Source organism: Clostridioides sp. ES-S-0190-01 (assembly GCF_020658275.1).
Taxonomy (GTDB): domain Bacteria; phylum Bacillota; class Clostridia; order Peptostreptococcales; family Peptostreptococcaceae; genus Clostridioides.
The window spans coordinates 173014-288356 of sequence record NZ_JACVWA010000027.1 but is presented as its reverse complement, the minus strand read 5'-3'; the positions used below and the strand labels follow the sequence as shown (position 1 = coordinate 288356).

At 28.2% G+C, this 115343-nt stretch carries 100 protein-coding genes and 2 other annotated features (1 of these 102 running past the window's edge); of the genes, 15 read left to right on the top strand and 85 right to left on the bottom strand.

Going from position 1 to position 115343, the window contains the following annotated elements; translation table 11 throughout:
• Positions 1 to 83: 83 nt before the first annotated feature.
• Complete coding sequence (locus IC214_RS11330; protein ID WP_227866669.1) at positions 84 to 1187, top strand: pyridoxal phosphate-dependent aminotransferase; 1104 nt, start codon at positions 84 to 86, stop codon at positions 1185 to 1187.
• A 62-nt stretch (positions 1188 to 1249) separates the two neighbouring features.
• Here the strand turns inward: IC214_RS11330 and IC214_RS11325 are convergent, their stop codons facing one another.
• Together IC214_RS11325 and IC214_RS11320 are read right to left on the bottom strand one after the other, a co-directional pair.
• Positions 1250 to 3889, bottom strand: coding sequence for a cation-translocating P-type ATPase (locus IC214_RS11325; protein WP_227432531.1), 2640 nt, complete (start codon positions 3887 to 3889; stop codon positions 1250 to 1252).
• Positions 3890 to 4214: 325 nt separating this feature from the next.
• On the bottom strand, positions 4215 to 4862 hold the full coding sequence (locus IC214_RS11320; protein ID WP_227432530.1) for a D-alanyl-D-alanine carboxypeptidase family protein: 648 nt from the start codon (positions 4860 to 4862) through the stop codon (positions 4215 to 4217).
• A gap of 278 nt (positions 4863 to 5140) precedes the next feature.
• Here IC214_RS11320 and IC214_RS11315 point away from each other — a divergent pair, with 278 nt between their 5' ends.
• Both IC214_RS11315 and IC214_RS11310 read left to right on the top strand, forming a co-directional pair.
• Complete coding sequence (locus tag IC214_RS11315) at positions 5141 to 6031, top strand: TetR/AcrR family transcriptional regulator (RefSeq protein ID WP_227862656.1); 891 nt, start codon at positions 5141 to 5143, stop codon at positions 6029 to 6031.
• A 3-nt stretch (positions 6032 to 6034) separates the two neighbouring features.
• Entirely contained in the window at positions 6035 to 7444 is a 1410-nt protein-coding gene (locus tag IC214_RS11310) for an MDR family MFS transporter (protein WP_227866668.1), read from the top strand.
• Between the two features lie 73 nt (positions 7445 to 7517).
• Here the strand turns inward: IC214_RS11310 and IC214_RS11305 are convergent, their stop codons facing one another.
• A complete protein-coding gene (locus IC214_RS11305; protein ID WP_227432527.1) occupies positions 7518 to 7898 on the bottom strand; it encodes a RidA family protein in 381 nt (126 codons plus the stop codon).
• A gap of 93 nt (positions 7899 to 7991) precedes the next feature.
• On the bottom strand, positions 7992 to 9209 hold the full coding sequence (ilvA, locus tag IC214_RS11300) for a threonine ammonia-lyase (RefSeq protein WP_227432526.1): 1218 nt from the start codon (positions 9207 to 9209) through the stop codon (positions 7992 to 7994).
• A gap of 653 nt (positions 9210 to 9862) precedes the next feature.
• Here ilvA and aspD point away from each other — a divergent pair.
• Positions 9863 to 11491 (top strand): aspartate 4-decarboxylase, encoded by a 1629-nt coding sequence (gene aspD / locus IC214_RS11295; protein WP_227432525.1) that lies wholly within the window; start codon positions 9863 to 9865, stop codon positions 11489 to 11491.
• 120 nt (positions 11492 to 11611) lie between these two features.
• The gene (locus IC214_RS11290) at positions 11612 to 12607 is read left to right on the top strand and encodes an asparaginase (protein WP_227432524.1); all 996 of its coding nucleotides are present in this window, start codon (positions 11612 to 11614) and stop codon (positions 12605 to 12607) included.
• 142 nt (positions 12608 to 12749) lie between these two features.
• Here IC214_RS11290 and leuS read toward each other — a convergent pair whose 3' ends face one another.
• The 4 genes from leuS to nadD all read right to left on the bottom strand — a co-directional run bounded on the left by leuS (position 12750) and on the right by nadD (position 17255).
• Positions 12750 to 15170, bottom strand: a complete 2421-nt coding sequence (leuS, locus tag IC214_RS11285) for a leucine--tRNA ligase (RefSeq protein ID WP_227432523.1) — start codon at positions 15168 to 15170, stop codon at positions 12750 to 12752.
• Positions 15171 to 15525: 355 nt separating this feature from the next.
• Positions 15526 to 15876, bottom strand: a complete 351-nt coding sequence (rsfS, locus tag IC214_RS11280; protein WP_227432522.1) for a ribosome silencing factor — start codon at positions 15874 to 15876, stop codon at positions 15526 to 15528.
• A 116-nt stretch (positions 15877 to 15992) separates the two neighbouring features.
• Positions 15993 to 16565, bottom strand: coding sequence for a bis(5'-nucleosyl)-tetraphosphatase (symmetrical) YqeK (gene yqeK / locus IC214_RS11275; protein ID WP_227432521.1), 573 nt, complete (start codon positions 16563 to 16565; stop codon positions 15993 to 15995).
• Positions 16566 to 17255 carry a nicotinate-nucleotide adenylyltransferase gene (nadD, locus tag IC214_RS11270; protein ID WP_227432520.1) on the bottom strand — a complete coding sequence of 230 codons (690 nt, stop codon included), beginning with the start codon at positions 17253 to 17255 and terminating at the stop codon, positions 16566 to 16568.
• Positions 17256 to 17530: 275 nt separating this feature from the next.
• Here nadD and recX point away from each other — a divergent pair, with 275 nt between their 5' ends.
• Both recX and IC214_RS11260 read left to right on the top strand, forming a co-directional pair.
• A complete protein-coding gene (gene recX, locus IC214_RS11265) occupies positions 17531 to 18169 on the top strand; it encodes a recombination regulator RecX (RefSeq protein WP_227866667.1) in 639 nt (212 codons plus the stop codon).
• A 162-nt stretch (positions 18170 to 18331) separates the two neighbouring features.
• Complete coding sequence (locus IC214_RS11260; protein WP_227482865.1) at positions 18332 to 20335, top strand: alpha-amylase family glycosyl hydrolase; 2004 nt, start codon at positions 18332 to 18334, stop codon at positions 20333 to 20335.
• 103 nt (positions 20336 to 20438) lie between these two features.
• Here the strand turns inward: IC214_RS11260 and IC214_RS11255 are convergent, their stop codons facing one another.
• The 10 genes from IC214_RS11255 to IC214_RS11210 form a co-directional block, all read right to left on the bottom strand.
• Positions 20439 to 20750 carry an antibiotic biosynthesis monooxygenase gene (locus tag IC214_RS11255; protein WP_227824191.1) on the bottom strand — a complete coding sequence of 104 codons (312 nt, stop codon included), beginning with the start codon at positions 20748 to 20750 and terminating at the stop codon, positions 20439 to 20441.
• 78 nt (positions 20751 to 20828) lie between these two features.
• Positions 20829 to 21647 (bottom strand): helix-turn-helix domain-containing protein, encoded by an 819-nt coding sequence (locus tag IC214_RS11250; RefSeq protein ID WP_227866666.1) that lies wholly within the window; start codon positions 21645 to 21647, stop codon positions 20829 to 20831.
• Positions 21648 to 21746: 99 nt separating this feature from the next.
• Entirely contained in the window at positions 21747 to 22271 is a 525-nt protein-coding gene (locus tag IC214_RS11245; RefSeq protein WP_227432515.1) for an ECF transporter S component, read from the bottom strand.
• Between the two features lie 25 nt (positions 22272 to 22296).
• Positions 22297 to 23439 (bottom strand): pyridoxal-phosphate-dependent aminotransferase family protein, encoded by a 1143-nt coding sequence (locus IC214_RS11240; protein ID WP_227432514.1) that lies wholly within the window; start codon positions 23437 to 23439, stop codon positions 22297 to 22299.
• 321 nt (positions 23440 to 23760) lie between these two features.
• Positions 23761 to 26145, bottom strand: coding sequence for an FtsX-like permease family protein (locus IC214_RS11235; RefSeq protein ID WP_227866698.1), 2385 nt, complete (start codon positions 26143 to 26145; stop codon positions 23761 to 23763).
• Positions 26138 to 26821: an ABC transporter ATP-binding protein gene (locus tag IC214_RS11230; RefSeq protein WP_227432512.1), complete on the bottom strand. Its 684-nt coding sequence runs from the start codon at positions 26819 to 26821 to the stop codon at positions 26138 to 26140. Before IC214_RS11230 ends, IC214_RS11235 begins: the two co-directional genes overlap by 8 nt.
• Positions 26822 to 26936: 115 nt before the next feature.
• Positions 26937 to 28247, bottom strand: coding sequence for a sensor histidine kinase (locus IC214_RS11225; RefSeq protein ID WP_227482867.1), 1311 nt, complete (start codon positions 28245 to 28247; stop codon positions 26937 to 26939).
• Positions 28241 to 28948 carry a response regulator transcription factor gene (locus tag IC214_RS11220; RefSeq protein WP_227432510.1) on the bottom strand — a complete coding sequence of 236 codons (708 nt, stop codon included), beginning with the start codon at positions 28946 to 28948 and terminating at the stop codon, positions 28241 to 28243. Before IC214_RS11220 ends, IC214_RS11225 begins: the two co-directional genes overlap by 7 nt.
• A gap of 338 nt (positions 28949 to 29286) precedes the next feature.
• Positions 29287 to 31194, bottom strand: a complete 1908-nt coding sequence (locus IC214_RS11215) for a bifunctional metallophosphatase/5'-nucleotidase (RefSeq protein WP_227866665.1) — start codon at positions 31192 to 31194, stop codon at positions 29287 to 29289.
• A 207-nt stretch (positions 31195 to 31401) separates the two neighbouring features.
• Positions 31402 to 32286, bottom strand: coding sequence for a DUF4846 domain-containing protein (locus IC214_RS11210; protein WP_227824195.1), 885 nt, complete (start codon positions 32284 to 32286; stop codon positions 31402 to 31404).
• Between the two features lie 206 nt (positions 32287 to 32492).
• Here IC214_RS11210 and IC214_RS11205 point away from each other — a divergent pair, with 206 nt between their 5' ends.
• Positions 32493 to 33410, top strand: a complete 918-nt coding sequence (locus tag IC214_RS11205) for a ribonuclease Z (protein ID WP_227432507.1) — start codon at positions 32493 to 32495, stop codon at positions 33408 to 33410.
• Positions 33411 to 33569: 159 nt separating this feature from the next.
• On the opposite strand, the gene IC214_RS11200 is transcribed toward IC214_RS11205, so the two are convergent.
• Positions 33570 to 34904 (bottom strand): CoA-disulfide reductase, encoded by a 1335-nt coding sequence (locus IC214_RS11200; protein ID WP_227866664.1) that lies wholly within the window; start codon positions 34902 to 34904, stop codon positions 33570 to 33572.
• Between the two features lie 338 nt (positions 34905 to 35242).
• On the opposite strand from IC214_RS11200, the gene IC214_RS11195 reads away from it, so the two are divergent.
• Positions 35243 to 36631 carry a cation:dicarboxylate symporter family transporter gene (locus IC214_RS11195; protein ID WP_227866663.1) on the top strand — a complete coding sequence of 463 codons (1389 nt, stop codon included), beginning with the start codon at positions 35243 to 35245 and terminating at the stop codon, positions 36629 to 36631.
• 58 nt (positions 36632 to 36689) lie between these two features.
• Here the strand turns inward: IC214_RS11195 and IC214_RS11190 are convergent, their stop codons facing one another.
• The 15 genes from IC214_RS11190 to IC214_RS11120 form a co-directional block, all read right to left on the bottom strand.
• A complete protein-coding gene (locus tag IC214_RS11190) occupies positions 36690 to 37898 on the bottom strand; it encodes an alginate O-acetyltransferase AlgX-related protein (protein ID WP_227432504.1) in 1209 nt (402 codons plus the stop codon).
• Positions 37899 to 37913: 15 nt separating this feature from the next.
• The gene (locus IC214_RS11185) at positions 37914 to 39332 is read right to left on the bottom strand and encodes an MBOAT family O-acyltransferase (protein WP_227432503.1); all 1419 of its coding nucleotides are present in this window, start codon (positions 39330 to 39332) and stop codon (positions 37914 to 37916) included.
• Positions 39333 to 39348: 16 nt separating this feature from the next.
• Complete coding sequence (locus IC214_RS11180) at positions 39349 to 40425, bottom strand: hypothetical protein (protein ID WP_227830768.1); 1077 nt, start codon at positions 40423 to 40425, stop codon at positions 39349 to 39351.
• 10 nt (positions 40426 to 40435) lie between these two features.
• A complete protein-coding gene (locus tag IC214_RS11175; protein ID WP_227866662.1) occupies positions 40436 to 42739 on the bottom strand; it encodes a glycosyltransferase in 2304 nt (767 codons plus the stop codon).
• 4 nt (positions 42740 to 42743) lie between these two features.
• A complete protein-coding gene (locus IC214_RS11170; protein WP_227866661.1) occupies positions 42744 to 43715 on the bottom strand; it encodes a glycoside hydrolase family 5 protein in 972 nt (323 codons plus the stop codon).
• Positions 43716 to 43976: 261 nt separating this feature from the next.
• Entirely contained in the window at positions 43977 to 45725 is a 1749-nt protein-coding gene (locus IC214_RS11165) for a DUF4091 domain-containing protein (protein WP_227432499.1), read from the bottom strand.
• 54 nt (positions 45726 to 45779) lie between these two features.
• A complete protein-coding gene (locus tag IC214_RS11160) occupies positions 45780 to 46589 on the bottom strand; it encodes a carbohydrate ABC transporter permease (protein WP_227851501.1) in 810 nt (269 codons plus the stop codon).
• A 15-nt stretch (positions 46590 to 46604) separates the two neighbouring features.
• Positions 46605 to 47522, bottom strand: a complete 918-nt coding sequence (locus IC214_RS11155) for a carbohydrate ABC transporter permease (protein WP_227432497.1) — start codon at positions 47520 to 47522, stop codon at positions 46605 to 46607.
• 98 nt (positions 47523 to 47620) lie between these two features.
• A complete protein-coding gene (locus tag IC214_RS11150; protein ID WP_227845603.1) occupies positions 47621 to 48937 on the bottom strand; it encodes an ABC transporter substrate-binding protein in 1317 nt (438 codons plus the stop codon).
• A 264-nt stretch (positions 48938 to 49201) separates the two neighbouring features.
• Positions 49202 to 49726, bottom strand: coding sequence for a hypothetical protein (locus IC214_RS11145; RefSeq protein ID WP_227432496.1), 525 nt, complete (start codon positions 49724 to 49726; stop codon positions 49202 to 49204).
• A 3-nt stretch (positions 49727 to 49729) separates the two neighbouring features.
• On the bottom strand, positions 49730 to 50227 hold the full coding sequence (gene coaD / locus IC214_RS11140; protein WP_227432495.1) for a pantetheine-phosphate adenylyltransferase: 498 nt from the start codon (positions 50225 to 50227) through the stop codon (positions 49730 to 49732).
• A gap of 1 nt (position 50228) precedes the next feature.
• Positions 50229 to 50783 carry a 16S rRNA (guanine(966)-N(2))-methyltransferase RsmD gene (gene rsmD / locus IC214_RS11135; protein ID WP_227432494.1) on the bottom strand — a complete coding sequence of 185 codons (555 nt, stop codon included), beginning with the start codon at positions 50781 to 50783 and terminating at the stop codon, positions 50229 to 50231.
• A gap of 58 nt (positions 50784 to 50841) precedes the next feature.
• Positions 50842 to 52899, bottom strand: a complete 2058-nt coding sequence (gene recG, locus IC214_RS11130; RefSeq protein WP_227432493.1) for an ATP-dependent DNA helicase RecG — start codon at positions 52897 to 52899, stop codon at positions 50842 to 50844.
• A gap of 80 nt (positions 52900 to 52979) precedes the next feature.
• Positions 52980 to 54623, bottom strand: coding sequence for a DAK2 domain-containing protein (locus tag IC214_RS11125; RefSeq protein WP_227432492.1), 1644 nt, complete (start codon positions 54621 to 54623; stop codon positions 52980 to 52982).
• Between the two features lie 18 nt (positions 54624 to 54641).
• The gene (locus IC214_RS11120) at positions 54642 to 54992 is read right to left on the bottom strand and encodes an Asp23/Gls24 family envelope stress response protein (protein WP_227432491.1); all 351 of its coding nucleotides are present in this window, start codon (positions 54990 to 54992) and stop codon (positions 54642 to 54644) included.
• A gap of 359 nt (positions 54993 to 55351) precedes the next feature.
• Between IC214_RS11120 and rpmB the strand changes: the two genes are divergently transcribed.
• Positions 55352 to 55540 (top strand): 50S ribosomal protein L28, encoded by a 189-nt coding sequence (gene rpmB / locus IC214_RS11115; protein WP_003416297.1) that lies wholly within the window; start codon positions 55352 to 55354, stop codon positions 55538 to 55540.
• Positions 55541 to 55700: 160 nt separating this feature from the next.
• Here rpmB and IC214_RS11110 read toward each other — a convergent pair whose 3' ends face one another.
• Positions 55701 to 55853 (bottom strand): hypothetical protein, encoded by a 153-nt coding sequence (locus IC214_RS11110; RefSeq protein WP_009893656.1) that lies wholly within the window; start codon positions 55851 to 55853, stop codon positions 55701 to 55703.
• A 97-nt stretch (positions 55854 to 55950) separates the two neighbouring features.
• A complete protein-coding gene (locus IC214_RS11105) occupies positions 55951 to 56427 on the bottom strand; it encodes an Rpn family recombination-promoting nuclease/putative transposase (RefSeq protein WP_227432490.1) in 477 nt (158 codons plus the stop codon).
• Positions 56428 to 56645: 218 nt separating this feature from the next.
• Between IC214_RS11105 and IC214_RS11100 the strand changes: the two genes are divergently transcribed.
• Complete coding sequence (locus tag IC214_RS11100) at positions 56646 to 57401, top strand: MerR family transcriptional regulator (protein ID WP_227866660.1); 756 nt, start codon at positions 56646 to 56648, stop codon at positions 57399 to 57401.
• Positions 57402 to 57503: 102 nt separating this feature from the next.
• On the opposite strand, the gene IC214_RS11095 is transcribed toward IC214_RS11100, so the two are convergent.
• From IC214_RS11095 to ltaE, 23 genes are all read right to left on the bottom strand, one after another.
• Positions 57504 to 59846: a sensor histidine kinase gene (locus tag IC214_RS11095; protein ID WP_227855380.1), complete on the bottom strand. Its 2343-nt coding sequence runs from the start codon at positions 59844 to 59846 to the stop codon at positions 57504 to 57506.
• Positions 59818 to 60534 carry a response regulator transcription factor gene (locus IC214_RS11090; protein ID WP_227432488.1) on the bottom strand — a complete coding sequence of 239 codons (717 nt, stop codon included), beginning with the start codon at positions 60532 to 60534 and terminating at the stop codon, positions 59818 to 59820. Before IC214_RS11090 ends, IC214_RS11095 begins: the two co-directional genes overlap by 29 nt.
• Before the next feature lie 401 nt (positions 60535 to 60935).
• Positions 60936 to 61592: a nitroreductase family protein gene (locus IC214_RS11085; RefSeq protein ID WP_227866659.1), complete on the bottom strand. Its 657-nt coding sequence runs from the start codon at positions 61590 to 61592 to the stop codon at positions 60936 to 60938.
• Between the two features lie 56 nt (positions 61593 to 61648).
• Entirely contained in the window at positions 61649 to 62278 is a 630-nt protein-coding gene (locus tag IC214_RS11080; RefSeq protein WP_227824203.1) for an HAD family hydrolase, read from the bottom strand.
• A 130-nt stretch (positions 62279 to 62408) separates the two neighbouring features.
• Positions 62409 to 63050, bottom strand: a complete 642-nt coding sequence (locus IC214_RS11075; RefSeq protein ID WP_227432485.1) for a thiamine diphosphokinase — start codon at positions 63048 to 63050, stop codon at positions 62409 to 62411.
• Positions 63051 to 63058: 8 nt separating this feature from the next.
• Positions 63059 to 63730, bottom strand: a complete 672-nt coding sequence (rpe, locus tag IC214_RS11070) for a ribulose-phosphate 3-epimerase (RefSeq protein ID WP_227432484.1) — start codon at positions 63728 to 63730, stop codon at positions 63059 to 63061.
• A 4-nt stretch (positions 63731 to 63734) separates the two neighbouring features.
• The gene (gene rsgA / locus IC214_RS11065) at positions 63735 to 64619 is read right to left on the bottom strand and encodes a ribosome small subunit-dependent GTPase A (protein WP_227432483.1); all 885 of its coding nucleotides are present in this window, start codon (positions 64617 to 64619) and stop codon (positions 63735 to 63737) included.
• 96 nt (positions 64620 to 64715) lie between these two features.
• Complete coding sequence (gene ymfI, locus IC214_RS11060; protein WP_227866658.1) at positions 64716 to 65459, bottom strand: elongation factor P 5-aminopentanone reductase; 744 nt, start codon at positions 65457 to 65459, stop codon at positions 64716 to 64718.
• A 107-nt stretch (positions 65460 to 65566) separates the two neighbouring features.
• Positions 65567 to 67573 (bottom strand): Stk1 family PASTA domain-containing Ser/Thr kinase, encoded by a 2007-nt coding sequence (gene pknB, locus IC214_RS11055; protein WP_227432481.1) that lies wholly within the window; start codon positions 67571 to 67573, stop codon positions 65567 to 65569.
• 16 nt (positions 67574 to 67589) lie between these two features.
• A complete protein-coding gene (locus IC214_RS11050) occupies positions 67590 to 68342 on the bottom strand; it encodes a Stp1/IreP family PP2C-type Ser/Thr phosphatase (protein ID WP_227432480.1) in 753 nt (250 codons plus the stop codon).
• Positions 68343 to 68361: 19 nt separating this feature from the next.
• Positions 68362 to 69393 (bottom strand): 23S rRNA (adenine(2503)-C(2))-methyltransferase RlmN, encoded by a 1032-nt coding sequence (rlmN, locus tag IC214_RS11045; protein ID WP_227866657.1) that lies wholly within the window; start codon positions 69391 to 69393, stop codon positions 68362 to 68364.
• A gap of 8 nt (positions 69394 to 69401) precedes the next feature.
• Entirely contained in the window at positions 69402 to 70727 is a 1326-nt protein-coding gene (gene rsmB, locus IC214_RS11040; protein ID WP_227432478.1) for a 16S rRNA (cytosine(967)-C(5))-methyltransferase RsmB, read from the bottom strand.
• Between the two features lie 61 nt (positions 70728 to 70788).
• The gene (locus IC214_RS11035) at positions 70789 to 71490 is read right to left on the bottom strand and encodes a zinc metallopeptidase (protein ID WP_227432477.1); all 702 of its coding nucleotides are present in this window, start codon (positions 71488 to 71490) and stop codon (positions 70789 to 70791) included.
• 69 nt (positions 71491 to 71559) lie between these two features.
• Positions 71560 to 72312 (bottom strand): DUF116 domain-containing protein, encoded by a 753-nt coding sequence (locus tag IC214_RS11030; protein ID WP_227432476.1) that lies wholly within the window; start codon positions 72310 to 72312, stop codon positions 71560 to 71562.
• A 9-nt stretch (positions 72313 to 72321) separates the two neighbouring features.
• The gene (gene fmt / locus IC214_RS11025; RefSeq protein ID WP_227432475.1) at positions 72322 to 73251 is read right to left on the bottom strand and encodes a methionyl-tRNA formyltransferase; all 930 of its coding nucleotides are present in this window, start codon (positions 73249 to 73251) and stop codon (positions 72322 to 72324) included.
• Positions 73252 to 73265: 14 nt separating this feature from the next.
• Complete coding sequence (gene def / locus IC214_RS11020; protein ID WP_227432474.1) at positions 73266 to 73706, bottom strand: peptide deformylase; 441 nt, start codon at positions 73704 to 73706, stop codon at positions 73266 to 73268.
• A 17-nt stretch (positions 73707 to 73723) separates the two neighbouring features.
• Positions 73724 to 76213, bottom strand: a complete 2490-nt coding sequence (gene priA / locus IC214_RS11015; protein WP_227845598.1) for a primosomal protein N' — start codon at positions 76211 to 76213, stop codon at positions 73724 to 73726.
• 280 nt (positions 76214 to 76493) lie between these two features.
• Positions 76494 to 77693, bottom strand: a complete 1200-nt coding sequence (gene coaBC, locus IC214_RS11010) for a bifunctional phosphopantothenoylcysteine decarboxylase/phosphopantothenate--cysteine ligase CoaBC (RefSeq protein WP_227824206.1) — start codon at positions 77691 to 77693, stop codon at positions 76494 to 76496.
• A 4-nt stretch (positions 77694 to 77697) separates the two neighbouring features.
• On the bottom strand, positions 77698 to 77964 hold the full coding sequence (gene rpoZ, locus IC214_RS11005; RefSeq protein ID WP_227432471.1) for a DNA-directed RNA polymerase subunit omega: 267 nt from the start codon (positions 77962 to 77964) through the stop codon (positions 77698 to 77700).
• A 2-nt stretch (positions 77965 to 77966) separates the two neighbouring features.
• Positions 77967 to 78584 carry a guanylate kinase gene (gmk, locus tag IC214_RS11000; protein WP_227432470.1) on the bottom strand — a complete coding sequence of 206 codons (618 nt, stop codon included), beginning with the start codon at positions 78582 to 78584 and terminating at the stop codon, positions 77967 to 77969.
• A 29-nt stretch (positions 78585 to 78613) separates the two neighbouring features.
• Positions 78614 to 79495, bottom strand: coding sequence for a YicC/YloC family endoribonuclease (locus IC214_RS10995; protein ID WP_227482880.1), 882 nt, complete (start codon positions 79493 to 79495; stop codon positions 78614 to 78616).
• A gap of 3 nt (positions 79496 to 79498) precedes the next feature.
• A complete protein-coding gene (gene dapF / locus IC214_RS10990; RefSeq protein WP_227482881.1) occupies positions 79499 to 80329 on the bottom strand; it encodes a diaminopimelate epimerase in 831 nt (276 codons plus the stop codon).
• Between the two features lie 287 nt (positions 80330 to 80616).
• Positions 80617 to 81651, bottom strand: coding sequence for a low-specificity L-threonine aldolase (ltaE, locus tag IC214_RS10985; RefSeq protein WP_227432467.1), 1035 nt, complete (start codon positions 81649 to 81651; stop codon positions 80617 to 80619).
• Between the two features lie 310 nt (positions 81652 to 81961).
• Between ltaE and IC214_RS10980 the strand changes: the two genes are divergently transcribed.
• A complete protein-coding gene (locus tag IC214_RS10980; protein ID WP_227432466.1) occupies positions 81962 to 83737 on the top strand; it encodes an NFACT family protein in 1776 nt (591 codons plus the stop codon).
• Positions 83738 to 83926: 189 nt separating this feature from the next.
• On the opposite strand, the gene cplR is transcribed toward IC214_RS10980, so the two are convergent.
• The 13 genes from cplR to IC214_RS10915 form a co-directional block, all read right to left on the bottom strand.
• Positions 83927 to 85585 carry an ABC-F type ribosomal protection protein CplR gene (gene cplR, locus IC214_RS10975; RefSeq protein WP_227482883.1) on the bottom strand — a complete coding sequence of 553 codons (1659 nt, stop codon included), beginning with the start codon at positions 85583 to 85585 and terminating at the stop codon, positions 83927 to 83929.
• A gap of 292 nt (positions 85586 to 85877) precedes the next feature.
• Positions 85878 to 87086: a uracil-xanthine permease family protein gene (locus IC214_RS10970; protein ID WP_227432465.1), complete on the bottom strand. Its 1209-nt coding sequence runs from the start codon at positions 87084 to 87086 to the stop codon at positions 85878 to 85880.
• Positions 87087 to 87370: 284 nt separating this feature from the next.
• On the bottom strand, positions 87371 to 87904 hold the full coding sequence (gene pyrR, locus IC214_RS10965) for a bifunctional pyr operon transcriptional regulator/uracil phosphoribosyltransferase PyrR (RefSeq protein WP_227432464.1): 534 nt from the start codon (positions 87902 to 87904) through the stop codon (positions 87371 to 87373).
• Between the two features lie 362 nt (positions 87905 to 88266).
• Entirely contained in the window at positions 88267 to 89214 is a 948-nt protein-coding gene (locus IC214_RS10960) for an RluA family pseudouridine synthase (protein WP_413926660.1), read from the bottom strand.
• Entirely contained in the window at positions 89183 to 89629 is a 447-nt protein-coding gene (lspA, locus tag IC214_RS10955; RefSeq protein WP_227866655.1) for a signal peptidase II, read from the bottom strand. Before lspA ends, IC214_RS10960 begins: the two co-directional genes overlap by 32 nt.
• A gap of 302 nt (positions 89630 to 89931) precedes the next feature.
• Entirely contained in the window at positions 89932 to 90711 is a 780-nt protein-coding gene (locus IC214_RS10950) for a polysaccharide deacetylase family protein (protein ID WP_227432461.1), read from the bottom strand.
• 50 nt (positions 90712 to 90761) lie between these two features.
• Positions 90762 to 91244, bottom strand: coding sequence for a TraR/DksA C4-type zinc finger protein (locus IC214_RS10945; RefSeq protein WP_227432460.1), 483 nt, complete (start codon positions 91242 to 91244; stop codon positions 90762 to 90764).
• 181 nt (positions 91245 to 91425) lie between these two features.
• Positions 91426 to 92847 (bottom strand): carbon starvation protein A, encoded by a 1422-nt coding sequence (locus IC214_RS10940; protein ID WP_227866654.1) that lies wholly within the window; start codon positions 92845 to 92847, stop codon positions 91426 to 91428.
• A gap of 145 nt (positions 92848 to 92992) precedes the next feature.
• Positions 92993 to 93763: a LytR/AlgR family response regulator transcription factor gene (locus IC214_RS10935; protein ID WP_227866653.1), complete on the bottom strand. Its 771-nt coding sequence runs from the start codon at positions 93761 to 93763 to the stop codon at positions 92993 to 92995.
• A gap of 4 nt (positions 93764 to 93767) precedes the next feature.
• Positions 93768 to 94970, bottom strand: coding sequence for a sensor histidine kinase (locus tag IC214_RS10930; RefSeq protein WP_227432457.1), 1203 nt, complete (start codon positions 94968 to 94970; stop codon positions 93768 to 93770).
• A 531-nt stretch (positions 94971 to 95501) separates the two neighbouring features.
• On the bottom strand, positions 95502 to 96503 hold the full coding sequence (gene trpS / locus IC214_RS10925; RefSeq protein WP_227482885.1) for a tryptophan--tRNA ligase: 1002 nt from the start codon (positions 96501 to 96503) through the stop codon (positions 95502 to 95504).
• Positions 96504 to 96526: 23 nt separating this feature from the next.
• Positions 96527 to 97225 (bottom strand): 5'-methylthioadenosine/adenosylhomocysteine nucleosidase, encoded by a 699-nt coding sequence (locus IC214_RS10920; protein ID WP_227432455.1) that lies wholly within the window; start codon positions 97223 to 97225, stop codon positions 96527 to 96529.
• Positions 97226 to 97267: 42 nt separating this feature from the next.
• Positions 97268 to 97508, bottom strand: a binding site (T-box leader).
• Positions 97509 to 97601: 93 nt separating this feature from the next.
• Positions 97602 to 99005, bottom strand: a complete 1404-nt coding sequence (locus IC214_RS10915) for an APC family permease (protein WP_227432454.1) — start codon at positions 99003 to 99005, stop codon at positions 97602 to 97604.
• Between the two features lie 494 nt (positions 99006 to 99499).
• Between IC214_RS10915 and IC214_RS10910 the strand changes: the two genes are divergently transcribed.
• Positions 99500 to 100576 carry a M24 family metallopeptidase gene (locus tag IC214_RS10910; protein WP_227432453.1) on the top strand — a complete coding sequence of 359 codons (1077 nt, stop codon included), beginning with the start codon at positions 99500 to 99502 and terminating at the stop codon, positions 100574 to 100576.
• An 88-nt stretch (positions 100577 to 100664) separates the two neighbouring features.
• Here the strand turns inward: IC214_RS10910 and IC214_RS10905 are convergent, their stop codons facing one another.
• A complete protein-coding gene (locus IC214_RS10905) occupies positions 100665 to 101507 on the bottom strand; it encodes a DegV family protein (RefSeq protein ID WP_227482886.1) in 843 nt (280 codons plus the stop codon).
• 184 nt (positions 101508 to 101691) lie between these two features.
• Here IC214_RS10905 and IC214_RS10900 point away from each other — a divergent pair, with 184 nt between their 5' ends.
• Positions 101692 to 102264: a TetR/AcrR family transcriptional regulator gene (locus IC214_RS10900; RefSeq protein ID WP_227482887.1), complete on the top strand. Its 573-nt coding sequence runs from the start codon at positions 101692 to 101694 to the stop codon at positions 102262 to 102264.
• A gap of 143 nt (positions 102265 to 102407) precedes the next feature.
• On the opposite strand, the gene IC214_RS10895 is transcribed toward IC214_RS10900, so the two are convergent.
• The 9 genes from IC214_RS10895 to IC214_RS10855 form a co-directional block, all read right to left on the bottom strand.
• A complete protein-coding gene (locus IC214_RS10895; RefSeq protein WP_227432450.1) occupies positions 102408 to 102680 on the bottom strand; it encodes a hypothetical protein in 273 nt (90 codons plus the stop codon).
• Positions 102681 to 102791: 111 nt separating this feature from the next.
• Positions 102792 to 103664, bottom strand: coding sequence for a YitT family protein (locus IC214_RS10890; protein ID WP_227866652.1), 873 nt, complete (start codon positions 103662 to 103664; stop codon positions 102792 to 102794).
• Positions 103665 to 103990: 326 nt separating this feature from the next.
• Positions 103991 to 107098 (bottom strand): isoleucine--tRNA ligase, encoded by a 3108-nt coding sequence (gene ileS, locus IC214_RS10885; RefSeq protein ID WP_227432448.1) that lies wholly within the window; start codon positions 107096 to 107098, stop codon positions 103991 to 103993.
• 89 nt (positions 107099 to 107187) lie between these two features.
• Positions 107188 to 107420, bottom strand: a binding site (T-box leader).
• Between the two features lie 173 nt (positions 107421 to 107593).
• Complete coding sequence (locus tag IC214_RS10880) at positions 107594 to 108121, bottom strand: DivIVA domain-containing protein (RefSeq protein ID WP_227432447.1); 528 nt, start codon at positions 108119 to 108121, stop codon at positions 107594 to 107596.
• Positions 108122 to 108155: 34 nt separating this feature from the next.
• The gene (locus IC214_RS10875) at positions 108156 to 108941 is read right to left on the bottom strand and encodes a YlmH/Sll1252 family protein (protein ID WP_227866651.1); all 786 of its coding nucleotides are present in this window, start codon (positions 108939 to 108941) and stop codon (positions 108156 to 108158) included.
• 9 nt (positions 108942 to 108950) lie between these two features.
• Complete coding sequence (locus IC214_RS10870) at positions 108951 to 109208, bottom strand: YggT family protein (RefSeq protein WP_054274603.1); 258 nt, start codon at positions 109206 to 109208, stop codon at positions 108951 to 108953.
• Between the two features lie 18 nt (positions 109209 to 109226).
• Positions 109227 to 109685: a cell division protein SepF gene (locus IC214_RS10865; protein ID WP_227432445.1), complete on the bottom strand. Its 459-nt coding sequence runs from the start codon at positions 109683 to 109685 to the stop codon at positions 109227 to 109229.
• A gap of 39 nt (positions 109686 to 109724) precedes the next feature.
• Entirely contained in the window at positions 109725 to 110429 is a 705-nt protein-coding gene (locus IC214_RS10860; RefSeq protein WP_227432444.1) for a YggS family pyridoxal phosphate-dependent enzyme, read from the bottom strand.
• Positions 110430 to 110438: 9 nt separating this feature from the next.
• On the bottom strand, positions 110439 to 111074 hold the full coding sequence (locus IC214_RS10855) for an HlyD family efflux transporter periplasmic adaptor subunit (RefSeq protein ID WP_227482890.1): 636 nt from the start codon (positions 111072 to 111074) through the stop codon (positions 110439 to 110441).
• A gap of 359 nt (positions 111075 to 111433) precedes the next feature.
• Here IC214_RS10855 and IC214_RS10850 point away from each other — a divergent pair, with 359 nt between their 5' ends.
• Entirely contained in the window at positions 111434 to 112474 is a 1041-nt protein-coding gene (locus tag IC214_RS10850) for a PTS sugar transporter subunit IIC (protein WP_227432442.1), read from the top strand.
• A gap of 464 nt (positions 112475 to 112938) precedes the next feature.
• Here the strand turns inward: IC214_RS10850 and IC214_RS10845 are convergent, their stop codons facing one another.
• From IC214_RS10845 to IC214_RS10835, 3 genes are all read right to left on the bottom strand, one after another.
• Positions 112939 to 114294: a PFL family protein gene (locus tag IC214_RS10845; RefSeq protein ID WP_227432441.1), complete on the bottom strand. Its 1356-nt coding sequence runs from the start codon at positions 114292 to 114294 to the stop codon at positions 112939 to 112941.
• Positions 114295 to 114319: 25 nt separating this feature from the next.
• Positions 114320 to 114589: an ACT domain-containing protein gene (locus IC214_RS10840; RefSeq protein ID WP_227432440.1), complete on the bottom strand. Its 270-nt coding sequence runs from the start codon at positions 114587 to 114589 to the stop codon at positions 114320 to 114322.
• Positions 114590 to 114880: 291 nt separating this feature from the next.
• Positions 114881 to 115343: the 3' portion of an Ig-like domain-containing protein gene (locus IC214_RS10835; RefSeq protein ID WP_227432439.1), read on the bottom strand. Its footprint extends 1514 nt past the window's final position; 463 of the gene's 1977 nt are visible here — the last part of the coding sequence; its start codon lies beyond the right edge, outside the window; its stop codon occupies positions 114881 to 114883.

Below are 115343 nucleotides of genomic sequence, written 5' to 3'. Positions count from 1 at the left end.
TTTACTATTATGTATTTTCACAATATTTTAAATCTAGCAACTTTTTTAACATTTATTATTGACTAAATAAGGAGTGATAAGCTATGAAATTAAAAATTAACAAAGCTATTGAAATGCAGTTGAAAAAAAGTTATGCCATAGAATCTGGTCATTGCGAAGATGTATTTGAGATAGATTGTGGCGAAGGTATAAATACAGTATCTTTCTCAAATAAAGCTGTAGAAGCTTTTAATGCTTTAGAATTTGATATGATAAGAGGATACCCTCATTCAATTAGTCTAAAAAACAATATAGTTGATTATTGGAAAGACTTTACAGCACTAACTACTGATAGAATTTGTCTAGCTGATGGTTCTATACATGTTATTTATCTTTTAAATAGATTATTTATTGAAAAAGGAGATAAGGTTTTAGGATATTCACCTCAATTTTCAGAATATGAAACAGATATAAAAATGCATGGTGTTACTTATGACTATGTTCTTTTAAAGAAAGAAAATAATTTCAAGTTTAATGAAAAGGAATTTATTGAAAAAATAAATTCAGAATATAAATTAATTTACATAGATAACCCAAATAATCCTACTGGACAAATTATACCTCTATCATCAATTGAAAATATAGTAAAAGAGGCAGCAAAATATGATATAGCTGTTATGATAGATGAGGCTTATGGTGAATATATGCCAAAAGAAAATTCAGCTGTAAAACTTTTAAATGATTATGATAATGTAATTGTTCTAAAAACATTCTCAAAAGGTTTTGGTTTGGCTGGACTAAGAGCAGGATATGCAGTCCTTCCTGAACAACTTGTTAATCCTATTAAAAAGATTTCTACTCCTTACGAAGTATCTGAAATCTCTCGTAGTATTGCAGCTAATTTATTAGATGATGTTCAATTTATAGAAGAATTAAAAGAAAAAACAAAAGCTATAAAAAATCAACTATTGATTCCATGGAAAAACCTTAACATAGCTGAGACTAGTGATACTGTATCTATAATGACAGTTGAACATAAAAATAAAGATATAAATTTACAACAAGAATTTGCAAAATTAAAAATAAGAGTTATATCTGGTAGCGATTTTACTGGACTTGATAAAAACTTTATAAGATTTAGAATGCCTGAAGAAAAAGAACTTCCTGAGGTTATAAAAGCATTCCAAATAATCGATAATCTAGAATAAATCTAACTATATAAGGGACATATTGATAAAATCAATATGTCCCTTTAGTTTAGTATTTTTAATTATTCTACAATATTTCTATTCATTAATTTATTAAGTTCCATCAATATTGATGAAAGTAATGCTAAACCTAAACAAATTCCTAATTCATATAAACCAAATACTGTTGGTATAGAGAATATCCCTCTCAAAACTGGCATTAATGTTAAAGAGTAAAGTCCAAAACATATTAAAACTGCTCCTATAACATATTTATTACTAAAAAAGCCTAGTTTTACTATTGTCTGATTATTAGAACGTGCAGGCAATGTTTGCATTATTCTCGCTAATATTAAAGTTGAAAACGCCATCGCTACACCAAGTTCTGGTGACACTTGTAATCCTATATATTGTGCAATTATTGTAACTATACCAATTATACAACCTCTTATAGCCACTGCTTTTAATGTTCCTCCTGCTAATATACTTTCATCTGGATGTCTAGGAGGTTTATTCATTATATTTTTTTCTGATTTTTCAAATCCTAATGCTATTGCTGGCAAAGAGTCGTTTACTAGGTTTATAAATAAAAGTTGTAAAGCTGTAAATGGGTTCGACCATCCTGCAAATACTGCAAACAAGATAGCCACTATAGCACCCAAGTTTCCTGCAAATAAATAAGTTATTGCTTTTATTATATTGCTATATACTGTTCTACCAACTTCAACAGCATTTACTATACTTGCAAAGTTATCATCAACTAAGACCATAGCAGAAGCATCTTTTGCTACATCAGTACCACTTCCCATACCTATACCTATATCTGCTTGTTTTAAAGCTGGTGCATCATTGACACCATCACCAGTCATAGCAGTTATGTTATTCTTATGTTGCCATGCTTTTACTATACGAATTTTGTTTTCTGGTGAAACTCTGGCATATACACTTATATCTTCTAATTTTTTATTTAATTCTTCTTCACTTAATGCATCCAACTCTTTTCCAGTAAGTGCTAAATCTCCATCTTCCATTATACCTATTTCTTTTGCAATTGCTGCTGCGGTTGTTTTGTGATCTCCAGTTATCATAACTGTTTTTATGCCAGCGCTCTTTGCTTCTTTTACTGCGTCCATTACTTCTTCTCTTGGTGGGTCTATCATTGCCATTATCCCAACCAATATCATATCATGTTCGTCATCAATTGAAGGTGTAAAACCTTCTTCTGGAACATCTTTTATTGCAAATGCTAATACTCTAAGTGCTCTATTTGAAAACTCTTCATTTTTATTCTTGTATTCTTCTATTATCTCATCTGTTATGTCTACTTTTGAGCCATTTTTTAAAGCATATTTACATCTGCTAAATACAATATCTGGAGCACCTTTTGTAAACATTATATAATCTCCATATATACTATTTACTGTAGACATAAGCTTTCTATCTGAATCAAATGGTATTTCATTTATTCTAATATATTTACTTCTTAATCTATCATAATCTAAATCATTTTTGCTTGAATAATTTATTAGTGCAACTTCTGTTGGGTCACCTACTTCTTTTCCATCACTAGTTATATGAGAATCATTACATAATGTAGAAACCATAGTCAACAATTTAGCATGATAAGAATAATTTATATTTTCTTTATTAAGCTCATCATTGTTAGTTCCATACATATAACAGTCCACAACTGTCATTTTATTTTGTGTAAGAGTACCTGTTTTATCAGTACATATGACACTTGTTGAACCTAAAGTCTCGACAGCTGGTAATTTTCTTATTATAGCTTGTTTCTTTGCCATACTGTTTGTTCCAACAGCCAGCACTATAGTAACTATTGATGATAAAGCTTCTGGTATTGCTGCTACTGCTACTGCTACAGAAAACATGAATGAATCGAGAATAATTTGTGTCATTTCTCCATTTCCAGCCATCATATAATTTCTTGCTACCTGAATTATAAATATTAAGAGTGCAAGTACTACAATACCTACACCAAGCTTTTTACTAAAAGCTTCTATTTTTTGTTGTAATGGTGTCAACTTATTTTCCGCAGTTTCTAAAAGACCAGCTATTTTACCCATTTCAGTATTCATACCTGTTCCAGTTACTACAAATGAACCTCTACCATAAACGACTACAGCACCACTAAATACCATGTTTTTTTGGTCACCTAAACTTACATCTTCGCTTATTTTTTCTGTATGTTTTAGAACTGGTTCTGATTCACCAGTTAACATCCCTTCTACAACCTTTAATGATTGTGCTTCTATAAGTCTTCCATCTGCTGGTATGTAATCACCAGCTTCTAAAAATACAATATCTCCAACTACTAAATTTTTTGCTGGAATTGTCATTTTCTTATTATCTCTTATTACCTTTGCATTTGGTGCAGATAAATTTTTCAAACTTTCTAATGAACTTTCTGCTTTTTTTGTTTGTACAACTCCTAAAACAGAGTTGATAATAATAACTGCAAAAATTATTATTGACTCTACAGTTTCACCTAAAAATATTTGTACTAAAGCAGCTATCAATAGAATTATTACCAGTGGGTCTTTAAAACTTTCTAAGAAAAGCTTATACGTAGGAACCTTATCTGCTTCCTTTAATTCATTAGTTCCATTTTTTTCTAATAGCTCTTCTGCTCTTTCCTTGCTCAAACCATTTAAGCTTGAGTCTAAATTTTTAATTATTTCTTGATAAGTACTTTTGTAAGACATTTGTTGCCCTCCTCTTTAATAAATTTATTTTATGTTTGGGGACTCTTATGTATACTTGAAATTTTAAATTTTTTAAATAAAAAATTCCTTGAATAAAAAAAGACCCCAAAACAAACATACTTAATGCTTATTTTGAAGGTCTTGCTATCAAGGAATTCCTTGTTAATTAACCGAGTATCTCTACTGTCCTGACGATTAATTACCACTTTCGTGTAAGCTACTCCCCTTCGAGTAGTTATCTTTAATTGTATTTACATTATAACACCTTACATAATTAATAGTCTAGATTATTTTTTATTTTAACCTAAATTTAACAAATTATGGCTTAATCTATATGTAAATATTCTTCTAGTGTTAGATTGTTCATTGCAAAGTTTTTACTGTGTTCAGTTCCAACATATCTATAGTGCCATGATTCATACATGTATCCTGTTATGCTTTCTTTTCCCTCTGGATATCTAAGTATAAATCCATACTTATATGCATTTTCGTACAGCCACTTAGCTTCTTTTGTATTATTAAATTTTTTATTTGCCCAACAAGATTGGTCGTCTCCTCCAATATCAAATGCAAGTCCAGTTTGATGTTCACTTTCTCCTGGCTTAGCTGAAAATCTGTTTGCTTCCTTCTCACCATGTTTCTCTGCATATGTGTTGAATAAATTTTCTTGATATTTATAACTTCTATATGTACTGAAGGCTTTTAGATTTAATCCTGCTTTTTGAGCCTCTTTATTCATTTTATAAAAAGCATCTTTTGCTTCATTACTTTCTTGTGGAGAATAGTCTTCAGGTAAGCTATACTTTTTGTTTGCTACTACAATATTATTTATTGATAAAACGTTCACACCTTTTCTATACTTACTTATTTCATATGCCATGATTTTATTTTCTCCACTAGATATATTAATAAACATTTTTGCGAAAACTAGAAAAAATGCAAAAACTATAATCAAGCCTCTTTTCTTTTTCATATACTGCACCCCCATAATTTAGATTTAATATCTAAAAAATTTAAAGACATTTTACTTCATAGTATAATCATATCATTAATTTATTGCAAATTCTTTAAACAATTCTTAAGAAACTCTTAAATTCTTCTTTATGTTACTAAAACTAACAATATTTTTTCAATTTTTTTATATCACAGGTCCAGATATTGATTTTTTTTCCAAATGATGTATAATGTATTTATGGAAACTTTAAAGTACTACTTAGTACTTATCGTTTTTACATGAAAGGAGATAGCCAATTGACTGACAAACAAAAACTTATTATAACTATTGCTCAAAGAATCTTTGACCAAAAAGGTTTTCAAAATACTTCAATACTAGATATTGTAAAAGAATGTAAAATGTCTAAAGCTACTTTTTACAAACATTTTGAAACTAAAGAAAGTTTTATCTGTGAAATAATTAATTATTATGACGAAAAATTTTTAGAAATTATACATTCTATTAATGAAAACAATGATATTCATCCATCTGAAAAATTAAAAAGAAAAATAATAGCTGTATGGGGAAATATTTTTTCTAGAACTACTATAAATACTTATGTTAGGGAAAATTTTTCTGAAGTGCAACGTAAAACGACAAGTAAGTTACAAAAAAAATCTCGAGCTAATTTATTAAATGAATATAAGCTGAGTTTATTTGATAATTATGGCGACAAAATAGAAAACATTCTATTTGATTTAGTTTTCTTACTAGATGCTCTAATTCACCAGTTTACATATATTATTCATATACAAAAAAGAGAAATAAATGTATACTTTATTGCTGAATTTACTATACAAATGCTTGATTTAGTTGTAGAAAATGCGGATAACCTAAATCCTTTAATTGAAAAATCAATGTTTTTATATGAACAAGAAGATGAAGCTTATTCTTCTCTTTATAGTAAATCATTATTTTTTAAAACAATAGAGGATATAGAAGAGCTAATCAAAACAAACACTTCTCTTGTTGAAAACCCTAAGTTACTAGAAGCATCAAAAAAATTATATGAAGAAGGAAAAAATCAACTATATGATTCTTTAATTATGGATGCAATGATTACATATCTAGAAAAAGAAGACATTTTGAGACCAAAAGTACTTTTATTGAATAGTATTAAAAATCAATTAAAAAAGGAGACGTTATAAACTATGGAAATACAAAGTAATAGCAAAAACAATAAAAAAGGAAATTTGATAATAGCAATCGTAATGACTGGTGCTTTTATAAGCTCTCTTAGTCAAACATTACTGGCAACTGCACTTCCCAATATAATGTCAGATTTTAAAATTACTGCTGATGTTGGTCAGTGGTTAACTACGATTTATCTACTTATTGCAGGTATCATTATTCCTACAACAGCTTACTTGATAAATAGATTTAGTACTCGAAAATTATTTATTACATCAATGACTATCTTTTCTTTAGGATGTGTTATTGCACTTTTCTCTCGTGATTTTTCAACTATGTTGATTGCTCGTGTGTTACAAGCAGTAGGTTCTGGCTCTTTAATGCCACTTTTACAAGTTATTATATTATATTTATGTCCTATAGAAAAACGTGGTACAGCTATGAGTCTAGTTGGTATTACAGTGGGATTTGCTCCAGCAATAGGACCAACTTTATCTGGATGGTTAGTAGATTCATTTGGTTGGCATAGTTTATTTTTGCTTCTTTCACCTATAGCTATATTAGATGTTATACTTTCATTTATATTATTAAAAAATGTTGGAGAAGCTCAGAAACTAAAACTGGATATACCTTCAATAATACTATCTTCTTTAGGTTTTGGTGGTTTATTGATTGGGTTTACTAATCAAGGTAATTATGGCTGGACTAATAGTGCAACATATCTACCAATAATATTAGGAATTGTATCATTAATTTTGTTTACATGGCGTCAATTAAAATCTAAAGAACCATTCTTAGAACTAAGAGTTTTTAAAAATAAACCATTTCTTATTTCTACATTATTAATTATGATTGTATATGCTTCAATGATGTCTGCTACATTAATGATACCTCTATATATTCAATCTGTAAGGGGATTCTCTGCACTTGCTTCAGGTTCTTTAATGATGCCTGGTGCTATACTAATGGTTGCATTAAATCCAGTTGCAGGACGTCACCTAGATAAATATGGTCCTCACGCTCTATCAATATTAGGAACTGGATGCTTATTTTTAGGAACTTTATCTTTTGCGTTTTTAGGCAAAGATACATCTTTAATTCATATATCATTAATGTATTGTATTCGTATGATTGGTATTTCAATGGTTCTAATGCCATTAACTACATGGGGAATTAAAACACTAGATAGAGAACTTATATCTCATGCTACAGCAATTAATAGTACACTTCGTCAAATATCTGGTGCTATAGGCTCTGCTGTACTTATTACTATAATGACAACTGCTACTAAAAAAGCTCACATGAGTTCAGCTATCCTGTCTAATACCCATGGAATAGATGTAGCATTTTCAATAGCAGCTACACTTGCATTTATTGGATTAATTGTATCAATATGTTTTATAAAAGAGCGACAAACTGTTAGAAGTTAAAATAAAAAAAGAGATGTTTTAAGATTAAAATCTTAAAACATCTCTTTTTTTCAGTTTGAAAAATATTGTAATCTTATAATACAGCTATTACTTCTATTTCAACTTTAACGTCTTTTGGTAATCTAGCAACTTCTACACAAGCTCTTGCTGGTTTATTTTCTCCAAAATACTCAGCATAAACTTCGTTTATAGCCCCAAATTCATTCATATCTTTTATAAATACTGTAGTTTTAACTACATTTGAAAAATCAGCTCCACTTTCAGCTAATATTGCTTTAAGATTTTTTAGAGATTGAGCAGTTTGAGCTTGTACATCTCCTTCAACTACTTCCATAGTTTCTGGCACAAGTGGAACTTGTCCAGATACAAATAATAAGTTTCCAGCTTTTATAGCTTGAGAATATGGTCCTAACGCTGCTGGTGCATCATTAGTATGTAATACTTCATGTTTCATATTAAAATCCTCCTAATTGGTTAATCTACTATACATAAAATGTATCTTCATACACTATTATACTATTTTTCTTGTATATTATATACACTTTTATTATAATTCTATAATTTTAAAACCTTTTTCTTCTATTGCGTTCTTTATTTTTGCTATATGGTCATAATCTATTGTTTCTAATATAAATTCCGCACTTTGTTTTCCTAGAGCTTCACCTGCTGATAATTTACCTTGATTAGCACTTAAAATATTTCCACCATTCTCACTTATTATTCTAGTTAATTCAGCAAAGTTTCCTGGCTTATCTTCCATAATTGTACTAAATGAATATCTTCTTCCTTCTTTAGCTAGAGCAACACCTATTATTCTATATAATGTATTTATATCTATATTACCACCAGATATTATACACACTACGTTTTCATCTTTTGCTGGTGCATATTTACCACTTAATATTGCAGCTGTACACACAGCCCCTGCACCTTCTGAAACTATCTTTTGACTTTCCATCATAAATAATATTGATTCAGCTATTTCTATTTCTTCAACTACTACTATTTCATCAACTAATTCATTTATTATTTCAAAAGTTAAGTCTCCAGGAGTTTTAACAGCTATACCATCAGCTATTGTACTATCATTAAATGCTGTTGTTACTTTTCCGTTTTTAATTGACTCTTTCATTGAAGGTATATTTGCAGTTTGAACACCAACTATTTTTACATTAGGATTTAATGCCTTTGCTGCAACAGCAACACCAGATATTATTCCTCCACCACCAACTGGGCATAGTATAGTATCAACCTTATTATTTAATTGTTCGAAAATTTCAAGAGATATAGTTCCTTGCCCTGCTATAACATATTTATCATTGAATGGATGTAAGAAAGTTGCTCCTGTTTCTTTTTGTATTTCAACAGCTTTTGCATATGCATCATCATAAACTGCACCATTTAAAACTACTTCTGCTCCATAACCTTTAGTTGCACTAACTTTTGCCAATGGTGCCGTTGCTGGCATTACTATTGTAGATTTTATACCAGTCATTTTTGCGCCTAATGCGACACCTTGTGCATGATTTCCTGCACTTGAAGCTATTACTCCACTTGCTTTTTCTTCATCGGTTAAACTTGCTATTTTATTACAAGCTCCTCTTAATTTAAAAGACCCTGTTTTTTGAAGGTTTTCACATTTATAGAAAACATTCGCTCCTGTTTTTTCGCTAAGTTTAACGCTTTCAAGTAAATCAGTTTTTTTAACTATGTCTTTAATGGTCTCTCTAGCTTCTTTCACATCTGTTAAGGTAACATTTATCATTTTATTCCACTCCCGTAAATCCAATTTTTATTTATTACTTTCTATATAATTCTATATCTTTTTTTTTTAAAAATCAACATGTAAACGATTTTTATAATTTTTTAATTAATCACAAAAAAACTAAAAATACAACAATTGAATACAATAAACATATCTATTCAATTAAGTTAGATTACGCTAAATGATAATACTAAAATAATTTTTACATTTTTATTAAAATAACAGTTTATTCTTTATTATTTTTATTAAAATTTATATTTATATTATTTTACTTAATTAAAAATTGTTTTTTTATTCTCTTTAATAACATTAATATTACCACATCTAACCTAAAATATTTTTATAAACAACATTAAATAAAAAAAGTTTTATTTTATACATTTTCATAATAATAAAACTGTACCTTTTACAACAAATATAACAAAAAAAATAAAATACAAGTTAAATTAGAGTTTTATTTTATATAGTAATCATTTTTTATTAAAAGGTATTTTATCTTTTAACATACATTTTATAAAGCTAAATAGAGTTATTATTTTAATTTTATACTTTACTTTTTCTATAAACCTATTATAATTAAAGTATAATCATTTTAGGAACTTGTTTATTTTATTATAAAAATGTGAAACTTATTACATAAGGAGGAATTAAACATGAAAAATAATACTTATAAAGAAATCAAAAACATATATGGAAAAATAAGTCCTTTTGAATTTAAGGACAAATTAATAGATATTGCGAAACATACTGCAAATGAAAATCATAGAGAACTGCTTGATGCAGGTCGTGGAAATCCAAATTGGACTTGTTCAACTGCTAGAGAAGCTTTTTTCACTTTTGGTCATTTTGCGATTACTGAAACACGTTCTAATTGGGATTTAGGACATTTAGCTGGTATGCCTCAAAAAAAGGGCATTAAGGAAAGATTCTTTAAATATATAAATGAAAATATAGATATGCCTGGAGCATACTTAGCTAGAGATATTATAAATTTTGGTATAAATGAACTTGGATTTGATGGCGATGAATTTGTTCATGAACTAGCTGACGGGATTATTGGTGATAATTATCCACTTCCAGATAGAATGTTGCCTCATATGGAAAAAATAGTGCATGATTATTTAGTTCAAGAAATGAAATATGATATATCAGGTAAATATGGTGATGTAGAAATATTCGCTGTTGAAGGTGCTACAGCTGCTATGTGTTATATATTTGATTCATTAATGGCAAATGAACTTCTAAAAAAAGGCGATACAGTAGCTTTAATGACTCCTATATTTACACCTTATCTTGAGATACCTAATCTTCCTCGCTATGATTTTAAAGTTGTAAACATAAACGCAAATGCAGTTGATGAAAAAGGTGCTCATACATGGCAGTATACTAAAAAAGAATTAGAAAAGCTTCGTGACAATTCTATTAAGGCTTTATTTGTTGTTAATCCTAACAACCCTGCATCTATAGCTATGGATGAGACATCTTGTAATAATCTAATAGATGTAATTGAAAATTATAATAAGGATTTAATGATAATATCAGATGATGTATATGGGACTTTTGTAGAAGATTTCTCATCATTAATGTCAAAACTTCCTTATAACACTGTTGGAGTTTATTCTTATTCAAAATATTTTGGAGTTACAGGATGGAGACTTGGTACATTCGCTCTTCATAAAAAGAATGTTTTTGATAAAAAAATAAATGATTTAACTGGAGAATTGAAGAAATCAGTAGATAAGCGTTACAGTGATATGAGTCTTAATCCTTCTAGTCTTTCATTTATGGAAAGAGTTGTTGCTGATAGTAGACTTGTTGCTCTTAATCATACTGCTGGTCTTTCAACTCCACAACAAGTTCAAATGTCATTTTTCTCTGCCTTTGCATTAATTGATAAAGTTGATGCTTACAAAAAACTTAATATGAGTATATGTCATAGACGTCAAAAACTATTGTTTGAAGCTTTAGAGCTTCCAGTTAATAAAAGTAAAAATAATGCTGCATATTATACTCAATTTGATATTGAAGAATGGGCTAAAATAAACTATGGAGAAGATTTATTCAAATTTATAAGTAAGAATGCCTCTCCAGTAGATATACTTTATAGATTGGCTAATGATTATTCAGTAGTCTTACTTAGTGGAAATGGATTCTATGGACCTGAATGGTCAATTAGAATATCTTTAGCAAATCTATATGATGAAGCCTACACTAAAATAGGGAAAGCAATAAGAGAAATATTGAATAGCTATATTGCTGAATGGGAAAAAACAAAAAAATAATCCTATTACACTGAAATGTCTAAATTATGTGAATAAAAGGATTTATATAGACCTAAATAATTTTTTTTGATATAATCCTATCGGAATTATAAATTTTATTTGTGAAAGGCAGAGAATATTATGAGTATTAAGAAAAAAGTTGCCATAGTCTTTACTGGTGGAACTATATCTATGACAGTAGATGATAAAGTAGGTGCTGCTATACCAACTTTATCTGGGGAACAAATATTATCTATGGTCACTAATATTGATAAAGTTGCAGATGTTGAAGTTTTTAATTTTGATGAAATTCCAGGACCTCACATAACACCTTGTAGAATGATGGAATTAAAAAATTATGTAAATGATTTATTAGCAAGAAAAGATATCACAGGAGTTGTAATAACACATGGTACTGATAGTTTAGAAGAAACTGCTTATTTTCTAGACCTTACAATTGATAATATTAAGCCTGTAATAGTTACAGGTGCTATGAGAAGTAGCTCTGAACTTGGCTATGATGGTTCAAGCAATTTATCTGCATCAGTTTGTACTGCCGTATCTAAAGATGCTATGGGTAAAGGAGTTCTTGTAGTTTTAAACAACGAAGTGCTATTGGCTTCTGAAGCTACTAAAACAAATACACTTTCTTTAAATACATTTAAATCTTTAACTAGTGGTCCATTGGGAATAATCGACTGTAACGAACTTGTTCTTACGAGAGATATTGTAAATAGAACCATTATAGATACTGATAAAGTAGAATCTAAAGTTGCACTATTTAAAGCATATGTTGGAGAAGATGCAGATTTTATAAGATTTGCTGTTGATAGTGGATATAAAGGTATAGTTATTGAAGCTATGGGTAGAGGCAATATTCCTCCTCTAATGCTTTCTGGTGTTGAATATGCAAGGGAAAAAGGACTTCCTGTTGTTATAGTTTCTAGATGCCATTCAGGTAGAGTATTTGATAGTTATGGTTACTTTGGTTCTGGTAGAGACTTAAAAAATATAGGATGTATATTTGGTGGAGACCTTCCAGGTCAAAAAGCTAGAATAAAACTTATTTTAGCTCTTGGAAAGACTAATAATATTGATGAAATCAAAGACTTCTTTGAAAAAGGAATCTATTGTTAATTATATTATAGAGTTTAGAATTTAAAATAAATTATATCATAGAGTTTAAAATAAAACGTCCCCCTACTGCAATCTTTTACTTATATTGCAATAAGGGGATTTTATTTTATAGTTCTCTTTTTTTATTTATTCCACAACTTTTTTATTTCACAACTATATTAACTAATTTCTTAGGAACTGCAACAACTTTAACTATAGTTTTATCTTCAACTAGAGCTTTAATTTTTTCATCTTCTAAAGCCACTTTTTCCATATCTTCTTTAGATATATTTGAACTAACAGTTAACTTTCCTCTAACCTTTCCATTAACTTGTACAACAACTTCTATTTCATCTTTTACTAAAGCTTTTTCATCATATTTAGGCCAGTCTATATCAAATACACTTCCTTCTTGACCTATCATAGTCCATAATTCTTCACCTAAATGAGGTGCAAATGGTGAAATTATAGTTACGATTGTTTGTACACCTTCTTTTATAACTGCTTCATTGATATTATCTAGCTCCTTATATTTGTACATATCATTTATTAATTCCATAAGAGCTGATATAGCAGTGTTAAATCCAAATTTCTCACTTAAATCTACAGTAACTTTTTTAAGTGTAGAATGTATAGTATATCTCATATCTTTATCTTGAGAACTTAACTCACCAAACTCAACATCTTTTTTGAAGACATCTGCTAACTCATCAACTAATCTATATACTCTATTTAAGAATCTAAAGCATCCATCAACACCTTGTTCTGACCAGTCTAAATCTCTTTCTGGTGGTGCTGCAAATAATACGAAAAGTCTTGCAGTATCTGCTCCATATTCATCAATTATATCCATAGGAGATACTGTATTTCCTTTAGACTTACTCATTTTAGAACCATCCATAAGAACCATACCTTGAGTAAGTAAGTTTTTAAATGGTTCATCAAAGTCTACCATGCCCATACTCTTAAATGCTTTTACAAACCATCTAGCATAAAGTAAATGCATTATAGCATGCTCTACTCCACCTATATATTGGTCTACTGGATGCCATCTGTTAACTAAATCTTTACTAAATGGTTCATCTTCATTTTTATTGTCTACATATCTTAAGAAATACCAAGAAGAATCAACAAATGTATCCATAGTGTCAACTTCTCTTCTCGCTGGTTTTCCACAGTGAGGACAAGTTGCTGACATAAACTGTTTTGAAGTAGTAAGTGGAGACTCACCTTTTCCAGTAAATTCAACATCTGTTGGTAAAAGAACTGGTAAATCTTCTTTCTTAACTGGAACTATTCCACACTCATCACAATAAACTACAGGTATAGGACAACCCCAATATCTTTGTCTTGAAACTAACCAGTCTCTTAATCTATAATTAATTGTTCTTTTTCCTCTACCTTCTTTTTCTAATTTATTTATTATTCCTTCAAATCCTTCTGAAGCATCTAATCCATCAAATTCTTCTGAATTTATCATTTTATTATCTTCTGTAATTACATCTATTATATCTAGATTATATTTTTCAGCAAAATCTCTGTCTCTTTCATCATGTGCAGGAACTGCCATTATAGCACCTGTTCCATATTCAACTAATACATAGTTTGCTATCCATAGAGGAACTTTTTTTCCATTTAAAGGATTTATAACATATCTACCTATAAACATACCTTCTTTTTCTACATCAGCTGCTGTTCTCTCTATTTCTGTCATAGTGTGCATTTTTTGAACAAAAGCTTCAACATCTGCTTCATACTCAGTACCAGCAACCAATTCTTTAACTAGTTCATGTTCTGGAGCAAGTACCATATAAGTAACTCCATAAGTTGTATCTGGTCTAGTTGTAAATACTGTCATAGATTTGTCAGTTCCATCTATATCAAATACTAAATCTGCTCCTGTACTTTTTCCTATCCAGTTTCTTTGCATTATTTTAACTTTTTCTGGCCATCCATCTAATGTATCTAAATCATTAAGTAATTCTTCTGCAAATTCAGTAGTTTTAAAATACCATTGTTCTAAGTCTTTCTTTAATACTGTTGATTTACATCTTTCACATGCTCCTTGAACAACTTGTTCATTTGCAAGAACAGTCTCACAAGAAGGACACCAGTTAACATAAGATTTTTTCTTATATGCAAGTCCATGTTCTAAAAATTTCAAAAATATTTCTTGAGTAAATCTATAGTATTCTGGAGTTGAAGTTGCTACTTCTTTATCCCAATCATAGCTAAGCCCTAATAAATTTAATTGTTCTTTCATTTCTTCTATATTTTCCATTGTCCATTTATGTGGATGTATTCCATGTTTTATAGCTGCATTTTCAGCTGGTAAACCAAAAGAATCCCATCCCATCGGATGAAGTACATTATAACCTTCCATTTTTTTGAATCTTGCGACAACATCGCCTATAGAATAATTTCTAACATGTCCCATGTGTATCTTTCCAGATGGATAAGGGAACATTTCTAATGTGTAATAATTAGGTTTTTCAGTTTGTGCTGTATCCATTTTGTATTGGTCATTATCTTTCCAAATTTTTTGCCATTTCGATTCTACTTGTTTAAAATTATATACGCTCATATTTTGCCTCCTGTTTTTAGTTGTGTTCAACTACTTTGTTTAATATTATTTACTTATAATTTCCAAATAATTCTTTGAAAATAAAAAATCCTCGTCACTAAACTTGCGTTTAGGGACGAGGATAAATCTTCGCGGTACCACCCTAATTAGCCTACTTTTATAGACTCTCTTAGATAGCTTTTAATCCAGCCATGGAGAATAGGTTTTAATCTAGTAAGTTCAAAGTTATATAATATTAGTTCTCACCTTCCACTAACTCTCTGAAAAAATATAATCTTTTACTGCTCTAGTCTATTCAATTCAATTCAATTCAATTTTTGAAATTTTCTAACTATAATAACATATATTATCATGTTTATGCTAATGTGTCAATATCTATATAAGGTGCATCTTTCCATAATTTTTCTAAATTATAAAATCCTCTATTTTCCTCATTAAATACGTGAACCATTATATCCCCATAGTCAAGAAGTACCCAAGTTTGAGTTCCTTGTCCTTCTTTTCCTCTTGGTTCTAATCCTAGTTTTGCTAATTCATCTTCAACATTATCAGCTATAGCTTTTACTTGTCTTTGAGAAGATGCTGTAGTAATAACAAAATAATCACATAAACTAGAAACTTTTCCTATATTTATTATAACTGTATCTTGACCCAGCTTATCTTCTATGGCATCATATGCTATTTTTGTCATTTGTTCCACTGTCATATAAAATTTCCTCACTTTCCTAATTTAAATACACTTAGTTATTCTAACATATTAATACGATTTTGTAACATAGTCAACTTTAATTTTATTAATATGTTTGCCTTTATATAAGATTTTTATAATAACTTTTCTTTAATTAGGTAGTTTCTTGCCATAACAGTTCTTGGATGTATTTCTTCTTTTTTATTAATAACAAACATTAAAGTATTATTAAATGAAGTTAAAAGTGCTTCGTCAAGCTTACCTTCATAGGCTAATTCTCTCAATGTATCTACAACTGGAAATTTTCTTCCTTCTTCAATTAAATCTGCTATGTAAATTATTTTTTCTAAAAGAGACATATCTTCTCTTCCTGTTGTATGGTATTTAATTGCATTTATAATATCTTCATCTTCTATACCAAACTCATATTCACATATGTATGACCCTATCACACTATGTGATAGAGAGCGGTTTCCATCTTCTATTGGGTCTAAGTATATTTCATACTTATTAACATAATCCTCTACTTCTTTATCACTTAAGTATTTCGCACAATCATGAATCATCCCCGCTATATAGGCTTTTTCTTTGTCACATCCATAAATTTCACACAATTTTACAGCACATTCTGCAACATTTTTTGAATGACTAAGCCTTCCTACTGGTAGCATTTGATTTAATCTCTGGTTAATATTCTCTAAGTTCATTTAATCATCTCCATATTGATATAGTTTATTTTCATACAAATAATTTTCTACATTTTCGGGTACTAAGTAACGTATAGACTTTCCTTCATTTAGCTGTTCCCTTATATATGTGGATGATATATCCAATGATGGAACGTAAACTGTTATAATGTCAGCATTATATTTTTTAGTCAGTTTCTCTATAGTTTCTTGTGACCTTAATAAGCTAATACCGGGTCTAGTTGCAGCTATAAAAGTAGCTAACTCAAAGTTTTTCTTTACATCTTTCCACTCTTCAACACTACAAATAGCATCTGCCCCTGTTATAAAGTAAATATCAGCATTTTTGTATTTTTTCTTTAAATATTTTAATGTATCGATTGTATAAGTCCTTTTATTTCTTTCGATTTCTACTTTTGAAACTAAAAAATCTTCATTGCTTTCAGTTGCTAGAAGTGTCATATTGTATCTATCATACTTATTTGTAGTGATACCTAGTTTATGTGGTGGATTTCCTGATGGTATAAAGATAATTTTGTCAATCTCATACTTATCTCTAATAAACTCTGCTGTTGCTAAATGAGCATAGTGTATAGGGTCAAAAGTACCTCCTAATATACCTATTTTGATTTTGCCTTTATGGCGATTAAATTTCTCTAGTTTTTCAGTATTTTTCAATTCTGCCTTCTGAACTAGATTTTTACTTCTCATATTTTGTCTCCTTTTAATGTTATAATACTATTGTACCATTATTTTTTATTTCTTAAAGCTTATAAATTATTTTTTTTGGTATATAATCATATTTATATGGTAAAAAACACTTTAAAAAATAATTATTTAACATAGTTTCACTTAACTTTTTAATAAAAATAACTTTTTATTATTTTGTCTTAATTTAGATTAAATATAACGTATAATTATAAGTTTTTTATTAAATTTTATTAGTTACTTTTGTTAATATAATTACATATAAAAAAGGAGAAATTATGAGTATAATTACAAAAATAGAACAACAAAAAAGAAATGATGATAGAGTAAATATTTATGTAGATGATAAATTTTTTATTGCTATATTTAAAGAACTTGTTTATACATTTAATTTAAAAAAAGGAAATGAAGTAAATGAAGAGGAATTAAAATCCATTTTAGATGATGAGATGTATATAAAAGCTAAAAATAAAGCATTAAATATTTTGTCTCGTGCTGACCAGTCTGAAAAAAAAATGAAAGAAAAACTATCAGCAGATTTTGAAGAGGATACAATTGATAGAGTTATAGATTTTCTTAAAAATTATAATCTGGTAAATGACAATATATTGGCTCAGAAAATAGTTAATACCAGTGTTAATTTAAACAAATGTGGCAAAAACAGAATTAAACAAAATTTATATAATAAAGGTATTGAAAGAAGTGCAATTGATGAAGCAGTATCAGAATTAGACAAAGATACTGAATTTGAAAATGCCATGTATCTAGCAAAAAAAAGATATGAAAGGGTAAAAAAAGAAGATAAAAAGAAAATATATCAAAAAATTTCTCAACATCTTTCCTATAAAGGCTTTGATTATGATATTATTAAAAGAGTTTTAAATAAACTTTTAAATTTTGATGAATCTGATATATAAGTATATTTTTAAATATACTAAGGAGGTAAATTATGAAACTAATTATTGGTGGTTTAAGCTTTTTATTAGGATTATATAATATATATCAATTATATAGAGAAGATAGTATGAGATAAGTATTATTTTATTAAAATATAATACTTATTATGGAGGGAAAATCAAATGAAAAGTCAAGAAAGATTTAAAATTTTAGACGTTGATGTTTATCTACAACCATTTGAGTCTGACATAAAAAAAAGGATGAAACACTATGAAGATGTAAAAGCAAAAATATTAACTAGCTGTGAAGATTTTAATTCTTTTGCAAATGGTCATCTTTATTATGGATTCCATCAAACAAATGATGGATGGTTTTATAGAGAGTGGGCTCCAAATGCAGATAGTTTATCATTAATTGGTGACTTTAATAATTGGAATAGAAAATCCCATCCTCTAAAAAAAATAGATTCTGGTAATTGGGAAATTTTTATACCTGATAAAAACAGCTTACCTCATAAATCTGAGGTAAAGGTACAAGTCACTACAAATGGGGAAACATTTGACCGCATACCATTATACATAAAGAGGGTAATCCAAAAGGATTCTGGTAGCTTTAATGGGCAGATATGGCAACCAAAAACTCCATTTAATTGGACTGATAATGAATTTGATTTAAAAAACATAACTTTCCCTTTAATCTACGAATGTCATATAGGTATGGCTACTGAAAAAGAATCTATTGGAACTTATAATGAATTTACTGAAAATATACTTCCTAGGATAAAGAAAGCTGGATACAATACTATTCAACTTATGGCTATCATGGAACATCCATATTATGCTTCTTTTGGATACCAAGTTTCAAACTTTTATGCAATTTCATCTAGATTTGGTACTCCTGAAGACTTAAAAAACCTTATAAATACAGCTCATTCAATGGGAATTGCTGTTTTATTAGACTTAGTTCACTCTCATGCTGTAAAAAATACTTTAGAGGGAATAAATGAATTTGATGGAAGTGAACATCAATTTTTTCATTCAGGTTCAAAAGGTAATCACCCTGCTTGGGGAACAAAACTCTTTAACTATGGTAAGCCTGAGGTAATTCATTTTTTACTTTCAAATATAAAATTTTGGCTAAATGAGTATCATTTTGATGGTTTTAGATTTGATGGCGTAACCTCAATGCTATATCATAACCACGGTCTTGGAGTTTCATTTGACAGTTATAAAAAGTATTTCAGTGCAAACACGGATATGGAAGCTATAACATATCTTCAATTTGCAAATGAATTAATAAAAGAAATCAAACCTAATTCAATAAGCATTGCAGAAGATATGAGTGGAATGCCTGGAATGTGTATACCTATAAGAGATGGTGGAATTGGCTTTGACTATAGATTAGCAATGGGAGTACCTGATTTTTGGATAAAAACTATCTCAAAATCTTCTGATGAAAATTGGGATTTAGGCAAAATGTGGTACGAGCTTACTACTAGACGTCCTGGTGAAAAAAACATTGGATATTGTGAATCTCATGACCAAGCATTAGTTGGTGATAAGACAATTATATTTTGGTTAGCAGATAAAGAAATGTATTGGAATATGGAAATAAACTCAAATAATCATATTATTGATAGAGCCATGTCTCTAAACAAATTAATTAAATTAGCAACATTTTCTCTAGCTGGTGAAGGATACCTAAATTTTATGGGAAATGAATTTGGACACCCTGAGTGGATTGACTTTCCACGTGAAGGAAACAATTGGAGTTATAAATATGCTAGAAGACAATGGAGTCTTTCAGAAAATGATAACTTAAAATATAAACAACTATTGAACTTTGATAAATCTATGCTTGAACTTACAAAATACAGTGATATTTTTGCACAGAATAGTTATGAACTTATACATATAGATAATGATAAAAAACTTTTAGTATACAGTAAGGGTAAATATTTATTTATATTTAATTTCCATCCTAATCTGATGCAATCAGTAGACATATCAAAATTCCAAGACAAAAAATACAAGACAGTATTAAGTACTGATATGATAGAGTTTGGAGGAAAAACAAGACCAGAAAACTTAATAGACTACGATATCTATTTTACTTCTACTCCTCCATCTTCTAAAATACCTATTGCATCTCTCACAGCAATAGTATTTTTAAATAATATTATCTAGATATAAATAACTACTAAAAGCCAAATAACAATTTTGATTTTAATACAAAATGTTATTTGGCTGATTTATTTTCTTGCTAATTAATTATTTTTTATATCTGACATTATAACTTCCAACTTTTAATTTGTGGAATTATATTCATCTTAACAGTCTGTGCCTTTAGAGCATTTCTAAATTTTTCAGTAGATGTATTTTTAAACATTTTACTAGAAGCACTTTTAAGATTTTCTATAGAATCCCAGTGTTGTATCATAATCCATTTTTGAGTTTTTTCATCATATAAAAGCTCAGTATCAATAAAGCCCGATTGAACAGAGTGAAAATTTATTTCTAAATCATTTACAATCTCTACAAATGCATCTTTTGATAAATGCTCTTCCACATTAAATTCTACTATTTCTGTAATAATTTTCATATACAAACCCTCCTATTTATCTTTCTTACATCATAACAAGAAGTAAATTAAAGGTATTGTAAAAAATCGACAATATAATTATAAATAGTTGTATGTTGTGTTTTCTTTAATAGTTTTATTCTCTTTAATAAATTTAATTGGCGATACTCCTGAAAACTGTTTAAATTCTTTAATAAAATGAGCTTGGTCATAATATTCATTTTCATAAATTAAGTCAAGAAAGTTATTATTTTTAGAGCTATAAATAAGCTGATTACTTACCATTTTAAATCTATATATTTTCCTTAGTATTTTAGGTGTATACCCAGTATATTTTAAACAAGCTCTTTCTAAAGTTTTAATATTTATGTTCATCTCATCACAAAACAATTTTATAGTGCTATATTGATTATTGTATATAAATAAATCTAGGAGATTTATCATCTTATTTATAACCAAATTTTCATCTAATACAGATACTAATATTTTTTCTAAATGTAAAACTATATCTTCTATTGATAATATTTGATTTAATGTACTTTCCAATTTCCCAACAAAACCTTTTGATACTTGTTTTAAGTCAACAAGTTGACCCTTAAACTCTGAAATTGGTATCTTTAAAAATGGATAGAGCCCAAATGGATAAAAAGAAATACCCATCACACGTATATTTCCACGTTGAATAACAAATCCATGCTTATCTCTCATTCCATTAAAATGTATATTACTTGCATTATAATTTTGATTTTCAATCTTATATTCCATAACATCAGAAAGATTAATGATAATATCTATACTGTCTGTAGGTAATAACTTATTATTTAGCAATATATTTGATTTTGTTTCAAGATACCAAATAAACTTTACCCAGGGTTTTAAACGAACATTTCTAACTGCATACCTTGTAACTGATAACATTGTAATTAACCTCTATCCTAAATTTTTTTATCATTATATACTTTATCTTTATATTATACAATATAATTTATCCTATCAAAAACTTAATCTATTCCATATCTATCTTATACATTTTTTTAATGCTTTAGAAATAGGAAGTGCTATTATAAGACCTATTAACACCTGCATTAAATTGCCTGGTATTGAAGTAAGTGGAATTATAAAATTACCATAAAGTATAACCTCTGTTACATAATATCCAAACAACATCCAAATTGATGAAACTACTACTCCTATTACATTAATCAAAAAATTTTCTCCATTCTTGCCATTTGCCCATACAATCTTTCCAAGTAAATACCCCATAATACCTCTAACTATAAATGTAAATGGAGCCCATAGAGTCCACCCAGATATCAAATCAAAAAGAGCCATCCCAATAGCACCTGATAACGCACCTTTTTTACTTCCAAATACTATTGCTGATATAAATAACATTGCTGTTCCTAAATGTACAAGACCTCCATTTATAGATATTGGCAATCTTATATTTATAAACTTGGTTGCAACAAATACTAACGCTATTAATAGTGAAGTTTCTACCAAATCTTTTGTTGTAAATTTCTGTTTAGCTGTAGCTTCCATGCCACATCCTCCTTTTATATTGTGACTAAAAATAATATTTATTAAATAAATCTACTAAACTTCCATTTGTATTAAATTCTAATGCTTTTAAACTTTTATCCAATACATTTAATATGTGAACTATTTTATCAAGACTAGCATTTTCCCCCATATGACCTATTCTCAAAATAGCATCCATATATTGATTTAATGATGTTGCAACAAGTGTATTGTAATTTTTAAGCATATAATCAGTAAGTTTTAATGCTCCTATACTTTCAGGTATTTTTATTGCTGTCACTGTATTAGAATATCCTTCTTCTAAAAACAATTCTAAACCATATTCTTCAACAGCTTGTCTTACACTAGAAGCTATTTTCTCATGTCTACTTAATACCTTTTCCACACCCTCTTCTAGTATATTGTCTAAGGCTCTATCAAGACCCATTATGTCACTTATTGGCATTGTATAAGGGAAATATTTTTTTTCGTAATATCCTTCCCATATACTTAAATTACAATAAAAACCTACTATGTCTGTTTTTCTATTTTTTATACAATTTTTTGCATCTTGACTTATACCAACTATAGTAAGACCCGCAGGTGCAGAAATAGCTTTTTGAGAACCGCCTAATATTACATCTATTTTAGATTCATCTACATTTAACCTTTCACCCACCATACCTGCCACAGAATCCACTACAGTTAAGATTCCATATTCCTTCAATAGCGGACATATCTCACTTACATCATTTAATACACCTGTTGGAGTATCACAATGAACCACTGTTGCATATTTAAAGTTATTATCCTTTTCTAAAAACTTTCTTAACTCATCAACATCTATACTTTTTGTATATTGACTTGAAAAAAGCACATACTCTCCACCATACATTTTTACAAAGTCTTTAAATCCTTCTCCATATATACCATTGTCAATTACAAGAACTCTATCACCCTTCTCTGTCAGTGAAGCACAAGCTGCTTCAAGTCCCAATATTCCTTCACCACTTAATATGTAAATATCATTCTTTGTACCAACTATATTTCCAAACTTTTCACATGTCTTCTTATAAAACTCAACAAAATCAACATCTATATCTGGGTTAGTTGTTTTCTCTGCTCTTATTAACCTTACATTTTCTCTAGTTTCTGTTGGTCCTGGTGCATAATTAATTTTATTATTCATATATATCAGCTCCTTTTTATTTTCTATACGATTATTATACAAAATTTTCATTTTTCATGGTACAATTTTATATTTTTTTAGAATTGTACCAATACATTTTTTTCTGATAACAATCTTCTGAACATTAAACATACTATCACTTACAACTTAAATTGATAAGTTATATTAATAAGAATTTTATAACAGTAAAAACAACAAAATACAGGACATATGAACATTTAAGCCACTTGCCCTGTATTTGTATATTATTAACCTATTTAACTCTATTTTTATATCTTCTATAATCCTGTTTAAAAATTAAATATAGCTTTTTATATATTTTTATTCACTATATCTTACTCTATCAATAAGAGATTCTTTGTTAAAGCTTCTTCCTATTAAATAAGTTGTTATAAATTGAGCTATAAGGATAAATACAACCATAAATAAAATTGGTACTATTGGTAATGCATATGTTGCATAAGATAATCCAGTTTTTCTTAAAAATACAACTGCAATGTATCCTAATATACCTCCAAAGACAATACTTCCTATCATCATTCTAGAAGTATAATATATAGCTTCTGAATTAAGCATTTTTACTAATTGTCTATTAGTAAGTCCAATTGCTTGAAGCATACCAAGTTCTTTTTTTCTAGTAACTATACTAGTTATCATTGTATTTACAAGATTCATAAATCCAATAACACCTATTATACCAGTTAAAGTATAGCCCATTATTTTTATAAATGAAATCATCATCTTATTTGATTCTATTCTACTATCTAAAAAATCCGCTTCTAAATATCCATTAGATTTAGCAATTTTCTTTATAGCATCTTTAACTTCTTGATATTTTCCTTCTTCAGTATATATTCCAATGGTACTTGTTGTATCATATTTCAAAGCTCTGTCTATAAAATCTTTTCCTATACCAAAACTTGGAGTTCCCATAGCTATTGCTTGAACTTTAAATTCTTTTTTTATCTCTTTATCTCCATCATATAGAGTTAATTTTATTTTATCTCCAGCCTTTACACCCATTTCTTTTGCTGTATCAAGGTGAGTAATGACTATTTCGTTTCCTGTTTGTAACCCTTCAAAATTTATTTTTCCATCTATTAGGTTTTTATTTAAATCCTTCACATCATTTTCATTTATGCTCTGTAAAAGGTCATGTTTAAACTCAACATTATAATCCTCCATCCCAATTTTTACAGAATTTCCTAATTCAGTTTTTTTGACTCCTTCTATACTCTTTACTTGGTTTAAAAAGTCTTTACCTAATGGATTATTCATTTGTAGAATATTCAAATTACTTTCAGGATTCTTGTCGCTATCCATTTCATATCCAGTAAATCTAACTTCTATATCATAAGGAAAATGCTCTCTAGCCATCTTCTCAGCATTAAAACTTTCTAAAGCAGTAGATACTGTTATAAATATAGTTCCACTTAACATAAGAGATGTCAGTGTCATATAAGTGCGCTTTTTATTTCTTTCTAAATTTGCTTTTGATAAATTCTTTAAATTTATATTTTTATGTCCTTTTCTATCATTTTTACCACTTATTTCATTTCCAGTATATCTTACTGCATCAACTATAGATACCTTTGAAGCTACTTTCATTGGTTTCAAAAGTGATAAAACAACAGATATAAAACTTATTACCACAACCAATAATAGCACTGGTAATTGTGATGATTTTACATCTACATCCATAAATGATTTTATTATAATATTTGCAAGTGCATAACCTAAAATTGTTCCTACTGGTATTGCTATTCCTGCTAATATAAAGCCTTCCTTAAACACTATTGCTTTTACTTGTTTTTTAGTTGCACCAATTGCTCTAAGTTTTCCAAATTCTTGTACTTTAGTAACTATTGAGATGTAGAATATATTGTATATTACCAATATACTAGACAATACAATTACTAAGCCTATAAGAACTCCTCCTATCATTGTTTCACTATCTGGTTTTAAAGCATTTATATAATTTTCATTTACAAGTATATTATTAGTATCTAATCCTATATCATTTGCAATCTTATTTAATTTTTCTTTTGCCTGTTCTATAGATAAATCACTCTTATCTTTTAATTTAACATATATATTGAAATCTTCTTGTGACATATCTCTAGTATTTTTCATATATGTTTCTGATATAATAGCAGAATAATTCTTTCCTGCTTCATATATTTCACTAGTTTCTAAGATTCCAGTTATTATAAATTCTTTTTCTATTCTTTTGTCGCTTTTATAATCATCATAAGGTACTTTTATTTTTTCACCTAATTTTTGACCATGACCTAATGCTTTTAAAGCTCCACTATCTAGTACTATTTCATTTTTTTTTGTTGGTAATTTTCCTTTTATAAATTCAAAATTATTTAATTTTAAACCCTCTTCATTCATATATGATAATGAAATGGTTGTATCATCTTCTAGCTTCTCAACACCCACTCCATTCATTTTTCCAGCTAGTTCAATATCTGCATGATTACTTAATATTTCAGCTTGTTTTTCATTTACATTTGCTAATACTCCTTGATAATTGCCTGAATACTTTATTGTATTTTCCTTTTGATATTCTCTTGTATCGACAATATAAATACCTATAGATGAAAGCATCAATGTTGAAAGTATTATAGTTATTATTATTAATATACTTTTTGATTTATTTTGTTTTACATTACTTTTTGCTATTTTAGTAGTATTAATCATTTTTGTCACCAACCTTTGACACCTTACCATCCTCTATAAATATAACTCTATCAGCCATTTGAGCTATACTATCATCATGAGTTATCATAACCAAAGTTTGACTATATTTCTTAGACATAGACTTTAGTATACTCATAACTTCATCTGATGTTTTGGAATCCAAGTTTCCAGTTGGCTCATCAGCAAGTATTATGGCTGGTCTTGTTGCCAAAGCTCTTGCTATTGCTACTCTTTGTTGTTGACCTCCTGATAATGTATTTGGTAAAACATCGTGTTTATTTTCAAGCCCCAAAGATTTTAAAAGGTCTTTTATAAATTGTTCATCCACAGTTCTACCATCTAGACCGATTGGTAATACTACATTTTCCCATACATTAAGAGATGGAATTAGATTGTAGCTTTGAAATATAAAGCCTATTTTTCTTCTTCTAAATACGGCAAGTTCTTCTTCTTTCAATGTAAATATGTTTTTATTATCAATGTATACCTTGCCAGATGTAGGTATATCGAGACCACCTATCATATGTAACAATGTACTTTTTCCAGAACCAGATTTACCTATTATAGCTACAAATTCACCTTCATTTATTTCTAAATTTACATCATCTAAAGCTTTTACTAAACTTTCTCCTTCTCCATAATGTTTTGATAAACTTTCAGTATATAGTATTTTCATAAAATTATCCCCTCACTCTAAGTTATGTTGCTCCTTAATCATCTACTTCTAATTTGTGGAGCTGTTTATACTTATATAATATATGTAGAGGATTACATTCTCCTTTCAGTAAACATTACATAGTTGTAAGAAACAAAGAAAACTTACTTCCTTTTCCTAGATTAGAAGATACCATGATATTACCACCTTGTTCTTCCAAAATTTTTCTACTTAAATACAATCCTACACCACTACCTTCTATAGATTCAATTTCTTCATCTGTTCCTCTATAAAAACGTTTAAATATGTTATTAAATTCATTTTTTGCAATTCCTCTACCATTATCCTCTATTATGATTTTAAAATAGTTTACAGTCTCTTCTATGGATATATTTACTTCTCCATTTCTTTCTGTATACTTAACAGCATTGTCTAATACATTAAAAATACTTTCCTCAGTCCATTTTTTATCGTGAGGTATAATTCTACTATTAAATTCATTTATTTTTAATGTTATATTTTTAATTCTCGCTTTAGGAGTTATACTTTCTATAGCATTTAAAATAGTACTTTTTATGTCATTATCTTCTTTTTTTATGCTTATCATACTAATCTCTAGTCTTGATATGTTAACTAAAGAATTTATTAAATTTTCCAATTTATTTATAGAATTTTTATTAGTTAATAAAAACTCATGTGCTTCATCTTCGTCTAAGTCTTCTTCTATAAGTAATGTATTATATAATTTTAATGATGCTAAGGGAGTTTTTAATTGATGAGAAATGTCTGTTACTAATGATTTTACACTTTCCTTTTCTTTTTCTAATTTAATAAATTTTATCTTTAAACTTCTATTTAACTCATACAGGCAATTGTTAATCTTACTAAATGTACCCTCTTTAAAATACTCATTATATTCTACCAAATAGCCAGAATTATCTAACTTGCTACCTTCTTTTAAATAATTTTCTTGTGCCATTTGCTCCACTATAAAATAAATCTTGCTTAATCTTTTGTTTATGTATCTTATAAAATAATATATTATTCCTGTAACGGCTATAAACATTATTAAAAAAACAAAAATTGATTCTTTAAAAAAAGATTTTAAATATATGCCAAAGTTTGTATCATTTGACATTTTATTTTCTAGCCCATATCCAAATTTTTCAAGTGCTTTTTCTCCAACCTCTGCATTACTATAGTCAAAATTATAAATAGACTTTACTATATCTACCTCATCATCTGGATATTTTTCAATCAACATACCTGCCATACTTTGAGTATTTTTTATTTGATGTTCATATAAAACATATAGTCTATTATATTCAAAAAATATAAATGCAAGTGTTACCACAAGCATGGATAAAATAGAATATATAACAGCCTTTTTCATTATATAGTCCTCTTTAATACTAAAATTTTCTTTGGTATTTATATCTTTTAACATTTTTTTATACTCCTTTCACCCCATATATATCCAACTCCTCTTACTGTTTTTATATACTTAGGTTCAGAAGGATTCTTTTCTACTTTTTGTCTAAGTCTTCTTATATTTACTGCAACTGTATTATCATCTACAAAATTACCACTACTATCCCATAAAGATTCTAATAGTTGTTCTTTGGTCAAAGCTTGCATTGAATTTTCCATCAAATATCTTAATAGTTTAGTCTCTGTTTTACTTAAAATTATTTCTTCTTCCTTGTCATCATTTTTTATAATCAGTTTATTTTCTATATAATAAAAAAACAAATCATCACAAACCAGTAAAGTGTAATTTTTTACTGTGTTTACCCTTTTCATAAATGCATTTACTTTTGAGATTAATACCATCAAACTAAATGGCTTTGTAATATAATCATCTGCACCTAAATCATAACCTGTAACAATATCCACTTCTTCATCAAGTGCTGTAAGCATTATTATATAAACATCACTTTTCTTTCTAATCTCCTCACAAAAATCAAACCCACTTCCATCTGGTAAACCTATATCAGAAATAATTAAATTTATATCCTCTTTAAAAAAAATACCTCTTGCCTCTTCTATACTAAATGTATTAAAAACATTGTATCCCTCTTTTTTTAATTTAAAGCTAATCCCTCTATTTAAAGATTTATCATCTTCTAAAAGTAATATATTATTCATGTTTTTCTCCTCCATTATTATGTATACTAGCTAAATTATATCATACTAACTAAGCCATTTTATTTGACAATTTATAAATATTTTTTAATCATCAAGAAGATTTTACACACTTAGATAATAAAATAAACATACCAATGATAAGTTAATAATATATTTGTTTTTAATCAAGGGTACAATTATTGATTCGATATTACTATACATAAATAAAAAAACAAAGGTAATCCAGTATTTAAACATCCAATTACCTTTGCTTAGGTTTGTATTTTATATAATAATCAATACCTATTTATCAATAAATAATTATTAATTCTATTTTATTATTGATTTTATTACTAATTTCATTTTACTTTTTTATTTTTTAAATTTATCTGATTATTATTTAATAAGTAAATTAAAACACTTGAAGCTACAAATATAAACATACTATCTTTGATACCTAAATCGCCTGTTTTAGGAGATTTTTCTTTAATTTCTGCTTTAGATGCTTTTATATTAGAACTTTCTCTAGCTTTCATTTTATCTAAATTTTTACGTTTATTCTCATTTGAGTTTTTAGTATCCTCATTATTTGCACTGTCTTCACTATCATTTAAATTATCTTCATCACCATTTAATACTAAGTTACTCTCATTACTTTTAATTATCAATTCTTCCTTAGTTTTAATGCTAATTCTTCCATCTACACTCTTGCAGATTTCTTTTTTATACTCTATATACTCAATTACTGCGCTTTCTAAACTTCCAAAATCTTCTAACATTGGTTCTTTTGATAAGCAAGGAAATTCATCTCCACCTAGTGCTATATAATCATTGGTTGCAACTGTATACTCTTTATTCATGTCAAGTGATTTTCCATCTTTCATAATACCAGTTATTTTTTCTCCTTCTTTCTGCTTTGGGTCAAAATAGTATGAGATTCCACCCACTTGTAAAAAGGCTGAATTTTTTTCTGGATACAGTTTTACTCCATGTTCTAAAACACTTTTAATTTGTTCTCCTGTAAGTTTTTTAGTAACTATAGTATTGCTAAAAGGGAATACATCTGCAATACTTCCTATTGTTATATCCCCTTTTTCAATTGTATCTCTTATATTCCCCCCATTAAATAGCGAAATATCTGCTTTAGTTTTATCTAATAAGATATCACCTATTAAATTTCCTAGATTCGTTTCTTTTGTCCTTACATTTTCATATGAGCCATCTAGAGTATTTTTTGTTACTCCTATCACTTTATCTAAAACTTGTTCCTGCTGTTTCTTTATTTCACCAATCTTTTCACTTATGTTAGAATCAAGCTTATACTCTAATGCTTCTTCTTTTTCAATTAATCTTGCTGATTTATTTTCTATTTTTATATGTTCTGTATCATTAGTATCCAATGTTAACTTTACTTCACCAATATGTTCTAGATATTGCCCTGTGCTTACAAGCAGTGTATCACCAACCTGTTTACCATTTTCAAACTTAGTATGGCTATGACCATCAATAATTAAATCAATACCATTAACTTTATTTGCTATATCTATACTATTTGGCTTACTTAAACTATTAGTTCCAATATGTGATATTGCAACTATTACATCAGCACCTTTTCTTTTTAATTCATTTACTTGCTCTTTTGCACTTTCTATAGGATTTCTAAACTCTAATCCTTCTACATTTTTAGAGCCTGTCTTACTTTTTGTTTCTTGGGTTGTAAGCCCAAAAAATCCTATTTTTATACCATCTATTTCTTTTATATCATTACTGTCAAATATGTTCTTATCATCTTCAAATATATTTGATGCTAAAAATTTTAAAGTTTTATCTCCTGAATTAGCAATTTTAGATAGCTCTAATAATCTATCCTTTCCATAATTGAAGTCATGATTTCCTGGAGTAATATAGTCATATCCAACACTTTTAATTAATTTAATTGCATCTTCACCTTTATTCATATTTACTATTGGTAACCCATGTAAGCAATCTCCTGCATCTACTAAAATTGAATTTGGAGTTTCCTTTTTTAATGTAGCTAGATTACCTATTTGTATATATTCATCACCTTCAGCATATCTTCCATGTATGTCATTAGTGTGAAAAATGGTTATTTCTTTAGATGAGTTTTCTATTTTGTGCTTAAAGTTATTTAATTGTTCTACACTTTTATAACTTTCTTCAAAACTCTCTAGTCCATAAGAAATAAAACTCTGGCCTGTTGTAATTAGAATTATAATTACTAAAATTAAATATCTTCTAATTTTCAATATAAGTTATCCTCCTAAAATTAGTTTCAGCTTTAAAATAAGACTCTTATTTTAAGATAAAGCTTTTTAGATAAATATTAGAATATATGAAGTTAATCATTTCGATTTTAATATTTATCTATCAATTTAATTTTGTCCATATCCAACAAGTTTTAATCTAGTTACATTTTTTCACACTTATATTTTCATTTATTTTATATGTATTTTTTAGAACCTTTTTAGCTGGTCTCTTTTAAAAGTCCATTGAGGAACTGTTAAATCCCCCTCAAAATTCAAGTTATACCAAGGACTTAAATTTGGTTGTTTACGATTAATAAGAAGCTGAGTTTGTTGAGCAGGCATATAACTTTGAGCTATCATAAAGACCTTTTCTCCGGTTTTTTCATTTTCTGCCATATCCATAATTATACTTGCATGTCCTGGACTGCCTCCAACTATAAAAACATCCCCTATTTTCATATCATCAAGTTGCACAGGTTTTAATTCTTTTTCAAGTGATAAAGTGCCTGAATAAGCAAATACTATATCCATAAATTTTCTAAAACTATCATATGATGTTGAATATTCACTTGCTTTATACCAACTTGAACCACTATCTTTTACTGAAATCCTATATCCTTCTGCCCATTTTGAATACTTAGCCTTAAAACCATCCACAAAGTCAAAGCTTATTTCATCATATCTCTTATTCTGATACAGGTATTCTGCTCTCATAAGCATAATTGCATCTGCACATTGATGCAAATCTCTATCACCAATATTGACATCGAATACACTATCATAGATACCTTTTGATTCCTTAGTTCTACCATCGTAATACTTAACTTTCTCACCATAATTTTTCAACTTAGTATTCCTCAAAAAACTTTCAAAGCTACCTTTTTCTACATCAACCCTTTTAAATCCTTTTGGTGGCTCATACCTATCTTTTAATATATTTTCATCTTTATGTACTACGATAGATTGCTCTTCTTTTTTAGAATTTTGAATATGGTTAGAACCTTCAACTGTTTTTTTACTTTCCCCATTACTGCATCCAACTAAAGTCAATATCATCAATGATAAAATAGTAATTTTCTTTGACGGTTTCATTAGATTTACCTCCTATAAATTTTTCAAAAATAAATGCAAAGTTATACTTATAGAGTTCTTGTATACTATTATACAAAATTTCTATTTACTAATATTTCTTGACTCAAATGCACATTTATTGTTGTATTTAATGTTAAAATAATTATAATAGGATATCATAATAAAAACAAACAACAGATTTGTGTTAATTTTAGAAAGGGGAAAAAATGATAGATTTAACTTTACTTGGATGTGGTGGAAATGTACCCATGCCACATAGATTTTTGTCTTCTGTATTCATGAATTATAAAGGCAGAAAAATACTAATTGATTGTGGTGAAGGCACTCAAGTATCTATGAAGTTGAAAAAATGTGGCTTTAAAGATATAGACTTGATTTGTATAACACATTTACATGGTGACCATATATTTGGACTTTTAGGGCTTCTATCAACGATTGGAAATAGCGGTCGTACAAGTGATTTAACTATAGTTGGTCCTATTGGAATAATTGATTGTATTCGTTCTATGAGAAATTTAGTAGAATACATACCCTATACTTTAAAAATTATAGAAAATCCTCAAGGTAGTTTTTCTTTAGATAATGAGTATTTGAAAAACATAGAGATTTCAACAATCCATTTAGAACACTCTATAGAGTGTATAGGATACAGTTTTAATTTTAAACGAAATCCTAAATTTGATATAAATAAAGCAACTCAAAATAAAGTTCCTAAAACAATATGGAAAAATCTTCAGGATGGTCAAAGTGTAGTTTTAAATTCAAAAAAATACACTCCAGACATGGTTTTAGGAGAACCAAGAAAAGGAGTTAAAGTAAGTCTTACAACAGATACAAGACCTATAGACTCAATACCTAACTTTATAAAAGATAGCGATTTATTTATATGTGAAGCTATGTATGGTGATGATTTAGATATTTCAAAAGCTGTCAAAAATAAGCATATGACTTTTAGAGAAGCTGCAAACCTTGCAAAACTAGGAAATGTTAAGCAACTTTTATTGACACACTTTAGCCCATCATTAGATATGCCTAACATGTACTTAGAAAATGCTACTAATGTTTTTGAAAATACGATTATTGGTGAAGATAGACTTAGCTTACACTTAAATTTTGATGAATAATTAATTTTACAGCTTTAGTAAAAATTATACTTAATAAAAATTTAGGAATGAACTTACCTTAGATAAAATTATTTTAGGGTAAACTCATTCCTTTAATATTTATTACTGTTATTTAATTTATTAATAGTTACTTAATTATTAATAGTTATTTAGATAAAATTATTTAGATACATTTCCAGCTACATTTAATACATCCCAGGTTCTTGCAAATGGTGGAGCATAACATAAATCTAACATCCCAAGTTGACTTGTGGTCATTTTTCCAAAGATAGCAGCTGCCAACACATTAGTTCTTTGAACAGCATCTTTAAAACCAGCTACTTGTCCACCTAAAATAACTTTTGTCTCTGCATCGTAAATAAGTTTTACATATATTTTATTTCTTCCAGGATAATAGTGAGTTTGATTATAATCAGAAATAAATTTGGATTTGAAGTTTAATCCCAAATCACTAGCTTGTTTCTCTGTAATTCCAGTTGAGGCAGCCTCCATATCCATAACCTTTATACAACTTGAGGATAGAGAACCTTGATAAGAGACTTCTTTACCTGCTAAGTTTTCTCCTACTATCCTACCTAATTTATTTGCTCCAGTTGCTAAAGGTATATATGCATTTTCATTACTCACTATATTCTTTATAGTTGCACAATCACCAGCAGAATATATATCTTCAACAGAAGTCCTACCATATTCATCAACTACTATAGCTCCATTTTTTAATGTTTTTATATTTGTATTTTGTAAAAATTCCGTGTTAGGTTTTACACCAGTAGCAATTATCACAACATCTGTATCTATTGTACCTTTATTTGTTATTACTTTTTCCACTTTATCTTTTCCAGACAATTCTACAACTATCTCATCCAAATGCAATTTTACATCGTGATTTCTTATTTCATCCTCTAAGACATCTGTAATTTCCTTATCAAATACTTGTGGTAATATTCTCTCTTCCAATTGAACTACATGTGCATCTTTACCTAATTTTTTGCATGCTTCAACTGCTTCTAATCCTATAAATCCAGCACCTATTATTGTTACTTTTTTTATTTCTTTTCCACTTAATAATTTTTTTAGATATTCTCCATCATATAGGCTTTTTAGTGTAGAAACATTTTTTAAATCTATATTTTTTATAGGAGGCAGAATGCTTCTTGCCCCAGTTGCTATCATCAATTTATCATAGTAATCTTCGTATATCTCATCTGTTTTTACATTTTTTATTTTTATTTTCTTAGACTTAGTATCAACTGCAACAACCTCTCTAAATATATTTAAATCAATGCCCGATTCTCTAAGTTTTTCAGGTGTTCTTGCCAATAAATCATTAGCATCATCAAAAAAACCACCTACAAAATATGGCAACCCACAAGCTCCAAAAGACACTATTTCAGTTTTTTCATAAACTACAACCTCGTATTCAGGTTTAATTCTTTTTAATTTCGCTGCAGCACTCATACCAGCTGCAACACCACCAATTATTATTACTCTCATTTTATCTCTCCTTAGACGTCTAATTAATTTCTCTACTTAGTTTAAACTTTTCATTTAATATCTATTCTATGTATATATTTTCATGATAACTTTAGTTATTTTTTTAACATCTTTTTATTTGAAATCAAATTTTATAAAAGTTGTTCTTACATCCATTAATCTAATTCAAAGTCTTTAAACATATATTATACCCCCTTTTCATCTATTTAATCATATTTTGATAAATTAAATTATTTTATTCTATCTCGGTAAATTGTGATATAATATTGACATTTTTTTAATATATTGATATCATTTAAGCTTAGAAAAATTTATTTTTAGACAAAGGAGAAAAAATATTGGAAAACTCATTCTTATCACAATTTCTTATGATTACAGATTTTAAAACGATTTTTTTCATATTATTACTTATAGGTATATTTTTTATTGTTAGACAATTTGAAAAGAAAAAAATCAAATTTTCATTGAGAACAATATATGCTACAATAATTGGTCTTATATTGGGAATTATTATTCAAGCTTTTGCTGGTTTTCCTACTGATACAACTCAAATTACTTGGTTACAAGAAGTAAGCAAATGGTATAGTTTATTTGGTTCTGGATTTATGGACTTATTAAAAATGTTAGTAATACCTTTAGTTTTCTTATCAATTATAAAAGTAATTATTAACATGAAAGATAATAACCTTGGAACTTTGACATTTAAATCTTTAGGAATGCTCCTTATTACTACGACTATAGCAGCAATTGTTGGAATTGTTGTTGCAAACACGATGAGATTAGGAGTAGGAGCTGATTTATCCAGTTTAGGTGGAAATCAAGAGCTTAAGGAAATAAACTCTCTTGTAGATACTTTAAGAGGATTATTACCATCAAATCCTGTAATGGCTATGGCAAATGGAAATATTGTAGCTACAATAATATTTGCTACATTTATAGGTACCTCAGTAAAGAGACTAAGTAAAAAACATTTTGAAACTATAAATCCATTTATAGATTTTATAGAAGCATCTTACAAGATAATTGTTAGTGTATCTATGACTGTTATCAAATTTATGCCTTATGCTGTAGTTGCACTACTTGCTAATACAATAACTTCACAAGGTATTAGTTCAATAATTTCTGTTTTATATTTTATATTAGCTCTTTATATATCAGTTGCAATATTATTTGTTATACATTTAATTTTTATAACTTTAAATGGTCTAAATCCTATTACTTATATAAAAAATTCAACTGAAGCTCTACTTCTAGCATTTACTTCACGTTCTAGTTTGGGAACATTACCTGTTACGATAGAAAGTTTAGTACAAAATCACGGAGTTGATGAGGGTGTATCAAGCTTTACAGCAAGTTTAGGTGCAAACATGGGTATGAATGGTTGTGCTGGCATATATCCTGCTTTAATGGCTGTTACTCTTGCTAATATGGCTGGAGTAAATATGGATATCAGTTTTTATGTTATGCTGTTAATTGTTATAACAATTAGTTCACTTGGAATAGCAGGTCTTCCAGGAACTGCTACAATAGCTGTTTCAGTTGTTATTTCTGGAGTAGGTCTTGGCTCTTATTTCCCACTAGTTGGTGGAATACTTGCAATAGACCCTATACTAGATATGGGACGTACAATGATAAATGTCAATGGTGCTATGGTATCTTCAATTACTGTAGGTAAGTCACTTGGAAAAGTTGATAAAGAAGTATTCAATAAGAAAAACATTTCTTAAAAAATATTATAAAAATAAATGGCTAACATAGTACAAAGTTAGCCATTTATTTTTTATTTTATTTACAAAATGGAAAAAATTCTTTTGTAAGGTTTTGAGGATATACAGATATAAAAACAAAGTCATAATCTTGAGACTTTGCATATTCTAATATATCTCCATCATAGTATCTAGGGTCTATCATATCCATAGTTGAACAAACAGAAGAAAAGAATGCTGCTGTTGGTACAATTAATGAGTCCTTAACAAATAACACTTTTAATCCTTCTGGATTTTCTATATTTTTAATTTTAACTAGTGGACGATTCCCCAATAAGTATGTAAAATATTTATCTGATTGTCCATCCATTAAATTAAGGTCAGCATTAAAAGGGTATGATAATATCAAACTCTCTTCAAACCTTCCTTTTAATTCAAATTTTTGAGATTTAGAATCTGTATAGTATGTATAATTCGTCTTAAATTTAGGATAAATTAGTGTAAAATCATCTATTCCACCATATAAAATTCCCGTCTTCCTTCCCATAGAACCAAGAAATGACCTAGGATATACAATCGAATTATAGTTTTCTTTATCTCTATAATAATAATTTTCATCTAATTTCATGTTATATTTTTTATTAAGCTGTTCAATCAATTCTCCAAATGCCCAAAAAGAAGTCTCTACTTTCCAATGGTGGTCTGTTTTAAAGAATAACTCATCTTTTGAAATACCACTTTTTAAAATATTTTTTCTAAAATCTATATAGTCAACATTATCATTTTTTAGTTCATTTAAAAAATTATCTGCTGTCTCATTACTATAGGAATAAGGTATGCCTTTAGGAAACTGTGTTACTCCTTTTATATATTTATCTGGAGTCATTAAATAAACTAATTTAGTATTTTGTTTATCCATTTCCTTAGAGAACTTACTTACTCTGTCTGACAATACATCAACTTGATTTGGAGATTTAGCAAAATATGTGTAATGCATTTTGCCAGAAGTATCTTTCACAACACTAAACTTTGAAAATTCATTTTTACCCATTAGTTTTTGCAAATATCCATAAGTTTCAATAAAAGTATTTTTATATATCACTTTGTCATTTACTGTATTATCAATAGACGATATAGTATCCTTTAAACTATTCTTATCATTAATTGATTTTTTTATTTCTTGTATCATATCTTTTCCAGAATAACAGATATTAGAGATAGAGAAGGTGAATAAAACAACTAAGAATATAATTGTAGTTATTAGCCTTACTTTAAAAAATCTATTCATACTTTTCCTCCTCAGCTAAAAATTAAAGTAAATAAATGGATTATAACTTCCAGTTACTAAATATGTCACAGAAATAAAGAACAATAAAATAGAACAAATTGGATAAAATAAATTAAATAATGTACTGTATTTAGCTTGTTCAACAACAAATTTATTAACTTTTTTTGCAATAGGTACACTAAAAATAAATGCAAATATAAAGAAAATCAAATATTCTTTCAAGAACATATATGTATAGTCACTCCACATAACTCCACTTGCACCAAACATAGCTTTAAAATAGTTATATGCTTCATTTAAATTTGGAGCTCTAAACAGTACCCATCCAAAGTTTACTACTAGTAAAGTATAAATATGTTTTATGAGATTATGATTTTCAATCTTTTCAAACATTATAAATCTCTCTATAATTAAAAAAACAAAATTCAAAATCCCCCAAATCACAAATGTCCATTCTGCACCATGCCATATTCCAGTAAATAACCATACTATAAACATATTTCTAATCATAATGTCTTTATTTAAAACTCTAGAACCACCAAGTGGAAAGTATATATAACTCTTAAACCACATTCCTAAAGAAATATGCCATCTTCTCCAAAACTCAGAAATTGATTTTGAAATATATGGATAATTAAAGTTTTCTTCAAATTTAAAACCAAACATAAGACCTAAACCTATGGCCATATCTGAATACGCAGAAAAGTCAAAAAATATTTGTAAAGTATAAGCTATTGAACCAAGCCAAGCCAACGATGTAGCTATTGAACCTTGACTATTCATAGTGTAAATATAATCTGCTACTATTGCCATATTATTAGAAATTAATATTTTTTTACCTAAACCAGTTATAAACCTACATGTTCCAATAGAAAATTTATTCCATGTTTCTTTTCTGTTATGAATTTGTTCTGCAACACTTTCATATCTAACTATAGGCCCTGCTATTAATTGTGGGAAAAAAGCTATATATAATCCTACATAAAAAGGATTCTTTTGAACTTCTCCATGTCCACGATAAACATCTATAACATAAGACATTCCTTGAAAGGTAAAAAATGAAATACCTATAGGTAAAACAATGCTTGGAATCGCAAGTTCTGTGTTAATAAGCGAACTAATATTTCTTAGTGCAAAAGCTAGATATTTAAATATAAATAGAACACCTATATTATATATACACATCAAAATCAAAATAATCTTTACTTTTACTTTACTTTTTCTATATCTGTCTACTATCAAACCAAATATATAATTCATTATTATAGAAGCTATCATAATAACAACAAATTTCGGCTCTCCCCAGGCATAAAAAAATAAACTAACAATAAGTAATATCATATTTTGGATTGTCCGATTAAATCTAAATAAATAATATAATACCAAAGTTATTGGCAAAAAATAAAATAAAAAAATCAAACTTGAAAATAACATGCTATACCTCCTCTCTTTACTCAGTTTTTAAGTGTTTTTTCCAATATAAGTATATCCCTAAGCATATTGCTAATAAGGATATAAATAAAATGCGAATAAAATTTACACTATTATTCATAGCATTTACTGTTTTCATATTTTGTACGGTTGGTGATTGTTTAGGTGATACTAAGGTATACGGAACACCATCTTTATCTTTTTGATTAATACTCCAAGACTGAGTCAATACTATCTTCTTTCCAACTTTAAACTTGTCATCAACATTAACTTTTAAAATAATTTCTCCAGGTTGTACTTCATTATTTAATGTTAATTTACCTTCCTGAGATATATTTACATTGTTTTGTTTTTCTACAAATGAGTACTTAATTTTTGAACTCTGTTCCAGTCCTGACACTTTATATTGACTTATACTTTGACCCAATACAGGTATTTGTACTTCTTCATCACCAATTATTTTAATATTATGCAAGGATTCAAGTTGCTCCTCTAAAAGTAAAGATACTTTTCTTATAGTAATAACATTATGTTCTTCACTAGATGGAATAAATGTGATTCCCCACCCGTTAATATCTGATAGAACATCTGAATCTAACATGACATTATTTTTATCATTTATAAAACTGCTAAAATTCACATAAATTTTTCCCTCAAACTCACCTGGTATATCTATGCATCCATCTTTTATTTTATCTGAATATATTATATTTTGATTTTCAATAAATATTTCGCTACCTTCTTTTAACTTAAAGTCAAGCGTATCCTTACTTTGTATGTTTAAATTAATTCGCTGAGGACTTTTATTCTTATTTTGAATCTCAATATAAAAATTATGGAATACATTCCAGTCATCTTTTATATTTTTATAAACATATAGATAACGTTCTTTATTATTTTTAGAACTATCTGTCTCTATTTTTATACTTGTATTTTCATGTATAATGTTAGCACTTAAATTACTTTCCACCTTTTTAAAAGATAAATCTAAATTTTTATTACTTATTCCTGAACTTGTAAAAGTACTGTTTATAAAAAAAATAAACACTAAAATAAAATATTTTAAATAACACAAAAACACTTTTAAAATTTTCATTTTATCTCTCCTAAATATATTTCATTGGCTCAAACTCATCTGTGCATTCGTCTTTCTTTTCATTAGGTTTTGAAATTATAATTGTTTTATGTTGTAATATCCACTCCATCATTTCCTCTCTTAAAAATAAATCTTGCATTATACTATCAATATTATTTACTTTGTATAAAACACCCCTCATATCAGCTTTACCTTCACATAAATCACACTCAAGTATAATATTTTCATTAAGTTCTATTTCTATTTTTTGAGGATAAATATCTTTATTTTCAAAACCTAGTAATACATACTGATAATTAAAATTTACCAGTTTTACCTTACCTATATGTTCTATATCACTTTGGAAATCTGTATTAATTCTTGGACTTCTTCTCGATAAAGTTTTAGATTTTTCAATACGTTTTTTTACATTAATTTGCAAGTCATCAAAAAAACCTAATTGATTAGATATTGTCATTGGCAAAGTCGGCACCCTATCATGAACAATACACATCCAATTATCAAATTGATTATCTTCAATGTGTGTAATGTAACATGCATACTTCCACTTTGAGTTTATTTCCACAACATTAACTATCTTTGCCTTCATACTAGCTATATATATTTCATTTCCTGATTTTTCTTTAAACTCTACCTCAAATTCTTCTGGAGAAATATACTCTGGATTTTCCAACAAAAACGCAAATCCATTTTCTGATATATCAATTGTTTTTGAAGAAAGAATGTACGAATTTTGCTTTAGTTTAAAATCAATTTCAGCAACATAACGCTCAGATTTTCTTAATTGTTGTCTTCCTGATATAAACAGCATGGCCATAATAAGATTAAAAAGATTTCCAATTAACCAAAACAGTACGACTGAGTATGTCATTGAATTCATTTTAAATATTGATATAAACATCTTTAAGATTCCTATTATAGATAGCACTATGTATATAAAATATGGTGCTCCTTGCAAAACCTTATATATTCTTTTTTCTTCTGCTTTACTCTTATTGGTTACTGAAAATTTATTCTTAGATATTGCAAATGTTTCAAGTATTACTGCTGGCATTAAAGACTGAAACATTATAGTTTCATATATATTAGTCCATCTTGTGTTTCTTATATTTTGAGAAAATATTTTAAGGGATAAACTACTTAAAATATACATAGGTAACCAAAATATCAATACTTGAAGTAATGTGCATTTTACAACAATTACATTAAAGACTGAAAATAAAATGGGAGCCATTATATAAGTAAAGCGTTTTATACTTGCATACCAATAAGTAATTGAAGAAATATAACTTATTTTCTGCCAAAATCCTAAACCTTTTCTAAACAAAATATTCAATCGTCTACCTGTCTGTATGCATCCACGTGCCCATCTTTCACGTTGTTTAATAAGGCTTTTTAAATCTATTGGAGATAATCCTGATGCATGTACTTCTGGAATAGCATAGCATCTATATCCTTTACTTTGAATTAAAATACCTGTTGCAAAATCTTCTGTGATAGAAAAAGTATAAAATCCTCCAACTTCATCTAAAGCTTCTCTTGAAATAACTGTATTACTACCACCATAAATTACAGAATTGGTTTTATTTCTAGCTAATTGAATATCTCTATAAAAATAATCTTGTTCATTTGGAATTCTACCTTCAGAGTGTAAATTAAATTGAAATAAATCTGGATTATAGAAACTTTGTGGTGTTTGCACAAAACCAATCTTTTCGTATTGTTCTTTTTCTCCATCTTTTTTAGCCTGTTCATTTTTTAAAAAGTATGGTACTGTATCAATTAAAAAATCATGCATTGGTATCATATCTGCATCAAATGTAGCAATCAAAGGAGAGTTTGTATGCTGCATTGCATTATTTAGGTTTCCAGCTTTGGCTCCTTCTCTTTCTGTTCGAGTTATATAATTGACACCCATTTTTTCTGACAGAAGACGTATTTCTTCACGATTACCATCATCACATATATATATATGTACCTTTTTCTTATCAGGATATTGCATATGAAGACATCCATTTATTGTTTTTCTTACCAAGTCAACAGACTCATTATATGTTGCAATAAATACATCCACAGGTGGATAAAGTTCTTCACTTATAATTGGCTTTTCAGGATACTCAATATTAGACATTCCATAATAATGTACAAACATTTCCATCATCCCTATTAACTCCACTGAAAGTAGTATTATCGCACAAATTAATGCAAACATCCCTTCTTCTTTAGGTATTGTATAAAAAATTCTCCACAATACATATATAATATTAGTAATAATAGTTAAGGTTATAAGTACCTTTTTTGAATTTTTCTTCATCAAATCACCTCTTTCCTACTAGTGCATTCAATATATCTTCATCCCAAGTACCTTCAACTTGATTATATATTCCAAATCCAGAGGCAAGTTCCCAGTAAGCCCATGAAAAATTTCGTTTTTCAGCCTCTTCTCTTACTGCTTTTATCCAAACTACTCTTGAAGCTTCTGGTGCCTCTTTTGTTATTCCAAACTCTCCCAATAAAACTTTTACATTATTTTTATTAGCCCATTTCTCTACTGTATCAAATCTTTTCTTTAGATACTCAAGTTGTTCATTTGTTCCTTCCCAAGTAATATTACTTAAGTTCTCAAACCCTTTATGATAGATATTTCCTTGGAATGCAAAATCATTTGGTTCATAATAGTGAAATGAAACTACTATATTAGAATTTTTAGGAATATTTAAATCCTTTAAATAATCAATTTGGTAGTAATTGTATGGACCCACTATAATTGTCCTTTTAGGATTAGTTTTTCTAATTATATTTATAGCTTCTTTAAAGTATTCATTTAGTAACTGTGGAGATAGGCTTTCTTTAGGCTCATTTAATAATTCAAAAACCAATTTTTTATCATATTTTTGATATCTATTAGCTATTTGTTGCCATATTTTTAAAAACTTCTCTTTATTAGTTTGTGGTTCTTTCATAATGTCTTCAAAGTGATGTAAATCTAACACAACTACTAACTCTTTATCCAAAGCATACTTTATATGCCCATCAATCTTTTTGAAGAATTCTTCATCAATTTTATAATCATTAGAATCTGAGGTGTAATCAGAAAATCTTACTGGTATACGAACTGTATCAAAACCTGCCATTTTTATATCATCAAAATACTTATTTGACATTTTAACATCCCAAGGAAAATTTTTTGGTGATTCTAACGCATTACCTATGTTTATTCCTCGTTGCATTGTAACTTTATCGCTATCTCCTCTTATTATAAAATAAAATCCAATAAAAGCTATACTCAAAAAGGCTGTTATACTAATACCTATTCTTTTTATGTTCCTCTCCCCCTAACTTATTTTTTGTATAATATTACTTTACTAGTTTTAGTCTATCTATAGAAGCTTTAATATCATTAGTACCCTATTATAACAAATTAAATTATATCATGTTATCTCTAATTATGCTTCTTTATAAATTTTATTCTAAATATACTTTAAAAAAAATATAAGGCAGTATATCTTAAAATAACTTTGATTATTTCTCGATATAATGCCTTATATTTTTTATAACTTATCTAACAAATCTAAAACTTGTTTTTTGACCTTATCATATCCAAAATTATCTAGTGAATATCCAAGCTCTATATTTCCGAAACCTTTAATTTCAGCATTTTCTTTTTTATTTAATAGAGTTTGCATAAGCTCAACTTCTATATATTCTCTTCCCTTTTCTTTTTCTAACATAGTAAATAACTCAAAATCTTGTATGCCAAATCTTAAGTTTTCCATTCTAACACTTCTAACAGGCTTTAAATCTTTTCCAGGATAAACAAAGAACATATCTCCAGCTTTCCAAATAGGGAATTTGTAACTTGCGTCTTTCCAAGGGTCTTCTGTCCATAAATTATAATCCCATCTTAAAAATCCATCAAGACCAAAATAATAAGTGTACCACCCTATTATTCTATTTTCTACAAAAGGAGAACTTATAAAACTATTTGGTTTTTCTGGGAAACAGCAAACAAACCAAGTCAATATTCCACCTTTATCATGCATTTTTTTCTTTAGATTTTCTATATCTTTATAATTTTGAATAGTAAGTTTTAAATTTATTGACATGTCATCAACTTCATCTTTAGCTCTATCTAAAAAGTTTTGGTCATGAGTTGCTGATTTATATTTAACTTGATGAGTACTTACAGTAGAGTTTATAAATTTGATACACTCTTTTACAACCTCTGGATTATTTGGTTCATCGGCTATAATTCTGATGCTATCCCATAGACCACATTCTATTAAATGATTTAATACTAATCCTATATACTCTTTTAAATCATCTGTATTATTTATGAATTTAAACACTTTGTCTTTTTCATCAAAGTATCTTACTCTTATAGGGTCTTTATAGCCCTCTATAGGGTTTCCAAACTCTCCAGCACACCAATTACCTAACAGACCAAATAAATCTATCTCCTGAGCCATTTTGTACTTACTAGCTATACTTATATACTTGTCCATGCTTTCAAAATTACACTTGATATTTCCATCTAAATCTTTTGAGACACCTACCATGTTGTATTCATATAAGTTTGATGGATTTTTATAGACTTTATAACAACTTTGACCTGCCCATGGATAATCTGAAACTATAACTGTTGCAACTTTTTCTCCTAAAGATGCTAGTTCTTTGAGATAATTATCTATTATCTCAAAATGTATATCAGACCACAATTCAACTTTATACATTCTAGCTAGACAACTTGGATGTTGCCATAAATCTAAAAAGAATTTACTTTCGTCCAAAGGCTTTAACACAACATTTTTTACTTCTATAGGCACATCAACTGTAAAAACTTTTTCTTCATCTTCATAACCAAAACTTTTGAATATATCAATACTTATATTAAACTTATTTCCTAAAAAATCCTCAGGTACTTGCCCTTCAATCCAAAACGTTTGAGGCAAATATTGTTCCACTAGTACATCTTTATCTCTCAAAATAGCATCATTTACAAATGCTTTTGTATCATCTTGAACGTACCCTAATATATTTATACTAAAATTATTTTCTAATCCATCAGGCACATTTAGACCTAATCTTACTCTATTTCCCAAGCCTTTCCATGATATAGCACTACTACCATCAATTGTGCAATTAAATTCTTCTGTAGCTTTCAGCATAATTTGAAATGCAAATTTTTCACCTTTAGCTACTACAATATTTAAATCCTTATGTTCCCAAGTTTCAGCTTCTATAACTGAGTATTTATTGTGTTTAAATGTGCAATCTTTCAATATATATGAAATTTCCATGTTTTGATTTCCTCCGCATCTATAGTTTTATTTTGTATTTTTAAATTAGACTATTTAACCTTTTATACCAGATAAAGATACACCCTCAACAAATTTACTTTGTAAAATTAAATAGAAAATAAATGGAGGTAAAAATGTTATTGTTGCTCCTGCCATCATTTGTCCATAATTTGTTATCTGGAATGTCTTAAGAGTGGATAACCCTACTGTTAATGTCCTCATTGCATCTTTAGTTGTTGCTATAAGAGGCCACATAAACTCATTCCATGCTCCCATGAAAGTAAATATAGCTAGTGTAATTAATGCTGGTTTGATTAGAGGTAACACTATTTGTACTAAAATTCTAATGTCTGAACAACCATCTATTTTTGCTGATTCTAAGAGTTCTTTTGGTACTCCTAAAATAGCTTGTCTCATTATAAATACACCAAATGCAGTTGGTATTGGCATAATAAGAGCCAAATAACTATTTATCCATCCTAAGTGTTTCATTATTATATAAAGTGGTATCATTGTAACTTGAGATGGTATAATTAAAGTCATTATCATAAATAAAAATAACTTATCACTACCTTTAAAATCCATCTTCGCAAAAGAATACCCTGCTAATGTACTAAATACTAAGTTTAACAGTACTCCTGAAAAAGATACTATGGCTGTGTTTAAAAAATATTGCGTAAATCCTTTTTTAGTAAATATATCTATATAGTTTTGAAGTGTTACTGTTGAAAAAGATATATCCAAATTGTATGAATTATATGTTACCTTTAATGATATTATCAACATGTATATAAATGGTACTAAGCTTGTACATGCTATAAATAATAGCAACCCATCACTCAATAATCTCTTTGTTGTTTTCATATTATACCTACCTTTCTAAAAATCTGAACTGTCTCGTTTTACAAGTTTATTTTGTAAAATTGAAACTACTGCTATCAACAAAAATAATACATTTGCTACAGTCATTGCATATCCAGAATTGAAGTTTTTAAAGTTTAAGTTAAATGCATGCATAACTATACTCATAGTAGATATCCCTGGACCTCCACCTGTCACAGTATAAACCAAGTCAAATACTTGTAACGACCATATTGTTCCTAAAAACACAACCATTATTGTAGTTGGCTTTAGTAGTGGAACTGTTATTTTCATAAATTCTTGAAGTTTTGTAGCTCCATCAACCTTTGCTACCTCATAACAATGTTTTGGTAAATTCATTATAGCTGAAATATAAATTACCATAAAATATCCTATATTTTTCCACATAGATATAAACATAAGCGTAGGGAGTGCTGTTTTACTATCTCCCAAAAGTTTAGATGATTCTATTCCAAAAGCACCTAACAATTGATATATAATTGAACCTTCTCCATTTAATAAAGCTCTCCATACCATACCAATCAAAACCATAGACGACAATACAGGTATAAATATAGCTCCTTTAGCAAATGAAGCTATTTTACTATTTCCTTTTCCTGTAATCCAAACTGCCAAAATCAACGATAAAATAGTCTGGCAAGGTACTACTATAATAGCAAATTTAATCGTATTTATAATAGATACTTTTAATGTCTCATCTGTAAATAATTTTTTATAATTTTCTAAGCCTATAAATGTTGCTGGACTAATAATATTGTACTTTGTAAAACTAAAGTATATTGACATTATTATTGGTAATACATAAAATGCCACTAAAATTATGCCCAATGGTAATATGTATATATATGGTTTAATATTTAATTTTAATTTTTTTCTTGTTGAATTTTCTTCAAACTCTCTAACTAAGTTATTCATTTTTATCCTCTCCAATATAAATATTAGCATTGTACTTATAAATACAATGCTAATTTTAATCTGTAAAGTATTTTATAACATCTTACAGCCTTAAACTTTTATTGTGCTAATAAATCATTTGAATATTTTGCAGCATCATCTAACGCTTGTTTTGGAGTTTTATCTCCTGAAATCATAGTTTGAAGTTCTTTCCATAAATATTCATATATTTCAACACCATGTGGTCCTACTACCAATGGTCTATATACATCCTTATCATTTTCAACCATTGCTTTAAATCTTTCATCACCTTGATATGGTTCACCTTTTGTTATTGGTGCTCTTGGTATCGCTTTATGGAATTCTGTCATTGATTCAACACTTAACATATGTTGTATTAATTTATATGCAAGTTTTTTATCTTTTGCTGATGACATTAAAGATAAATGGTCTACTGCTCCAAAAGTTGCAGCTTTCTTGTCTTCTAAACCAGTCACAAATCCCCAATTTAAATCTGGGAATGACTTATCAAATACACTTGTTGCAGCAGAAGACAACATTATAGTAAAGGCTGCTTTCCCTGGTCCAAATACACTTTCTATCATTTCATTGCTATCTTTAGATAAAGAATCTTCAGGTACATATGCTTGTAATTCTTTTAAGAAATTAGCTGCTTCTAAACCACTCTTATCATTAAATTTAACTGATTTTAAATCATCATTAAATATATCTCCACCAGCTTGCCATAAATATGGATACCAGTTCCAGTTCATGTTACCAAAAGTTTTAGCTCCCCATCCTTGAGCTAATCCCCATTGGTCTATTTTTCCATCGCCATCAGTATCCTTTGTTGCTTTTTGGCAGATTCTTTTAAAATCTTCCCATGTTTTAGGAGGTTTTTCTCCTATTTTATCTAGAATATCTTTGTTGTAGTATAATACACCTGGATTTGCTGCTTGGAATGGCATTCCATACATTCCACCCATCATTTCAGATGTTTTTATGTAAATAGATTGTTCTTTATCCTCTTTAGTTGCATAGTCAGTTAAATCTTCTACTGCTCCACTTTGTATAAACTGAGGATACATTTCTGCATACATATATCCAACATCAGGGCCTTCATCAGCACTTATGGCTGTTGCAAATTTTTCTGAATAATTTTCCCAAGGAATTATCTGTAAATCTACTTCACAGTTATTTTTTTCCTCAAATTTATCTAAAATAGGGTCCCAAACTTCCTTCATATTATCTTCTACTGGTGGCATCCAAAGAACTAGCTTTTCTTTTTCCCCATCCTTTTTTGCATCTTTTCCACTACCACTTGAACACCCTGTTATAAGTGTTGTAGTCATAATTGCCACCATAGCTAGTGAACACAATTTTTTCAACATACTCACCTTAATTCCCTCCATCTTGTTTGGTTTTTCTTTTTTCATTGTAATTCTACATAATTTTACTCCATTTAAAATATTATCAAAGCATGTATTTCTTGTCTAATCAGTTTTTTCTATATATTTTTTTTTATTATAGTTTTTTTCTATAGTGCCATTTTTAATTTTATTTTTTATGGCAATCAATATAGTTAAAATAAACTAGAATCTTTTAGTAAAATTTTTAATTTTAAAATCTCTTTTATTAAATTACAACACAAAAAATAGACCATATAATTATATGGTCTGTTTTCATCTACTTAAAAAAGTTTATTTTTTAGGTCTAAGTTCAGCTTTATCTCTTTTTATTTCTTCTAATATTTCTTTTAAATTATACTCAACACTAGAAAGCACATCTTCTGCATATTCAATTGAACCAATTCTTATCTCATTGGCTATTCTTTCAGCCCTATCAACTATATCCTTAGCTCTTTGGTCTGCTTGAACAACAGGTTCACTTGACTCTACATAGGCTTTTACTACATCTTCAGAATTTTTCTTTAATTCTTCTATATTTTCTTGATATTCTTGCTGTATTCTTTCAGCTTCTTTTTGTGCTTGTTCAACTATGTTTGTAGCATCTTGTTTAGCTTGGCTTATTATTTTATTTCTTTCTTTATTTATCCAGACTGCCTGTGTTACTTCCTCTGGTATTAAAGTTCTTATATCATTAACTATTGCTAAAACTTCATCCTTATCTACAGTGCATTTATGAGAAAACGGAATTGTAGAAGCACTTCTAAATATCTCCTCTAACTGATCAAATAGTTCAATCATTTCTAAATCTATCTTCATATATCAATTACCCCCAGTAGTTTTTTTCTTTAATTCTTCCAAAACAATTTTTGGAACCAAATTTTTTATATCAGCATCAAAGAGCAAAACCTCTTTTATTAAAGATGAACTTATAAATGAATATTTTGTACAACTTGGTAAAATTATAGTCTCTATATCTGGATTAAGCTCTCTATTCATATGAGCCATTTGAAGCTCATAATCAACATCTGCACCACTTCTTACACCTCTAACTAATGCTCCAATTCCATTTTCTTGACAGTAACTTATTAATAGCCCATCAAAAGTTACAACTTTTATATTCTCTAGATGGCTTGTACTTTTTTTTATAAGTTCTACTCTTTCATCAAAGCTAAATAGACCTTTTTTATTAGGATTATTTAGGACTCCTATTTGTAATTCGTCAAATAACTTCGAAGCCCTGCAAATAATATCTAAATGTCCATTAGTGATTGGGTCAAAGCTTCCTGCAAATATAGCTTTTCTAGGTTTATTTTCCATTTTATGCCTCCATCTTATAAAAAGTTAATGTAGTATTTCCATATTTTTTATCTTTAGTTTTTTCTAACTTACATATTTTATCTGGAAATAAATCATTAGTATCATGTTCTACAACTATTATTCCATCTTCATTCAATAAATTGGAATTATCAATTTTTTCAATAGCTTCTATAAACATATTTTTATAATAAGGAGGGTCCATAAAAATTATGTCAAATTTACTATTTTGTAACTTAAGCTTATCTATAGCAGTTTTAAAATCAAGGTTTAAAATAAAACTCTCATTTTCAACCCTTGCTTTTTTTATATTAGATTTAACAATTTCTATACTTTCTTTACTAATATCTACAAAAGTACATTCTTTGGCACCTCTTGACAAACACTCTATCCCTAAAGAACCAGTTCCAGCAAATAAATCTAGAACTTCACTTTCCATTATATATGAATTTATTATATTAAATAAAGACTCTTTTACTCTATCTGTTGTTGGCCTTACATCTTCATTTTTTGGAGTATTTAATTTTAATCCTCTTGCTTTTCCTGAAATTACTCTCAATATGACAATCTCCCTTCAGCACATTCTTACATCAATAATATTTTAACATAAATTAAAATCAATTTAATGAAATTTCTTCCAATGTATCTTTAAATTTATCTATAATTTCCTTTTTAAGTGGAATATTCTCTTTCAATTGTAGATTATTATCTTCACCTAATATATATCGAGCTTCCTGCTGTGCTAATTTTAATATTTTTATATGCTTAAACAAATTTGCTACTTTTAATTCTGGAAGTCCATGTTGTCTGGTCCCAAAAAACTCTCCAGGTCCTCTTATTTCTAAATCCTTTTCTGAAATTCTAAACCCATCATTTGTTTCTTCCATTATAGACATTCTCTGCCTGCATACATCTGTTTTAGAGTCGTAAATTAGCACACAATATGACTTATGGCTTCCTCTCCCAACTCTACCTCTAAGCTGATGTAATTGTGCAAGTCCAAACCTTTCAGCATTCTCTATTATCATTAGAGTTGCATTTGGCACATTGACCCCAACTTCTATAACTGTTGTTGAAACCAAAATATCTATTTCTTTATTCTTAAAGTTACTCATTACTTCATCTTTTTCACTTGATTTCATTTTCCCATGAAGAAGTCCAAGTCTTAAATCTGAGAAGTATTCAGCTCTTAATTCCTCTACTAATTCAACAGCTGACTTAGCTTCTATTGATTCACTTTCTTCAACTAGTGGACATACAATATATACTTGCCTTCCCGATTCAACTTCTCTTCTTACTAGGTTATTGTAAGCTCTATCTCTCTTGCTCTTTTCAATAGCAAGTGTTTCTATTGGCTGTCTACCTGGTGGGAGTTCATCTATAATAGAAATATCTAAATCTCCATAAAGTATAAGTGCTAATGTTCTTGGTATTGGTGTTGCTGTCATTACCAGTATATCTGGATTTATTCCTTTTAATGAAAGTCTACTTCTTTGCATAACTCCAAATCTATGCTGCTCATCTGTTATAACTAGACCAATATTATTAAATTCAACTTTATCTTCAATTAATGCATGTGTTCCTATCAATATATCAATTTCATTATTTTTAATTTGTTCTAATACCATATCTTTTTGTTTTTTTGTAAGACTACCTATTAATAGACCTACATTTATACCAAAATCTTTTAAGGTTTCAGTAAGTGAAATATAATGCTGTCCTGCTAATATCTCTGTAGGTGCCATCAAAGCTCCTTGATAACCATTTAAGACACAATTTGCAAGTGCTAAGAGAGCAACTACTGTTTTACCACTACCTACATCACCTTGAACTAATCTATTCATTATTTTATCAGAATTCATATCATTTATAATTTCATCTAATGCTCTATTCTGAGCTTTAGTCAATTTAAATGGTAAAGAACTTATTATATTCTTTAAACTTTCACTTGTTGTAAATTTTATTCCGTTTTCTTTATTTCTTCCACTTTTAAATACAAACAGTCCCAACTGTAATATAAGTAATTCTTCAAATACAATTCTATATAAAGCTATTTTTAACGATTCCTTATTGCTTGGTGAATGAATATTTCTAACTGCAAAATCTATATTACATAATCTATATTTTTCTATAATTCTTTGTGGCATATATTCTTGTATAATTAATTCCTTATCTTCAAGTACAGTCTTAATTATGCTCATAATCTCTTTATTTGTAACACCATATGTAAGTTGATACACTGGCATAAATCTACATGTATTTTTAGGTGAATTAGTAAGGTACTCTAATTCACACGATGTAAGTTCTAAGTTATTAAATCTTTTCTTAACTTTTCCAAAAACTAATATTGAATCTCCAGGTCTAAATGTATTTTTTATATAAGTTTTATTAAAAAACACTAGTTTAGCCGAACCAGTTTCATCTTTTACATCAATCTTTGTTAAAGTCATTCCTTCTTTTGGACTAAATGTATTTATATTTGATATTACTGCTTTTATTGTAGCTTTTTCATCATTCTCCAACTGCGCTATTTTCTTAAGATTGTTTCTATCTTCAAATTGCCTTGGAAAATAATACAATAAATCTTTTAATGTGAATATACCCAGCTTATTTAGCTTACATGCCTTTTTAGGTCCTATCCCTTTAACATATTGAACATCTTTATATAAATCCAACAAATATATCACCTACTACACAAAAATCCTGTACAACCAACTTTATAAAAGCTACATGGTCATACAGGTTCTTATAATCATTATTCAACTGAAATTAAGTAATAATAAAGAGGTTGTCCTCCATAATATAATTCCACATCTACATCTTCAAATTTTTCTTCTAAAGAAGTACGAAGTTCATTTGCCTGAGATTCTGTAACATCTTCACCAAAGAATAAAGTTATTATAGCAGTATCCTCATCAACCAATTTTTCAATAAGATTTGATGTTACTTCATCTACATAATCCCCTGCTGATAATAATTTACCTTCTGCAATTCCAATTATATTACCTTCTTTAACATCAATTTCATTCATTACTGTATCCCTAACAGCAAAAGTTACTTGACCTGATTTAACTGAATTTAAAGCATTCATCATAGCTTCTTCATTTTCATCTTCACTTAATTCTCCATTAAATGTTACTAATGCAGCAAATCCTTGAGGTGTGTTTTTTGTAGGTATAACTATTATATTTTTATCACTCAATTCTTTAGCTTGGTTAGCAGCCATTATTATATTGCTGTTATTTGGGAAAATAAATATATTTTTAGCATTTATATCCTTTATGGCATTCATAAAATCTTCAGTACTTGGATTCATAGTTTGACCACCTTCTATTATATGGTCAACACCAAAGTCTTTAAATATATTTGCTAATCCTTCACCCATCGAAGTAGCTATGAATCCAAATTCTCTTTCTTCTTCTAAAGGCTCACTATCATTTTCTTTTTTTTCTTCTACTTCCAATATTGTATTTTCATGTTGTAACTTCATATTTTCTATTTTTATAGTTAATAATTGACCATACTTTAGAGCTTCTTGAAGCACGTTTCCTGGGTCATTAGTGTGTACATGTACCTTTATGACTCCATCATCTCCAACTACTGCTAAACTATCGCCATAAGCCATCATTATATCTCGTATTTTCGTATCTTCTACTTTAGAACTTTCTAGTATAAATTCTGTACAATAACAGTATTTTATATCATCTGTGCCAGTACTATTCTTTGGGAAGTCTATATTTGTTGCAATATTAGTGTCTAGGCTAGTATTTTTTATTTCTATATTGTTACCTTTCATAGAAGCTAACATACCTTCATATATAAGTACAAGCCCTTTTCCTCCAGAATCAACTACACCAGCATCCTTCAGATTTTTTAGAAGGTCTGGAGTTCTTTCTAGTGAAGCATTTGATTCCTTTACAAGCATACTTAAAAACTTTACTACATCTTTTTCTTTTTTAGCAGCTTTTACTGCAAACTCTCCGCTCTCTCTAACTACAGTAAGTATAGTTCCTTCAATTGGTTTTATTACAGCTTTATAAGCTGTATCAGAACCATTTTTAAAAGCTTTTGCTAAATCATCTGTTGATAATTTACTTTTTCCCTCTATAGACTTAGCTATACCTCTAATTATTTGTGAAAGTATAACTCCTGAGTTTCCTCTTGCACCCATTAAAGAACCTTTAGATAGTGCTTTTCCGATGTCTGATATATTATCATTGTCTACTTTCGCTAACTCTTTTAAGGCATAAGATATAGTTAAGGACATATTAGTCCCTGTATCTCCATCTGGTACAGGGAATACATTTAATTTGTCAACTAAATCTTTATTGTTTTGGAGATTGTTTGCACCTGAAATGAACATCTCTCTTAACCTTTTACCATCTATATACTGAATCATTTCTTTCCTCCTATAAAATTACTTCACTCTTATTCCTTGTACATTAATATCAATTTTAGTGACTCTTACACCAGTCATCTTTTCAACTACATATTTAACTCTATCTATTATGTTATTTGCAACTGTAGATATATTTGTACCATATTGTATTATAACATAAAGTTCTATTGCTATGGCATCTTCTTCTACTTCTTCTACTCTAACACCTTTAGTAGCATTTTCACCTTTTAATAATTCTACTATTCCTTTAGATTTAGATGCTAAACCTACTAGACCATAACTTTCCATTGCAGCTCTATATGTGACTTGAGCTATTACTTGATTATCTATTTCTATACTTCCATATTGATTCATTACCTTTGCACTCATGGTTGACCCCCTTAAGTTTTTTTTATTAAAAATGTTTCTTAATTTATTTTTTACTATTTTTACTTATTTATTATATAAAATTATAATCATATCATACTATAAATATGGTATAATTTAAACCTAGAAAAGTTTTTGGATAAAATTTCTTGTACTGTCTATATATTTAAAGAAAAATAATAATTATTTTTCAAATATATTTACTTTATATAAAATTATATATATAATTTTATATGATAATGAGAAATTCTTCAATATATGTAAGGCAAATATATATTTCTATTGCAAATTTTTGTTATTTATGATAATATAAATATGTTTTTAGTCTTTAAATAGTTATCATTTTAAGGAGGTGTGCGTAGATGGCAAAAGTATGTAGCGTATGTGGTAAAGGTAAGGTTTCTGGAAACCAAGTATCACACTCAAATAAACATAATAAAAGAACATGGTCAGCTAATTTAAGAAGCGTAAGAGCGATTATAGATGGAGCTCCTAAGAGAGTAAAAGTTTGTACTAGATGTTTACGTTCTGGTAAGATTGAAAGAGCTTAATAGCCACGTTTAAAAGCCTACTTCCGAAAGTAGGCTTTTTAAATTTAATCATTTTTACTCTTTCTCATAAATTTTAAAACTATGTTTGAAATCCATTTTGGTAACTTTATTGTTACTACTTTCATCAATACTCACCCCACACTTTATAGTTAAAATTATTTTAACAAAAAAATAATAATGCTCCACATCCAATAAGTATTAATGCGGTAAGTGCTGACCAAATCCAGCCAGGAAGCAACATAGATAAAATTACTGCCATTCCTGTTGCTAGACACAGTATTCCTAGCAATACCTTAGACTTGTTATTTCTCATGGAACACCTCCACATAGAACTTGTATCTACAAATATTTTCATATTTAAGTTTATGCGATAAGTTCCTATTTTAGACCTATAAATACATTATGTAATTTTAATTTTTTATACTGGAATTATTACTATCTTCTGATGCAGATTCTATAATATCTAAAATACCTCTTTTTTTACTTAACCTTTCAGGTCCACTATATAGAACTACTGGTATAACTTTTGGGAGTTTAAAATCTTTGCTTTCTATTTCTTCAAGACTCTTTTTCATTATAAAGCTTTTCCAAATTTGCTCTCTGTATGATTTTAATCTTGGTACAATCTCAGTATCCATTTCTGTTTGAAACTCCAACACTATATAGTGTGAAATTTTACGATTTTTAGAAAAAACTTTATAAATTATATCTACTTCCTTTCCTTTATATTCACATATAAAAGATGTTTCTAACTCTATACTTTTAAGAGTTAATTCCTTTGCTATTGAGACGCTTGTAAAATTTTGAATCAAACTTAAAAAACTTTCTTTATCTGAATACAGCCTTCTATATTCTTCACGTTTTTCTTTGCTTCTTTTTAAATTCATACAATTCCTCCCAGGTTATAGATTCTCTATCTTTTGATAAAAATAATCTATAAATTTTATTTTTTAATTTTCACTAGTGATTATTGACACTTATGATTAAAATATCCAATAAAGATATTTTTTTATATTTTTATTAAAAGATATGAATTTTTATATTTTAATATATTGACATTGACGTTGCGTAAAAGTGTATATTTAATTTATAGGAGGTATTACTTATGGAATATACAGTTCAGAAATTAAGTAAAATAGCTGGTATAAGTACTAGAACCCTTAGATACTATGATGAAATCGAGCTTCTTAAGCCACTTAAAATAAATTCCTCAGGTTATCGTATATATGGTCAAAATGAAGTTAATAAGCTACAACAAATACTTTTTTATAGAGAGTTAGGCATTAGCTTAGAAAATATAAAAAACATTATAAATTCACCAACTTTTGACAGTCTAAGTGCATTAAAACAACATCATAGCAAATTACTAGCTAAAAGAAAACAAATTGACTTACTGATAGAAAATGTAACTAAAACTATAGCATTAAAGGAAGGAAAATATATTATGACAGATTTAGAAAAATTTGAAGGTTTTAAAGAAAAGATGATTGATGAAAATGAAAAAAATTATGGAACTGAAATTAGGGAAAAATATGGTGAAGATGTAATCAATCAATCAAATAGAAAATTTAAAAATATGTCTAAAAAAGATTATGAGGACTGGCAAGATTTAAGTACTGAGATAATTAGTAAACTCAAAAAAGCTTTTAAAACTGGTGATGCATCTAATGAACTTTCTCAAGAAGTTGCGAGATTACATCATAAATGGTTGAGTTACACTTGGAATGCCTACTCTAAGGAAGCTCATGCCGCTTTAGCACAGATGTATGTAGATGATGAACGTTTTACATCATATTATGATAAAGAACAGCCTGGACTAGCAAAGTTTCTAAGAGATTCCATAGTATTCTATACAAGATAATAATCAATTTAAAGTAATAAAAAGAGTGCTACTTTAAAATAGCACTCTTAAAAAATTTTATTTTTCAAATTATATAGCTATAATCTGTGATAAAAATCTAACTTAGTTTTTATTAAAAGTAATTGTAACTTTAAATAAATCTCCATCTATATCTATCTTCATTTTACCACCTTGTAGCTCTACAAAACTTTTTGCTATTGCTAGACCAAGTCCAGAGCCTTCTGTATTACGTGACTTATCTCCTCTTACAAATCTCTCCATAATATCATCTACACTAAAATCAATTTCAGTTGCTGACATGTTTCTAAGCATGATATTTACTTGTCTATCTGTTTCTAAAATATCAATATATACTCTTGAATTTGGCATTGCATATTTACTTATATTTATTATAAGATTCTCAAATACTCTAAATGTACGTTGACTATCTAATGGTAATATTATTTTTTCGCTAGAAAAATTATTTTTTATTTTCAGTGATGACTCTGCTATCTTATCATCTAATTCTAGTAATGTCTGTTTCATTAGAGATATAATATCTACATTTACTATGTTTAAGTGTACATCTCCACTATTTACTTTACTCACTTCAAATAAATCTTCTATTAAGTGTTGTAGTCTTTGTGACTTTCTATCCAATGTATCAATATACATTTTACGATTTTCATCTGTTATATTTTCATCCTTTAGTAAATCTATATAAGTGATTATAGATGTCAAAGGTGTTTTTAAGTCATGTGACACATTTGATATAAGCTCTGTTTTCATTTTTTGACTTTTAACTTCTTCATCTACAGCTTTTTTAAATCCAGATTGAATATTTCCAAGCTCATCTTTAATAGGATTAAAGAACCCTAAATCATCTTCCATATTTGCTTCTAAATTTCCATCTGAAATTTTCTTTGTAACATCTAAAAGTTGATTGTATTCACGTATTGTTTTCTTAGAGTAATCTGACAATACCTTAAATAAAACTATTGAGTAAATTAATGCAAGTATTATTCCAAAGAACCACATACTACACATTATAACTATAATTAATAAGTTTACTGCTAAAATTATAGCTATAGTTTTATTTGGCTTTTCTTTTAAATTTGTCATTCTAACTTGATTAATAACTACTTTACTTGATTTTTTAAACCATTTTAGAAACATCCCTGTCAAAGTATTTTTTACAAAGTACTCTTTTATTCCAACATTTAGAATATGTTTTAAAAGTACTATAAATACAAATATTATTGAGAAGATTACAAACCAATAAATTAAATTCATTGAGCTTACTAATATATTTGCCATTTTACCACTTATATCATTTTTTATTAGATACTCGACATAATTTCCATTCAATGTGTTACTTATTATATCAGTAGGATATAAAGCTACAATACTCTGTATAATAACAATAGCAATAAAAAGTAACTCTAACGGTATTCTTGTGATTATCTCAAACCCTAATAACTCTTTAGATTTTCTATATGGAAATGCTACAGCTACAATTACAACTATAGATATTATGATTTTTATAATCATTGCAGAAATTTTATAATAAGAATTATTCTCTACATTATTTATATATCTACTTATATCATCACTACTATAAATCATCCCATAATTATTATATGAGCTATATGAATTATCTTGGCTTATTACTTTAGGTACCGCATATACCAATGTTTTATTTTTTATTGGAGATAATTTATATGAGATTGAATTTCCATCTAAATCTGTCTCCATCAAATCTTCTTTAGATTTAGATAATAACATTTGGCTGATAATCTTTTGGTCTACTCCATAAGAGTCTACAATATTTACTTTTCCATCTTTATCAAAATTCATCACAAGGTAAAACCTATAATTTGCTTTTATATTTTTAATCTTTTCTTGTCTTTCCTCATCATTCATAGTTGTCTCTTGAGGCTGCTTTTTATCAGATTCCTCTTTTGAAGTGTCATTTTTTGTTGTATCCAGTGCTTTTAACTCTTTATTCTCATTAAAAAGCTCAAAGTTATTTTCTTTATCAACTAAATAGTATTTTAAGTTTTTACTTGAATTATTAATAAAAGATTCCCATTCATCAAATTTTTCATTAAAATCTGCATTAATACTCTCATCAGTGTAATAGGTTTCTGAACCTTCATATGCGCTTTTCTCTTTACTAGTATTTTTTATATAATTTATAGTTTCTTCACTTAAAAAAAGCTTCGAAGGTTGTATCATCTTACCTTCTTGTTCTTCTTTCATATTGTGGTCTAAAACATAACTTCCTTTATATATGCTATCTACAAATCCTTCTTGCTCAAATGGATTTTTAGCTCCACCTTTAGCAGCTGACTGTATAGTCGAATATTGGCTAATCATACCTAATGATGCTGATAACATAAGTATAAAGACTATCACACTGATTATATATTTTTCCTTAAATTTTTTCGATTTTATATCCAACACCCCACACCACCTTTAAATATTTTGGATTTTTTGGGTCAATTTCTATCTTCTCCCTTATATTTCTAACATGTACCATAACTGTATCTGTGTTTACAGCATTTTCATTCCAAACTCTTTCATATATTTCGTCTGCAGAAAAAACCCTTCCTGCATTTCTCATAAGTAAACTTAATATCTTAAATTCTATAGGAGTTGTTTTTATATAATTTCCATCAATACTGACTTCTTTTGTATTTTCATTTAATTCTAATCCACCTATTACAAATATACCTTCATTATTTTCTGAACTTTCTTCTTTATTTTTTATCATATTTAGATACTTAGTATATCTTCTAAGTTGCGAATTAACTCTAGCCAATAACTCTAATGGCTTAAAAGGTTTTGTTACATAATCATCCGCTCCGATGTTAAGCCCCATTATTTTATCAACTTCTTCTGATTTTGCAGATAACATTATCACTGGAAAATTATGATTTTCTCTAAGTTTCATTGTAAGAGTTATTCCATCCATTTGAGGCATCATTATATCAACTATAGCTAAGTGTATTTCTTGGCTTTCTATAATTTTAAGACCTTCCAATCCATTGTAACCTTTAAAAACATTATACCCTTGATTTAAAAGGTATATTTCTATAGCATCTGCTATTTCCTTTTCATCTTCTACCACCAAAATATTATATGAATTCATTTTAATCTCCTTTATATCAATTAATTTATAAACTACCTTTACATATATGATTATACAATATGATAGAAGTTTTTCCATTTTTTTATAAATTTATAGTGGTCTATTCTAATTATTTATCTTTGATGTCCATTTTAGAACCCTCCCTTTAATTTAACTTCAATACTGTTTTACTTTATTTATATATCTAATATTAAAGCTAAAAACTTAAGATATTATATATACTTTTCTAAAGATTTTCTAAAGATTTAAATTTACTTGTTTTAATATACACAAAAAAAGTAGGCATTATTGTATTAATTAAATCAACAACCTGAAACATAAATTTAATATCAATAAAATCTACTTTTTAGTTTTTGCATACTTATTTTTAGTTTATTTACTTTTTATAAAAATTCTTGTTTTTATTTTATAAATGTACATATGTCTTCCACTGGTTTTTTAGATGGACTTCTTAAGTTGTCTTCTGGTACTCCAAGTGCTAACATTGCACCTAAGAAGTATTCGCCTTTTTCAAACCCTGTTTCTGCCTCTAAAACAGATTCTATCTCATCTGCTGCATAGTTTTGACTTGTCAACCAACAAGAACCATACCCAAGTTCAATTGCTGATAATGTAAAGTTTTCAATTGCTGCTCCTAAACTTTGCATGCCTGGATTTCTTATAAATAACTTATCTATAATCTCTTTAGGTGCATTTATAAGTTCTAACTCATAATAGCCTGATGGGTTGTATACCTTTGTAAAAACTAATACCAAAACTGGAGCTTTTAAATAAAATAAAGTAAAGTTTGGCACAAATTTTCTAAATCTATTAGCTTTTTCTACTGATACTTTGTCCATCTCTACAAGTATTTCTTGTTGTTTTTTAGTTATCACATCTGCTATCTTTTCCATTAAATCACGACGCTTTATAACTACAAAATGCCAGTTTTGAATGTTTTTACCTGATGGAGCTGCCCCTGCTGCTTTTACCATTTTCAAAATATCTTCATCTAAAACATCTTGTTCTTTAAATTTTCTTACACTTTGTCTTTTGTAAATAGTATCTTGTAATTCCATTTTTAAGTCCCCCTGTAGATTATTTTTTTAATTTAAAAACAAACTTTAAACTTCCCTTATTTTAATATATCATGTTCTAACAAATCTTTAAATGACTCTATAGAATAATCATACTCATCCACATTTCCAAAACCATATTTTGCATATACAAAAGGAATCCCAGCAAATTTAGCACTATTTGCATCCCCTTGAGTATCTCCAATATAGATTGGATTAGTTAGTTTATTTCTATCAATTATGAGTTTATTATTTTCACCTTTATGCAATCCAGTATTTCCAGGACACTCAAAATCTATAAAGTAATTTTCTAGCTTATGTGCTTTTAAAAAAGATTCTATATATCCTTTTTGACAATTACTTACTATAAATAATTTATATTTTTTAGATAATTCTTCAAGAGTATTTTCTATGTCTTCAAATAATTTGCCTCCATATTCAGATAAGTAATCACATTCTCTTGCAGAACATTCATCTAATATATTCATTCTTTCTTCTTCATCTAAATCTGGAAAGAAACGCTTTGCTATTTCATCAAATGAAAGACCCATAACACTTCTAAATAATTCTACTGTAACATTTAAACCTATATCCTCACGTTTATCTAAGACCTCTTGCCATACCTTACATACTCCTTCAGTTGAATCCCATAGAGTTCCATCTAAATCAAAAATAATACTGTCTATCACAAAAAATCCCCCTTGCGTCAAAAATTATTATTTATTTATAATTATATATTAAAAAGCAGATACAATTATAAATATATTTTACTTGATTGTATCTGCTCTGTAATATAAAATCAATTATTAAAGTCCATTTTTATAAATTTCTAATTACAAGTACACATCCCTGCTCTACTTTAATTTTACAAGAATTCCCTAACATAACATTGGATATTCCAATAGGTACTGAATACTTCATATAATAATCATCCAAAGGATATTCCAAGCCAGTAAGTGTTACTCCTTTAGCATCTCCTTTTACAGCTATTACAGAAATAGTATCTCCTTTGTTTCCAAACAAGGTAAATTCTTCATTTTCAACTATATACATCTCTTCTTTATCTGAGAGTATCCTAGAATATATGCCATCTTCTTTTAAATAATATAATAGCTTTATATTTGCAAGGGTATGGTCAATTCTCCCACCTAAAGCACCAAAAAAATCAATATGGTTAGCTTTAAGAGTTTTAGCTAAAAAAAGACATAGTTCTGTATCAGTTTCATCCTTTTTAGACGGAAATTTTTCAAATTTAACACCTTGATTTCTATAGAAATTTATCTTGTCTTCTTCTACTGAATCTAAATCTCCCAAAATATAATCTGGTATTATATCCATTTTGTAGGTGTGATTTGCTCCTCCATCTGCACATATTATGCAGTCATAACATTCTTTAAGTATAATATCTCTTGTAATTTTATAATCTTCAATTTCACCATTTAAAACAATACAGATTTTCATACCTAAGTCTAAACTAATTCTTCAAGAGAAGCATTCTTTCTAAATAAATTAACTGTTTCTTGAATGTCATCACTTCCAAATATTGCAGAGCCTGCTACTATTACGTTAGCTCCTGCTTGCACAACTTCAGCCACATTTTTAGGACTTATACCACCATCAACTTCTATATCAATATTTAATCCTTTACTATCTATAAGTGTTTTTAATTCTTTAATTTTATCTAACACACAAGGTATGAATGATTGTCCTCCAAATCCAGGATTAACAGACATTAAAAGCACCATATCTAAATCAGATAGTACATGTTTAATAGTATCTATTGGTGTTGCTGGATTAAGCACTACACCTGCCTTTATTCCATGTGATTTTATATTTTGTATAGTTCTATGTAGATGTGTACAAGCTTCCTGATGAACAGTTATTATATCACATCCTGCTTTTACGAACTCTTCAATATATTGGTCTGGATTCTCTATCATTAGATGAGCATCAAATACCATATTTATATTCTCTTTTTTTAAACTTTTAACTACAAGTGGTCCTAGTGTGATATTTGGTACAAAATGTCCATCCATTACATCGATATGAAGATATTCACATCCTGCACTTTCCACTTTTCTTACATCCTCTAATAATTTTGCAAAATCTGCTGATAATATTGATGGTGCTAATTTAATCATGTTTCTAATACCTCCTACTGTTATTTTGTCTTATTTCATTTAGTAGCTGTATATAACTATCATATCTTTCTTTAGATATTTCTCCATTTGCAACAGCTTCTTTTATAGCACAATTAGGTTCATTTTCATGAATACATTTTGAACCAAACTTACAATCATTAAATTTATCAAATTCTATAAAATAATCTTTAAGTTCAACTTCTTCTATGTCTTCAAGTGCAAGTGAACTAAAACCTGGTGTATCTGCAACCATTCCACCAAACTCCAACTTTAAAAGTTCTGCATGACGAGTGGTATGTTTTCCTCTTTTTATTTTATCACTTACTACACCTGTTTGCAGTTGAAAATTTTCATCTATTTCATTTAATAAACTCGATTTTCCAACTCCAGACGGTCCTGCAAATACTACTACATTTTCTTTTAATTCATCTTTTACTTTATCTATATTTAACTTAGTGACATTACTTACAGGAATAACCTTATATCCACTAAGCTCGTATATCTTTTTAACATGCTCTAATATGTTATCATCATCTAAATCTGCTTTTGTAAGGATTATTACAGTTTCTAAATTTTCTTTTTCTGCCAAAACTATAAATCTATCTAAAAGAGATAAGTTTGGTTTAGGATTTTTTATTGCAAATACTATTAGTGCCTTATCTACATTTGCTATAGGTGGTCTTATAAGTTCTGTGTCTCTACTATCTATTTCTTCCACAATTCCCTTTTTTTCATCTTCATCAACAACACTTATTTTAACTCTGTCACCAACTAAAGGTGTTACTTTTTGCTTTCTAAATATACCTCTAGCCTTACATTCATAAAGACCTTTTTCTGTATCTACATAATAAAATCCACTAATCCCTTTTATAATTTTTCCTTCTAGCATCAAATACCTCCCTTTATAAAATTATATAAACCTATACTGTTTATGAGTAGTATATAGTGTTATTCTTTCCTATTTTTATATAATACCACATTTTTTTTAAATAACAAATCCTCCATTTGGGCTAATTACCTGACCAGTAATAAAACTTGATTTATCAGATGCTAAAAAAATAGCACAATTTGCTATATCTTCTGGTGTTCCTAATCTCATTAAAGGAGTTTCCTCTACAAGAATATCTATCTCATCTTCATTATATTCAGATAACATATCTGTATTAATAACTCCTGGTGCTATGCTATTTACTCGAATATTTGATGGAGCAACTTCTTTAGCCAATGCCTTTGTCATTCCTATTATACCTGCTTTTGATACAGAATAATGTACTTCACAAGAAGCACCTGATATACCCCAAATTGAAGATATATTAATTATGTTTCCTTTTTTTTCTGATATCATGTATTTTAAAGCAATTTGTGAACAATAAAAACTTCCTTTTAAGTTAATATTCATCATATTATCCCAATCTTCATCAGTTATATCTGTAAATAACTTATCTTGGCTTATACCAGCATTATTTATAAGTACATCTAATCCTCCAAACTCCTTTATACAATAATCTATCATATTTTCGACTTCTTCTCTATTTGAAATATTAGCTTTAAATAATTTTACAGAAAAACCCTTTTCGTTTAATACAGTATATAATTCTTTAGCCTCATTTTCTGATTTATTAAAGTTTATTAATACATTATACCCATCTTTTGCAAATATTTTAGATATTGCTCTTCCAATTCCTCTAGAGCCTCCTGTTACCAAAACTGTTTTATTGTTTTTATTCATAAATATTTATCTCCCTTATAATTAATCTAATATTTTATACAAAACAAACTGCCCCTTTAAAGAAAATAATTTCTATAAAAGGACAGCTTTTTATTTTTAGCTACTATTTATTCTGATTTACCAATATTTCCACCAGTTCCTGATGGAGTTTCTCCAGTATTTCCTGAGTTTGAACCTCCTGAGTTATCTCCACTATTTCCGGAGTTTGAGTCTCCTGAATTATCTCCATTATTTCCGGAGTTTCCTCCACTATTTCCTGAATTATCTCCACTATTTCCAGAGTTTCCTCCACTATTTCCTGAATTTCCTCCGTTAGTTCCTGAGTTTGAACCTCCTGAACTTCCTCCACTATTTCCTGAGTTTGAACCTCCTGAGCTTCCTCCACTATTTCCTGAGTTTGAACCAGGTGTTGTTGTATCATTCTCATCTGGTGTTGTTGGAGTCTTATTTGGTGTTGTTGGTGTTGGCGTATTTGATTTCTCTGAGCCTTTGCTAACATATAGGTCTATTTCATCACCTTCTTGAACACTTGATGAACCAGAACTAGGGCTCTGACTTAAAACTGTACCTTCTTTATATACTGAACTATACTCATACTTGACAGTTCCAACTTTCAATTTATTTTCCTCTATAATTTTTTTTGCATTAGTTAAAGTAATACCTACTACATTGGGAACTGAAGCTTCGTTTGCACCTTTACTTACAACGACATTTATGGTGTCACCTTTTTTAATATTTGTACTTCCACCTTCAGGTGTCTGCGATATTATACAATTTTTATCTACCTCACTGCTATACTCTTCACTTTTTACACTTAAGGACAATCCTTCTTTTTCAACTGCACTCTGTGCTTCCTCTAATGTCATATTCACAAGATTAGGAACAGTTAAATCTTTACTACCAAATCCTCCAGCAAATAAAAATTTATATGCTAAGAATACTTGTGCACATAAGATTACTATCAAAACTGCCGCGACTACTTTTAGTCTTTTTCTAGCTTTAGGACTTTCTTGTTTTTTCTTCTTTTTCTTAGCCCTCTTACTTTGAGTATTCTTAGGCTTTTGATTCTTTTTAGCTCTCATTATCTCTTCCTCATCTTCATCGTCTTCATCTTCTTCTTCATAAAAATCATCATAATAATCTTCATCTTCATCTAAATCAGCAACTTCTATAGGTTTAACTACTTTTTCCGGAACTGGCTTTGCAAGTACTGGATTTACAGCTTTATTAATCTCTTTTTCATCAATTTTCTTCGTTGCAAAATCATCGTATTCCTTTATAAAATCTAAGTCAATATTTTTTTCTATATAATCTATATCTTCTATTAACTCTTCAGCAGTTTGGTATCTATCTGCACTAGATTTTTCTGTAAGCTTTTTTATTGTAGTTCTTACACTTTGAGGAATCCTAACTTTTTCTTCTGATGTAAAATCTATATCATCATTGATATGTTGAAGTGCTATAGAAATTGGGCTATCTCCTCTAAATGGTACTTTTCCTATCAGCATTTCATATAAAACTATACCTAAAGAATACAAATCTGCATTATTAGTTACAAACTTTCCTTTAGCTTGCTCTGGTGAAAAATAGTGTACTGAGCCTATTATACTACCAATATTAGTCATAGTTGAATTTGAGACAGCTTTGGCTATACCAAAATCAGCTACTTTTACTACTCTTCCTTCATTGGATATGAGAATATTATGAGGTTTTATATCTCTATGTATAATCCCCTTTTTATGTGCAGCACTAAGTGCCATAGCTATTTGTTTTGTTATATCCAGTGCGGTATATTCGTCTAATATCCCTTCATCCTGTATAATTTCCTTCAAATTTTTTCCATCTACAAATTCCATTACAATGTAGTGAACTTTTCCATCTTCCCCAACATCATATACATTTACTATATTTGGATGTGAAAGGCTTGCTACTGCTTCTGCTTCTCTTTTAAATTTTGTTAAAAATTCATCGTCATCTACAAATTCAGGTCTGAGTACTTTAAGTGCAACAGTCCTGTTTAATAATCTGTCTTTAGCCTCATATACAAAGGCCATTCCTCCATCACCAATCTTCCTGATGATTTCATATCGATTTCCTAAAATTGTATCTCCCACAATATCACCGTCCTAATTATACTTTTATTACTATCACCGAAACATTATCTTTACCAGAAACATCATTGGCCATGCTTATCAATTCATCACTTATATCACTAATTCTCTCATATTCGTAATCTAATATTAAACTTCTTATATCTTCGTCATAAATAAACCCAGTTAATCCATCTGTTGCAAGAAGTATTATATCACTTTTTTTGATTTCCTTCTTAAAAATATCTACAACAACCATATCATCTGTTCCAATTGCTCTAGTTATTCTATTTCTCTGTGGATGTCTTCTCGCTTCTTCTTCTGTAATAACATGAGCCATCATAAGTTCTTCAACCACAGAATGGTCTATAGTTATTTTATCAAATTTTTCATCTGTTAACAAATAACATCTGCTATCTCCAACATTTGCCACATATAAGACATTATTATACACTATAGCTGTAACTAATGTAGTTCCCATTCCTTCAAATGCTATATCTTCCATAGATTTCTTGTGCACAATTGAGTTTACATTATTATAAGCCTGTTTTAGTATATCATCTATATAGTCTATTTTTACATTATCATGCTGTAATAAGTTTTCTTTTAGAAAATCAATTATATTTTCTACTGCTAACTTACTGGCGACTTCCCCCTTTTTATGTCCACCCATTCCATCAGCTATGGCAAATATTCCTATTGGACCATGTTCTGTATCTATAACTTCTCCCTCACAATAGTCTTCATTGTTTTTTCTTACTTTTCCTATATGGGAGGCACAACTATAAACCATACGACTTCCTCCTTACATATTACTTGTATTTTCTTCTCAATTGGCCACAAGCTCCACTAATATCAGAACCCATAGACATTCTAACTGTAGCAGGTATATTATTTTTCTCTAAACTATCTCTAAACTTATAAATAAATGCCTTGTCTGGCTTTTCATATTCTCTTTCTTCAACCTTATTTATTGGTATTAAATTTACATGGCATAGCATACCTTTTAAAAGCTTTGCTAATGCCTTTGCTTCATTTTCTGAGTCATTTACACCCTTTATAAGAGAGTATTCAAATGTAACCCTTCTATTTGTCTTTTTTATATAATATCTACAGGCATCTAGTATTTCTTTAATAGAATATGCATTTGCTACAGGCATAATCTTTCTTCTTTCTTCATCATATGGTGAATGAAGTGATAAAGCCAAATTTATAGCTATTTTCAAATCAGCCAACTCGTACATTTTAGGCACTATCCCACAAGTTGAAAGAGTTATATGTCTATACCCTATATTAAGACCATTTTTTTCATTAATTATTTTTAAAAATTGTTTTGTATTTTCAAAATTGTCAAGTGGCTCACCACTTCCCATTAAGACAAGATTTGATACTCTTTTTCCAGTATCTTCTTGAATTTTAATAACTTGGTCTAAAATCTCCCATAGTTCTAAGTTTCTAATCAATCCATCCATTGTAGATGCACAGAAGTTACATCCCATTCTACAACCTACTTGATTAGAAACACAAACAGTGACCCTACTGTCATAATCCATCATCACAGTTTCTATTATATTTCCATCATCTAATAAAAACAAATATTTTTTTGTGCCATCTACCTTAGATTCTAACTTTAATTCTATATCTATATGACCTATACATGAAACTTCTTCTAATTTATTTCTCAAACTTTTTGGTATATTATTCATGTCATCAAAAGTTTTTGCACCTTTGTATATCCAAGAAAATATTTGGCTCCCTCTAAAAGGTTTTTCATCTATAGTTTTCATAAATTCCTTGAGTTCATCTTCAGTAAAGTTTTTTAATACTATTTTTTTCTCTTCCATTCTATTCACTACCTTATTCTCTTTAATTTTGCTATAAAAAACCCATCTATACCATGAATATTAGGATATATTTTTAAATATCCTTTATCTTGATTGTCTAAATCTACGTTTACTGTGTCAATTGGAGTCAATTCAAAATTATTATATTCTTCAATAAAAGAAGTAATTATATTTATGTTTTCCATATCTTGAACTGTACATGTACTATAGACTAAAGTTCCTCCAATTTTAACATACTTTGATGCATTTTCTAATATTTTCTTTTGTATAGAAGTAATATCTTCCAACTCTTCTTCTTTCTTATATTTAATTTCTGGTTTACGTCTTATTATACCAAGACCAGAACAAGGAACATCTGCTAAAACATAATCAAATTTATTTATGCTATTTTCATCAATTTCAGAAGCATCAAATCCTTCTACACATACATTTTTTAGACCAAGTCTATTTACAGTAGCTTTTATAAGCTTTAGTTTATGCTCAAAAATATCTCTAGCTATTACTTGACCTGTATTATTCATTAAAGTGGCTAAGTGAGTAGATTTTCCACCAGGAGCACTACATACATCCAAAATCAATGAATCTTCCTTTGGATTAATTACTTTCCCTACTATCATAGAACTTATATCTTGAATTGTAAATAAACCAGCCTTAAATAACTCATTATTTTCTATATTTTTTAATTTTTCGACTTTTATAGCTTCTTCCACCATAGGGACTTTCAAACACATAATACCCTTTTCATTTAATTTTTCAATAAGCTCTTCTCTGCTAATTTTAAGTGTATTTGTTCTTATATAAATACTAGGTTTTTCATTGTTTGCTTCTAATAAATCTTCAGTAAATTCTTGTCCAAAATTTTCTATCCAATTTTTTATAATCCAAGAGTTATAAGAATACTTTATAGATAAGTATTTTACACTATCTTCCTCAGTTATGTCCATTATAGTATCTTTATTTCTTATTTCATTTCTAAGAATAGCATTTATAAAACCAGAAGATTTTTTATCATATTTTTTAGATAACTTCACAGTTTCATTAACTGCTGCATAATCTGATATACTATTTAAAAATAAAATTTGATATGTTCCCATTCTTAAAAAGATTTTAACATAAGTTGACATTTTTTTTACTTTTATTTTTGAAAGTTTATTAATTATATAATCTAAGTAATATTTATTTTCTACTACTCCATAGATTAACTCTGTTGCAAGTCCTCTATCCATATCGCTTATTTCTAAGTTTTTAAAATGCTTATTTATTGCAATATTTGAATAGTTATTATTTTTCTCTATATCACATAATACTTTAAATCCAATTTCTCTTGCATCCATATAAATTTCTCCCTTTTATTAAACATAAAAAAGGGTTGTTTCTAAACAACCCACTTTATTTTTAGTCATCTCTTCTTTGAGCTATTAGTAACAATCTAAGTAATTGAAGTATTGAAACTAGTGCTGCTGCAACATATGTTAAAGCTGCTGCTGAAAGCACTTTTCTACTTTGTCTTACCTCACCCTCATCTATAATACCTAGATTTCCAAGTTGAACAATTGCTCTACTAGAAGCATTAAATTCTACAGGCAATGTTATTATTTGGAATAGTACTGAAGCTGAAAACAATAGTATCCCAATTTTTAGAAATGGTCCAGCCATAATAAATCCTAGAAATATTAAAAACCAAGAAATACTTGAAGCAAAGTTTACTACTGGCACCAAACTACTTCTTATTTGAAGAGGTGCATAACCTTTAGCATGTTGCATTGCATGACCACATTCATGTGCAGCTACTGCAACAGAAGTTATTGATGTTCCATAATATACATCTTCTGATAATCTTACAGTTTTTCTTCTTGGGTCATAGTGGTCACTTAAATGACCTCTAACCATTTCTATCCTTACATCATACAAACCATTTGAATCAAGTACTCTTCTTGCTGTCTGTTCTCCAGTATATCCTCTACGTGTATTTACTCTTAAATACTTATTTGTTGTTGAGCTCACTTTAAATTGAGCATATGCAGTGAATAATATAGCTGGAATTAATATAATCATCGTTGGGTCAAATCCCCAAAAGCCGCCATATACAGGGTACATAAATAACACTCTCCTAAAATATATTTTTATTATACATCCTCTTTAATATTCACATAACTTAAAAACAGTTTAATTACAAGCTAATATCTCTTTTCCTGTTAAAAAGCTTATAGCTTTTTCAATATCTACTATGTCTACATTAGTATTTATACAAGGTCCATTAGGTCTTTTATTAAATACTCCTAAAACAGGAATTTTTTTTATATCTTGTATTCCAGATGTTAAATCTCTCTCACATGCAACAGCTATAACAGCTTTAGGTTTATTGTCAATTATAATTTTTCTAGCTAGAGTCCCTCCTGTAGCTACAAATACTTTTACTTTAACACTTTTATTTAGCTCAGCTAATTCTCCTATATTGCATTTTCCACATTTTTTACAATTATCTATATCATTAGTAACTTTTAGTTTGCAACTATTCTCTTGAATACAATGAGGTATTAAAATTATTATATCCTCTGGATTAAAATTATATTTATTACTGTATATATATTCATTATTTAATTTTATATATATTCTTCTAATTTCACTTTTTGACATACCAAATGATGATGCAATAAAAGATATAATGGGAAATAATACACTAACAATTTTAAAATTTATTTTCATTATATTTGAGTTAACATTTTTTCCTTTAATTACTCTATACGTAACTATTGTTGAGCATAGTATTATAAGTATTAGTGATATTACTACAGCATTTATTCCTAAGGAAAATATTTGAGTCAAACTAATTATAAAAAAGTTTGCAACCCCCATTAAAATCCCTAATATTAAGACTAAGATACCAACACTTGTTAAATACTTTTTTATATCTGTCATACTTTTCACCTAACTCAATACTACACCAATTTCTATAGTATTTCCTTTTATATATTCTCCAACTAGCATTCTCTTTTTATTTGGCATCTGAATTTCTTCAATTAAAAGTACCTTATCTTTAGTACTTACTTTTATGCCATCTTTATTTACCTCAATTATTGTACCTGCTTCTTTGTTACTTTCTTCCTCTAATACTTTAGTTTTCCAGATTTTCATCGTTACACCATTATAAGTAGTATAAGCACTTGGCCATGGATTTACACCTCTAACTAGATTGTGTATTTCCTTAGCATTTTTTGAAAAGTCTATATTACCTAGTGATTTATTCATTATTGGTGCATAAGAAAATTCCTCATGATTTTGTACTTCTCTTGGAGCAGTTCCTGCTTCTATCAACTTTAATGTTTCTTTTAAAGTTTCTGCTCCTATATTCATCATTTTATCATGAAGTTCTCCTGCTGTTATATTTTCATCAAGATTTACTTCTGTCTTTAATATCATATCTCCAGTGTCTAACCCTTCATCCATATACATAGTTGTAACACCAGTTTTTTCTTCGCCATTGATTATTACCCAATTTATAGGCGCCGCACCTCTATATTTTGGAAGTAAAGAAACATGGACATTTATACATCCAAACTTAGGAATTTCTAATATTTCTTTTGGAAGTATTTGCCCAAAAGCTACAACTACCATTACATCTGGCTTTAAAGATTTCATTGTATCTATAAAATCTTTGTCTCTAGCTTTAATTGGTTGATATACAGGTATATTATTTTCAATTGCAAGTTCTTTTACTGGACTCATGCCAAGTTTTTTACCTCTTCCTTTTGGTTTATCTGGCTGAGTTACAACTCCTAGTATTTCATACTTTTCATCTATTATTTTTTGTAAACAAGGAACTGCTATATCAGGAGTTCCCATAAATACTATTTTCATCAAATCAACCCCTACTATTTTTCTATTTTATCAACAAACAGTATTCCCTCTAGATGGTCTATTTCATGACAAAACGCTCTAGCTAAAAGTTCTTCCCCTTCTAGCTCTATTGTTTCTCCATTTCTATTTAAAGCTCTAACTTTTACATAGTTTGGTCTTTTAACCTCTCCAGATTCTCCAACAACACTTAAACAACCTTCATCATCTATTTGTTCTCCAGATGTTTCTATTATTTCTGGGTTTATAAGTTCTATAAGTTCTTCTCCAATATCAATTACTACAACTCTTTTTAAAATTCCAACTTGAGGTGCAGCTAGTCCAACACCATCTGCATCATACATAGTTTCTGCCATATCGTCTAACAATTGTATTATTTTTGCATCAATTTTTTCAACTTTTTTTGATTTCTTTCTTAGTACTGGTTCTCCTATTTGAACTATTTGTCTTAAAGCCATTACACTTCCTCCTAAATTTATAATACACTATTTGGATTAATATCTATAGATACATTAATATTCTTATTAAATATCAAATCTCGTTTTGTTATACATATATATTTTATTATACCCTTTAAGAGATTAATTTCAATATTTTCATCTTTAAAGAGTATTTGCCATCTATAATTTTGATTTATTTTTGATATTGAGCATGGATTGGGTCCTAATATAAACCCTAAGTCGTTTATACCCCTTTTTTCTAATAAATAAATCAAAGATGCATGCATATTTTTTATATTTTTTATAACTAATCTTTCATCTTCACCACTAACAACTACACTTAACATGTTATTAAAAGGAGAATATCCAAATGCCTTTCTTATCTTTATCTCATCTTCATAAAAACCTTCATAATTATACTCTATGGCATGCTTAATAGCATAATGCTCAGTATCATATGTTTGAAGTACTACTTTACCTTCTTTGTCTGCTCTTCCTGCCCTTCCAGAAACTTGAGTTATCAACTGAAAGGTTGTTTCAAAACTTTTAAAATCAGGAAAATTTAGTATCATGTCTGCTGACAAAATACCTACTAAAGTTACATTATCAAAATCCAATCCTTTACTTAACATCTGCGTTCCTATCAATACATCTGCTTCTTTATCTTTGAACTTATTTAGTATTTCCTCTAATGAACCCTTTTTTGATGTTGTATCTTTATCCATTCTCAAAGTTTTTATATTTGGAAAAATACATTTTAACTCTTCCTCAATTTTTTGAGTTCCTACTCCAAATGGCTTAACATAATTACTTCCACATTCTGGGCATTCTTTTGGAATTTCTCTTTCATATCCACAATAATGGCATCTTCCAATATTACTTTTTTTATGATATGTCAAAGATATATCGCAATTTTCACATTGAAACACATAGCCACACTTTCTACATGATACAAAATTTGCATAACCTCTTCTATTTAAAAATAGTATTACCTGACTATTTTCTTCAATCGCACAACTAATTTCTCTTTGAAGTTTTAAACTAAATATACTTCTATTACCTATATCTAATTCATCTTTCATATCTACAACTTCAATATTTGGAAGTGGTTTATTGTTTGCTCTATTTTTTATATTTATAAGTTTATATTCACCAGTTTTTGCTCTATAATACTCTTCAATTGAAGGTGTCGCTGAACCTAAAATAAGAGTTAGATTATTTTTTAATGCCATAAATCTAGCTACTTCTATAGAGTTAAACTTAGGATTTTTTTCAGACTTATATGATGACTCATGAAATTCATCAATTATTATCAATCCTAAAGAATTAAAAGGAGCAAATAGTGCTGACCTAGCACCAATTAAAACTCTTATCTTGCCAGCTTTAACAGCTTTATAAACGTCGTGTTTTTCTCCTTCAGATAGTTTACTGTGAAACACTCCAACTAAATCGCCAAACCTACTCTTTAATCTATCTATCGTTTGGGGAGTTAATGCTATCTCAGGAACCAAAAATATACTATCTAAACCTTGGCTTAATGCAAATTCTATTATTTCCATATAAACTTCAGTCTTTCCACTTCCAGTTATACCATGAATTAAATATGGCTTTTTATCATCTATAAACATACTTGAATTTATCTCATCAACCGCTTGTTGTTGCTCATTGTTTAATTTTATACTTTTTGATATAGATTTGTAAATACTTTTTGGCTCTCTATAATAATCTTTAAATTCTAAAGTTATTAACTCTTTCTTACTCAAAGAGTTTATACTCTGCTTTGAAGCATTTAATAAATCCAATAAATCATTTATCTCTACATTTTCATTATTTTTAAGAAAATTTAATATCTCTTTTTGCTTGCTTCCTATGCTTATTTTATTTTGTTCTATATAATCATCAATTTTATCATTTTCTAAACTCAAAGATACATAGCATACTTTCTTCTCATTTTTATGATTTTTGTATTCCCAACATAATTTTATAATTCCATTTTTATTCATTGTATATAGATAATTATTTAGATTCGCTATATATTTTAACTTATCAACCTTAATTTTTCCTTTACTACCAACTACTTTTTCTAATATCTCTCTATTTTTATCACTCAGCTTTGATATCTTTTCATATAATTCAGTCTCACTTAATCCATTTAGCTTTTCACCTAGTAAAACTACTTTGTAATTATTTAGTTTATATCCTTTTGGATATATCAAATTTATACACTCTATATAAGTACACAAATATCTATTTTTCATCCAGTAAACCAACTCTAAATCTTCTTCTCTAAATATTGGATTTTCATCTAATATATCTATGATTTCTTTAGTCTTTATTTTTTCATCTAAATTATTTGTAAGTTGAAATACAAAGGCTTCTGTTGGTTTATTACCTCTTCCAAATGGCACTAATATTCTATGCCCAACACTTATAACTTCCTCTAAAAATACAGGAATTTGATATGTAAATAAATTGTCTGTGTATATAGTATTGCTTCTAACTATTACCTTTGCATATTTTTTCATTGTAAAACTCCTACTTAAAATTAATCTACTGCTCATATTTTAACACATTTCATAACATATCAAAAAAATCTCAGCATATCTAAAAAGTTTCAAGTTATTACTAATATTAGATATATCTTAATAATTAACTATTAATCATATTTTATACTTTACAGCAAAATAAATGCTGAAAACCACAATTTAACTGACATTTGCGAGTTTTTACTCGCTAAAAGTAAATTGCAGCTTTCAGCCACTTTAGCTGTGATAAAATACACAAATATCATATTTAAAAAAGTTCTTATTTCTCAAGTAACACTTTAATCTTATTTAATATAACATTAGCTACTTCTTCCTTTTTCATTTTAGGGTACTCAGTAATATTTCCTTCTGTATCTATTATTTTTACAATATTAGTATCAGTTCTAAAGCCAGCTCCCTCTTTAGTTAAATCATTTGCCACAATAAAATCTAAATTTTTCTTTTCAATTTTTCCTTTGGCATGTTCTATTAAGTCATTAGTTTCAGCAGCAAATCCAACTAATATCCTATCTTCCTTTATTTTTCCTATTTCATAAGCAATGTCATAATTCCTACTTAATTCTATTGATAAATCATCATTATTCTTTTTAATTTTTTTGTCAGAATAAGTTTTTGGCTTATAATCTGCAACTGCTGCACTTTGAATTACTATTTTATTTTCTTTTAAATTTGATACTACTGCCTCATACAAATCTTGTGCTGATTCTATTTGTACAAATTTTTTAAGGTTTTGTGGAATAGAGAGATTTGTAGGACCTGATATTAATGTTACATCAGCACCTCTAGATATAGCCTCTTTAGCTATAGAATATCCCATTTTACCAGAAGACCTATTAGTTAAATATCTTACTGGGTCTATACTTTCTACAGTTGGTCCAGCTGTAACTATTATACTTTGACCTTTCAAATCTTGCTCTTTCGTAAGATTGGCTAAAACTGCCTCTACTATTAAATCTGGTTTAGCTAGTTTTCCTGCTCCAATATCTCCACATGCAAGTCTTCCACTTTCTGGTTCTATAAATTTATATCCAAATTCCTCTAAAGTTTTTATATTTTTTTGGACAATTGGATTTTCATACATATTAGTATTCATAGCTGGTGCTATTAAAACTTGTGCTTTTGTTGCCATAACAGTAGTTGTTAACATATCATCAGCTATACCATTTGCAATTTTTCCTATAACATTTGCACTTGCTGGTACTATTAGAAACAAATCTGCCTTTTTTGCTAATGATATATGTTCAACTTCCCAAGATTTTGGTTCTTCAAACATATCTTCTACTACATAATTTTGACTTAGTGATTGAAGTGTAAGTGGTCTAACAAATTCTGTTGCTGATTTTGTCATTATAACATGGATATTTGCATTTAATTTTTTTAATTTACTTACAACATCACAAGCCTTGTATGCAGCTATTCCGCCGCTTATGCCAATTACAACAGTCTTATTTTTTAGCATGACCTTACTCCTCTTCTGAAATTTGTTGATGTTGCTCAGCGTAGTGTCTAGCTTCTTCTATCTCTATTTCTTCTTCTGTCAATAATCTATATGTTATTTTTCCACTTGCAACTTCCTTAGTAGCTACACATACAGGTTTTTCCTTAGCTTTGTTTGGAACATATGGTTCGTCTCCATCAATTAACTTTCTTGCTCTCTTTGAAACAGTCCCTACTAAGTAATATCTGTTGTCTATTTTTTCTAGTACCTCATTGATAGATGGTTTTAACATAATTATAATTCCTCCTTAAATTTCTCTATTATAATATTTTTATATCTGCTAACTTTATTCTTTTCAGATGATATTATACCTTCTATTTCTTTAGCAGATGTTTTCACATCTTCATTAAATATAAAATAATCATAATCCTTAATCATTTTTATTTCTTCATATGCACAACTAAATCTCTTTTCTATTTCTTCTTCTGTCTCTGTACCTCTTCCAACAATTCTATTTTTTAACTCTTCAAGTGATGGAGGTAATACAAATATAAATACTCCTTCTGGACAAACCTCTTTTATTTGTTTTGCTCCTTGCATTTCAATTTCTAGTAGCACATCCTGTCCTTTTTCTAAACATTCCATTATTGCTGCTTTTGGAGTTCCATAAAAATTATCATAAATTTGAGCATACTCCAAAAACTCACCTTTTCCTATCATATCTTCAAACTTTTCTTTACTTATGAAGAAATAATTTACTCCATCAACTTCTCCTGCTCTTGGTTTTCTTGTAGTAGCTGATACAGAAAGTTTTATTGTATCATTCTCTCTAAGTAATTCTTTGCAAATAGTACCTTTTCCTGCACCTGATGGACCTGATACAACTAGCAATAATCCTTTTTTTGTAAACATTTAAATATTCCCCTTCTAATATTGTATTCTTACTCTATGTTTTGTATTTGTTCTCTTATTTTTTCTAACTCACTTTTCACTTCTACTACTAAATTAGTTATATTTATATCAGATGATTTTGAACCTATTGTATTAGTTTCTCTGTTCATCTCCTGTATTAAGAAATCAATTTTTCTACCTATAGAATCGTCTTTAAATATAGTTTTTTTAAGCTGACCAATATGACTTTTAAACCTAACTATCTCTTCTGTTATACTACTTTTATCTGCATATATTGCAACTTCTTGTGCTAACCTATTTTCATCTATTATACTTGGGTCTTCTAGCATTTCACTTATTCTTGAATTTAGTTTTTCTCTATAGTCTTCTACAACACTACTTGAATATTTTTCAATTTCTTCTATATGATTTTTTAATAAGTCACATCTCATGGTAATATCTTCAGCTAGTTTTTTACCTTCTTCACTTCTCATTTCTCTTAGTTTTATCATTGCATCTTCTACAGCTTGATTTAACATCGACCATAGTAAATCTTCATCTTCATCTTTTTCTTCTATTTTTATAATATCAGGAAATCTTGCAACATTCATAACACTAATATCATCTATAATATCAAATTTGTCTTTTATTTCCTTTAAGATATCTATATATTGAGATGCTAATCCTTCATCAAAATTTAAGTTTACATCTTCTTTGCCTAATAAGTCAAATTTTATGTATAAATCAACTCTTCCTCTTTTTACATAGTTTTTTACTAAATTTCTAACTTTATCCTCTAAAAATGAAATTTTTCTTGGAAGACGTATATTTATATCTGAATATTTATGATTTATTGTTTTACATTCTACTAAAAAATAATAGTTGTCGTCTTTGTATTCTCCTCTTCCAAAACCAGTCATACTTATAGCCATTACCTAAACCTCCAAAACACCTTCACATATTTTTACTGCTGGACCTGTCATATAAGAAAACTCTCCTATATCTATTCGTACTGTTCCACCTTGAGAAGTCACATTTACACTATTTTCTACCATATCAAGTAAATTACATACTATTGCTGATGCAGTCATACCTGTTCCACATCCTAAAGTATATCCACAACCTCTTTCCCAAGTATAGACATGTATATTATACTTATCTTCTACTTTTACAAAATTTACATTCGTCTTTTTCGGAAATATTTTATTATTTTCAATCTCTTTTCCATATTTACAAACTTCATCTACATTTAATTCATCCACTATAACCACAGTGTGAGGAACCCCCATCAACATAGATGTAATCTTAAACTCTTTATCTAAAACTTTTATATTTTCTTGTACAAAACGTTCTTCATCAGTTAACACAGGAACATCTTTAGCTAAAAAACTTCCTTTTCCCATATTAACTTTTATAGTATTTATTTCTCCATTTATAGTGTTTATTTTTATATTTTTTACACCATCTAGTGTATCTACTGTAAAGTTTTCTTTTTTAACTATGCCATTATCATAAACAAACTTACAAAAACATCTAAGTCCATTTCCACACATAGCTGCTCTTGAACCATCAGAATTATAATACACCATTTCTACATCTGCAATTTCTGAATTTTTTACAACTAGTAACCCATCCGCACCTACAGAAAATCTTCTATGGCATACTTTTTTTGCTAAAACAGTATAATTTGATGAATCTATTTGGTCAAATCTTCCATCTATTGCAATAAAATCATTGCCTATTCCATGTAGTTTCCAAAATTTCATAAGTATCGCTCCTTTGTAAATTAACACTTAAACTATTATAACATAAAAAAATTCCCATAAACTTATAATTTATGGGAAAAGTTTTGTAATGACAACTATAATTTGAGGATGTGAGGGAGAGTTGCCATTACAATTAGGGTAATTATATTATGTTTTTAAGCTAGTTCTTTCTATGTTTATATAATAATATTTCTATATGAATTTTATGTATAGTTTATTTAAACTGTATATGAATTTTTTAAATAAAATATTTAGCATCTTCTATTTAGTTTTTTGAACATACCTAATTAGCATACACCTATTAATTCTTTAAGTGTTTTTAAAACATAATCTAAATCTTCTCTAGTAATATCTACATGAGTTACAAATCTATACTCCCCATTTTCCATTTTATTGATTTTTATATTTCTTTCAAAAAACTCTTTTATTAAAACATCTTCTTTTATTACATCTTCACTCATTTTAAAGAATACCATACTCAGGTCTGGACTAGTGTTATTTACTTCAATTCCTTCAATTTTATCCAACTCACAAGCTAAATATTTTGCATTATCATGGTCCTCATTTAATCTCAGTGTCATTTTTTCAATGGCAATTATACCAGCTGCTGCAACTATACCAACTTGTCTCATGCCTCCACCCATAACTTTTTGCTTTCTTCTAGCTTTTGCTATAAATTCTTTACTTCCAGCAAGAATAGAACCCATTGGTGCAGCTAAACCTTTTGATACACAGAACATAACACTGTCACAACATTGTGCAATTTCTTTAGCTTCTACACCTAAAGTTAATGCTGCATTGAATAATCTTGCTCCATCTAAATGCACTGGTAAATTGTGTTTTTCAGCTATTTTTTTAATTTCTTTTAAATTGTCAAGGCTTACAACAGTTCCACCTGAATATGCATTTTCTACACATATAAGACCTGTTTGTGGTTCATGTATATCATCTCTCCTAATAGCCTTCTCAACAAGCTCAGGATTAAGAGCTCCACTTTCATCTTCATCTATAGTTCTAAGTTGAACTCCAGCTATTACAGCAGGTGCTCCAACTTCATGAGTCACAATATGATACCCTTTACCAATAATGATTTCTTGACCTCTTAGGCAGTGAGTAAACAAAGCTAACTGATTTCCAAAAGTTCCACTTGGAAGGAAAATAGCATCTTCTTTTCCAACTTTAGCTGCTGCTAATTCTTCAAGTTTATTTACAGTAGGGTCATCTCTAAAGATTGAATCTCCAACAGGAGCCTTTGCCATGGCTTCTCTCATTTCATCAGTAGGCATAGTAACAGTATCACTTCTTAAATCAATAAATTTCATTTTTTCAACCTTCTTTCATATTCATATACTATACAGCTTTAATATTTATTTAGCTTTGTAAAGTTTATATACTTTTATAAGTTATTCTTTACACACTAATTATACTACATTTGTTTTATATTTAAGCAAATTTAAATTATTAATTTAAAAATATACTTCCTATTCTCTTGTGAGTATATCCTGTAAGTATAAATAATTATAAAATTTACACATTAATCCATGTTGTTTAAATTCCCCCTAGTCATAGAGCATATATTATGTGTATAATTAATTTACTGACTTATTTTGGTCAAAGAAAGGGGTGCTATACATGGCATTAGATGGATTAGTTATACATTCAATAGTAGATGAATTATCATCAAAGCTTACAGGTGGAAAAATAGATAAGATTCATCAACCTGAAGATGATGAAGTAATTTTTAATATAAGAAACAACAAAGAAAATTTTAGATTGGTTTTAAGTGCAAGTGCTTCAAATCCTAGGGTTTATTTAACAAGCAATTATAAAAAAGAAAATCCGCTAAAGGCGCCTATGTTTTGTATGTTGCTTCGAAAATATATACAAGGTGGAAATATTATAGAAATTTCTCAAATTGGTTTTGAAAGAATAATAAAAATCAGTGTTGAATCTTTAGATGAATTAAAAGAAAAGACAATCAAAAATATTATAATTGAAATTATGGGAAGACATAGTAATATAATAGTAACTCATAATGAAGATGATAAAATTATAGATTCTATAAAAAGAGTGCCTTTTAGTATAAGTAGAGTTCGTCAGGTTTTACCTGGACATAGTTACTCATTGCCACCAAAGCAAGATAAACTTAACCCTCTTGATAATATATCTAAAGATTCGTTTATTAACAATCTAAATGAATTTGATGGACCTATTTTTAAGTCTATATATTCTAAATTTTTAGGTATAAGCCCTACTATCGCCAAAGAAATTTGTTATAGAGCAGATGTAAATCAAAACGCTATTAGCAAAGATATATCTAGTCAACAGTTTGATTCTTTATACAAAGAATTTTGTAGTTTATTTAATGATATAAATTCTAATAAGTTTTCACCTTGTATTGTTATAGATAAAAAATTAGATAAAGTCGTTGATTTCAGTTGTGTCAATCTTACATTGTTTAATGATTTATCATATATCAATAAAGAAAGCATCTCTAATATACTAGAGGATTTCTACAGAACTAAAGATATTAAAGATAGAATCAATCAACGTTCATCTGACTTAAAGAAAAGCATATCTGTTAAACTGGATAGACTTTATAACAAACTTAGAAAACAAGAAGAAGAATTATTAGAGTCTGAAAATGCAGATATTTATAAAGTAAAGGGTGAACTAATTACATCTTATATATATATGGTAGAAAAAGGGATGGAAAGTGTTGATGTTGCCAACTTCTATGATGAAGAGTGTAAAAATGTAACAATAGAATTAAATAAAAATTTGACTCCATCTGAAAACGCTCAAAAATATTTTAAAAAGTATACTAAAATGAAACATGCCAAAGTTGAAATATCTCACCAAATTTCATTAAACAAAGAAGAAATAGATTACTTAGAAAACATAATTTTGAGTATTGAAAACTGTGAAAATTTGGCTGAATTACAAGATATAAAAGAAGAACTTGGTAAAGTTGGATATATCAAAGCCCAAAAGAAAAGTAGTAAAAAAGACACTATTCCTTCTACAAAACCTCATGAATTTATTTCTTCTGATGGATTTAAAATCTTGGTTGGAAAAAACAACAAACAAAATGATTATCTTACATTAAGGCTTGCTGATAATGATGACTTATGGATGCATACAAAAAATATTCCAGGTTCTCACGTAATAATAAAATGTGCTGGTAAAGAAATTACTGATAATACTATATTTGAAGGAGCTATGTTAGCTGCATTTTTTAGCAAATCAAAGATTTCTTCTCAAGTACCTGTGGACTACACAAAGAAAAAAAATGTAAAGAAACCTAGTGGTTCTAAACCTGGTATGGTTATCTATGAAACTAATAGTACTATTTATGTTACTCCTGAAGAAGAAATGGTAGCTAAGCTTAAAATTAAATCCGAATAAAATATATCTCATAGATATAAAAATTTCTGACTGGTAAATAATAATATATTTATCATATTAACTAAAAGTAGTGGCATTCTTATTGTATAAGAATGCCACTTTTAAATTTGTTTATTTTTAGTTTTTTAATAATCAATACTTATATTTAAATTGATTAATTTCTATTTTTATAAAAAAACAACGATTAGTTTAATTTTGAGCATTATTTTTTATACGTCTAATTTTTTCTAATAGCTCATTATATTCTAATTCATAACACTCTTTTTTTGCATTATCTTTTTCTATTGACAGCATAGATATAATGTTTGTAAGTCTATTTTCTAATACTAAAAGATTTTCTTGTTTAACTTTACTTTCTCTACTAGAAGTTTTTTTATTTCTACTAATGATATAATCACTATAGTTACAATCAAACTCCTTTATATTCTTATCTTTTATTTCTAAAAAATAGTCACAAATATGAGATATAAATACTCTATCATGAGATACTATAAGCATAGTTTTATCAGTATTTATCAATGCTTTTTCCAATGCTTCCATAGATTTTATATCCAAGTAATTAGTTGGCTCATCAAGAACTAAAAAATTATTATCTTCTAGTATTATTTTGCATAGAGCTATCTTTACTTTTTCACCCCCACTAAGAACTTTAACTTTTTTATAAACAGTATCACCTTTAAATCCAAATAAATTTAAATTTATTCTTATAAAAGACTCAGCAAATGAACTATTTGCTTTGATATTGTACAAAATACTCTTTTCCTCATCTAATAAATCTTGATTTTGGTCAAAATAACCTATCTTTACTTTGTTATTTATCCTTATACAATCATTTTTATTACTAAGTATTTCTTTTATCAGAGTACTTTTTCCACATCCATTATCGCCTAATAAAGCTATTTTCTTACCTCTTTTTACCTTGAAAGAGATATTATCCAATAAAAGTTTATTTTCTACATTTAAACTTAAATCCTTTAATTCCACTAAGTTTTTGCTGATTATTTCCATACCATCCTGTATTTTAATATTCATATCTGTACAAACTTTAGGCTTATCCTTTACTTCCAATTTCTCAATTCTACTTTTTAATGCTTTTACACTTGAATCTATTTTTTTCTTATTTGTTTGACCACCCATTTTATGGAGTCTAGCTTCTGAATTCCCCATTCGTTTTGGAGTCTTCCTTATACCATCACTTAAAGCTTTTTTGCCTAAAAGAGCTTTCTCCAATCTTTTTTTCTCATTTATATATTCATGATATTCAAAGTCAGATCTTTTTGTATCCGCATCCTTTTGTTCTAAATAATCAGTGTAATTACCTTTATAAACTTTTAATTTGCCACCTTCCAATTCCAATATAGTTGTACATAATTCATCTAAAAAACGTCTGTCATGAGATATTAATAATAATGCTCCTTTATGTCTCTTAAACATATTTTCCAAAATATCTATACTCTTTTTATCTAAATTTGAAGTTGGTTCATCTGCTATTATTATATTTTTCTTATTATTCAGTGCATCTGCTATCTTTAGCTTAACTTTTTCTCCTCCAGATAAATAATCTTCAAATTTATCTGGCGCATTTAATAGACTTTTTTCTTTACTATCATTACATTTTTCAATATTATTTTCACTCTGACTTATATATGAATAGCTATCTGTAAGATAAACACAACCTTCATCAATTTCTATTTCACCCAATATTGCTTTTAATAAAGTTGTTTTTCCCTGACCATTTGAACCCACTAAACCTATTCTCTCATTCTCTAATATTTCAAGTTTATCTATATCCAAAATTAATTTATCAGCATAATATTTTTTTAAATTTTCTACTTTTATTAACATCATAAAAAAATCCCTCCCTGGTATACTTAAATATAAGGAGAGATTTACATAAATAGGCACAATAACTAAACGTATAGACTATAATCTACTCTCCTTAATTTAAGCATTATAAATAAAGCCACCAATATAGGCTTTTCAAAATTTACAATACTTTAAATTATAAAAAATAGATTATATTCTCATCTTCCCAGTTACCTTACCCTTTCTTTTATTTATTTTTAATCATTATATCAACATTGATTGCCAATGTCTATAAAAAATTGATAATTTAAAATAATATATACTTAATTAATTATTATTTTTCAACTTTAAAATCTTGATTATTCAATATTCTATTTAGTACAATACCTACAATCGCAGCCAAACTAAGACCAGTTATCTTTACAGTACTTGTTATAGGAATTCCTATAGAAATCCCTTTATTAGATAAGTAAGTTGTTCCAAGACCTATCAATAATATAACTGCTATTATCAATATATTTACTTTACTTTCTACACAAGAACTATCTTTTATAGTTTTTAATCCAACATAAGTTATCATTGAAAATAGCATTATACTGATTCCACCCATAACTGAACCTGGTATACTTTGAAGAAATCCTCCAAACTTCCCTACACATGCAAGCAATATAGCAAATACTGCTGTACGTCTAAGTATTGAAGGGTCATAGTTTTTAGTTATCGCCAGTACTGCTGTATTTTCCCCATAAGTAGTGTTAGCTGGTCCACCTAAGCATCCTGCTACTATAGTTGCAAATCCATCACCAAGTAATGTTCTGTTTAATCCTGGATTCTCTATAAAGTTTTTTCCTACAACAGCACCATTAGTAGTCATATCTCCTATATGCTCCATAAATACAGCTAAAACAACTGGAGATATAATCACAATTGCTCCTAAGCTAAATTTAGGAATTGTAAAGTCAGGTATAGCAAGTAAACTTGCTTCTGTAATTGTAGTTATGTCTACTAATCCTAGTACCAAACATATTATATATCCAGAAAAAACAGCTATTAATATACCTAATTGTTTTATAAATCCTCTACCAAACTTATTAGTCAAAATTGCTATTGCTAAAGTCAAAAAAGCTATTATAAAATTAGCTGAAGCCATATTAAAAGCCGTTGGTAATAAATTCAAACCTATAACTGCTATCATAGCTCCTGTAACTTGTGCTGGAAAATATAACTTAATTTTATCCACCCCAACTAATTTTACTATAATTGACATTATAATATAAATTAATCCTGCTACTATTATACCACCCTGAGCATATGCCAAATCTCCTCCATAAGCTTCTTTAGCTGCTAGTATAACAGGAATAAAAGCAAAACTTGAACCTAAAAATGCAGGTACTTTTCCTTCTGTACAAAAATGAAATATCAATGTACCAACACCAGCGCAAAAAATTGCAACTGATGGATTAAAGCCTGTTAAAATGGGAACTAATACTGTCGCTCCAAACATGGCCAATAAATGTTGTAAAGACATTATCGTTTTTTTCATAAAAACCTCCAAAAATTATTATATATGAATAAATCCTTTGTTCAATTAATATCTTTTAATTAATTATAATTCCCTAGATTCTATTTTTTAATCTCTATATACTTACTGTACAAACTATCATTTTTTTACATTTTACGACATTGAAAACCAAAATAAAGGAGAATAGAGACTACATTAATATACACATTAATAAACTTGTATTATTTATTTTGTGCAATATATGTAAGCTTTATCCTCCTCCATGACTATACAATGCTGAGCTTTTATATAATATTAAAAAACCACTATTCTTTGATTGTAACTGAATCTTCTCCATCAATTTCTAATAAACTAACAGATATAATTTCATGTCTTGAAGTAGGGACATTTTTTCCTACATAATCTGCTCTTATAGGCAATTCTCTATGTCCTCTGTCCACTAATACTGCTAATTGTATTGATTTAGGTCTTCCTATATCAATAATAGCATCAAGTGCTGCTCTTACAGTTCTTCCTGTATATAACACATCATCAACTAAAACTACTGTTTTATCATCTACATTAAAATCTAGATATGTTCCTTTGACTACTGGTTCAACATTAATTTTTTCTAAGTCATCTCTATAAAGTGTTATATCAATATCACCAGTATCTACTTTTGTTCCTTCTATTTGTTCTATTTTTTTAGATATTCTATTTGCGATTGGTACACCTCTAGTCTTTATTCCAACTAAGACTAGGTTTTCTACACCTTTATTTCTTTCAATTATCTCATGACTTATCCTAGTAATTGCTCTTGCTATAGCCTTTTCATCCATTAATTGAGCTTTTTCTACCATATCATAACTATTGTCAAAAAAATATATTCTCTTTTATTTTGACAAATCTACTCCTCTCTCTTAAATTTTTATAGAACCACTTTATTAAAATTTTCAATTTAAACAACAAAAAACTTCTCATCACAAGACAAGAAGCTTTTATATAAAAAAATATATAGTCTAATTCAGCAATTGTCTTACGATATCTCTGTATCGTTTAAAGATAATTTTTATACTCCATTAACTCAAATTATATATTTATATTTCAAATTTTTCAAGCTTTTTTAATCAAAATACTTTAATATAAAATATTTTAGCTAAACTTCACTAATTTTATCACTTGTATAAATATAATTAGATGATTTATAATATCATACAAACTTTTATTTAATTTTTCTAAGAACTTCCTTAAAGTATTCTGGTAATTCTGAATCAAATTCAATATATTCCTTAGTGGTAGGATGTATAAATCCCAATTTCTTAGCATGTAAAGTTTGTCCCTTTAGTTTAAACTTATTTTCTTTAGGTCCATATACACTATCACCTAAAAGCGGATGATTTATAGATGAGGCATGAACTCTTATTTGATGAGTTCTACCAGTTTCAAGTCTAGCTCTCATATGAGTAAATTTATCAAATCTTTCTACCACTTCAAAATGAGTTACTGCATTTCTTCCATCCTTTACTACAGCCATTTTTAATCTATCCTTAGGATTTCTTCCTATTGGTTTGTCTACAGTTATTTTATCTTCTTTAACTACACCATAACATATAAATTCATACTCCCTAGTTATAGAATGCTCTTTTAATTGTTCTGCTAAAAAATTATGTGCATAATTATTTTTAGCTACCATAAGAAGACCAGAAGTATCTTTGTCTATTCTATGAACTATACCAGGTCTAATAACACCATTTATTGATGATAACTTATCTTTACAATGATACAAAATTCCATTTACCAATGTATTTTCATAATTTCCAGGAGCAGGGTGAACAACCATATCCTGAGACTTGTTAATTATTAAAATATCATCATCTTCAAATACAATATCTATTGGTATATTTTGAGCTACAACCTCTAGAACTTTAGGTTCTGGTATTTCTATAATAATCTTATCTTCTTCTTTAACTAAATATTTTGCTTTTTCTACTTTATTATTAACTTTTACTTTATCATCTTTTATAATTTTTTGTATGTAGCTTCTTGACATATCTCCTAATTGTTCTGCTAGATAAACATCAAGTCTAACCTCTTCTTCCTCTTCAAGCACTAAAAACTCTCTTACATTCTCCATCAAATCACCTACTTTTACTTTCAAAAAATAAAACATATATACATAAAAATACAGTTCCTACAACTACAAATACATCAGCTACATTAAATACATACTCCCATATAATCCTAAAGTCAAAATAATCTACTACAAACCCTAATCTAACTCTATCAATTAGATTTCCTAATGCACCAGATATTATTAATATGACTCCCAACTTTCCAGATGTATGTACTTTTCTTGTATTGAGATAATATAACCCAAATACTGTTGCAATTAGTGCAACTATTATAAATATCCATTGATTATTTTGTAATAGTCCAAATGCTGCACCTCTATTTTCAACATAAGTTAGATGAAATACATTCTTTATTATTGGTATTGTAGATACATTCACCAAATTATTTAACACCCATAGTTTAGACAATTGGTCTAATCCTATAAGCAGAATTATTATTAACACATATAACAATGATTTTTCCCCCTATAAATTATTTAAAAATCAATTTTGATTGAAATTCACTATTACCATTATACAAAAAAAATACTATAAAGAGCAACTCTGTTAAAATTGAATTTTTTAGTAAAACTAATCAAAAATAATATTAACCCTTCTATATTATAAATTGCTACAAATTTAAAATTACATTATTATGTATAAAAAATTTCAAAATACTCTATTATTCAATACTTTTTGTGTATTTTATAGCTTAAAGATTAATGATGCTTGTATTTTAGATTTACAAGCATCATTAGTCTTTAAACAAATATCTTTTATTTTTGTACTTGTTGATTTTTATCTAAATGTTGTATAAGTTCAGATACTGTTACAAATTTATACCCTTTTTCTTTTAACTTGGGAATTACTACTTCCAAAGCCTGTATAGTCTGTGACTTATTGTTTCTTTTATTATTATAATCATGTAAAAGTATTATATTTCCATTTTGTACTTTTGTAAGAATGGTATTAATAATACTATCAACGCCAGGATTTGACCAATCTCTAGGGTCCAAGTTTGACCAAAGAATTATATTCATACCTTTAGAAACTATAATATCACATACACTTTTGCTCATAGCTCTATATGGAGGTCTAAATATTTTGGGCTCTACTCCAATTACACTCTTTACAGCATTTTGTGTATCTGTTATTTCTTTTTCTACTTTATTATAACTATTTTTTTCAACATTTATATGTGTAAATGTATGATTACCTATCTCATGCCCTTCCTCATACTGTCTTTTTAGTAATTCCTTGTTATATGCAACTTTTTCTCCAACCACAAAAAAAGTTGCTTTTACATTATTTTTCTTTAGTATATCAAGTACTTGTGGTGTAAAGTCTTCATCTGGCCCATCATCAAAAGTCAATGCTAAAATTTTTTCGTCCTCATTTCCTTGCTTGATTATTACATCTTCATAATCGTTCTTTATATTGTCATTTAGACTATAAGCTTCTTTTACGCTATTTTGATTATGTGTATTATGACTATATGTATATACGCCTACTATTGATAATACACATATACATATACCCCACATTACTTTTTTCATGTCATTACCTCTTTTCTTAATTCGTTCTAACAATATATGATGTCAATTTTTTAATCTCTTAATGTTCCGTTTTTGTTTAAATCAGTTAAATTTGTTAGGTCTGTTGAATAAAAATTAGAATCCTCCACTTCAGGAGTTTCACTTGCGTGTCCTAATAAATCCTCTTCTTTTTTTGCACACTCATTGCATAAATTTGTATCAGGTAGTATATCCAATCTTTCTAAATCTATTTTATTATGACATAAATCACAAAGTCCGTATGTCCCATTTTCTATTTTAGATAATGCCATATCTATTTGATACAATCTACCTTCTTCATGATTTATTAAACTATTTTGCATATTTTGCATATATAAATCTGTTCCCATATCTCCTATATGATTATCATAACTAGATAACTCTCCTGATGAATACTTTTCACTGGTATGTTTATTTGTATCTCCAAATAAAGTATTGTCTTTCATATCTCCCACTAAATTAGTCAAATTTGCTCTTTCTTTCAATAATTTATCTTTGTATTTTTTAGTATCCATTTTTAACACCTCTAATTTTAATATTTATATCATAAAAATAGTATGTGGAAAACTAAATTAAAAATACAATAAAAAGTAAGATTTGATTTTTTCAAAAAAAATTGTAGGCAAAGTTTAAATTCACCTACAAATTTTTAAAACACATTTAAATGTTATATTTTTATTTTTTATAATAATTATATTAACTTGCTAATTTATGAGTATTTTGTTCTTTTATATCTTTAGCTTTTTTAAAGAATAAAATACCAAGAATTATTGCAACAGCAACACCTATTCCATTAGATATATTTACTGGTAGTCTAAAACCTTCTTTTGCCTGCATTATATAACTAAATGTTACTACAGTCATAAAAAGCGCTGGCAATGTAGTTATGTAGTGGTTTTTATTTGCTTTAACCAAATATGCAGAACAAGTCCATAACATTATCATAGCAAGTGTTTGATTTGCCCAAGAGAAGTATCTCCAAATTATATTAAAATCTATAAATGTAAGAGCAACACCTACTGCAAATAGTGGTAAAGCTATTAAAAATCTATTTTTAACTGCATCTTGATTGTAGTTCATTGCATCAGCTATTGTTAATCTAGCACTTCTAAATGCTGTATCACCTGAAGTTATAGGACATGCTACAACACCAAGTATAGCCAAAGCTCCTCCAATAGGCCCCATCAATCCAACAGATACTGTATTAACAACAGTAGCTGCTCCACCATCATTAAATATTACATTAAGTTGAGGTATACCATGGAAGTATGACATAGCTGCTGCTGCCCAAACTAAAGCTATTATTCCTTCTGCAACCATTGAACCATAAAATACTGGTCTTGCTTCACTTTCTCTTTCAACACATCTTGCCATAAGTGGTGATTGTGTTGCATGAAAACCTGATATTGCCCCACATGCTATTGTTATAAATAAATACGGGAATAGGGGTGTTCCATTTGGATTCATATTTTGTAAATTTATATTTGGTATGTTATATCCCTTTATTATTAATCCTCCTGCTACACCTACTGCCATAATTAATAAAGCTGCTCCAAATAAAGGATATATTTTTCCAATTAACTTATCTATTGGCAAAACAGTAGCCATTATATAATAAAGAATTATTACTCCAACCCATATTTGTGTATTTACTCCTGTTAATGTTTTTAGTAATCCTGCTGGACCTGTTATAAAAACAACTCCAACCAATACCAAAAGAATAACGCTAAATATTCTCATTGCTATTTTTGCACTATTGCCTAAGTAAAAACCTACTAACTCTGATGCAGATGTACCTTTATTCTTCATAGATAAATATCCAGAAGCAAAGTCATGTACACCACCTGCAAAAATTGTCCCAAATACTATCCATAAAAATGCTGATGGCCCAAATAATGCACCTTGTATAGCACCAAATATAGGACCTAAACCTGCGATATTTAAGAATTGAATTAAGAAAATTCTTTTCCATTTCATTGGAACATAATCTACACCATCTCTACAAGCTATAGCTGGAGTTTGATTTTTATCATTAATTCCAAAAACCTTTTCTACAAAAGTACCATAAATAAAATAACCTACTATAAGTACCACCATTGAACCTAAAAAACTTACCATAAATTCATCCCCTTAGTTTTTTTATAATTGCTTTATAAATTTTTATAAGTTTAAGAAAACTATTTCCAGTTCAAATAGTAATACTTTTTTGTACTAATATAAATGTTAATCACATTAAGTGCATATTTAAATACATGAAATGACTTTATATGTGCATTAATAGCCTAAATTCTTTTATTCTACTTCTACTTACAGTTACTTCATAATCACTATCTTTTAACTTCAATATGTATGTGTTATTAAACCATGGGATAATTTCTTTTACTTTAGTTAAATTTACTATGTAAGACCTGTGTGTTCTAAAAAAAGTTTTATCATTTATTATGTTTTCTACTTCTGATATACCCTCTTTTAGTATAAATGTTTCCTTTTCAGTATATATAAATGTCTGTCTTTCATTAGCCTCACAGTAATATATATCATCAATATCTATTACAACCAATTTATCACCTTTCCAAAGGCTAATTTTATGTGTTATTTCCTCTATATTTTGATTTATTATACATTTTTTATCACTAGATATATGATTATTATCACTAGATATTTCACTACTATTTGTTTCACTTTTCTCTAACTTATCCAACATTGATGTAATCCTATCCTCAGAATAAGGCTTAAGTACATAGTCAAATACACCTAATGAAAAAGCATCTACTGCATAATTTTCACATGCTGTTATAAATACTATTTTGGGTCTTGCTTTAAATTGATTTAATGTTTTTGCAAGTAACATTCCATCAAGATGAGGTATATTTATGTCCAAAAAAATTACATCTATTTTATTTTCTTGAATAAAATCTAGTACTTCTATGCCATTAGTAAATTCACTTACTACCTCAATCTCGCTTTTATTTTCAATAAAATATCTCAATTCTTTTCTTGCTGGAAACTCATCCTCAACTATTATTGCTTTCATATTCTTACTCCTTTACGTAAAACATAATTAAAGTTCCTTTATCAGTTCTTCTCATATTAAGACCACTTCCATACATTAGCTTAAGTCTTAAATGAACATTATAAAGTCCAATCTTATTTTCTGGCATATTATCTTGATATACATTATTTATAACTTCTTCACTTATACCTATACCATTATCCTCAATCGATATTCTAATAGTATTTTCTAATGAATGTTGTAATTTTTTTATAGATATTTTTACCACACCAGCTCTTCCACTTTCCAAAACTCCATGTATAATTGCATTCTCTACTATTGGTTGTATAATTAAACTTGGAATTTTTATATTTACATCATCTATATCATAAATTATAGTTAATAAATCTCCAAATCTAGCCTTTTCTATTTCTACAAAAGATTTAACTTGCTCAATCTCTTTATTTATGTCTATCAAGTTATCACTATATTCAAGATTGTATCTCAAGTAAGTTGATAAATTTATTATGAGTTCTCTAGCTTTATCTGGATTAAATCTTATAAAGGATGCTATTGTATTTAGAGAATTAAATAAAAAATGCGGATTAATTTGCCTTTGAAGTGCTTTTATTTCTGCTTTATTTCTTGCTTCTATATCCTTTTTATCTTTTTCAATTCCCTCAACTATAGATATAACAAATCCTATACCAATTTGTCCGACAATTAGAGGCAAGTATATTCCATTAATTATTTGAATTGCCAGAGAATGAGGCTGTGATATTAAATATATAAGTAATATAGTAAAACTTTCAGAAATCATACCTACTAGTATTCCATATATCACTCTATGCTTCTTTGGTATCTTCTTATACAAAAATCCTGATAACACACCTGCTAGTATACTTGATAAAAGGCATGGCATGGATGTTATACCTCCAATATCCATAAAATACCTATGTATACCTGATAGCAAACCTGCTGTAATACCTACAATTGGTCCAAATAAAACGCCTCCTGATACTATAGATATTATTCGAGTATTTACTATTGACCCCATATAATTTATGCCATTGTAAGTACCAAATATAGCTAGAAAAGTAAAAACTAAAGATATACAAATCAAATCATTTAAGCTATATTCTTCTTTTTGAAATATTTGTTTAAATGTTTTTAGCTTTGTTATTAGAAGAAATAATACTACAATAAGGCTTGTTTTTTCTATTAATGCTATTAAAATTGATGTTTTCATGTTTTTTCCTCTTATTTTTCCTATTTAAAATAATTTTTACATATGTTATTGGTATTATTTTTATGGCTTATTAAATACATAAAAAATAATTGCCTTAATTATTGTATCATATCAGTTAAACATAAAATCAAACTCATTTAATTATATATATAAATTTTTTTAAAACGTTTTTTTGATATATTATTGACAATTTTCTTTATAAGAGTTAAAATTAATTCATAAATTACATATTGAGTATAAAGTATAATGGATGTATGTTCAAGGTTAGTTCAGAAGGCTCTGGTTTTCTGATTTTTTTATGCTCAGTAGTGATATGCAAAAAAGAACAAAGTTAACGTCAGTTAACTTTTACCTTTATTCTACTTTCCCCAAAGTAAGAATAATCTAACCCCTTTGAGATGAGCAAAAGCTCATCTTTTTTTATTACAAAACTAAAGAGGATATTATCTTAATAATATCCTCTCTATTTCCTATCATATACTTTTTTAATAACTTTAAATATTTATTTACTAAAGAAGATATATAATATAATTAATATCTTCTCTCTATAAACCCAACCTTTTTATAAACTTTTCTAAGAGTTTTTCTAGCTTGCTTTTCAGCCTTTTCAGCTCCCATAGTATAGATTTTTTCTAAATAATCTTTATTATTAAGAAGGTCAACGTATTTTTCTCTTATTGGTCTTAAAGCTTCTGATACTACTTCAGCTACATCTTCTTTAAATACTCCATAACCTTTACCTTCATACATGTTTACAATTTCTTCTACACTCTTTTTACTTAAATTAGAATATATATCAAGTAAGTTTTTAATACCAGGTTGTTCATCAGTATACTTTACAACACCTAAAGAATCAGTAACACTTCTCTTAATCTTTCTCTTTATAGTATCTGAATCATCTGCCAATAATATAAATGCGTTGTCATTTGAATCAGATTTACTCATTTTCTTAGTTGGTTCTTGTAAACTCATTACTCTTGCTCCACCTTTTGGATAGTATCCTTCTGGGACTACAAATGTAGGTGAAAATCTATTATTAAATCTATTTGCTAAATCACGAGATAGCTCTAAATGTTGTTTTTGGTCATCTCCAACTGGAACCAAATCAGCTTGATATAATAGTATATCAGCAGCCATAAGAACTGGATACGTAAATAATCCTGCATTTAGATTTGCTTCACTCTTTTGTGATTTATCTTTAAATTGAGTCATTCTACTTAATTCACCCATATAAGTCATTGTATTTAATATCCACATAAGTTCAACATGCTCTTTAACATGTGATTGTATAAATATAGTATTTTTTTCTGGATCTAATCCACAAGCTAGATATTGAGCAAGTAATTCTATAGTATTAGCTCTCAAAACTTTAGGGTCTTGAGGTACTGTTATTGCATGTAAATCAACAATACTATAATAACAATTATAATTTTCTTGAAGTTCAGTCCAGTTTTTTATAGCTCCTAAATAGTTTCCTAGAGTCATCTTACCTGATGGTTGTGCACCACTAAATATAACCTTTTTTTCACTCATATGATTTGTACCTCCTTATATATTTATATTGATTTTAACATGCTTAATACGATATCTTTAGAATTGTTGGCTGCCTCATGTACAAATACTTCATATGCAACGCCAGCACTTCCATCTGCTTTATCAGACATTGCTCTTATTATGACAAATGGAACATTATTTAAGTAACATACATGAGCTATAGCTCCACCTTCCATCTCTCCACAATACCCGCCAAAATCATTTACTAATTCTTCTTTTAATTCTTTAGAGTTTATAAATATATCTCCTGTTACTACTCTTCCTTTTAATACTTTATGAGTTTTTGTTTCTTCTACAGAAGATTTATAAGCAGCTTCTACGAGTCTTTCATCTGCTTTAAATACAGATGTTTCCATTCTTGGTATAACACCTTTAGGGTCTCCAAATGCAGTAGTATCTATATCGTATTGTATCGCATCAGTTGAAATTACTATATCATTGACATTAAGATTTTCATTTAAAGCCCCCGCAACACCTGTATTGACAATAGCATCAACTTCAAATTCACTTATTAATATTTGTGCACAAAGAGCAGAGTTAACTTTTCCTATACCACATTTTACTAAAACAACATTTTTTCCTTCTAAAGTTCCTTTATGAAATTCTAAGCTAGCTTTTTTTACAATTTCTTTAATATCCATTAAATTCACTAATATACTTACTTCTTCATCCATTGCACCTATAATTCCTATTACGTTCATCTTTCCTCCTAAATTTTATATATTAAAAAATCCGTCCTAAATCAATAGGACGGATATATTTTCCGTGGTACCACCTAAATTTATATATACTCAAAGCTGAATATATATATCTTAATATGTGCTATAACGTGCACACACGATATCAGATAATCTACAGTCTTAAACTGCATTTCACATTACTCCTCAAAGACCCATTCAATAAATACTTTTTATTAAGTTCTCAGCACCCTTAATTCTCTGTGTAAAAGTCTATTTATTTACTCTTTCTTATCCCAGGATTTAATTTATTAATTTCTTTATTTTATAATATTCCTTATGATATAAATTGTCAACTATATATATAATAATATCCAAAATATATATTTAAAATACATTTTTATTTAGCTGTTCTCTTTTCATATCTATTCCATAACCATAGACCAGATAGGATAACTAGAAGACCTCCACCAATCATTTCTATTTCATATATGATATTTTCAGCAAATGTAGGCATAACTGGTGCTGCTGATAATAATATACCAACTACAGTTACAGTTAAAACCATTTTCGCTAAACCTATACAAGTACCTGTTGATTTTGCCATAGTATATGGTCTAATTTCATCTGGTCTCTCTTTTCTTAGCTTAATATAAGAAGCATATAACAATACATATGGGAATAATGCAGTTAATGCTGTCATAGTTACAAGAACATTGTATATAGCATCAACAGAAGGCATTAATGTAGTCACTAATAATATTATAGTAACTATTATTGCTTGAAGTATAACTGCTTTCGAAGGTATCTTGTGTTTATTTACTTCTACCAAACTATCTGGAAATACTCCTTTTTTAACACTACCAAATAACATTTTTATTGGTGATGCTATATAAAGAACTATTGCTCCTAATATTGAAAAAGCTATACCAAAAGCTATCAATTGAACTAACCAAGAACCTATTCCTAAAGATTCACAAACAGCTGCAAGCGCATCTAACACACCTTTAGAAGCAGTAATTTGGTCTGGTGGTATTATCATTGTTATTGCAATAGAACCTAATACATATAATGAAGCAACTATTCCAGCTGATATTAATATAGCTTTAGGGAAGTTCTTTTCAGGCTTATCTATCTCTGTTATAAAGTTAGCTGCAGTTTCTGCTCCTGCTAAACCAAACATTATAGCTGATATAGCAACAAATGCATCCATATTAAGTTTTGGAGTCATTGAAGCTATTGTATATGTTGAAGCCATATCATGTTTTTTCAATACTAATACTGCTAAAAATGAAAATATTATAAGTATAGCACTTGGTATTGTTGAACCTAATGCACCTGTATTAGTAAATATTTTTGTAAAGCTTATTCCTTTAGTTGCTATAATAGATAATATCCAGAATATTACTAAAGATAATATAAGTACAAATATCTTATTATCTGCAAGTGCTGGATTTCCTATTGTATAAGAAACATTTACTGCTAAAAAAGTTAGGAATGAAGAATACCAAAATATTTTAGCTGTCCAGTTTAACCAAGAAACTAAAAAGCCATATTTTTCTCCAAAGGCTTCCTTAACCCAATCATATAAACCTCCATCACCTTTTTGATATGTAGAAGCTAATTCAGCACAAATTAAAGCTCCTGGTACGAAATATATAAATGAGAATAATAACCACATAGGTATTGCACCTAATCCTAAACCGAAGCTTGACGCTGTCGACTTAGCTATCCATCTTATACCATATAAAGCTGATACATTCATAAATACCAAACTCCATAGGCCTATTTTTTTCTTTTCCATCCTATTATAATTTCCCCTCTCTTTATTAATTAAAAATTGATTTCATAACAGTTAAAATAACTTTAACCTATAAAATACTTCAATTTAACCTATAAAATACTTTAAATAAAAATATTTATACCTCAAATTTAGATATTTTGAAATCAAAATTTACTAAAAGTGATAAATTTTGAAAGTTCTATCACTTTCTCTTTAATGATACTAAATTTTTAAAATTGTTTCAATATTATTTTAATATAAAAATTTTTTTATTAATTTTCATAATTATATAACTATCTCAAATATATATTTTTACTTATTCAAGTTATTATTTTTATAAAATTTTCACAATATAAACTTATTTTACTTTTCTTTTAATGTAAAATAGGGAATTAAATTTAATATAAAAAATATATGTTAAAATTTTTTTATATTTCTAGAAGAAAAGTATACTAATTTTTGTTTAATAGTGCTAAAATTGATTTGTATCGAATTTTGATTAGGAGGAAATTATTATGAAGACTCAAAGATTAAATGCTGTACTTGAACAAATGAAAAAAGATGATATTTCTCAAATGTTGGTAAGTGATCCTACTTCAATATTTTATTTAACAGGATTACTAATCCACCCAGGTGAAAGACTGTTAGCTTTATACTTAAATTTAAATGGTAATAATAAATTATTTATAAATGAATTATTCCCAGTTGCAGAAGATTTAGGTGTTGAAATGGTTTGGTTTAATGATACTCAAAATCCAATAGAAATAGTAACTGAACATGTAGACAAAAATGCTACTATGGGTGTTGACAAAAACTGGCCAGCTAGATTCTTATTAAGCTTAATAGAATCAGGTGGAGGAAGTAAATTTGTAAACTCATCTTATATAATAGATACTTTAAGAATGTGTAAAGATGAAGAAGAAAAAGAATTAATGAGAATAGCTTCAAGATTAAATGACAAAGGTATGGAACAACTTAAAGCTACTGTTTCTGGTGAACTTACAGAAAAACAACTTGTTGGTAAATTATCTAAAATATATGAAGACTTAGGTGCTGATGGATTTTCATTTGACCCTATAATAGGATTTGGTCCTAATGGAGCTAATCCACATGGAGAACCAGGAAATGCTCTTGTAAAACCTGGTGATGCAATAATATTAGATATAGGTTGCATAAAAGATAATTATTGTGCTGATATGACAAGAACTGTATTCTATAAAGAAATACCTGAAAAAGGTAGAGAAATATTTGAAATAGTTCTTGAAGCCAATAAGAGAGCTGAAGCTATTGTAAAACCAGGAGTTAGATTCTGTGATATAGATGCAGCTGCTCGTGATTACATAACTGAAAAAGGATATGGACAATACTTCACTCATAGAACTGGTCACTCTATAGGACTTGAAGTTCATGATAAGGGAGATGTATCTTCTATAAATACAGATACTGTGCAACCAGGAATGATATTCTCTATAGAACCAGGTATATATTTACCAGGAGAGTTTGGAGTTAGAATAGAAGATTTAGTACTAGTTACTGAAGATGGTTGTGAAATACTAAACAAATATGACAAAGAAATATGTGTGGTTGGTTAATTATAAGATTAACTTAATAACATCAAAATAAGCTGTATAAAAATGATTTTATTCATTTTTATACAGCTTTAACTTTTTAGTTTGTTGTTTATATTGCAGTTATCAAAATTGCACCTTTTGAAGTATATGTTCCCATTACTGAACCAACTTCACAGATTACAACGTCTTTATATTTAACATCTTTTTCCATAGCTTCTCTTACTTTTTGAGCTTTTTCAGGGCAGTTAGCATGTCCTATAAATAAAACCTTCTCTTCTTTATCTATAATTTTTGATTCTACTAACTGAATCAGTTTTTTCAAGCTATTCCCTTCACCCCTTGCCTTATCTATTGGAGTTACAATCCCATCTGCAACTTGTATTATAGCCTTAAAATTTAATGTATTTATAATTTTTCCTGCTATTGGATTTATTCTACCTCCTTTTATAGCATTTTCTAATGTCTCTAGAGTTCCATAAAATGGTGGATTGTCTTTATATCTATCTATTATTGAAACAATTTCTTCAAGTTCTTTTCCTTCTTTTATTAATATTGCCGCTTTTAATACTAATTGTCCTATGCCAATTGACCCACTAAGTGAATCTATAATTTCAATTTTTTTATTATTTCCTTCTTTTTCGAACATGTCTTTTGCCAAAAGTGCACTATTATAAGTTCCAGATAATCCTGAACTTATGCTAATTACTAATATACTTTCCTCTTCGCATTGATATGCTTCTAAAAACTTATCTGGTGAAGGACATGATGTTTTTGGCAATAATTTACTTTCATCCATTTTTCTGTAGAAAGTTTCATTATCTATTTCCTTCCCAGATATATAGTTCTCTTCTCCAAAAGATACATTTAAACCAATAACTTCAATATTGTATTTCTCTATTATATGATTAGGTAAGTCACATGCACTGTCTACTATCAATTTTATTTTATCCATATTAACCTCACTATAAGATATTGTTTTTGTTTATTCAGTCGGTCGTACGACCGATTTAATTATTATTTTATATTTTGGATGAAAAAAAGTCAATAGATATAGATTCTTGCTTTATTGACAATAATTTTCTATAAGCTTATAATGTTATTAATTTGTTATAAATATACATAGAAAGGTAGGTTTTATGAAAACAAATAATATGAAACAAGCTATTTTATTATCTGCTACTAATTTAATAGCCAAAAATGGAGTTCAAAATACCAGTCTTGCTGATATTGCAAAAGATGTGAATATAAGTAAGGGTACACTATATTATCACTACTCATCTAAAAATGATATTATATATGACATTGCTGATACTCATTTAGAAGTTATAACTAGTGCTATATTAAACTGTGTAAAAAATGTCAAATCCAAAAATTCTCAAATAGAAATGGTCAACTTAATACTAGAAAAAATATCTACTATAGAAAGTCGTGGTAGAGTACATATGTATCTTATTTGTGAAGCTATTACTTCAAATGATGATTTAAAAGAAAGAATGAGATTGAAATATATTGAATGGCGAACTACCCTTAAATCTGAAATTATTGAATCTCTTGAAAAATATAGTGGTGATGAGAATGAACAGGATGCTGAATCCTTTTCTTTTTTACTTATGTCTATAGTTGATGGTTTAGTTGTCCAAAGCTTGTTAAAAACAGAAAAAATGCCTTATGAAAATATCGCTTCTTTTTTAGTTAACCATTGGATTTAAACTTGATATTTTAATAATTAATAAAAGTGAACTATTAAAGTTTTTTTATTTAACAGCTCACTTTTTTATTTGCTATGAATAATTTTTATTTAAACCTTCATGGAATAACAAAATAAAAATCATTTTATTAATTTAAAATACTTCTATTTATGTTGATGTGTATGCCCATCTAAATGTTCATGCCCATGTATATGTGTATGTTCATGCCCATGCTCATGAGTTCCTGAAAATCCATCATCATGATTATGGTCATGACCTACACCATTTACATGCTCATGTTCATGTCCATGACTGTGAGAATGCTCGTGTGAATGTTGATGGTTATCTCCCCCACAGCATCCTTCTCCTCCAGTTCCACAGCATCCATTAGCATGTGGATTATGATGATTTCTTACTACAAATCTCTCTCTTAACATATTATTATACCTCCTAGTATATTATTGAGCACTTCATGTGCCCCATTAGTTACAGTATACATCTAACTAGGTACAATAACAAGATATATGGTATTTTTTAACACTTATATCTTATAAAAATTTATCCTTAAAACCTCCACCTTTTACTTCTTCTACATTGTTTACAGAAATAAAAGCTTCACTATCCATATCATAAATTAAATCCTTAAATTTACCTACTTCATTTGCAGATATGATACAGTAAATCATTTTTTTCTTATTCTGCGTATATGCTCCTTCTGCTTCCAAAAAAGTTACTCCTCTACCCATCTTACTCATTATTACTTTTGATATTTCTTCATATCTATTTGATATTAAAAGTATAGATTTTTTTCTATCAAAGCAATCTTTTGCTATATCCATTGTAAAAGAAATTATATACATAGTAATTAGAGTGTACATTACCAATTTTGCTCCAAATAAAAATGCACCTGCACATACTACAAAGAAATTAATAAATAAAAATGTATTTTTCATTGGTATATCGTACTTTCTTTTCATTATAGCTGCTATTATATCAAGCCCTCCAGCAGTAGCTCTTGCTTTAAAGGTCAATCCCATACCTATACCAGTTAAAACACCACCATAAATAGATTGTAGCATAGTATCATCTATTGGAAAATATTTAGCAATATCTTGTGTTAAACCAAGTGCAACAGAAAATAGTAACATATTTACAAAACTTATTAACAAAAATTTATTATCAAAATACTTCTTAGCTATAATAAATATTGGTATATTCATCAAAAAACTAGATAATCCCTGATTTATACCAAATAACTTATATAATATAACACAAATCCCAGCTACTCCTCCACTTAACAACTTGGCTGGTGCTAGATATAAATTTATTCCTAAGGTTGATAAAATCATTCCCAATATAATAAGACCATATTGCAAAAATATGTTATTATCAATACTTAGTTTTTTGCTTTCACCATACATCAAAACGCACCCCTTTGCATAATAAATAAACCACCCTGCATAATACACAATAAATTTAAAAATAAATTTACCAGAAGTAGTTCACTCTAAAATATTATTCATCCTCACTTAAACGTTTATTCACTAACATTTTATCATATGCTATAAATAATTTATATGATTTATATAAATTTATTTGTTGTAAATTTTGGAATATTAAAACATTTAATTATTGAAGTACAAAAACAATTAATTAAATAAAGAAATAAGCTATCTTTTTAAAAAAAGCCCTATAGAAATTTACAAATCATTTTCTATAGGGCTCTTAATTAACAGCTTGTTATTTTTTATTTTCTTGTAACTTTTATACCTGTCATATGGTCATTTAAGTTTTGTTCTTCTAAAGATTTATCATCCACTCTATTTATTTCTAAAGCTAAAGTCTCAGACTTGATGTATTCATCAAAATGCTCAACAGCTTTAGCAATCTCATCATCACCACAGTAATCTATTACTATGTTGTCTAGTACTTCAAAGTTATTAGATTTTCTCAATTGTTGTACTTTAGATATAAATTCTCTAGCATATCCTTCATCAACTAACTCATCAGTTAATTTAGTATCTAGTATAACAAAAAGATTATTTTCAACAGATACATTAAATCCTTCTTTAGCAGTTATACCTATTAATACTAAATCTTTATTAAATTCAAATGCTTCTCCATTTAAATCAACTGTTAAAGTTTCACCATTTTCAAGTTTATTAGCAGTTTCATGTGCATTTAACTTGTTTAATGCTCCTACAAATAAGTTCATCTTAGCGCCTAATATTGGTCCAGCTTCTTTAAAGTTTGGTTTTAGGCTAAAGTTCATATATTCATCTAAATCTTTAGCAAATACTACCTCTTTAACATTAAGCTCTTCTTTTATTAAATCAACTACATCACTTATTGTGTCTTCAAATTTACCATCTACTAATACTTTTTGTAATGGTTGACGAACTTTTATTCTCTCAACTTCTCTTGAAGCTCTACCTAAAGTAACTAGATTCTTAGCTAAATCCATTTTTTCTTCTAATTTAGTATCAACTAAACTCTCATTAAACTTAGGATATTCAGCTAAATGAACAGATACTTCTCCAGTTAGGTTTCTATACATTTCTTCTGACATATATGGAGCAAATGGTGCTATAGCTCTGCAAAGTCCATGTAATAATTCATAAGTTGTATTGTATACAGCTTTTTTATCTTCTGTTAATTCAGTTGCCCAGAATCTTCTTCTTGAACGTCTTATATACCAGTTAGATAAATCATCATTTATGAAATCTTGTATCATTCTTAAAGTTTTATTTAATTCAAATATCTCTAAATTTTCTTCTACATCTTTCATTAAATTATTGAATTTAGATAGTATCCATCTGTCAAGTTCTGGTCTATCTTTGTATTCTACAAAGAATTCAGTTGGATTTATATCATCTGTATTTGCATATAAAGTAAAGAAGTTATATACATTTTTCATAGTACCTATAAATTTACTTTGGATTTCTTTTAATCCATCCATATCAAATTTAGTTGGAGTCCATGGTGGAGAAACATATAGTAAATACCATCTTAGCGCATCTGCTCCATATTGATCAAACAACTGCATAGGATTTACTGTATTTCCTCTTGATTTACTCATTTTCTTTCCATCTTTATCAAGTACAAGGTCTGGAACTAAGACACTCTTATACGGTGCTTTTCCTAATACAAATGTTGATACTGCAAGTAATGAGTAGAACCAACCTCTAGTTTGGTCTATACCTTCTGATATATAATCAGCTGGGAATAGCTCATCAAAGTTTTCTTTGTTTTCAAATGGATAGTGGTGTTGTGCAAATGGCATAGCTCCACTATCAAACCAGCAGTCTATAACTTCTGTTACTCTTGTCATTGGTTTTCCACATTTTTCACACTTCAAGTGTATATCATCTACATATGGTCTATGAAGTTCTACAGTTTCTGGGTTTACATCTTCTATAGCTTTTTCAGCTAATTCTGCTCTTGAACCAACTGAATCTGTATGACCACATTCACATCTCCATATAGGAAGTGGAGTTCCCCAATATCTAGTTCTTGATATTGCCCAGTCATTTAGATTTTCTAACCAGTTTCCAAATCTCTTTTCACCTACAAAGCCTGGGAACCATTTTACACCATTATTATTTTCTATTAATTTATCCTTAAGCTTAGTCATTTCTATATACCAGCTTGGTTTTGCATAGTACACAAGTGGAGTTTGGCATCTCCAACAATGTGGATAATTATGAACTACTTTTTCTTTACTATATAGTTTATTTTCAGAAGCTAGCCATTTTATTATTTCAACATCTAGCCCATCTTCCATTACAAATCTACCTTCCCAAGGAGTAGTTGTAAATTTACCAGTTTCATCTACTGGCTGTACAACTGGTAAATCGTATCTTTTACCTGTATTGTAGTCATCTTCACCAAATGCTGGTGCTGTATGAACTATTCCAGTACCATCTTCAGTAGTTACATAATCTCCTACTGTAATGAAAAATGCTTTTTTATCAACTTCTACAAAAGGCATTAATTGTTCATATTCTAAGCCTTCTAAATCTTTACCTTTCATTTCTTCTAAAACTTCATAGTCTTCACCTAGTACTTTATTAGCTAAAGGTTTAGATACATAATATACCTCATCACCTTTTTTAACTTTTAAGTAATCAACATCAGCATTCACTGTTAATGAAACATTTGATGGTAAAGTCCATGGAGTAGTTGTCCATGCTAAGAAATATTCATCAGCATCTTTTTTCTTAAATTTAGCTACAACTGTATTTGTCTTTACTTCTTTATATCCTTGTGCAACCTCATGACTAGCAAGACCAGTTCCACATCTTGGGCAATAAGGAAGTATTTTATGCCCTTCATATATATATCCTTCTTTATTGAACTTATTCAATATCCACCATACAGATTCTATATAGTTATTATCTAAAGTTATATATGGATTATCTAAGTCAACTTCATAAGCCATTCTCTCAGTCATTATTCTCCATTGTTTTTCAAATGAGAAAACTGACTCTCTACATTTTTGGTTAAATTCAGCTATTCCATATTCTTCTATTTGTTGCTTGCTAGTAAGACCTAATTCTTTTTCTACTTGTATTTCAACTGGCAATCCGTGTGTATCCCAACCAGCTTTTCTCTTTACTTGATAACCAGACATTGTTTTATATCTACAAACAGAATCTTTAAGTGTTCTAGATAAAACGTGATGTACTCCAGGATTTCCATTAGCTGTTGGAGGTCCTTCATAAAATACAAAACTTGGGTCGTCTTTACCTTTTTCTAGAGTTTTTTCAAGTATATCTATGTCTTTCCAATAGTCAAAAACTTGTGCTTCTGCTTGTTTCACAGAACTGTCCACCAATGGCTTAAATTTTGCCATGTAAATCACCCTTTCCTACAGTTATTATAATTCCAAAGTTTTTATTCTTTTACGTAAATTTGAATAATAAAAAACTCGTCCCCTTTAAACAAAGGGACGAGTTATCAATCGCGTTACCACCCTAATTCTATATGTGAACTTAACAATAATCACATATAACACTCTAATAGTATAACGGCACTAACCGGCACAGCTTAATAAAGTTTAATCGTTCAGCCTGCAGCTCAAGAGTGATTTTCATCTTTATAAATTCCTTGGTTCTCAGCATACCCAATTCTCTGTAAAATTATCTAAAGATAATTGTCTCTATCAACGCTTTTAAAAATTTATCTGTGTTTATATGAAATTCTATAACAAATAATTTGAATAGTCAATATATTTTTGAAAAATATAATAATTTATATTTTTCTTACATATTTATCCTATTTTTTGTTTTTGTTATAGTATTCTCAAACTTAAACAATAATTCTACCTAAAATCCAGTAAAATTATTGTTTATTCTAAAGTTGTAGCAGCTTCATCATTACTATAATTATACACTGATGTACCTTCAAATGCATTTACACATTTTTCATCTACATCATAAAAAATCTCATCGACACTTCTTATTTCATCTTCTAACAATGATTTGAATTTATTTCTAAATATCTTAAATTCTTTAACTAAAGCATCGTACTCTTTTCTTATCTCTATAACACGATTATTAGCTTGTTCTATAATTTGTCTAGCCTTTAAATCTGCTTCTTCAACGATTATCTTAGCCTTTTTATTTGCTGCACTACAAGTGTCTTCTGCTGCACTTTGAGCAGTTATTAAAGTAGCTTTTAGTGTTTCTTCAATATTTTCATATTTATTTACTTGATCTTGATATAATCCTAATTTTTCTTTAAGAGCTGTATTCTCTCTACATAGAGATTCATAATCTTCTTTGATAATATCTAAAAACTCATCAACTTCTTCATCTCTATAACCTCTTAAACCTTTTTTAAACTCTTTATTTTCTATCTCAATTGGAGTTAGCATTACATTTCCTCCCAGCTATAATTTTAATTAGTCCTTATACAATTAATTTTGCTTGAACTTTTATTCTTCCTTTTTTAGTAATATCTCCTATTTGTGTTACTTTAGCTCTTCCTTTACCTCTAATAGAAATTAAATCATCATTTTTAATTATTTTAGAAGTTGAAGTTATCTTTTCATAATTGACATGGACTTTTTCTCCATTTATGTATTTTGCACTATCTTGCCTAGATATATTGTAAAGACTACTTATGATACAATCTAACCTATCTGAAGATACTGTAAATGATACTTCTTTATATTTTGAAGAACTATTAACAATATTTTCTCTGGAAATTTCCTTTACAATTACACTATTTCTTGAAACTTTCTCTAAATTTATGATTATAAAACCACAAATATCACTACTTACAACTACTTGACAAAAACTATCATGTATAATTATATCTCCAATTTTGTCTCTTTTTATACCTAGATTCAAAATTGCTCCTAAATAATCTTTATGAGATATACTTTTAAATTTAAAATTTCCTTCTATCTGTAAAAATCTAAGAGTATCTTCTATATCCTCATATTCCATGTAAAATGGATAAATAAATACAGTGCTTCTTTCAGCTTGTTCATAACCTCCATCCACACTGTATTTTATTTCATTAGTAGAATTTAATATATCTACAGCATTTCTCACTTCATATGGATTAAGAAACTCAGTAGACTTAACATCATAGTTTTTTATACAACTATTAGCCTTGTCTATTACTTTAAACATTTTATTTTTCAAGTCTACATCCTTTATGTGATTTGTCAATTTCAATTTGTCCATGTTATCACCTTAGAATATAACCAATACTAATTGTCTTAGGAACATCAATAATACTATTGCAATTAAAGGAGAAAAATCTATCGGCCCATTTGTGTATTTGTACATTATAGACCTGATTGGACCTTCTATTGGCTCTGTAAGATTTTCTAAAATCTCAAAAATTTTGCTTTGTCTTCCATTTGGAAACCAAGTCATCAAGCTTTTTATAACTATCATCCATGCTATTATGTCTAAAAGATAATATAGTGCAATTCTTATTGTTCCCATACATTAACCGCCTTTTTACTATTTATTTTGCCAAGGGAAGAATGCTTTGCTTTCTAATTCTTTTTTCATATTTGCATCTATATCTACATTATTAGGAGCTAGTATAAATATTGACTTAGAAACCTTTTGTATACTTCCATCTAAAACATAAACCGCTCCATTCATAAAATTAAATATAGATTTACGAACTTCAGAATTAGTCAATCCTTCCAAATTCACTATAACTGCCCTTCTTTGTTTTAGATGGTCTGCTATAGTTGCAGCTTCATCATAAACTTTAGGTTCAACTATTACAACTTTCATTTGAGAAGTTGTATGTAAATTTACAATTTTATTTGCTTTTGCAGCACTAAATCCGCCATTTATTTCTTCCTCTTGAACTATATCTTCCATACCACCTTCATATTCATCTTCAACATAATCTTCATCTTCATCAACTATCCAGTTCTTAAATTTAGATATTATTCCATTTGACATTATTAACTTCCTCCTTAGAATTTATTCAGATTTGAGTAATTATTTTTTATTGTAATTTCTTTCTCCAAAGATTGATGTTCCAACTCTAACAATGGTAGCCCCTTCCTCTATAGCAATTTCATAATCGTGACTCATTCCCATTGATAAAACATCCATACCTACATTAGATATGTTTAATTCTTTTATTTGTGTTGATAAATCTTTAAGACCTTTGAATACACCTCTTATTTCATCTTCATCTGCTACAAAAGGTGCCATTGTCATTAGACCTTTTATTTTTATATTTTTATATTTTTCTGACACTTCTTTGACAAAATCTATAACTTCTCCTTTGTCAAGTCCATGTTTAGATTCTTCTTTAGATATATTCACTTGTACTAAGCAATCTATTTCTCTATTTATTTGCTCAGCCCGTTTTTGAATTTCCTCGCATAATGCAACTCTATCTAAAGAATGTATCATACAAACTTTATCTATTATGTACTTAACTTTATTTGTTTGCAAAGTTCCTATTAAGTGCCAATTTAGTTTGTCACCTATAATATCATACTTTCTAGCTAATTCTTGAGGTTTATTTTCACCAACAGAAGTAATTCCTTCTTCCATTGCTTCATTAACTAAATCTACATCAACAGTTTTAGTAACTGCTAAAAGAGTAATTTCTTTACTATCTCTATTTACTTTTTTTGCAGCTTCATCAATTTTACTTCTTATTTCAGATAAATTCTCTTTAACAGAACCCATTATTATCACCTACTTTATCCTTATATTTGTGTTTATTTTGTTAGGTCTTAAAATTATTTTGTCATATAGATTAACACTTTTAACTCCATTTATGTCATTTTTATAATAATCCACAAATACAGAAGATTCATTTTCATAAGTTATCCCTTCTAGTATGACAAATTTTACACTTTGTGATTGTTCATCAATTACATATACACCACGTTTATTGTCTTTTGTTTTTATAGAAGTTTTAGGTATTTTTAAACATTCCATCTGATTATATATTATATCAAATTCTTCGACACTTGTATCCTGATTTCCAATAATTTGGTTACTTATTTTTAATTTTACCATTATTTTATTATTATTTTTATATATTTTGTAAACTTTTGCATCTATTTTTTGTTTGTCATATTCAATTACGACATCTTGATTTTTTTCAAATCTTTTATAATCTTCTTTATCAACATATATTGATAAATAACTACTCTGGTCATTAAAGTCTTTTTCTAGAGTACCTTCTGTACTAATTTTTGCATCGACTACTTCAGATTTTAATACTAATGTATCTACATTCTTACTAATAATCATTACTAAAATATTAAATACTAAATATATAAGAATACCAAGTATCACTAATCTGGTATATTTAACCTTTTTCAAAGACTCTCCCCCTATATAATTTCTTTCATTATAAATACTTCTTCTAAAAAAGGTTTATTCCTTTTTTATATGATAATAATTGTTTTTTTTCATATTAAATTTATTTTTTATCAATCTTCCTATACAAGATTGTATTATTTATATATAATTATATTGTAAAGTATAAGTTTAACTTAGATTTTAAACTTGCTTTATATACCTTTATAGTTATTTTTATTTTTAGATACAATATAAAACCAATTAAAATTTAAAATTACTTTTGTTCTGTTGTCATTAATTAGTTAATTATTTACACATTAGGATAACGTTATCATAAGCAAAAGTTTATGTCCTAAAAAAAATACAAGGAGGATTTTCTTATGTCAGAAATTTTATTAGGAACAGGTTTACTTTTATTGGTTCTATGTTGTTTCACAATTTTTAGTTACAAAGCTCCATATGGTATGAAAGCTATGGGAGCTCTTGCAAGTGCTGCTTGTGCTACTTTCTTAGTCGAGGCATTCAATCTTTCTTTACTTGGCGACGTTTTAGGTATGGAATTTTTTAGAAGTGTTGGAGCCGCTAATGGTAGCCTTGGTGGAGTTGCTGCTGCTATACTTGTGCCATTAGCTCTTGGTGTATCTCCAGTTTATGCTGTTTTAATAGGATTATCATGTTTAGATTTTTCTATATTATCTGGATTCGTTGCTGGATACTTTGTTTCTTTCTTAATTAAGTTTATAGAGAAAAAGGTACCACCTGGAGTGGATTTAGTAGTTGTAATCCTTCTATGTGCACCACTATCTCGTCTTATAGCATCAAATGTAGACCCATTAGTTAATAGTACACTACTACAAATCGGACAAGTTTTAATAGAGGCTACTAATATTAGTCCTATAGTAATGGGAATTATATTAGGAGGCTTAATAACAGTAGTTGGTACATCTCCACTTAGTTCAATGGCGCTTACGTCTATAATTGGTCTTACTGGTCTTCCTATGGCAATAGGAGCATTAGGTGCTTTTGGTTCAGCTTTTATGAACTCAACATTATTTGCAAGATTGAAGTTAGGATCTAAAAAAGATATTATATCTGTTGCTATTGAACCATTGACTCAATCAGACATAATTTCGGCAAATCCAATACCTATATATTGTACTAATTTCTTTGGAGGTGCTTTTTCTGGTATCATTGTAGCTTTGATGGGTCTTGTAAATATGACTCCAGGTACAGCTACACCTGTAGCTGGATTTGCTATAATGTTTGCCTATAATCCAGTTAATCAAGTACTCATAACAGCTGGCTTATGTGCCTTATTTAATGTAGCTGCAGGATTTTTAGGCTCGAAAATATTCAGTACTTTTAAAGTTCTTACTGCTGGTGAAATACGTGGTACTGATGTAGAAAAAGAAATTGCTTAAAAATAATAAGATTTATAAATTAATATTTTAAGTTAATATTTTAAATGATAAAGTTTTATATTGTAGGCAATTTTATTAATTGCAAGCGTTTTATTTTTATATTTATTTATGATTATTATGTGTGTTAAATATTTAGATAGTTTTTTATTTTTTTAATTTACTTTTTATTTAGTTTTTTATTTAGTTGATGTATTAAAAATAAATGTTAGTATAATTTATTACTATTAGATATCATAACTTTTAAGGTACATAAAAAGTTCTATTTAATAATTAGATAATATTAAAAAATAAAAGCGATACATGACCTTTTAAAAAGTCTATGTATCGCTTTGTTGTTATCACAATCTCAACAAAAATTTTAAAATTTATTATTTTAATTATAATCTTTCAATATATAGACTCACATAGACAACTTTAATTCTGTCATATAAATCTTTATTTGAATATTATTATATGTAATGTACTTAGTTTTTAAATGAATGTATAGGAGCTGGAATTCTTCCTCCTCTTTGAGTAAACAGTTCAGATGAATTTTTATTTATAGGCATTACTGGTGCTCGTCCTAAAAGACCTCCAAACTCGACCATATCACCTACATCACATCCTGGTGCTGGTATAATTCTAACTGCTGTAGTCTTATTATTAATCATACCTATTGCTGCTTCATCAGCTATCATAGCTCCAAGTGTACCTGCTGTAGTATCTCCTGGCACAGCTATCATATCAAGACCTACAGAACAAATTGCAGTCATAGCTTCAAGTTTATCTATACTTAAAGCACCCTTAATAACAGCATCAATCATACCTGCATCTTCAGATACTGGTATAAACGCTCCACTGAGTCCTCCAACATGTGAACATGCCATAACTCCACCCTTTTTAACTGCATCATTTAAAAGAGCTAGTGCTGCTGTAGTACCATGAGTACCAACAACTTCAAGTCCCATCTCTTCTAATATATTTGCTACTGAATCTCCAATTGCAGGTGTAGGGGCTAATGATAGGTCTATTATTCCAAATGGAACATCTAGTCTACTAGAAGCTTCTTTCGCTACAAGTTGTCCAACTCTTGTAATTTTAAATGCTGTCTTTTTAACAGTTTCTGCAACAACATCAAATGGCTCTCCTTTTACCTTTTCTAAAGCTCTCTTAACAACACCAGGACCACTTACACCAACATTGATAATTCTATCTGCTTCACCAACACCATGGAATGCTCCTGCCATAAATGGATTATCTTCTACTGCATTACAAAATACTACTAGTTTTGCACAACCAAATCCTTTTGCATCTTTTGTCATTTCTGCAGTTTCTTTTATAATTTCTCCCATTTCTTTTACTGCATCCATATTTATACCACATCGTGTAGAACCTACATTTACTGAAGCACATACCTTATTAGTACTTGCCAAAGCTCTTGGAATTGATTTAATTAATATCTTATCACCTTTTGTATATCCCTTTTGAACCAATGCTGAGAATCCACCAATAAAGTCTATTCCTAAATCCTCTGCTGCTTTATCTAATGTCTGTGCGAATTTCACATAATCTTCTTCATCTGTTGCACCTGCAATAATGGATATTGGAGTTACTGATACTCTTTTATTTACAATTGGAATACCAAATTCACGTTCTATATCCTTACCAACTTTTACTAAGTCTTTAGCAGAATTCATAATTTTATTATATATTTTTTCTCTCGCTTTATCTCCATCAGGGTCTATACAATCTAGTAATGAAATCCCCATAGTTATAGTTCTTATATCTAACTGTTCTTCATCTATCATCTTGATTGTTTCAAGTATATTTCCTACATTCACTGTTATCACCTCCCCTTACTATTTACTACAGATTATGCATTGAATTAAAGATTTCTTCTCTTTGAATTTTTACATCTACTGATAATTTCTTTCCTCTTTCAATTAAATCTTCAACCGTTTGCTCAAAAGAATTTAATGCTTTTTCTAAATCAACTACCATAATCATTGTAAAATATTCTTGAAGTATTTTTTGTGAAATATCTACTATATTAATATTTTGCTTGTATAGCTCATCACTAATTCCTGCTACTATACCTGGTTTATCCTTTCCAATCACTGTTAAAATTGCTCTCATAATAATATCCTCCCTTATTTTTTTATAAATCTTACATTTTTACAAATTGAACTAGTTGCTAACATATATTTCATTTATTTGTTGGTAAATCACTTTTTATGTATATATTTAATATATTTTAATACCTATATATTCATTTGTCAATTTTTTTTCAATATTCTATTATTTTTATACTATTTAACCAAACTGTATATTATATATCATTTTATTAATAGTTATATATAGTTTTCATAATAATGAAAGGCATTACTTAGTAGCTTTATAATTTACTAAATAATACCTTTTTAAAAATTATTTTTTTATTTGTATGAATTCTATTACATTTTTTCTTACACTTGGATTTACAGCTAATATAGAAACAATCATAGTTGGAGTTAATATACAAAGTAAAAAGAAAATCTCTCTATTTAAATTATATTTTTTAAATATAGATTTAAGATTCTCATTGTCATTTGCTATTTCATCATAATTATTTACTCCTGATTTTTCATTGTTTATTTCTTTATTTCCGTTTACAAAAGCCTCTCCATAAGAGAAATATTGATTATTATTGCTAAATACTGATTTCTGTTTTAAATTATAATTGCTATCATCTTCTATCATTAAATTTTTACTATTAAATTTATTTTTATACTCATAATCATTTTCTTTATCAGCATTTATATCAGTATTTTCTTTATTATTTTGATGATTTTTATTATCGACACCACCAGCACTTGGTCCTATGTTATCTTCTGAATCATTTGGTTTTCCT

Bases quoted from the DNA above. Each gene is read 5' to 3' on its own strand.
- IC214_RS11330 (WP_227866669.1), top strand. From the start codon at position 84: ATGAAATTAAAAATTAACAAAGCTATTGAAATGCAGTTGAAAAAAAGT.
- IC214_RS11325 (WP_227432531.1), bottom strand. From the start codon at position 3,889: ATGTCTTACAAAAGTACTTATCAAGAAATAATTAAAAATTTAGACTCA.
- IC214_RS11320 (WP_227432530.1), bottom strand. From the start codon at position 4,862: ATGAAAAAGAAAAGAGGCTTGATTATAGTTTTTGCATTTTTTCTAGTT.
- IC214_RS11310 (WP_227866668.1), top strand. From the start codon at position 6,035: ATGGAAATACAAAGTAATAGCAAAAACAATAAAAAAGGAAATTTGATA.
- IC214_RS11305 (WP_227432527.1), bottom strand. From the start codon at position 7,898: ATGAAACATGAAGTATTACATACTAATGATGCACCAGCAGCGTTAGGA.
- ilvA (WP_227432526.1), bottom strand. From the start codon at position 9,209: ATGATAAATGTTACCTTAACAGATGTGAAAGAAGCTAGAGAGACCATT.
- aspD (WP_227432525.1), top strand. From the start codon at position 9,863: ATGAAAAATAATACTTATAAAGAAATCAAAAACATATATGGAAAAATA.
- IC214_RS11290 (WP_227432524.1), top strand. From the start codon at position 11,612: ATGAGTATTAAGAAAAAAGTTGCCATAGTCTTTACTGGTGGAACTATA.
- leuS (WP_227432523.1), bottom strand. From the start codon at position 15,170: ATGAGCGTATATAATTTTAAACAAGTAGAATCGAAATGGCAAAAAATT.
- rsfS (WP_227432522.1), bottom strand. From the start codon at position 15,876: ATGACAGTGGAACAAATGACAAAAATAGCATATGATGCCATAGAAGAT.
- yqeK (WP_227432521.1), bottom strand. From the start codon at position 16,565: ATGAACTTAGAGAATATTAACCAGAGATTAAATCAAATGCTACCAGTA.
- nadD (WP_227432520.1), bottom strand. From the start codon at position 17,255: ATGAGAAGTAAAAATCTAGTTCAGAAGGCAGAATTGAAAAATACTGAA.
- recX (WP_227866667.1), top strand. From the start codon at position 17,531: ATGAGTATAATTACAAAAATAGAACAACAAAAAAGAAATGATGATAGA.
- IC214_RS11260 (WP_227482865.1), top strand. From the start codon at position 18,332: ATGAAAAGTCAAGAAAGATTTAAAATTTTAGACGTTGATGTTTATCTA.
- IC214_RS11255 (WP_227824191.1), bottom strand. From the start codon at position 20,750: ATGAAAATTATTACAGAAATAGTAGAATTTAATGTGGAAGAGCATTTA.
- IC214_RS11250 (WP_227866666.1), bottom strand. From the start codon at position 21,647: ATGTTATCAGTTACAAGGTATGCAGTTAGAAATGTTCGTTTAAAACCC.
- IC214_RS11245 (WP_227432515.1), bottom strand. From the start codon at position 22,271: ATGGAAGCTACAGCTAAACAGAAATTTACAACAAAAGATTTGGTAGAA.
- IC214_RS11240 (WP_227432514.1), bottom strand. From the start codon at position 23,439: ATGAATAATAAAATTAATTATGCACCAGGACCAACAGAAACTAGAGAA.
- IC214_RS11235 (WP_227866698.1), bottom strand. From the start codon at position 26,145: ATGATTAATACTACTAAAATAGCAAAAAGTAATGTAAAACAAAATAAA.
- IC214_RS11230 (WP_227432512.1), bottom strand. From the start codon at position 26,821: ATGAAAATACTATATACTGAAAGTTTATCAAAACATTATGGAGAAGGA.
- IC214_RS11225 (WP_227482867.1), bottom strand. From the start codon at position 28,247: ATGTTAAAAGATATAAATACCAAAGAAAATTTTAGTATTAAAGAGGAC.
- IC214_RS11220 (WP_227432510.1), bottom strand. From the start codon at position 28,948: ATGAATAATATATTACTTTTAGAAGATGATAAATCTTTAAATAGAGGG.
- IC214_RS11210 (WP_227824195.1), bottom strand. From the start codon at position 32,286: ATGAAACCGTCAAAGAAAATTACTATTTTATCATTGATGATATTGACT.
- IC214_RS11205 (WP_227432507.1), top strand. From the start codon at position 32,493: ATGATAGATTTAACTTTACTTGGATGTGGTGGAAATGTACCCATGCCA.
- IC214_RS11200 (WP_227866664.1), bottom strand. From the start codon at position 34,904: ATGAGAGTAATAATAATTGGTGGTGTTGCAGCTGGTATGAGTGCTGCA.
- IC214_RS11190 (WP_227432504.1), bottom strand. From the start codon at position 37,898: ATGAATAGATTTTTTAAAGTAAGGCTAATAACTACAATTATATTCTTA.
- IC214_RS11185 (WP_227432503.1), bottom strand. From the start codon at position 39,332: ATGTTATTTTCAAGTTTGATTTTTTTATTTTATTTTTTGCCAATAACT.
- IC214_RS11180 (WP_227830768.1), bottom strand. From the start codon at position 40,425: ATGAAAATTTTAAAAGTGTTTTTGTGTTATTTAAAATATTTTATTTTA.
- IC214_RS11175 (WP_227866662.1), bottom strand. From the start codon at position 42,739: ATGAAGAAAAATTCAAAAAAGGTACTTATAACCTTAACTATTATTACT.
- IC214_RS11165 (WP_227432499.1), bottom strand. From the start codon at position 45,725: ATGGAAATTTCATATATATTGAAAGATTGCACATTTAAACACAATAAA.
- IC214_RS11160 (WP_227851501.1), bottom strand. From the start codon at position 46,589: ATGAAAACAACAAAGAGATTATTGAGTGATGGGTTGCTATTATTTATA.
- IC214_RS11155 (WP_227432497.1), bottom strand. From the start codon at position 47,522: ATGAATAACTTAGTTAGAGAGTTTGAAGAAAATTCAACAAGAAAAAAA.
- IC214_RS11150 (WP_227845603.1), bottom strand. From the start codon at position 48,937: ATGAAAAAAGAAAAACCAAACAAGATGGAGGGAATTAAGGTGAGTATG.
- IC214_RS11145 (WP_227432496.1), bottom strand. From the start codon at position 49,726: ATGAAGATAGATTTAGAAATGATTGAACTATTTGATCAGTTAGAGGAG.
- coaD (WP_227432495.1), bottom strand. From the start codon at position 50,227: ATGGAAAATAAACCTAGAAAAGCTATATTTGCAGGAAGCTTTGACCCA.
- IC214_RS11125 (WP_227432492.1), bottom strand. From the start codon at position 54,623: ATGATTCAGTATATAGATGGTAAAAGGTTAAGAGAGATGTTCATTTCA.
- IC214_RS11120 (WP_227432491.1), bottom strand. From the start codon at position 54,992: ATGAGTGCAAAGGTAATGAATCAATATGGAAGTATAGAAATAGATAAT.
- rpmB (WP_003416297.1), top strand. From the start codon at position 55,352: ATGGCAAAAGTATGTAGCGTATGTGGTAAAGGTAAGGTTTCTGGAAAC.
- IC214_RS11110 (WP_009893656.1), bottom strand. From the start codon at position 55,853: ATGAGAAATAACAAGTCTAAGGTATTGCTAGGAATACTGTGTCTAGCA.
- IC214_RS11105 (WP_227432490.1), bottom strand. From the start codon at position 56,427: ATGAATTTAAAAAGAAGCAAAGAAAAACGTGAAGAATATAGAAGGCTG.
- IC214_RS11100 (WP_227866660.1), top strand. From the start codon at position 56,646: ATGGAATATACAGTTCAGAAATTAAGTAAAATAGCTGGTATAAGTACT.
- IC214_RS11090 (WP_227432488.1), bottom strand. From the start codon at position 60,534: ATGAATTCATATAATATTTTGGTGGTAGAAGATGAAAAGGAAATAGCA.
- IC214_RS11085 (WP_227866659.1), bottom strand. From the start codon at position 61,592: ATGGAATTACAAGATACTATTTACAAAAGACAAAGTGTAAGAAAATTT.
- IC214_RS11075 (WP_227432485.1), bottom strand. From the start codon at position 63,050: ATGAAAATCTGTATTGTTTTAAATGGTGAAATTGAAGATTATAAAATT.
- rpe (WP_227432484.1), bottom strand. From the start codon at position 63,730: ATGATTAAATTAGCACCATCAATATTATCAGCAGATTTTGCAAAATTA.
- rsgA (WP_227432483.1), bottom strand. From the start codon at position 64,619: ATGCTAGAAGGAAAAATTATAAAAGGGATTAGTGGATTTTATTATGTA.
- ymfI (WP_227866658.1), bottom strand. From the start codon at position 65,459: ATGAATAAAAACAATAAAACAGTTTTGGTAACAGGAGGCTCTAGAGGA.
- IC214_RS11050 (WP_227432480.1), bottom strand. From the start codon at position 68,342: ATGGTTTATAGTTGTGCCTCCCATATAGGAAAAGTAAGAAAAAACAAT.
- rlmN (WP_227866657.1), bottom strand. From the start codon at position 69,393: ATGGAAGAGAAAAAAATAGTATTAAAAAACTTTACTGAAGATGAACTC.
- rsmB (WP_227432478.1), bottom strand. From the start codon at position 70,727: ATGGATGCAAGAGAAATTGGATTTAAAGTATTATGTGATATAGAGAAA.
- IC214_RS11035 (WP_227432477.1), bottom strand. From the start codon at position 71,490: ATGTACCCTGTATATGGCGGCTTTTGGGGATTTGACCCAACGATGATT.
- IC214_RS11030 (WP_227432476.1), bottom strand. From the start codon at position 72,312: ATGACAGATATAAAAAAGTATTTAACAAGTGTTGGTATCTTAGTCTTA.
- fmt (WP_227432475.1), bottom strand. From the start codon at position 73,251: ATGAAAATAGTATTTATGGGAACTCCTGATATAGCAGTTCCTTGTTTA.
- def (WP_227432474.1), bottom strand. From the start codon at position 73,706: ATGGCTTTAAGACAAATAGTTCAAATAGGAGAACCAGTACTAAGAAAG.
- priA (WP_227845598.1), bottom strand. From the start codon at position 76,213: ATGAAAAAATATGCAAAGGTAATAGTTAGAAGCAATACTATATACACA.
- coaBC (WP_227824206.1), bottom strand. From the start codon at position 77,693: ATGCTAAAAAATAAGACTGTTGTAATTGGCATAAGCGGCGGAATAGCT.
- rpoZ (WP_227432471.1), bottom strand. From the start codon at position 77,964: ATGTTAAAACCATCTATCAATGAGGTACTAGAAAAAATAGACAACAGA.
- gmk (WP_227432470.1), bottom strand. From the start codon at position 78,584: ATGTTTACAAAAAAAGGATTATTGCTAGTTGTATCAGGTCCATCAGGT.
- IC214_RS10995 (WP_227482880.1), bottom strand. From the start codon at position 79,495: ATGGCTATAAGTATGACTGGTTTTGGAAGAGGAGAATACAAAGACGAC.
- dapF (WP_227482881.1), bottom strand. From the start codon at position 80,329: ATGAAATTTTGGAAACTACATGGAATAGGCAATGATTTTATTGCAATA.
- ltaE (WP_227432467.1), bottom strand. From the start codon at position 81,651: ATGAAATTTATTGATTTAAGAAGTGATACTGTTACTATGCCTACTGAT.
- IC214_RS10980 (WP_227432466.1), top strand. From the start codon at position 81,962: ATGGCATTAGATGGATTAGTTATACATTCAATAGTAGATGAATTATCA.
- cplR (WP_227482883.1), bottom strand. From the start codon at position 85,585: ATGATGTTAATAAAAGTAGAAAATTTAAAAAAATATTATGCTGATAAA.
- IC214_RS10970 (WP_227432465.1), bottom strand. From the start codon at position 87,086: ATGAAAAAAACGATAATGTCTTTACAACATTTATTGGCCATGTTTGGA.
- pyrR (WP_227432464.1), bottom strand. From the start codon at position 87,904: ATGGTAGAAAAAGCTCAATTAATGGATGAAAAGGCTATAGCAAGAGCA.
- IC214_RS10960 (WP_413926660.1), bottom strand. From the start codon at position 89,214: ATGTTTTATTTTTTGAAAGTAAAAGTAGGTGATTTGATGGAGAATGTA.
- IC214_RS10950 (WP_227432461.1), bottom strand. From the start codon at position 90,711: ATGAAAAAAGTAATGTGGGGTATATGTATATGTGTATTATCAATAGTA.
- IC214_RS10945 (WP_227432460.1), bottom strand. From the start codon at position 91,244: ATGGATACTAAAAAATACAAAGATAAATTATTGAAAGAAAGAGCAAAT.
- IC214_RS10940 (WP_227866654.1), bottom strand. From the start codon at position 92,847: ATGGTAAGTTTTTTAGGTTCAATGGTGGTACTTATAGTAGGTTATTTT.
- IC214_RS10935 (WP_227866653.1), bottom strand. From the start codon at position 93,763: ATGAAAGCAATAATAGTTGAGGATGAGTTTCCAGCAAGAAAAGAATTG.
- IC214_RS10930 (WP_227432457.1), bottom strand. From the start codon at position 94,970: ATGAAAACATCAATTTTAATAGCATTAATAGAAAAAACAAGCCTTATT.
- trpS (WP_227482885.1), bottom strand. From the start codon at position 96,503: ATGAGTGAAAAAAAGGTTATATTTAGTGGTGCACAACCATCAGGTAAG.
- IC214_RS10920 (WP_227432455.1), bottom strand. From the start codon at position 97,225: ATGAACGTAATAGGAATTATAGGTGCAATGGATGAAGAAGTAAGTATA.
- IC214_RS10915 (WP_227432454.1), bottom strand. From the start codon at position 99,005: ATGGAAAAGAAAAAAATAGGCCTATGGAGTTTGGTATTTATGAATGTA.
- IC214_RS10910 (WP_227432453.1), top strand. From the start codon at position 99,500: ATGAAGACTCAAAGATTAAATGCTGTACTTGAACAAATGAAAAAAGAT.
- IC214_RS10905 (WP_227482886.1), bottom strand. From the start codon at position 101,507: ATGGATAAAATAAAATTGATAGTAGACAGTGCATGTGACTTACCTAAT.
- IC214_RS10900 (WP_227482887.1), top strand. From the start codon at position 101,692: ATGAAAACAAATAATATGAAACAAGCTATTTTATTATCTGCTACTAAT.
- IC214_RS10895 (WP_227432450.1), bottom strand. From the start codon at position 102,680: ATGTTAAGAGAGAGATTTGTAGTAAGAAATCATCATAATCCACATGCT.
- IC214_RS10890 (WP_227866652.1), bottom strand. From the start codon at position 103,664: ATGTATGGTGAAAGCAAAAAACTAAGTATTGATAATAACATATTTTTG.
- ileS (WP_227432448.1), bottom strand. From the start codon at position 107,098: ATGGCAAAATTTAAGCCATTGGTGGACAGTTCTGTGAAACAAGCAGAA.
- IC214_RS10880 (WP_227432447.1), bottom strand. From the start codon at position 108,121: ATGCTAACTCCAATTGAGATAGAAAATAAAGAGTTTAAAAAAGGTTTA.
- IC214_RS10875 (WP_227866651.1), bottom strand. From the start codon at position 108,941: ATGGACAAATTGAAATTGACAAATCACATAAAGGATGTAGACTTGAAA.
- IC214_RS10870 (WP_054274603.1), bottom strand. From the start codon at position 109,208: ATGGGAACAATAAGAATTGCACTATATTATCTTTTAGACATAATAGCA.
- IC214_RS10865 (WP_227432445.1), bottom strand. From the start codon at position 109,685: ATGTCAAATGGAATAATATCTAAATTTAAGAACTGGATAGTTGATGAA.
- IC214_RS10860 (WP_227432444.1), bottom strand. From the start codon at position 110,429: ATGGGTTCTGTTAAAGAGAATTTATCTGAAATAAGAAGTAAAATTGAT.
- IC214_RS10850 (WP_227432442.1), top strand. From the start codon at position 111,434: ATGTCAGAAATTTTATTAGGAACAGGTTTACTTTTATTGGTTCTATGT.
- IC214_RS10840 (WP_227432440.1), bottom strand. From the start codon at position 114,589: ATGAGAGCAATTTTAACAGTGATTGGAAAGGATAAACCAGGTATAGTA.